93 protein-coding genes and 2 pseudogenes are annotated in these 115,343 nt (G+C 70.7%); 73 read left to right on the top strand and 22 right to left on the bottom strand.

Features of this window, described 5'->3' with window-relative positions:
- Nucleotides 1–74: 74 nt before the first annotated feature.
- The 15 genes and pseudogenes from rpsP (at nt 75) to ACTWP9_RS05960 (ending at nt 13,076) form a co-directional block, all read left to right on the top strand.
- Nucleotides 75–524, top strand: coding sequence for a 30S ribosomal protein S16 (rpsP, locus tag ACTWP9_RS06030; protein WP_433099061.1), 450 nt, complete (start codon nt 75–77; stop codon nt 522–524).
- Nucleotides 525–526: 2 nt separating this feature from the next.
- Nucleotides 527–766 carry an RNA-binding protein gene (locus ACTWP9_RS06025; RefSeq protein WP_209237778.1) on the top strand — a complete coding sequence of 80 codons (240 nt, stop codon included), beginning with the start codon at nt 527–529 and terminating at the stop codon, nt 764–766.
- Between the two features lie 184 nt (nt 767–950).
- Nucleotides 951–1,577: a ribosome maturation factor RimM gene (rimM, locus tag ACTWP9_RS06020; protein ID WP_443244933.1), complete on the top strand. Its 627-nt coding sequence runs from the start codon at nt 951–953 to the stop codon at nt 1,575–1,577.
- Nucleotides 1,574–2,389: a tRNA (guanosine(37)-N1)-methyltransferase TrmD gene (gene trmD / locus ACTWP9_RS06015; protein WP_443244932.1), complete on the top strand. Its 816-nt coding sequence runs from the start codon at nt 1,574–1,576 to the stop codon at nt 2,387–2,389. Before rimM ends, trmD begins: the two co-directional genes overlap by 4 nt.
- A 372-nt stretch (nt 2,390–2,761) precedes the next feature.
- Nucleotides 2,762–3,112 carry a 50S ribosomal protein L19 gene (gene rplS, locus ACTWP9_RS06010; protein WP_443244931.1) on the top strand — a complete coding sequence of 117 codons (351 nt, stop codon included), beginning with the start codon at nt 2,762–2,764 and terminating at the stop codon, nt 3,110–3,112.
- 44 nt (nt 3,113–3,156) lie between these two features.
- Nucleotides 3,157–3,873 (top strand): signal peptidase I, encoded by a 717-nt coding sequence (lepB, locus tag ACTWP9_RS06005; RefSeq protein ID WP_443244930.1) that lies wholly within the window; start codon nt 3,157–3,159, stop codon nt 3,871–3,873.
- A gap of 418 nt (nt 3,874–4,291) precedes the next feature.
- Nucleotides 4,292–5,325: pseudogene (gene lepB, locus ACTWP9_RS06000) on the top strand (signal peptidase I).
- Nucleotides 5,219–6,295 (top strand): signal peptidase I, encoded by a 1,077-nt coding sequence (gene lepB, locus ACTWP9_RS05995; protein WP_443245246.1) that lies wholly within the window; start codon nt 5,219–5,221, stop codon nt 6,293–6,295. Before lepB (ACTWP9_RS06000) ends, lepB (ACTWP9_RS05995) begins: the two are co-directional and overlap by 107 nt.
- A 93-nt stretch (nt 6,296–6,388) precedes the next feature.
- Nucleotides 6,389–7,120 carry a signal peptidase I gene (gene lepB / locus ACTWP9_RS05990; protein ID WP_443244929.1) on the top strand — a complete coding sequence of 244 codons (732 nt, stop codon included), beginning with the start codon at nt 6,389–6,391 and terminating at the stop codon, nt 7,118–7,120.
- A gap of 39 nt (nt 7,121–7,159) precedes the next feature.
- Nucleotides 7,160–7,483 carry a DUF2469 domain-containing protein gene (locus tag ACTWP9_RS05985; RefSeq protein ID WP_027735391.1) on the top strand — a complete coding sequence of 108 codons (324 nt, stop codon included), beginning with the start codon at nt 7,160–7,162 and terminating at the stop codon, nt 7,481–7,483.
- 351 nt (nt 7,484–7,834) lie between these two features.
- Complete coding sequence (locus ACTWP9_RS05980) at nt 7,835–8,191, top strand: YraN family protein (RefSeq protein ID WP_443245245.1); 357 nt, start codon at nt 7,835–7,837, stop codon at nt 8,189–8,191.
- A complete protein-coding gene (locus tag ACTWP9_RS05975) occupies nt 8,191–9,807 on the top strand; it encodes a YifB family Mg chelatase-like AAA ATPase (protein WP_443244928.1) in 1,617 nt (538 codons plus the stop codon). Before ACTWP9_RS05980 ends, ACTWP9_RS05975 begins: the two co-directional genes overlap by 1 nt.
- A gap of 221 nt (nt 9,808–10,028) precedes the next feature.
- Nucleotides 10,029–11,282: a DNA-processing protein DprA gene (gene dprA, locus ACTWP9_RS05970; protein ID WP_443244927.1), complete on the top strand. Its 1,254-nt coding sequence runs from the start codon at nt 10,029–10,031 to the stop codon at nt 11,280–11,282.
- Between the two features lie 299 nt (nt 11,283–11,581).
- Nucleotides 11,582–12,436, top strand: coding sequence for an RNA polymerase sigma factor WhiG (gene whiG / locus ACTWP9_RS05965; protein WP_443244926.1), 855 nt, complete (start codon nt 11,582–11,584; stop codon nt 12,434–12,436).
- A gap of 100 nt (nt 12,437–12,536) precedes the next feature.
- The gene (locus ACTWP9_RS05960; RefSeq protein ID WP_443245244.1) at nt 12,537–13,076 is read left to right on the top strand and encodes a TetR/AcrR family transcriptional regulator; all 540 of its coding nucleotides are present in this window, start codon (nt 12,537–12,539) and stop codon (nt 13,074–13,076) included.
- A 295-nt stretch (nt 13,077–13,371) separates the two neighbouring features.
- Here the strand turns inward: ACTWP9_RS05960 and ACTWP9_RS05955 are convergent.
- Nucleotides 13,372–13,806: pseudogene (locus tag ACTWP9_RS05955) on the bottom strand (peptidoglycan DD-metalloendopeptidase family protein); the annotation flags it as partial.
- A gap of 885 nt (nt 13,807–14,691) precedes the next feature.
- On the opposite strand from ACTWP9_RS05955, the gene rpsB reads away from it, so the two are divergent.
- From rpsB to ACTWP9_RS05910, 9 genes are all read left to right on the top strand, one after another.
- Nucleotides 14,692–15,606: a 30S ribosomal protein S2 gene (gene rpsB, locus ACTWP9_RS05950; protein ID WP_443244925.1), complete on the top strand. Its 915-nt coding sequence runs from the start codon at nt 14,692–14,694 to the stop codon at nt 15,604–15,606.
- Between the two features lie 147 nt (nt 15,607–15,753).
- Nucleotides 15,754–16,590: a translation elongation factor Ts gene (gene tsf / locus ACTWP9_RS05945; protein WP_443244924.1), complete on the top strand. Its 837-nt coding sequence runs from the start codon at nt 15,754–15,756 to the stop codon at nt 16,588–16,590.
- A gap of 197 nt (nt 16,591–16,787) precedes the next feature.
- Complete coding sequence (gene pyrH / locus ACTWP9_RS05940; protein ID WP_443244923.1) at nt 16,788–17,543, top strand: UMP kinase; 756 nt, start codon at nt 16,788–16,790, stop codon at nt 17,541–17,543.
- Between the two features lie 218 nt (nt 17,544–17,761).
- On the top strand, nt 17,762–18,319 hold the full coding sequence (gene frr, locus ACTWP9_RS05935) for a ribosome recycling factor (protein WP_443244922.1): 558 nt from the start codon (nt 17,762–17,764) through the stop codon (nt 18,317–18,319).
- A gap of 39 nt (nt 18,320–18,358) precedes the next feature.
- Entirely contained in the window at nt 18,359–19,546 is a 1,188-nt protein-coding gene (locus ACTWP9_RS05930) for a phosphatidate cytidylyltransferase (RefSeq protein ID WP_443244921.1), read from the top strand.
- A 69-nt stretch (nt 19,547–19,615) separates the two neighbouring features.
- On the top strand, nt 19,616–20,722 hold the full coding sequence (gene rlmN, locus ACTWP9_RS05925) for a 23S rRNA (adenine(2503)-C(2))-methyltransferase RlmN (protein WP_443244920.1): 1,107 nt from the start codon (nt 19,616–19,618) through the stop codon (nt 20,720–20,722).
- A gap of 176 nt (nt 20,723–20,898) precedes the next feature.
- A complete protein-coding gene (locus ACTWP9_RS05920; RefSeq protein ID WP_443244919.1) occupies nt 20,899–21,978 on the top strand; it encodes a thiamine ABC transporter substrate-binding protein in 1,080 nt (359 codons plus the stop codon).
- Nucleotides 21,979–22,046: 68 nt separating this feature from the next.
- Complete coding sequence (locus tag ACTWP9_RS05915; RefSeq protein ID WP_443245243.1) at nt 22,047–23,660, top strand: ABC transporter permease; 1,614 nt, start codon at nt 22,047–22,049, stop codon at nt 23,658–23,660.
- Entirely contained in the window at nt 23,661–24,842 is a 1,182-nt protein-coding gene (locus ACTWP9_RS05910) for an ABC transporter ATP-binding protein (RefSeq protein ID WP_443244918.1), read from the top strand.
- A gap of 20 nt (nt 24,843–24,862) precedes the next feature.
- Here ACTWP9_RS05910 and ACTWP9_RS05905 read toward each other — a convergent pair whose 3' ends face one another.
- The 4 genes from ACTWP9_RS05905 to ACTWP9_RS05890 form a co-directional block, all read right to left on the bottom strand.
- Nucleotides 24,863–26,164, bottom strand: a complete 1,302-nt coding sequence (locus ACTWP9_RS05905) for a hypothetical protein (protein WP_443244917.1) — start codon at nt 26,162–26,164, stop codon at nt 24,863–24,865.
- Nucleotides 26,146–26,925: an ABC transporter ATP-binding protein gene (locus ACTWP9_RS05900; protein WP_443244916.1), complete on the bottom strand. Its 780-nt coding sequence runs from the start codon at nt 26,923–26,925 to the stop codon at nt 26,146–26,148. Before ACTWP9_RS05900 ends, ACTWP9_RS05905 begins: the two co-directional genes overlap by 19 nt.
- 145 nt (nt 26,926–27,070) lie before the next feature.
- Entirely contained in the window at nt 27,071–28,477 is a 1,407-nt protein-coding gene (locus tag ACTWP9_RS05895; protein WP_443244915.1) for an aspartate aminotransferase family protein, read from the bottom strand.
- Nucleotides 28,462–28,950: an Lrp/AsnC family transcriptional regulator gene (locus ACTWP9_RS05890; protein WP_099884642.1), complete on the bottom strand. Its 489-nt coding sequence runs from the start codon at nt 28,948–28,950 to the stop codon at nt 28,462–28,464. The genes ACTWP9_RS05895 and ACTWP9_RS05890 overlap by 16 nt, the downstream gene beginning before the upstream one ends.
- Nucleotides 28,951–29,121: 171 nt before the next feature.
- Here ACTWP9_RS05890 and ACTWP9_RS05885 point away from each other — a divergent pair, with 171 nt between their 5' ends.
- Entirely contained in the window at nt 29,122–30,555 is a 1,434-nt protein-coding gene (locus ACTWP9_RS05885) for a gamma-aminobutyraldehyde dehydrogenase (protein WP_443244914.1), read from the top strand.
- An 88-nt stretch (nt 30,556–30,643) separates the two neighbouring features.
- On the opposite strand, the gene ACTWP9_RS05880 is transcribed toward ACTWP9_RS05885, so the two are convergent.
- From ACTWP9_RS05880 to ACTWP9_RS05870, 3 genes are all read right to left on the bottom strand, one after another.
- Nucleotides 30,644–31,003, bottom strand: coding sequence for a zinc-ribbon domain-containing protein (locus ACTWP9_RS05880; protein ID WP_443244913.1), 360 nt, complete (start codon nt 31,001–31,003; stop codon nt 30,644–30,646).
- Between the two features lie 74 nt (nt 31,004–31,077).
- Nucleotides 31,078–31,830, bottom strand: a complete 753-nt coding sequence (locus ACTWP9_RS05875; RefSeq protein ID WP_443244912.1) for a glycerophosphodiester phosphodiesterase — start codon at nt 31,828–31,830, stop codon at nt 31,078–31,080.
- The gene (locus tag ACTWP9_RS05870; protein ID WP_443244911.1) at nt 31,827–32,864 is read right to left on the bottom strand and encodes an adenosine deaminase; all 1,038 of its coding nucleotides are present in this window, start codon (nt 32,862–32,864) and stop codon (nt 31,827–31,829) included. The genes ACTWP9_RS05875 and ACTWP9_RS05870 overlap by 4 nt, the downstream gene beginning before the upstream one ends.
- Before the next feature lie 127 nt (nt 32,865–32,991).
- Between ACTWP9_RS05870 and ACTWP9_RS05865 the strand changes: the two genes are divergently transcribed.
- The 7 genes from ACTWP9_RS05865 (at nt 32,992) to ACTWP9_RS05835 (ending at nt 41,406) form a co-directional block, all read left to right on the top strand.
- Nucleotides 32,992–33,597, top strand: a complete 606-nt coding sequence (locus ACTWP9_RS05865; RefSeq protein ID WP_443244910.1) for a DUF4190 domain-containing protein — start codon at nt 32,992–32,994, stop codon at nt 33,595–33,597.
- Nucleotides 33,598–33,930: 333 nt separating this feature from the next.
- Nucleotides 33,931–35,454 carry a gamma-aminobutyraldehyde dehydrogenase gene (locus ACTWP9_RS05860; protein ID WP_443244909.1) on the top strand — a complete coding sequence of 508 codons (1,524 nt, stop codon included), beginning with the start codon at nt 33,931–33,933 and terminating at the stop codon, nt 35,452–35,454.
- A 102-nt stretch (nt 35,455–35,556) separates the two neighbouring features.
- Nucleotides 35,557–36,798 carry an ABC transporter substrate-binding protein gene (locus tag ACTWP9_RS05855; protein ID WP_443244908.1) on the top strand — a complete coding sequence of 414 codons (1,242 nt, stop codon included), beginning with the start codon at nt 35,557–35,559 and terminating at the stop codon, nt 36,796–36,798.
- A gap of 73 nt (nt 36,799–36,871) precedes the next feature.
- Nucleotides 36,872–38,020: an ABC transporter ATP-binding protein gene (locus ACTWP9_RS05850; RefSeq protein ID WP_443244907.1), complete on the top strand. Its 1,149-nt coding sequence runs from the start codon at nt 36,872–36,874 to the stop codon at nt 38,018–38,020.
- Entirely contained in the window at nt 38,017–38,988 is a 972-nt protein-coding gene (locus ACTWP9_RS05845) for an ABC transporter permease (RefSeq protein ID WP_443244906.1), read from the top strand. Before ACTWP9_RS05850 ends, ACTWP9_RS05845 begins: the two co-directional genes overlap by 4 nt.
- Nucleotides 38,988–39,827, top strand: a complete 840-nt coding sequence (locus ACTWP9_RS05840) for an ABC transporter permease (RefSeq protein ID WP_443244905.1) — start codon at nt 38,988–38,990, stop codon at nt 39,825–39,827. Before ACTWP9_RS05845 ends, ACTWP9_RS05840 begins: the two co-directional genes overlap by 1 nt.
- A 154-nt stretch (nt 39,828–39,981) precedes the next feature.
- Nucleotides 39,982–41,406, top strand: coding sequence for an NAD(P)/FAD-dependent oxidoreductase (locus tag ACTWP9_RS05835; RefSeq protein ID WP_443244904.1), 1,425 nt, complete (start codon nt 39,982–39,984; stop codon nt 41,404–41,406).
- Nucleotides 41,407–41,462: 56 nt separating this feature from the next.
- Here ACTWP9_RS05835 and ACTWP9_RS05830 read toward each other — a convergent pair whose 3' ends face one another.
- Together ACTWP9_RS05830 and gabT are read right to left on the bottom strand one after the other, a co-directional pair.
- Entirely contained in the window at nt 41,463–42,053 is a 591-nt protein-coding gene (locus ACTWP9_RS05830; protein ID WP_443244903.1) for a phosphatase PAP2 family protein, read from the bottom strand.
- Between the two features lie 504 nt (nt 42,054–42,557).
- A complete protein-coding gene (gene gabT, locus ACTWP9_RS05825; RefSeq protein ID WP_443244902.1) occupies nt 42,558–43,916 on the bottom strand; it encodes a 4-aminobutyrate--2-oxoglutarate transaminase in 1,359 nt (452 codons plus the stop codon).
- 382 nt (nt 43,917–44,298) lie between these two features.
- Between gabT and ACTWP9_RS05820 the strand changes: the two genes are divergently transcribed.
- From ACTWP9_RS05820 to ACTWP9_RS05770, 11 genes are all read left to right on the top strand, one after another.
- Nucleotides 44,299–46,560: an ATP-binding protein gene (locus tag ACTWP9_RS05820; RefSeq protein WP_443244901.1), complete on the top strand. Its 2,262-nt coding sequence runs from the start codon at nt 44,299–44,301 to the stop codon at nt 46,558–46,560.
- Between the two features lie 165 nt (nt 46,561–46,725).
- Nucleotides 46,726–48,789 carry a PucR family transcriptional regulator ligand-binding domain-containing protein gene (locus ACTWP9_RS05815; protein ID WP_443244900.1) on the top strand — a complete coding sequence of 688 codons (2,064 nt, stop codon included), beginning with the start codon at nt 46,726–46,728 and terminating at the stop codon, nt 48,787–48,789.
- Between the two features lie 237 nt (nt 48,790–49,026).
- Nucleotides 49,027–50,481 (top strand): aldehyde dehydrogenase family protein, encoded by a 1,455-nt coding sequence (locus ACTWP9_RS05810; RefSeq protein WP_443244899.1) that lies wholly within the window; start codon nt 49,027–49,029, stop codon nt 50,479–50,481.
- A 140-nt stretch (nt 50,482–50,621) separates the two neighbouring features.
- Nucleotides 50,622–51,212 (top strand): TetR/AcrR family transcriptional regulator, encoded by a 591-nt coding sequence (locus tag ACTWP9_RS05805; protein WP_443244898.1) that lies wholly within the window; start codon nt 50,622–50,624, stop codon nt 51,210–51,212.
- Nucleotides 51,209–52,135: a phosphotriesterase family protein gene (locus ACTWP9_RS05800; RefSeq protein ID WP_443244897.1), complete on the top strand. Its 927-nt coding sequence runs from the start codon at nt 51,209–51,211 to the stop codon at nt 52,133–52,135. Before ACTWP9_RS05805 ends, ACTWP9_RS05800 begins: the two co-directional genes overlap by 4 nt.
- 113 nt (nt 52,136–52,248) lie before the next feature.
- Nucleotides 52,249–53,016, top strand: a complete 768-nt coding sequence (locus ACTWP9_RS05795) for a metallophosphoesterase (protein ID WP_443244896.1) — start codon at nt 52,249–52,251, stop codon at nt 53,014–53,016.
- A 129-nt stretch (nt 53,017–53,145) separates the two neighbouring features.
- Nucleotides 53,146–53,292: a hypothetical protein gene (locus ACTWP9_RS05790; protein ID WP_443244895.1), complete on the top strand. Its 147-nt coding sequence runs from the start codon at nt 53,146–53,148 to the stop codon at nt 53,290–53,292.
- Between the two features lie 249 nt (nt 53,293–53,541).
- Nucleotides 53,542–54,807, top strand: coding sequence for a sensor histidine kinase (locus tag ACTWP9_RS05785; RefSeq protein ID WP_443244894.1), 1,266 nt, complete (start codon nt 53,542–53,544; stop codon nt 54,805–54,807).
- 21 nt (nt 54,808–54,828) lie between these two features.
- Nucleotides 54,829–55,497: a response regulator gene (locus ACTWP9_RS05780; protein WP_443244893.1), complete on the top strand. Its 669-nt coding sequence runs from the start codon at nt 54,829–54,831 to the stop codon at nt 55,495–55,497.
- A 279-nt stretch (nt 55,498–55,776) separates the two neighbouring features.
- Nucleotides 55,777–57,705: an acyl-CoA dehydrogenase family protein gene (locus tag ACTWP9_RS05775; protein WP_443245242.1), complete on the top strand. Its 1,929-nt coding sequence runs from the start codon at nt 55,777–55,779 to the stop codon at nt 57,703–57,705.
- Between the two features lie 76 nt (nt 57,706–57,781).
- Entirely contained in the window at nt 57,782–59,959 is a 2,178-nt protein-coding gene (locus ACTWP9_RS05770; protein WP_443244892.1) for a hypothetical protein, read from the top strand.
- Here ACTWP9_RS05770 and ACTWP9_RS05765 read toward each other — a convergent pair.
- Nucleotides 59,956–61,665, bottom strand: a complete 1,710-nt coding sequence (locus ACTWP9_RS05765) for a translation initiation factor 2 (RefSeq protein WP_443244891.1) — start codon at nt 61,663–61,665, stop codon at nt 59,956–59,958. The genes ACTWP9_RS05770 and ACTWP9_RS05765 overlap by 4 nt on opposite strands.
- Nucleotides 61,666–61,918: 253 nt before the next feature.
- Between ACTWP9_RS05765 and dxr the strand changes: the two genes are divergently transcribed.
- From dxr to ACTWP9_RS05735, 6 genes are all read left to right on the top strand, one after another.
- Complete coding sequence (gene dxr, locus ACTWP9_RS05760; RefSeq protein ID WP_443244890.1) at nt 61,919–63,214, top strand: 1-deoxy-D-xylulose-5-phosphate reductoisomerase; 1,296 nt, start codon at nt 61,919–61,921, stop codon at nt 63,212–63,214.
- Nucleotides 63,211–64,515 carry a M50 family metallopeptidase gene (locus ACTWP9_RS05755; RefSeq protein ID WP_443244889.1) on the top strand — a complete coding sequence of 435 codons (1,305 nt, stop codon included), beginning with the start codon at nt 63,211–63,213 and terminating at the stop codon, nt 64,513–64,515. Before dxr ends, ACTWP9_RS05755 begins: the two co-directional genes overlap by 4 nt.
- A gap of 168 nt (nt 64,516–64,683) precedes the next feature.
- Nucleotides 64,684–65,841: a flavodoxin-dependent (E)-4-hydroxy-3-methylbut-2-enyl-diphosphate synthase gene (gene ispG, locus ACTWP9_RS05750; RefSeq protein WP_443244888.1), complete on the top strand. Its 1,158-nt coding sequence runs from the start codon at nt 64,684–64,686 to the stop codon at nt 65,839–65,841.
- 143 nt (nt 65,842–65,984) lie between these two features.
- Nucleotides 65,985–66,830 (top strand): GNAT family N-acetyltransferase, encoded by an 846-nt coding sequence (locus ACTWP9_RS05745; RefSeq protein ID WP_443244887.1) that lies wholly within the window; start codon nt 65,985–65,987, stop codon nt 66,828–66,830.
- A 74-nt stretch (nt 66,831–66,904) separates the two neighbouring features.
- Nucleotides 66,905–67,474 carry a GNAT family N-acetyltransferase gene (locus ACTWP9_RS05740; RefSeq protein WP_443244886.1) on the top strand — a complete coding sequence of 190 codons (570 nt, stop codon included), beginning with the start codon at nt 66,905–66,907 and terminating at the stop codon, nt 67,472–67,474.
- A gap of 93 nt (nt 67,475–67,567) precedes the next feature.
- Nucleotides 67,568–69,277, top strand: a complete 1,710-nt coding sequence (locus tag ACTWP9_RS05735; protein WP_443244885.1) for a proline--tRNA ligase — start codon at nt 67,568–67,570, stop codon at nt 69,275–69,277.
- Nucleotides 69,278–69,329: 52 nt separating this feature from the next.
- On the opposite strand, the gene ACTWP9_RS05730 is transcribed toward ACTWP9_RS05735, so the two are convergent.
- The 3 genes from ACTWP9_RS05730 to ACTWP9_RS05720 all read right to left on the bottom strand — a co-directional run bounded on the left by ACTWP9_RS05730 (nt 69,330) and on the right by ACTWP9_RS05720 (nt 71,534).
- Nucleotides 69,330–70,283, bottom strand: coding sequence for an aminoglycoside phosphotransferase family protein (locus ACTWP9_RS05730; protein WP_443244884.1), 954 nt, complete (start codon nt 70,281–70,283; stop codon nt 69,330–69,332).
- A gap of 88 nt (nt 70,284–70,371) precedes the next feature.
- A complete protein-coding gene (locus ACTWP9_RS05725) occupies nt 70,372–70,851 on the bottom strand; it encodes a ferritin-like domain-containing protein (RefSeq protein WP_443244883.1) in 480 nt (159 codons plus the stop codon).
- Nucleotides 70,848–71,534, bottom strand: coding sequence for a hypothetical protein (locus ACTWP9_RS05720; protein ID WP_443244882.1), 687 nt, complete (start codon nt 71,532–71,534; stop codon nt 70,848–70,850). Before ACTWP9_RS05720 ends, ACTWP9_RS05725 begins: the two co-directional genes overlap by 4 nt.
- Nucleotides 71,535–71,884: 350 nt before the next feature.
- Here ACTWP9_RS05720 and rimP point away from each other — a divergent pair, with 350 nt between their 5' ends.
- The 9 genes from rimP to ACTWP9_RS05675 all read left to right on the top strand — a co-directional run bounded on the left by rimP (nt 71,885) and on the right by ACTWP9_RS05675 (nt 84,105).
- Entirely contained in the window at nt 71,885–72,442 is a 558-nt protein-coding gene (rimP, locus tag ACTWP9_RS05715; protein WP_443244881.1) for a ribosome maturation factor RimP, read from the top strand.
- A 2-nt stretch (nt 72,443–72,444) separates the two neighbouring features.
- Entirely contained in the window at nt 72,445–73,467 is a 1,023-nt protein-coding gene (nusA, locus tag ACTWP9_RS05710) for a transcription termination factor NusA (RefSeq protein WP_443244880.1), read from the top strand.
- Between the two features lie 106 nt (nt 73,468–73,573).
- A complete protein-coding gene (locus ACTWP9_RS05705) occupies nt 73,574–73,870 on the top strand; it encodes a YlxR family protein (protein WP_443244879.1) in 297 nt (98 codons plus the stop codon).
- Nucleotides 73,871–74,025: 155 nt separating this feature from the next.
- The gene (infB, locus tag ACTWP9_RS05700) at nt 74,026–77,088 is read left to right on the top strand and encodes a translation initiation factor IF-2 (protein WP_443244878.1); all 3,063 of its coding nucleotides are present in this window, start codon (nt 74,026–74,028) and stop codon (nt 77,086–77,088) included.
- 146 nt (nt 77,089–77,234) lie between these two features.
- The gene (locus ACTWP9_RS05695; RefSeq protein WP_443244877.1) at nt 77,235–77,531 is read left to right on the top strand and encodes a DUF503 domain-containing protein; all 297 of its coding nucleotides are present in this window, start codon (nt 77,235–77,237) and stop codon (nt 77,529–77,531) included.
- A gap of 149 nt (nt 77,532–77,680) precedes the next feature.
- The gene (gene rbfA / locus ACTWP9_RS05690; RefSeq protein WP_443244876.1) at nt 77,681–78,172 is read left to right on the top strand and encodes a 30S ribosome-binding factor RbfA; all 492 of its coding nucleotides are present in this window, start codon (nt 77,681–77,683) and stop codon (nt 78,170–78,172) included.
- Between the two features lie 3 nt (nt 78,173–78,175).
- On the top strand, nt 78,176–79,102 hold the full coding sequence (truB, locus tag ACTWP9_RS05685) for a tRNA pseudouridine(55) synthase TruB (RefSeq protein ID WP_443244875.1): 927 nt from the start codon (nt 78,176–78,178) through the stop codon (nt 79,100–79,102).
- A gap of 302 nt (nt 79,103–79,404) precedes the next feature.
- The gene (locus tag ACTWP9_RS05680; RefSeq protein WP_443244874.1) at nt 79,405–82,998 is read left to right on the top strand and encodes a trypsin-like peptidase domain-containing protein; all 3,594 of its coding nucleotides are present in this window, start codon (nt 79,405–79,407) and stop codon (nt 82,996–82,998) included.
- Between the two features lie 162 nt (nt 82,999–83,160).
- A complete protein-coding gene (locus ACTWP9_RS05675; protein ID WP_443244873.1) occupies nt 83,161–84,105 on the top strand; it encodes a bifunctional riboflavin kinase/FAD synthetase in 945 nt (314 codons plus the stop codon).
- A gap of 207 nt (nt 84,106–84,312) precedes the next feature.
- Here the strand turns inward: ACTWP9_RS05675 and ACTWP9_RS05670 are convergent, their stop codons facing one another.
- The 3 genes from ACTWP9_RS05670 to eccE all read right to left on the bottom strand — a co-directional run bounded on the left by ACTWP9_RS05670 (nt 84,313) and on the right by eccE (nt 90,160).
- Nucleotides 84,313–87,927, bottom strand: a complete 3,615-nt coding sequence (locus ACTWP9_RS05670; protein WP_443244872.1) for an SCO5717 family growth-regulating ATPase — start codon at nt 87,925–87,927, stop codon at nt 84,313–84,315.
- A 149-nt stretch (nt 87,928–88,076) separates the two neighbouring features.
- On the bottom strand, nt 88,077–88,781 hold the full coding sequence (locus ACTWP9_RS05665) for a hypothetical protein (protein ID WP_443244871.1): 705 nt from the start codon (nt 88,779–88,781) through the stop codon (nt 88,077–88,079).
- A complete protein-coding gene (gene eccE, locus ACTWP9_RS05660; protein ID WP_443244870.1) occupies nt 88,781–90,160 on the bottom strand; it encodes a type VII secretion protein EccE in 1,380 nt (459 codons plus the stop codon). The genes ACTWP9_RS05665 and eccE overlap by 1 nt, the downstream gene beginning before the upstream one ends.
- A 250-nt stretch (nt 90,161–90,410) precedes the next feature.
- Between eccE and eccB the strand changes: the two genes are divergently transcribed.
- The 3 genes from eccB (at nt 90,411) to ACTWP9_RS05645 (ending at nt 93,995) form a co-directional block, all read left to right on the top strand.
- Nucleotides 90,411–91,928, top strand: a complete 1,518-nt coding sequence (gene eccB / locus ACTWP9_RS05655) for a type VII secretion protein EccB (protein WP_443244869.1) — start codon at nt 90,411–90,413, stop codon at nt 91,926–91,928.
- A 14-nt stretch (nt 91,929–91,942) separates the two neighbouring features.
- A complete protein-coding gene (gene mycP, locus ACTWP9_RS05650) occupies nt 91,943–93,250 on the top strand; it encodes a type VII secretion-associated serine protease mycosin (RefSeq protein WP_443244868.1) in 1,308 nt (435 codons plus the stop codon).
- Nucleotides 93,251–93,479: 229 nt separating this feature from the next.
- Entirely contained in the window at nt 93,480–93,995 is a 516-nt protein-coding gene (locus ACTWP9_RS05645; protein WP_443244867.1) for a hypothetical protein, read from the top strand.
- A gap of 200 nt (nt 93,996–94,195) precedes the next feature.
- Here ACTWP9_RS05645 and ACTWP9_RS05640 read toward each other — a convergent pair whose 3' ends face one another.
- Nucleotides 94,196–94,687, bottom strand: coding sequence for a hypothetical protein (locus ACTWP9_RS05640; RefSeq protein WP_443244866.1), 492 nt, complete (start codon nt 94,685–94,687; stop codon nt 94,196–94,198).
- A 1,240-nt stretch (nt 94,688–95,927) separates the two neighbouring features.
- On the opposite strand from ACTWP9_RS05640, the gene ACTWP9_RS05635 reads away from it, so the two are divergent.
- From ACTWP9_RS05635 to ACTWP9_RS05625, 3 genes are all read left to right on the top strand, one after another.
- Nucleotides 95,928–97,163: a S8 family serine peptidase gene (locus ACTWP9_RS05635; RefSeq protein ID WP_443244865.1), complete on the top strand. Its 1,236-nt coding sequence runs from the start codon at nt 95,928–95,930 to the stop codon at nt 97,161–97,163.
- A gap of 80 nt (nt 97,164–97,243) precedes the next feature.
- Nucleotides 97,244–97,627: a WXG100 family type VII secretion target gene (locus ACTWP9_RS05630; protein ID WP_443244864.1), complete on the top strand. Its 384-nt coding sequence runs from the start codon at nt 97,244–97,246 to the stop codon at nt 97,625–97,627.
- Between the two features lie 94 nt (nt 97,628–97,721).
- Nucleotides 97,722–98,045, top strand: a complete 324-nt coding sequence (locus tag ACTWP9_RS05625; protein WP_443244863.1) for a WXG100 family type VII secretion target — start codon at nt 97,722–97,724, stop codon at nt 98,043–98,045.
- 111 nt (nt 98,046–98,156) lie between these two features.
- Here ACTWP9_RS05625 and ACTWP9_RS05620 read toward each other — a convergent pair whose 3' ends face one another.
- Nucleotides 98,157–98,420 (bottom strand): DUF397 domain-containing protein, encoded by a 264-nt coding sequence (locus tag ACTWP9_RS05620; protein WP_443244862.1) that lies wholly within the window; start codon nt 98,418–98,420, stop codon nt 98,157–98,159.
- 93 nt (nt 98,421–98,513) lie between these two features.
- Nucleotides 98,514–102,485, bottom strand: coding sequence for a type VII secretion protein EccCa (gene eccCa / locus ACTWP9_RS05615; RefSeq protein WP_443244861.1), 3,972 nt, complete (start codon nt 102,483–102,485; stop codon nt 98,514–98,516).
- Between the two features lie 240 nt (nt 102,486–102,725).
- Here eccCa and eccD point away from each other — a divergent pair, with 240 nt between their 5' ends.
- From eccD to ACTWP9_RS05585, 6 genes are all read left to right on the top strand, one after another.
- On the top strand, nt 102,726–104,252 hold the full coding sequence (eccD, locus tag ACTWP9_RS05610) for a type VII secretion integral membrane protein EccD (protein ID WP_443244860.1): 1,527 nt from the start codon (nt 102,726–102,728) through the stop codon (nt 104,250–104,252).
- 93 nt (nt 104,253–104,345) lie between these two features.
- Nucleotides 104,346–104,636: a 30S ribosomal protein S15 gene (gene rpsO, locus ACTWP9_RS05605; RefSeq protein WP_016470189.1), complete on the top strand. Its 291-nt coding sequence runs from the start codon at nt 104,346–104,348 to the stop codon at nt 104,634–104,636.
- A 344-nt stretch (nt 104,637–104,980) separates the two neighbouring features.
- On the top strand, nt 104,981–107,245 hold the full coding sequence (locus ACTWP9_RS05600; RefSeq protein ID WP_443244859.1) for a polyribonucleotide nucleotidyltransferase: 2,265 nt from the start codon (nt 104,981–104,983) through the stop codon (nt 107,243–107,245).
- Nucleotides 107,242–108,648: a M16 family metallopeptidase gene (locus ACTWP9_RS05595; protein ID WP_443244858.1), complete on the top strand. Its 1,407-nt coding sequence runs from the start codon at nt 107,242–107,244 to the stop codon at nt 108,646–108,648. Before ACTWP9_RS05600 ends, ACTWP9_RS05595 begins: the two co-directional genes overlap by 4 nt.
- 52 nt (nt 108,649–108,700) lie before the next feature.
- A complete protein-coding gene (dapB, locus tag ACTWP9_RS05590) occupies nt 108,701–109,453 on the top strand; it encodes a 4-hydroxy-tetrahydrodipicolinate reductase (RefSeq protein WP_443244857.1) in 753 nt (250 codons plus the stop codon).
- Nucleotides 109,454–109,476: 23 nt separating this feature from the next.
- Nucleotides 109,477–109,929 carry a hypothetical protein gene (locus tag ACTWP9_RS05585; RefSeq protein ID WP_443244856.1) on the top strand — a complete coding sequence of 151 codons (453 nt, stop codon included), beginning with the start codon at nt 109,477–109,479 and terminating at the stop codon, nt 109,927–109,929.
- Between the two features lie 11 nt (nt 109,930–109,940).
- Here the strand turns inward: ACTWP9_RS05585 and ACTWP9_RS05580 are convergent, their stop codons facing one another.
- Nucleotides 109,941–110,522 carry a hypothetical protein gene (locus ACTWP9_RS05580; RefSeq protein WP_443244855.1) on the bottom strand — a complete coding sequence of 194 codons (582 nt, stop codon included), beginning with the start codon at nt 110,520–110,522 and terminating at the stop codon, nt 109,941–109,943.
- A gap of 135 nt (nt 110,523–110,657) precedes the next feature.
- On the bottom strand, nt 110,658–110,894 hold the full coding sequence (locus tag ACTWP9_RS05575; RefSeq protein WP_443244854.1) for a hypothetical protein: 237 nt from the start codon (nt 110,892–110,894) through the stop codon (nt 110,658–110,660).
- A gap of 267 nt (nt 110,895–111,161) precedes the next feature.
- Here ACTWP9_RS05575 and thyX point away from each other — a divergent pair, with 267 nt between their 5' ends.
- The 3 genes from thyX to ACTWP9_RS05560 all read left to right on the top strand — a co-directional run bounded on the left by thyX (nt 111,162) and on the right by ACTWP9_RS05560 (nt 114,980).
- On the top strand, nt 111,162–111,899 hold the full coding sequence (gene thyX, locus ACTWP9_RS05570; RefSeq protein WP_443244853.1) for an FAD-dependent thymidylate synthase: 738 nt from the start codon (nt 111,162–111,164) through the stop codon (nt 111,897–111,899).
- Nucleotides 111,900–112,220: 321 nt separating this feature from the next.
- Nucleotides 112,221–113,120: a 4-hydroxy-tetrahydrodipicolinate synthase gene (dapA, locus tag ACTWP9_RS05565; protein WP_443244852.1), complete on the top strand. Its 900-nt coding sequence runs from the start codon at nt 112,221–112,223 to the stop codon at nt 113,118–113,120.
- A 174-nt stretch (nt 113,121–113,294) separates the two neighbouring features.
- Nucleotides 113,295–114,980, top strand: coding sequence for a ribonuclease J (locus tag ACTWP9_RS05560; protein ID WP_443244851.1), 1,686 nt, complete (start codon nt 113,295–113,297; stop codon nt 114,978–114,980).
- Nucleotides 114,981–115,343: the final 363 nt, after the last annotated feature.

The raw sequence follows: 115,343 nt of genomic DNA, 5'->3' as shown, positions 1-115,343 counted from the left end.
GACACCCGGCGCTACAACCCCACGTGGCAAGTCCGCCGTGTCCACCCACGTCAAGACCAGGAGACACCACACCCGTGGCAGTCAAGATCAAGCTGAAGCGTCTGGGCAAGATCCGTTCGCCTCACTACCGCATCATCGTCGCCGACTCCCGCACCCGCCGTGACGGCCGGGCCATCGAGGAGATCGGCCTGTACCACCCGGTGCAGAACCCCTCGCGCATCGAGGTCGACTCGGAGCGTGTGCAGTACTGGCTCAGCGTCGGCGCCCAGCCGACCGAGCCCGTCGAGGCCATCCTCAAGGTCACCGGCGACTGGCAGAAGTTCAAGGGTCTGCCCGCCCCGGAGCCGATGAAGGTCGCCGAGCCGAAGGCCGACAAGCGCGCCCTCTTCGAGGCCGCCGCCAAGGAGTCCGCCGACGAGCCGAAGGGTGAGGCCATCACCCCCAAGGCCAAGAAGGCTGACAAGGCCGACAAGAAGGCGGACGAGGCCGACGCTTCGGCCGCCACCGAGTCGACCGAGGCCTGAGGATGCTCGAGGAGGCCCTCGAGCACCTGGTGAAGGGCATCGTCGACCACCCCGACGAGGTGCAGATCGCGTCCCGCAACCTCCGTCGCGGGCGCGTGCTCGAGGTCCGGGTGCATCCCGACGACCTCGGCAAGGTGATCGGCCGTAACGGTCGCACCGCGCGCGCTCTGCGCACCGTCGTGGGAGCGCTCGGCGGCCGGGGTGTCCGCGTCGACCTCGTCGACGTGGACCAGGTCCGCTGAAGCGCAGCATGCAGCACCGGCACGGGCCGGGGACGGCAGTCAAGCCGTCCCCGGCCCGTTGTCGCGCCCGCACTCCCACCGGCACCGCCCGCACCACCGCACCGCCGTCCACACCACCGAAGTCACCGCAACCACCGACACCACCGACACCCACCGAGCACGGAACCGAGCACGGAGAAGCACAGTGCAGCTAGTCGTCGCGCGGATCGGCCGCGCCCATGGCATCAAGGGCGAGGTCACGGTCGAGGTCAGGACCGACGAGCCCGAACTGCGGCTCGCCCCCGGCGCCGTGCTGGCCACCGACCCGGCCACCGTCGGTCCGCTGACCATCGCCTCCGGCCGGGTGCACAGCGGACGGCTGCTGCTGCGCTTCGAGGGCTTCGGTGACCGGACCGCCGCCGAGGCCCTGCGCAACACCCTGCTCATTGCCGAGGTCGATCCGGACGAGAGCCCTGAGGATCCGGAGGAGTTCTACGACCACCAGTTGGAGGACCTGGAGGTCGTCACGGGTGACGGGACGGTCGTCGGCCGGATCGAGAGCGTGGCGCACCTGCCGGCCCAGGATCTGCTCGTCGTACGGCGGGAGGACGGCGGCGAGGTCCTGATCCCGTTCGTCCACGAGATCGTCCCGGAGGTCGACCTGGAAGCCCAGCGCGCTGTCGTCGACCCGCCGCCCGGCCTGCTCGGCGAGGAGACGGCGGAGACGGCGCAGACCTTGGAGACAGCCGGGCCTGAGGGGGCGGAGGAGACGGAGGAGACCGCGGGGGGCGAAGGCGGCGGAGAAAACCCCGGTCAGGGGAGCGCGCGGTGAGGCTCGACGTCGTCACGATCTTTCCCGAGTACCTGGAGCCGCTGAACGTCTCGCTGGTCGGCAAGGCCCGTGCGCGCGGCGTACTGGATGTCCGCGTACACGACCTGCGGCACTGGACGTACGACCGGCACCACACCGTCGACGACACGCCCTACGGCGGTGGCCCCGGCATGGTCATGAAGCCCGAGCCCTGGGGCGAGGCGCTGGAGGAGGTCCTGGCCACGGGCGAGCCCGGTCAGGGCCCGCCCGTGCTCGTCGTCCCCACTCCCAGCGGTCGACCCTTCACCCAGGAGCTGGCCGTGGAACTCGCGGACGAGCCGTGGCTGGTGTTCACCCCGGCCCGCTACGAGGGCATCGACCGCCGGGTCATCGAGGAGTACGCGGACCGGCTCGACGTGCGGGAGGTCTCCATCGGTGACTACGTACTCGCCGGCGGGGAGGCGCCCGTCCTCGTCATGGTCGAGGCGATCGCCCGGCTGCTGCCCGGTGTGCTCGGCAATGCCGCCTCGCACCAGGACGACTCGTTCGCGCCCGGCACCATGGCCAACCTGCTGGAGGGCCCCGTCTACACCAAGCCGCCCGAGTGGCGCGGCCGTGGCATCCCGGAAGTGCTGCTGAGCGGCCACCACGGCAGGATCGCCCGCTGGCGCCGCGACCAGGCCTTCGCCCGGACGGTGGCCACCCGGCCCGACCTGATCGAACGCTGCGACCCGGAAGCCTTCGACAAGCACGACCGGGCCACCCTGGAGGAGCTGGGCTGGCGACAGGGCCCGGACGGGCGCTGGCAGCCGGAACACGGGGAGCAGGACTAGGCCCGTGACCGGCGGGTCTTGCCCTCCCTTGGCTGGGAAGGGGGTGTCCCTCCCGAAGCGGGCAGACTGCGCGTCTGTTGTGGCCGAGCGCGTGGTTCCCCGCGCCCTTTCGGGTGCGCACACCCCCTGCGGGGTACGCGAGATCCGTCGGACCAGCCCTGGGCCGCAGGCCGGAGGCGGGGCGGTGGCCTGCGAGGAACAGGCGGCCGATTTGGGCCGGGCGGGGACCCCGTGGAAGAATGGGCTGCTGCCTCACCTCCGGCGCGCGACCCTGCCACAGGGGGACCGACGCCCGCCGAGAGCGGCGGCTCCATGGATCACCACCACGATTCCGTTGATGACCTGTGGCATCAGCGAGGAAAGCAGACGGACATGTCCCACCTTCTCGACAGCGTCGACTCCGCATCCCTGCGCAAGGACGTACCGGCCTTCCGCCCCGGCGACACGATCAACGTGCACGTCCGCGTCATCGAGGGCAACCGCTCCCGCGTCCAGCAGTTCAAGGGCGTCTGCATCCGCCGCCAGGGCTCCGGCGTCCGGGAGACCTTCACGGTCCGCAAGGTCAGCTTCAGCGTCGGCGTCGAGCGCACCTTCCCGGTGCACACCCCGATCGTCGAGAAGATCGAGGTCGTGACCCGCGGTGACGTCCGCCGCGCCAAGCTGTACTACCTGCGCGACCTGCGCGGCAAGGCCGCCAAGATCAAGGAGAAGCGCGAGAGCTGAGCTCGCGTCCTCGGTGCCAGGCGGGCCGGTTAGGCTTCCGCTCGATGGAGACCGAGGAACAGCACGACGAACCGGAGCGCGACCGTTCTTCCGTTCCCGACCAGGGAAAGAAGGGCAGGTCGCGCTCCGTGCGTCTGGGCCTGTCCGTGGGGTCCGTACTGGCGGTGCTCTTGCTGACGAGCGCGTTCATCGTGCAGCCTTTTCTGATCCCGAGTTCCTCGATGGACCCGACCCTGCGCGTCGGGGACCGGGTGCTGGTGAACAAGCTGGCCTACCGCTTCGGCGACGGTCCGCGGCGCGGGGAGGTCGTGGTCTTCGACGGCACCGACTCCTTCTCGGGGGAAGCCGACCCCGACGCGAACCCGGTGACGACCGCACTGCACAAGGCCGGCGCGGCGACCGGACTCGTGCGGCCCTCCGAGACCGACTATGTCAAGCGCGTGATCGGAGTCGGCGGCGACCGGGTGCGCTGCTGCGACAGACGGGGGAGGATCGAGGTGAACGGCCGGCCCGTGGACGAGGACTATCTGCACCTCGGCAACGCTCCTTCCGCCGTGCCCTTCGACATCCGGGTTCCGGAGGGACGCCTGTGGGTGATGGGTGATTACCGTTCCCAGTCCAGCGACTCCCGTGACCACCTCGGCGACCCTGGTGGCGGCACCGTTCCCGTGGAGCGGGTGATCGGGCGCGCCGACTGGATCGGCTGGCCACTTGGCCGCATCGGGGCGGTGCCTGCTGACGCGGGCGGCGGCCATGGCTGACCCCGAGCACTCTCCCGGCAACTACGGATACGGGGCTTCAGGTGACCCCGGCTACGGAGAAGCTCGCTACGGTGACCCCGGATACGGAGATCGCGGATACGGTGACCCCGGATACGGAGATCGCGGATACGGAGCGCCTGGACCGGGTGCGTACGGCCCTGCCGGAGAGGCTGGCCCCCAGGGCGCCTCGTATCCCTATACGGAGCCGTACGACTATTCCGAGCCGTACTGGTACAGCAACCCGCAGCCCTCTCCGCCGCCCGGGACCGTCGGGCCGCCCGGGACCGGCGCTCCGCCCCGGTCCGGTGTGCCCCCCGAGGCCGGAGTTCCGCCCGGGGCCCGTGTTCCCCCCGAGGCCCGTGTGCCCTCTGCGCCTCCCGGCGGTCCGGACCTGGCCGGTCCTCCGGCTGCGGAAGCCATGGACGCCGGGGAGGCCGCAGGAGCCACGGGGGAGGGGCCGCCGCTGCGCCGTCCCGGGCAGGGCAGGGCCGACCGCAGGCGGGCCGCCAAGCGGATCAAGCGTCGCCGCAGACTCTCCGCGACCAAGGAGATTCCGATACTGATCGGTGTCGCCCTCCTGATCGCGTGGCTGCTGAAGACCTTTCTGGTCCAGGCGTTCGTGATTCCGTCCGGCTCGATGGAGCAGACCATCCGGGTCGGCGACCGGGTGCTGGTGGACAAGCTCACCCCTTGGTTCGGCTCCAAGCCGCACCGCGGGGACGTGGTCGTCTTCGAGGACCCGGGCGGCTGGCTGGAGAACGAGAAGAAGGACACCAAGGACGCACCGGCCGGAATCAAGCAGGGCAAGGAGTTCCTGACGTTCATCGGGCTGCTGCCCTCTGACGACGAGCAGGACCTGATCAAGCGGGTCGTCGGCGTCGGCGGTGACACGGTGCGCTGCTGCGACAAGCAGGGCCGCATCACCGTGAACGGCACACCGCTGAACGAGCCGTACCTCCATCCGGGCAACAAACCTTCCCAGATGAAGTTCAAAGTGACCGTCCCTGTGGGACGCGTGTTCGTGATGGGCGATCACCGGGCCGACTCCGCCGACTCCCGCTATCACCTCAAGGAACCGGACCGGGGAACGATCGGGGAGGACCGGATCGTTGGCAGGGCAATCGTCATTGCCTGGCCGTTCGACCATTGGAGGCGGCTCGAGGAGCCGGAGACTTTTTCCTCGGTGCCTGATCCCGCGGGCGTGGCCGCCCCCGCATCTGTGCACCAGGACAATCGAGTGGCGCAACTCCCGTTCTTCGCGGAACTTCCGCTCGTTATGGGAGTGGTGGGCCTGTCCCGACTGCGGAACAGGCGAGTGCGCGTGTGAGGAGTGGATGTGGGGGACTTGGCGGTCGGCACACGGTCCGGTTCCGGGTACCCGGAGGACGAACGTCCTGGAACGGACGGCAGGACGGGCGACGCAGGACCACCGGCCGTGGAAAGAGAGAGTGACAGTGTGACCGCCGATACTGACGGGGCGGCAGCGAGCTCCGGTGCGAATGGGGACGGCCCGTGGAGCTCCGATCCGAAACCGGGCCACGAGGTGCCGAACCCGGACGGAGGAGCCGAGGATCTGCGGGAGAAGAAGCCGGTGAAGAAGCAGCGCGCGTTCTGGAAGGAACTGCCGATGCTCATCGGCATCGCGCTGATCCTCGCCCTGATCATCAAGACCTTCCTGGTGCAGGCGTTCTCCATCCCCTCCGATTCGATGCAGAACACGCTCCAGCGCGGCGACCGGGTGCTGGTCGACAAGCTGACGCCGTGGTTCGGGTCCACCCCGGAGCGCGGTGAGGTCGTCGTCTTCCACGACCCGGGCGGCTGGCTCCCCGAGGCACAGGTGGAGGAGAACTTCATCCAGACCGCGCTGAGCTTCATCGGTCTGATGCCGTCCGCCAACGAGAAGGACCTGATCAAGCGGGTCATCGCGGTCGGTGGGGACACTGTCGAGTGCAAGAAGGGCGGCCAGGTCCGCGTCAACGGCACGGCGCTGGACGAGTCCTCGTACCTCTTCCCGGGCAACACCCCTTGCGACGACAAGCCGTTCGGCCCGGTGAAGGTCCCCAAGGGCAAGCTGTGGGTGATGGGCGACCACCGCCAGGACTCCCTCGACTCCCGCTACCACCAGAACCAGCCCGGTGACGGCTTCGTCCCGGAGAAGCAGGTGGTGGGCAGGGCCATCGTCAAGGCGTGGCCGATCAACCGCTGGGGTTCGCTGCCGGTGCCGGAGAGCTTCGACCAGCAGGGCGTGCAGTCGCGCGCGCTGAGCGCCGCACCGACCGCGCTCGGGCTGGCGGGCGCCCTCCCGCTGGTGCTGTGGCGGCGCAGGCGGCTGCACCTCAAGGCGCGGCCCGCGCAGGCGGCGCAGTCCGCGCCCGGCCAGGGCCCGGCGTCTTACCGGAGCTCAGCGTCTTCCGAGGGCTGACGGCTTCCCGTACCGCCCGGTAGGGTCAGCGGTCGGTGCCGGCGCAGTCCGGCGCGAGGCCGCTGCGAAAGACCCGGGAGTGCGGAAGTGAGCATGGCAGAACGTACCGACGAGGGCCGCAGCCGGCTGGGCAACCGATTGTCCTCAGTGGCTGTGGCCCTCGGGTGTGTGCTCTTCCTCGGCGGCTTCATCTGGGGTGCCGTGCTCTACCAGCCGTACACGGTGCCCACCGACTCCATGGACCCGACCGTGAAGTCCGGTGCCCGGGTGCTGGCCGAGCGCGTGGACGGCGACGAGGTGCGGCGCGGCGATGTCGTCGTCTTCCGGGACTCGGTGTGGGGCGCGGTGCCCATGGTCAAGCGGGTCGTGGGGGTCGGCGGTGACAAGGTGGCGTGCTGCGACCGGGACGGTCGGCTCACGGTCAACGGGAAGCCCGTCGACGAGCCCTACCTGCTCTCCCACGGCCGCGATTCACAGCGCCCCTTCGACGCCACCCGTATACCCAAGGGCAAGCTCTTCCTGCTGGGGGACAACAGGGAGGCGTCCCTCGACTCCCGGGTGCACCTGGAGGACGCCGACCACGGTGCCGTGCCGCGCTCCGCGGTCCAGGCCCGGGTCGACGCCATAGCCTGGCCCACCAGCGCCTTCGGCATGCTGCCGGAGGCGAGCGGGTTCGCTGACATGCCCGGCGGCACCTCGGCTCGCGGACCGCTCCCGCTGGCGATGACCGCCGTGGTCGTGGGCGCCGTCCTGGTGCTGGGCGGCGCCGCGTACGGGCCGCTCGCGCGGCGCCGCGCAACTTCGGCCCGACGCCGCCCGGGGTGACGCACAATGGGGGGACGCACGGCTGAAGGGGAACATGCCATGAGCGCCGAGGACCTCGAAAAGTACGAGACCGAGATGGAGCTCAAGCTCTACAGGGAGTACAGAGATGTCGTCGGGCTGTTCAAATACGTGATCGAGACCGACCGGCGTTTCTATCTCACCAATGACTACGAGATGCAGGTCCACTCGGTTCAGGGCGAGGTTTTCTTCGAGGTGTCGATGGCCGATGCCTGGGTCTGGGACATGTACAGGCCGGCCCGGTTCGTCAAACAGGTACGGGTGCTCACGTTCAAGGACGTGAATATCGAGGAGCTCAACAAGAGCGAGCTGGACCTGCCGGAGGACTCGGGCTTCAAGGGCTGAGCCGAGCCGCTCCGCCGACCTCGCTGTCGGGGTGCCTGTTGCTGGTTCCCGCTGCCGCAGAACCTCACTCGGGCGGGTGACGGAGTTGTCCACAACCGCCGGGTTCTCCACAGAAAACGCGCAAGATCCCTGAGCTGCCTCCGGTGCCGCCACAGTCGGTGTCGGAGGTGGTGCCGTATGAATACGAGCGAAGCGCGGAGTGGCGGACGTCCCGGCACAGACCGGCGGGGCGGCGGAAGTCCCGGCACGGAGCCGCGGAGCCGCGGACAGCGGGGCACCGGGCGACGAGGCGCCCGGACGAGCGGTGCGGAACGACGACGGCCGTCGCCCCCTGGCTGCGCGAAGGGCGCTCTGGGGCGGTACGGAGAGGACCTGGCGGCGCGGCGGCTGCGCGAAGCGGGCATGGCGATCCTCGAACGGAACTGGCGCTGTGCCGAGGGCGAGATCGACATCATCGCGCGGGACGCGGACGCTGTCGTGATCTGCGAGGTAAAAGCCCGCAGGGCCGCCCCGTTCCAGCACCCCATGGAGGGCCTGCCGCCCTCGAAGACGGCCAGGTTGCGGAGGCTGGCGGCGCGCTGGCTCAGCGAGTGCTGGGTCGCCCGCTACGGACGTCCGCCGACCGGCGGGGTGCGCATCGATCTCGTCGGCATCGTCCTGCCGGACCGGGGTGCGCCTGTGGTGCAGCACGTACGGGGGGTCGGCTGATGGGGTTCGCCCGCACGTGTGCGGTCGCGCTCGTCGGGGTCGAGGGCGTCCCGGTCGAGGTCCAGGCCGATCTGGAGCCCGGCGTCGCCGCCTTCACCCTCGTCGGGCTGCCCGACAAGAGCCTGACGGAGAGCCGGGACCGGGTGCGGGCCGCGGTGGTGAACTCCGGCGTGCCCTGGCCGCAGAAGAAACTCACTGTCGGCCTCAGTCCCGCCTCGGTGCCCAAGGGTGGCAGCGGGTTCGACATCGCGGTCGCCTGCGCGGTGCTCGCCGCTGCCGAACGCGTCGATCCGCGGGAGATTGCCGGGGTGGTGATGATCGGCGAACTCGGGCTGGACGGCCGGGTGTTGCCGGTGCGCGGCGTCCTCCCGGCCGTCCTGGCGGCTGCTGACGCGGGATACCGGCAGGTGGTCGTCCCGGAGCAGACGGCGGCGGAAGCGGCGCTGGTCCCGGACGTCTCCGTGCTCGGGGTACGCAGCTTGCGCCAGCTCATCGCGGTGCTGACCGACGAGCCGGTGCCCGAGGAGCCCGACCGCAGCGACGAGGGTCTGCCCGGCACCGTCCACGCCGGGCTCGCCGGGCTGCCCGCCGCGGCGCCCGGCCTGACCGGACTGCTGGGTGAGGAACGCCCGGTCGACCTCGCCGATGTGGCCGGACAACACTATGCGCGTCGCGCCCTGGAGATCGCCGCGGCCGGTCGGCACCACATCTACTTCAAGGGGCCGCCCGGGGCGGGGAAGACAATGCTCGCCGAACGACTGCCGGGGCTGTTGCCCCCGTTGAGCAGGAAGGAGTCGCTGGAGGTGACGGCAGTGCACTCGGTCGCGGGCGCGCTGCCTCCGGGCCAGCCGCTCGTCGTCCGGCCGCCGTACTGCGCGCCCCACCATTCGGCCACGATGGCGGCGCTCGTCGGTGGCGGCTCCGGTGTGCCCCGCCCGGGCGCCGTCTCCCTCGCTCATAACGGCGTGCTCTTTTTGGACGAAGCCGCGGAGTGTGGCGCCCAGGTCCTGGATGCCATGCGGCAGCCGCTGGAGTCGGGGTACGTCGTCGTGGCGCGGGCCGCAGGGATGATGCGGATGCCAGCCCGGTTCCTGCTCGCGCTGGCCGCGAACCCGTGTCCGTGCGGGCGGCACGGTGACGACGGAGGCAGGTGCGAATGCCGACCCGCCTCGGTGCGCCGCTACCGGGCGCGGCTGTCGGGGCCGCTGCTGGACCGCGTCGACCTCCGCGTCGACGTGGAACCGCTCGCCCGATCCGAACTGGCAGCCATGGATGGACGGGCGGAGTCCTCCGCCGTGGTGGCTGCCCGGGTGCTGGAGGCCAGGGAACGCGCCGCGGCGCGGTATGCGGACACACCGTGGAAGACCAACAGCGAGATCCCCGGCCACCACCTGCGCACCCGGCACCCCGCACTCCCCGGAGCGCTCACCGAGGCCGAGGACGACCTGGAATGCGGTCTGCTCACCGCACGCGGTCTGGACCGGGTGCTGCGGGTCGCCTGGACGGTCGCCGACCTCGCGGGGCACTCCAGGCCCACCCGCGACGACGTCAACTTTGCGCTGGAGCTGCGGACCGGCATCCGACGGGGCGCCCTGATGCCGGAGATCCCCGCATGACGGCCGAGCATCTGCGACCGGCGGTTCCGCACCCCGGCCCGGAGGGCGCAGGGACCGCCTCCGGGCGCCGGCGAGCGAACGGTGAGCCGCGGAGCCGCGCCGCCGGACGCCCCGAACCTGCCGTGCAGCGCCGGGGACGGCCACAGGAGAGGCGCACAAGGCGGGCCGTTCCAGCTCCCCGGGAGGCCACGGCGCAGGAACCGGAACCGGAGCTGGGGCCAGTGAGGACGGAGCCGGAGCCCGTCGAACCGGAGCCGGGGCTGGTGGGGACGGAGCGAGGGCCGGTCCGGGCGGAACCGGAGCCAGTCGGGACGGAGCCGGGCTCGGTCGGGACTGAGCGGGGACAGGGCGAGCCCGAGCGCCTCGCGCGGGCGGCTCTTACCCGGATCGCCGAGCCGGGCGACGAGCTCGTCGGGCGGTGGATCGCCGCATACGGGGCGTGCGAGGTGGTGGACGCGGTGTGCGGGACCGGGCCGCCGCTCACCGGGGCCGGTGAGCGGAGGTGGGCGGGGATGCGGCTGCGGGCCGCCCACGCCCGGCCGCAGGCGGACCTGGACGCGATCGCCGCGAGCGATGGCCGCTTCGTCTGCCCAGGCGATGCCGAATGGCCGCGGCAGCTCGACGACTTGGGGGATGCCAGACCGTTCGGTCTGTGGGTGCGGGGCACGCCGGTGCTGCGGGTGTGGGCACTGCGCTCGGTGGCCGTCGTCGGCGCCCGGGCCTGCACCGAATACGGCGCACACTGCGCGACCGTGCTGGGCGCGGAGCTCGCTGAACAGGGCTGGACGGTGGTGTCCGGCGCGGCTTACGGCATCGACGCCGCCGCGCACCGGGGTGCCCTGGCCGCACGGGGCCCCACTGTCGGTGTGCTGGCGTGCGGGGCCGATGTCGCCTACCCACCGGGCAACCAGCAGCTGATCCGCGTACTGGGTGAGCGTGGGCTGCTGGTCGCCGAGCTGCCGCCCGGGGACCATCCGACCCGCAGCAGGTTTGTGCTGCGGAACCGGGTGATCGCCGCCCTCACCCGGGGAACCGTTGTGGTAGAGGCGGCCCTGCGCAGCGGGGCGCTGGTCACAGCCCGCCGCGCCCTCGGGCTGGGACGGCATCTGATGGGGATGCCGGGCCCGGTCACCTCCGGGCTCTCCCAGGGCGTGCACCAACTCCTGCGCGGCGAGGCCACAGTGGTCACCGACGCCGCCGAAGTGATCGAGCAGGTGGGCATGATGGGCGAGCTGGCCCCTGAACGGCGCGGACCCACGGTGCCGCGCGACGCATTGAGCCCCGCTGCGGCGCGGGTACTGGAAGCGCTGCCCGGCCGCGGGGCGAGCGACGCCGCCCGTATCGCGTGCTCGGCGGGCGTCCCACCGGGCGAAGCCCTCGCCCGCCTTCACGAACTGCGGGCTCTCGGCTTCGTCGAACGCGACGGCAACCGCTGGCAGTTGATCTCGCGCAGTAAGGGGCACTCCATCGGGTGATGATGCGGTCCTTGACCTGGGGCTATCGGGTGAAAGGCTGAGCTGTGCGCGCTCGCCGGGGCGGCACGGGCCCCGCAGGGCACCGCACCCTGGCCCGTGCCCGGTCATCCGCACCGCTTCCGCTTCCGGCCCTGCCGAGCCACCGCGGAAAGGAGGCACGCCGGCGCAGAGGGGAAAGCACAATACGTCGCACACTGCGACGTTGCGGTCACGCTACGCTCACTTAATCTCGCAATGAGACGCACGATTACGCACACCCACAGACCACCACTACCCAGCAGAACGGCTCAAGGCGACGTATGCCTCAGCACATCTCCGGGCCCGACCGCACAGCCGCAGCGGCCGCCGCAGCCGCACGCACCGTGGTCGACGACGACACGCCCAGGACTGCGCCCAGCTCGCTGGATGAACTCTGGCGGTCCTACAAGGCCACGGCGGACAGCAGGCTGCGCGAACAGCTCATCCTGCACTACTCGCCGCTGGTCAAGTACGTCGCGGGCAGGGTGAGTGTCGGGCTGCCGTCCAATGTCGAGCAGGCTGACTTCGTCTCCTCCGGAGTCTTCGGACTCATCGACGCCATCGAGAAGTTCGACCCCTCCCGTTCCATCAAGTTCGAGACCTATGCCATCACCCGCATCCGGGGCGCGATGATCGACGAACTGCGGGCCCTGGACTGGATCCCCCGTTCGGTACGGCAGAAGGCCCGCGCTGTGGAGCGCGCGTACGCCACCCTCGAGGCCAGGCTGCGCCGCAGTCCTTCCGAGGCGGAGGTCGCCGAAGAGATGGGCATCGAGACGGAGGAACTGCACGGCGTCTTCAGACAGTTGTCGCTGGCCAACGTTGTGGCGTTGGAAGAGCTGCTGCACGTCGGTGGCGAAGGCGGTGACCGGCTCAGCCTGGTGGACACCCTGGAGGACACCGCGGCCGACAACCCGGTCGAGGTTGCCGAGGACCGCGAACTGCGCCAGCTGCTCGCCCGCGCCATCAACACCCTGCCCGAGCGGGAGAAAACCGTCGTGACGCTCTACTACTACGAAGGTCTCACCCTCGCCGAGATCGGCCAGGTGCTCGGCGTCACCGAGAGCAGGGTCAGCCAGATCCACACCAAATCGGTTCTGCAACTCCGCGCCAAACTCGCCGACGCGGGCCGCTGACCGAGCCGGTCACTCGGGACGCGTGCAACTCTCCACCTCCCCTCCGTAAGCTAGAGCCGTGCCCAGGATTCGAGCGGCCTCCGTGGCCGAGCACCGGACCATGCAGCGCGCGGCCCTGCTGGACGCCGCCAGGTCGCTGTTGTCCGAGGGCGGTACGGAAGCCCTGACCTTCCCCGCTCTCGCCCAGCACACCGGCCTCGCGCGCTCCTCCGTCTACGAGTACTTCCGCTCCCGCGCCGCGGTTGTCGAAGAGCTGTGCGCTGTCGACTTCCCGGTGTGGGCAGCCGAGGTCGAGTCCGCGATGCGGGCGGCTGCCACGCCGGAGGGCAAGGTCGAGGCGTACGTCCGCAGGCAGCTCGCCCTGGTGGGGGACCGCCGGCACCGTGCCGTCGTCGCGATCTCCGCCGGTGAGCTGGACGCGGGGGCCCGCGAGCGGATCCGCGCCGCACACGGCGGGCTGATCTCCATGGTCGTCGAGGCGCTGAGCGAGCTCGGCCACACCCAGCCCCGGCTCGCCGCGATGCTGCTCCAGGGCGTCGTGGACGCGGGTGTGCGCCGTATCGAGATCGGGGCCGCCGAGGATCCGGAGCAGATCGCCGAAGCCGCCGTCTCCATGGCGCTGAACGGCGTCCAGGGCTGACGGCGGCCGAAGCGGGCCGCAGTCGCCGATGTGCCCAGACCGCACCGAGTGCGAGGGCACCGGCCGGGAGCCACCCCTCCGGTGCGCTGCTGTCTCCCCCGCTCGCGGCGACGTGCCAGGCCGTCGGTCGCAACTCCACGGCGACTCCCTTGTGCCGGCTGCCCGGCACCGGAACCCCGCGGACCGGGAGCAGCCGGGAGTGGCCGCCCAGGAGCGCGGCGGGCAGGAGCGAGAGCGGGTCGAGATAGCGCTCTCCGCGCAGCAGCCCCCAGTGCAGACAGGTGTGCGGGCAGTGCCGACCGCGCAGGACCGTGCCCACCCGCTCGCCCACCCGCACCCGGTCTCCCTTACGTACGGAGGGCCGTACCGGCTGATACGTCGTCCGCAGAGGCGGCCGACCCGTGCCTTTGAGCTCGATGGACACCACCGTCTGCCCAGCAACCCGCCCCGCGAACGACACCCGGCCGTCCGCCACAGCGCGCACCGGCCGACCAGGCTGAGCCGCGAGGTCGACCCCGCGATGGCCTGCCGCCCACGGCTCGGGCGGGGGGTCCCAGCCCCGGGACACCCACGGCCGTCGCGCGCCGTCCGCTCCCTCGACCGGCCAGGTCCGTCCGGCCGCGGGGCGCCCACCGTCGGCGCCCTCGGTCGCGCGGCGCCCCGTCGCGCGGTCGTGGCCGGCTCCCGCACCCGCGGGCGTGCGGAGATCATCGGGTGCGGGAGGTTCCATGGCCCAGGCCGCGCCGAGCAGGGCAGTCCCTCCCGTCGGCAGCAATCCGCCCAGCACCGCCAACAGCGTCGCGACCAGCACCGCCGCGCATCGGGCGGTCCGACGTACCGCTCCGCGACCCGGGGGCTGACGCACCGCTTCGCGTCCGGCGGTACGAGGCACTGCGCCGTGCTCGGCGGTCCGACGTACCGCGCGGCCTGCCGGAGGTCGACGCGCCGCTCCGTGCCCGGTGGCCTGACGTTCCGCGCGGCCTCCCGTGGGCCGTACCGCTCCGTGCCCGGCGGTCCGACGTACCGCGCCTCCTCCCGGAGGTCGACGCGCCGCTCCGCGTCCGGCGGCCTGACGTACCGCGCCTCCTCCCGCAGTCCGACACATCGCTCCATGTCCGGGGGTGCGCCGCAGCGCCTCGTGCCGTTGTGGGGGCTGCTGCCGGGAGGAGCGGGGGCCGAAGCTCGCCCCGTGGTCCGGACCTCTGCTGTTGTGCCAGGGCCTGTGCTGTTCCATGCGGAGAACGGTGGCGCGGCTTGCCGTCTCGTGGGGATCTTGGCCAGGAGCTGTGGGTAACTGCCCAGTTGTGGACAACGGCGTCACCCGCGCGAGGGACCCGGGGCCGTTCGCGGAACCCGGCTGCATGCTCCCGGTTCCCGGCGATGTCTCCCGGCCCCCGCCGGGCGCGGCGCCCCTCCCCGGTCCCGTACACTGCTGGTGCGGCCCGGGTGACCGGGCTGACTTCGCACGTCCCGCCACCCTCACCCGGTGGCCGCGCATCTCGGTCCCAGGAACAGTCCCCGCCGGACTTTCCGGGCGGCGCGCCAGGGGCGTCAGGCAAGCGGGGGCCGTCCGGGCCTCCGCTGACGACAACCGAGTAACCCAAGGAGAACGGCCATGGCCGTCGTCACGATGCGGGAGCTGCTGGAGAGCGGCGTCCACTTCGGGCACCAGACCCGCCGCTGGAACCCGAAGATGAAGCGCTTCATCTTCACCGAGCGCAACGGCATTTACATCATCGACCTGCTCCAGTCGCTGTCGTACATCGACCGCGCCTACGAGTTCGTCAAGGAGACCGTCGCGCACGGCGGCTCCATCATGTTCGTCGGCACCAAGAAGCAGGCCCAGGAGGCCATCGCCGAGCAGGCCACCCGCGTGGGCATGCCCTACGTGAACCAGCGCTGGCTCGGCGGCATGCTGACCAACTTCTCGACGGTCTACAAGCGGCTGCAGCGCCTCAAGGAGCTGGAGCAGATCGACTTCGAGGACGTGGCCGCCTCCGGCCTCACCAAGAAGGAACTGCTGGTCCTCTCCCGTGAGAAGGCCAAGCTGGAGAAGACCCTCGGCGGTATCCGCGAGATGCAGAAGGTGCCCAGCGCCGTCTGGATCGTGGACACCAAGAAGGAGCACATCGCCGTCGGCGAGGCGCGCAAGCTCAACATCCCGGTGGTGGCGATCCTCGACACCAACTGCGACCCCGACGAGGTCGACTACAAGATCCCGGGCAACGACGACGCGATCCGCTCCGTCACCCTGCTGACCCGCGTGATCGCCGACGCCGTGGCCGAGGGTCTCATCGCCCGCTCGTCGGGCGGCGCCGGTGAGGGCAAGGGCGAGAAGGCCGCCGGTGAGCCGCTGGCCGAGTGGGAGCGCGACCTCCTGGAGGGCGAGAAGGCCGCCGAGAAGCCGGCTGCCGAGGCTGAGAAGTCTGCCGAGGCCGAGAAGTCCGCCGAGGCCGAGGCCCAGCCCGCCGCTGAAGCGCAGCCGGCCGGCGAGGGCGAGCAGGCGGCGGCCCCCGCCGAGCAGGGCTGACCCACGGGCCACGTGGATCACGTGGGCCCCACAGGTTCACGGTGAGACGGCGGGGGCCGGGTGCCCCCGCCGTCCAGCCGTGAGCTGAGCCGGTCCGCGTGACTCCGATCCAACCTCATCGACTTTCCGAGAAGAGATTCACAGACCATGGCGAACTACACCGCCGCCGACGTCAAGAAGCTCCGGGAGCTGACCGGCGCCGGCATGATGGACTGCAAGAAGGCGCTGGACGAGGCCGAGGGCAACGTCGACAAGGCCGTGGAGATCCTGCGCGTCAAGGGCCAGAAGGGCGTCGCCAAGCGCGAGAGCCGTACGGCCGAGAACGGCGCGGTCATCGCCCGCATCGCCGACGACAGCACCGCCGGTGTGCTGGTCGAGCTGAAGTGCGAGACGGACTTCGTCGCCAAGGGCGAGAAGTTTCTCGCCGCCGCCGAGGCCATCGCCCAGCACGTCGAGGCCACCTCCCCGGCCGACATCGACGCGCTGCTCGCCTCCGAGATCGAGTCCGGCAAGACCGTCCAGGCATACGTCGACGAGGCCAACGCCAGCCTCGGCGAGAAGATCGTGCTGGACCGCTTCGCGCAGTTCTCCGGCGCATACGTCGGCACCTACCTGCACCGCACCAGCCCGGACCTGCCCCCGCAGGTCGGTGTGCTGGTCGAGCTGGACGCGGCGAACGAAGAGATCGCCAAGGACGTCGCGCAGCACATCGCCGCCTTCGCCCCGGCCTACCTGACCCGCGAGGACATCCCGGAGGAGACGGTCGCCAACGAGCGCCGCATCGCCGAGGAGACCGCCCGCGAGGAGGGCAAGCCGGAGCAGGCCCTGCCCAAGATCATCGAGGGTCGGGTCAACGGTTTCTTCAAGGAGAACACCCTCCTCGACCAGCCCTTCGCCAAGGACAACAAGAAGTCCGTGCGGAAGGTCCTGGAGGAGGCCGGCGTCTCGCTGAAGCGCTTCGCCCGCTTCCGCGTCGGCGCCTGAGGGTCCCGTTCCTGACGCATCCCGCAGGCCGGTTCTTTTCGCTCAGAGGTGGAGCACACCGAGCACCGCGCACAGAACCGGCGCGGGCCCGATAAGGTCGGGCACAGGGCAGTTGTGACGAGGAGGCCATTGCCGCAGAGGGAACCGCGAGGATCCGACGGCAATGGCCTCTTTCGTATGTGCACGAGGAGATCTCCATGACCTGCAATGACACCGGCAAAGACAGTGACGGGCGCCGGCGCTTCCTGCTGAAGCTCTCCGGCGAGGCGTTCGCCGGCGGCGGCGGACTCGGTGTCGATCCCGACGTCGTGCACAAGATGGCCCGGGAGATCGCCTCGGTCGTCCGTGACGGTGCCGAGATGGCCGTCGTCATCGGGGGCGGCAACTTCTTCCGCGGCGCCGAGCTCCAGCAGCGCGGTATGGACCGGGCCCGCTCCGACTACATGGGCATGCTCGGCACCGTGATGAACTGCCTGGCGCTCCAGGACTTCCTGGAGAAGGAGGGCATCGACTCGCGCGTCCAGACCGCCATCACCATGGGCCAGGTCGCCGAGCCGTACATTCCGCTGCGTGCCATCCGGCACCTGGAGAAGGGCCGCGTCGTCATCTTCGGCGCCGGTATGGGCATGCCGTACTTCTCCACCGACACCACCGCGGCCCAGCGAGCCCTGGAGATCAACGCCGAGGTGATGCTGATGGGCAAGAACGGCGTGGACGGGGTCTACGACTCCGACCCGGCCCGCAATCCAGCGGCGGTGAAGTTCGACGCCCTGGAGTACGGCGAGGTCATCACCCGTGACCTCAAGGTCGCCGACATGACCGCGATCACGCTCTGCCGCGACAACAAGCTGCCGATCCTCGTTTTCGAGCTGCTTGCCGAAGGCAATATCGCCCGTGCGGTCAAGGGTGAGAAGATCGGCACCCTGGTGAGCAACCAGGGCACCCGGGTCTGACCGGCCCCGCCGACGGCCTCGCGGGCCTGTGTTCGTGCCGTGCCGTCGGCAACACCGTGGCGCAGGAACGGCCCGGTACGGGGATGGACAACAGCCTGCCGGTCGGACACCGTGCAGGAATCAGGGCATCGCGGGGGCCGGGGCGGCCCGCGGGGCGGCCGTCAGCTCACAGCCCCGGATGAAGCAGTCAGGCTCATTCATCGAACCAGGAGCACGTGGTGATCGAAGAGACCCTCCTCGAAGCCGAGGAAAAGATGGAGAAGGCGGTCGTCGTCGCCAAGGAGGACTTCGCCGCTATCCGCACCGGCCGTGCGCACCCGGCGATGTTCAACAAGATCTTGGCGGAGTACTACGGCACGATGACGCCGATCAACCAGCTCGCGTCGTTCTCCGTCCCGGAGCCCCGGATGGCCGTGGTGACTCCGTTCGACAAGAGCTCGCTGCGCAACATCGAACAGGCCATCCGCGACTCGGATCTGGGCGTCAACCCGTCGAACGACGGCCATATCATCCGGGTGACGTTCCCCGAGCTGACCGAGGAGCGCCGTCGGGAGTACATCAAGGTCGCCAAGAACAAGGGCGAGGACGCCAAGATCTCCATTCGCAGCATCCGGCGCAAGGCCAAGGAAACCATCGACAAGGCCATCAAGGACGGCGAGGTCGGTGAGGACGAGGGCCGCAGGGGCGAGAAGGAGCTCGACGACACCACCGCCAAGTACGTCGCACAGGTGGATGAGCTGCTCAAGCACAAGGAGTCCGAGCTGCTCGAAGTCTGAGCCCACCGTCTCAAGGTCCGAGGTCGAAGGCTGCAATCTGTGAACGACTCATCCTGGGGAGCGCCGCAACCGAACGCGGGATACTGGGGCCCTCCCGACCAGGGCTCCACCCCTTCGGCGATGCCCCGCCCGGGCGATGGTCAGGTATCCGCTTACGACGTGAGTGTCCCCGTGCACGGTATGGGCGGCGATGCGTCGCAGACTCGGCCTATGCCCATTGTGTCCGACCCCGGGGGTCCCGGTGACGGAGGAGACGGCCGCGACGGCCGGCACCGTCCTGAAGGTCCCGGTTTCACAGACCCCGCCGGTCCCCCCGGCGCAGCACAGCCGCACGGCCACAACGGGCCGGAGCACACTCCCCGGCAGCCGGCCGGCTCCTCGCCCACCCCAGCACCGTCGGGAGAGGGCAAGAAGCGCGCGGGGCGGGACCTGCGCGCCGCGATAGGTGTCGGGCTGGGACTCGGCGCGGTCATCCTGGCCGCGCTCTTCTTCTACAAGCCCGTTTTCCTCGGCGTCATCGTGGTGGCGGTCGTGGTCGGGCTGTGGGAGCTGGCCTCGCGGCTGCGGGAGCGTAAGGACATCCGCGTCCCGCTGGTGCCGCTGGCACTCGGTGGTGCGGCCATGACCATCGCCGGGTACGTGCGGGGCACCGAGGGCGCGTGGGTGGCCATGGCGCTCACGGCCCTCGCTGTCCTGGCGTGGCGGATGACCCAGCCTGCGGCCGACTATCTGCGCGATGTGACGGCGGGCCTCTTCGCCGCCTTCTACGTGCCGTTCCTGGCCACCTTCGTGGCCCTCATGCTGGCCGCGGACGACGGGCCACGGCGGGTGCTGACGTTCCTGATCCTCACCGTGGTCAGCGACACCGGTGCCTACGCGGTGGGCTGGCGCTTCGGACGGCACAAGCTGGCCCCCCGGATCAGCCCCGGCAAGACCCGCGAGGGGCTGATCGGTGCGGTGACGTTCGCCATGGCGGCCGGAGCGCTGTGCACCCAGTTCCTGATCGAGGACGGGAGCTGGTGGCAGGGGCTGCTGCTGGGGCTGGCGGTGTCGGTCAGCGCCACCCTGGGCGACCTGGGCGAGTCGATGATGAAGCGGGACCTGGGCATCAAGGACATGGGCACCCTGCTGCCCGGACACGGCGGCATCATGGACCGCCTCGACTCCCTGCTGCCGACCGCGCCGGTGGTCTGGCTGCTGCTGGTGATCTTCGTCGGCGCGGGCTGAGCCCGCCCGGGGAGCGGCCCCACCGGCGAGGGTCGGGGGAGTCCGCATGTCTGCGACACTGGTACGGCTATGCCTGCACCCGGAGAACTCACGTTCGTCGCCCCGCGCGGCGCGAAGAAGCCGCCCCGCCACCTTGCCGATCTCAGCCCTCAGGAGCGCCGGGAGGCGGTCGCGGAGCTCGGGGAGAAGCCCTTCCGCGCCAAGCAGCTCTCGCAGCACTACTTCTCGCGGCTGGCGCACGACCCCGAGCAGTGGACCGACATTCCGGCCGCAGCGCGGGAGAAGCTCGCGGCGGGGCTGCTGCCCGACCTGATGCGCGTGGTGCGGCACATCAGCTGTGACGACGACACCACCCGTAAGACGCTGTGGCGGCTGCACGACGGGACGCTGGTGGAGTCCGTGCTGATGCGGTACCCGGACCGGGTCACCATGTGCATCAGCTCGCAGGCGGGCTGCGGGATGAACTGCCCGTTCTGTGCGACCGGCCAGGCCGGGCTGGACCGGAACCTGTCCACCGCGGAGATCGTGCACCAGATCGTGGACGGCATGCGGGCCCTGCGCGACGGCGAGGTTCCCGGGGGACCGGCGCGGCTGTCCAACATCGTCTTCATGGGCATGGGCGAGCCGCTGGCCAACTACAAGCGGGTGGTGGGCGCCATCCGACGGCTCACCGACCCCGAGCCGGACGGCCTGGGGCTGTCCCAGCGGGGCATCACCGTCTCCACGGTCGGTCTGGTGCCGGCGATGCTGCGCTTCGCCGACGAGGGCTTCAAGTGCCGGCTGGCGCTCTCTCTGCACGCGCCGGACGACGAGCTGCGCGACACCCTCGTCCCCGTGAACACCCGCTGGAAGGTGCGCGAGGTACTGGACGCGGCCTGGGAGTACGCGGCCAAGTCCGGGCGCCGGGTCTCCATCGAGTACGCGCTGATCAAGGACATCAACGATCAGGCATGGCGGGCCGATCTGCTCGGGCGGCTGCTGAAGGGCAAGCGGGTGCACGTCAACCTCATCCCGCTCAACCCGACCCCCGGCTCCAAGTGGACGGCCTCCCGTCCCGAGGACGAGGCGGAGTTCGTACGGACGCTGGAGATGCACGGTGTACCCGTGACCGTACGGGACACCCGGGGCCAGGAGATCGACGGTGCGTGCGGCCAGCTGGCGGCGACCGAGCGCTGACGCCTGGCCGAAAGTGCCTGACTGGTAGTGTTCGAACCGGCCGTCCAGGCGGCCCGCAAAAACCGAACAGCCGACAGGGGAGCGCTCACAGCGCTGAGAGTGCGGCCGTACGCCCCGTACGGCCGCAGACCCTCGAACCTCGCCCGGGTCATGCCGGGTAGGAAGTCGATGCACTGATGAACAAGCACGCGCGGCGCGCTGCCGCCGCAACGACCGCTGTCCTGACCCTCGCACTGCTCGCCACGGCTTGCGGCGGCTCGGGCAGTGACAGCGGGGACTCCAAGACCGTCACGCTCGTCACCCACGATTCGTTCGCCGTCTCCAAGTCCGTCCTCAAGGACTTCGAGAAGAAGAGCGGCTACAAGGTCGACGTGCTGCGCGGCGGTGACGCGGGGGCCGCCGTCAACCAGGCGGTGCTCAACAAGGGCAACCCCCAGGGCGACGTCTTCTTCGGGGTCGACAACACCCTCCTCTCCCGCGCTCTCGACAAGGGCGTCTTCTCCTCGTACAAGGCCAAGGGGCTCGACAAGGTGCCGCAGCGGCTCCAGGCCGATCCGGACAAGCACCGGGTCACCCCGATCGACACCGGCGACGTGTGCGTCAACTACGACCGCAAGTGGTTCGCCGACAAGAAGCTCGACCCGCCGCGCACCCTGCAGGACCTCACCGAGCCCCGCTACAAGAACCTCCTGGTGACCGAGGACGCGGCCAACTCCTCGCCCGGTCTTGCGTTCCTGCTGGCGAGCGTCGCCAAGTCCGGTGAGGACGGCTGGCAGGGCTACTGGAAGAAGCTGCGCGTCAACGGGGTGGAAGTCGTCAACAGCTGGGAGCAGGCGTACTACGACCGCTTCACCGGCTCCCGGGAGGGCAAGGGCAAGGGCGACAAGCCGCTCGTCGTCTCCTACGCCTCCAGCCCGCCCGCGGAGGTAATGGGCGTCAAGAACCCGCCCGAGAAGGCGCCGACCGGTGTGGCCGAGGGAACGTGCTTCCGGCAGACGGAGTACGCCGGGCTGCTCAGCGGCGCGAAGAACACCAAGGGCGGCAAGGCGCTGCTGGACTTCCTGCTCAGCAAGCGGTTCCAGGAGGACCTGCCGCTGAAGATGTTCGTCAGCCCGGCCCGCGAGGACGCCCGGCTGCCGGAGCTGTTCACCAAGTACGGCCAGACCGTCGACGCCCCCGCCACCGTTGCTCCGAAGAAGATCGCCGAACACCGTGAGCAGTGGATCAAGACGTGGACCTCGCTCACGGTGAAGTAACCGCTGCCAAGGAGTACGACGCCGCGGCCCCCCGCCGGGGTCGCGGCAGCTGGGTGCGGCTCGGGCTGATGGCCGGGCCGGTGGCCTTCTTCGCGGTCTTTTTCGGCTACCCGGTGGCCGCCATCGTCGGGCGCGGACTGCGCGAGGGCGGACAGTGGCAGCTGGACCGGATCGGACAGGTGCTGAGCGATCCCGACATCCTCCAGGTGCTCTGGTTCACGCTCTGGCAGGCCGCTGCCTCGACGGCGCTGACGCTCGCGCTGGCGCTGCCTGGCGCCTATGTGTTCGCACGGCTCGACTTCCCGGGGAAGCGGCTGCTGCGCGCTGTGGTGACCGTGCCGTTCGTGCTGCCGACGGTCGTGGTCGGCTCCGCCTTCCTCGCGCTGGCGGGGCGGGGCGGGGTGCTGGACGCGTGGTTCGGGGTGCGGCTGGACACCAGCGTGTGGGCGATCCTGCTGGCGCACGTGTTCTTCAACTACGCGGTCGTCGTGCGCACTGTCGGCGGCCTGTGGTCCCAGCTCGACCCGCGGCAGGAGGAGGCCGCGCGGGTGCTTGGAGCGAGCCGGTTCGCCGCCTGGCGGCGGGTCACCCTGCCCGCGCTGGCGCCGTCCGTGACAGCTGCCGCGCTGATCGTGTTCCTGTTCACCTTCACCAGCTTCGGCGTCATCCAGGTGCTGGGCGGCCCGCGCTACGCCACGCTGGAGGTCGAGATCTACCGGCAGACCGCCACCCTGCTGGACCTGCCGACGGCAGCCGTGCTGACGCTCACCCAGTTCGCCGCGGTGGCTGCGCTGTTGGCGGTGCACTCCTGGTCACTGCGTAAGCGTGAGACGGCGCTGAGCCTCGTTCCCGCGGAGCACACCGCGCGGCGCCCGGCAGGTGCCGGTCAGTGGGCGGTGCTGTGTGCTGTGCTGGGCGTCATCGTTTTGCTGACTGTCGTGCCGCTCCTGGTGCTCATCCAGCGGGCTTTCGAGGGGCCGGACGGATACGGGCTCACCTTTTTCCGCGCACTGGGGGCGCAGCAGCCGGACAGTGCGACCTTTGTGGTCGCGCCTGTAGCGGCCATCGGCAACTCGCTGGCGTACGCGGCTGTTGCGACCGTCATGGCCCTGGTGGTGGGCGGGCTGGCAGCTGCTGCGCTGACGAGGCGCGCGGGCCGGCTGGTGCGCGGTTTCGACGCGCTGCTGATGCTGCCGCTGGGCACCTCGGCCGTCACCGTCGGTTTCGGCTTCCTCGTCGCACTGGACGAGCCCCCGCTCGATCTGCGGTCCAGCGCACTCCTGGTGCCGCTCGCGCAGGCGCTGGTGGGCGTGCCGTTCGTCATCCGCACCATGCTGCCCGTACTGCGTGCCGTGGACGTACGGCTGCGCGAGGCCGCGGCCGTGCTGGGTGCCTCACCGCTGCGCGCCTGGCGGGAGGTCGATTTTCCGCTGGTGCGGCGGGCGCTGCTGGTGGCCGCCGGGTTCGCCTTCACCGTCTCGCTGGGCGAGTTCGGCGCCACGGTGTTCATCGCCCGCCCCGACACCCCCACCCTGCCGGTTGCGGTGGCACGCATGCTGGGCCGGGCGGGGGAGGCCAACTACGGCCAGGCGATGGCCCTGAGCACCATCCTGATGCTCGTCTGCGCGGGCGTACTGCTCGCGCTGGAGCGTGTCCGAACCGACCGCCAGGGGGAGTTGTAGATGCTGCGGCTGGACGGTGTGACCGTACGCTTCGGCGAGCGGACCGCGCTGGACGCGGTCGACCTGGAGGTGGCCGCACACGAGACGGTGTGCGTGCTCGGGCCCAGCGGCAGCGGGAAATCCACCCTCCTACGGGTCGTCGCCGGGCTGCAACAGGCCGACGCGGGCAGGGTGCTGCTGTCGGGACGGGACCAGACCGGGGTGCCGCCGCACCGTCGGGGCGTCGGCCTGATGTTCCAGGACCATCAGCTCTTCCCCCAGCGCGACGTCGCGGGGAACGTGGCCTTCGGGCCGCGCATGCACGGGACCAGCCGCGCGGAGGCCGAGCGCCGGGTCGCCGAGCTGCTGGAGCTGGTGGGGCTGCCGGGTGCCGGTCGGCGTGCCGTCACCACGCTGTCCGGCGGCGAACAGCAGCGGGTCGCGCTGGCCCGCGCACTGGCGCCGGAGCCGAAGCTGCTGATGCTGGACGAACCGCTGGGACAGCTGGACCGCGGACTGCGCGAGCGCCTCGTCGTCGAGCTGCGGGGCCTCTTCCAGCGGTTGGGCACCACAGTGCTCGCCGTCACGCACGACCACGGGGAGGCGTTCGCACTCGCCGACCGGGTGGTGGTCATGGAGGGCGGCCGTATCGCACAGGCAGGTACCCCGCTGGAGGTCTGGCAGCGTCCCGCCTCGCCGTTCGTGGCCCGCTTCCTGGGCTTCGACAACATCACCGCAGCCACCGTCCACGGCGACACCGCGGTCACCGGCTGGGGAAAGCTCACCGTCCCGCAGGACACCCCCCAGGGCAGCACCCTGCTGCTCGTACGCCCAGGTGGCGTGCTGCTGCGCACACCGGACGAGGGGCTGCGCTGCACCGTGGAGGCCCGGACCTTCCGCGGCGGTGACGCCTCGACGGTCACCGTGCTGCTGCGCCCGCACGAGGGAGCGCCCCTGGAGGCCGCCTGCACCCTGCGGGAAGCGCCGGAGGTGGGCGCCGAGGTGGGCGCCGTCTTCGACCCGCGGGAGGTGGTAGCGCTGGACGGCAGGGACAGTGCGCTCGGCCGCGGGGACGACGTGCTCGACGGCACCGACGACGTTCCCGACAGCGCTGAGGACGCACTCGGTGACGTACTGGGCGGCACGGACGACGAACCGAGCACCCGAGGCGTCGCCGCGCGGCCCCGGCCGGGCGCCGGCTAGGCCACGGCGGGCCTGGAGGTTCAGTGCGGTGGCAGGGCCGTGAGCAGCCCGGCCGTCATCGCGAGGGCCGTGAACACCACTGCCGTAACAGCCGCGCGCAGCAGCGTCACAGCCCGCCCCAGCCTCCCGGGCGCCCCGATCCGGTCGAGCAGCTCCCTCAGTGGGGCGCGGGCGCTCCGGGCCCGGGCGAGCGCTGCCAGTACGGCACCGGCCATACAGCACCCGGTCAGCACGCCCGCCAGCACCACCAAGGGGCCGGGGGCGAGTGGCCCGTTGCCGGAGAGCCGCGCACGGGCGAGGGCGACCAGGGCAGCCCCCACCGCGCTCAGCCCGCCCAGTGGCCGTCCCAGAAAGGCCGCCTCACGCACCAGTGAGCGCCCCGCCAGCAGCCGTACCGGACCAGGTCGCACCGAGCCCAGCAGGCGCCCGCTGAGAGCTGTCAGACCGGGACCGGCCAGCAGCAGCCCGAACGCGGCGAGCAGCCACCCGGCGGCAAGCGGTGAGGCCGCGATGTCCTCTGCGCGTACCGTCCATCCCCCGGAGGCCGCGGAGTCACCCACAGCCCCCGAGCGCGCGGCCTCACCGCTTGCCGCCGAGCGCGCCGCAACGGCGGCCAGCAGCAGGCCCCCGATCGCCAGTACGGTTCCGCACAGCAGCCCCGCGCGGCCGGGGGCGCCGGTCCCGTCCCGCTGTTCGGCGGTCGGCTCGATGGAGGGGGTCCGGGAGCTCCGCAGCAACGCCCGCGACGCCGTGGAGGCCCAGGATTCATCCGGGCCTGCGGTCGCTCCCGGAACGGCTGCCCTCGCTCCCCAGGCGGCCGCGAGGGCGGCCAGCAGGGGCACGATGCTCAGCAGGGTGAGGGCGGCGGGCGCGGGCAGCGGCTGTCCGGACAGCGGGAGCGCGGCGGAGGTGCCGGGCAGCGCCGGCCCGAGCGCCGAGCCGCCGACGCCGCCGGCAGCACCGATGCCCCGTGCGGTCACGAGCAGTGCCAGTGCGCTGCCCGTCACGCTGGGTGCCGCGGTGGTGCGTGCGACCAGCAACGGCAGCCCGGCGGGGCCCAGTCCGGCCGCGTCCAGTCCGGAGCGGGCCTCGGCGCGGGGCTCGGTGCGCCCGAGGGCCGCGGCGAGCTGTGCGGTGACGGCGAGCGGGACCGTGCACCACAGCAGCCGCAGCAGGGCAGTGGCCCGGTCCTCGGGATGGTCCAGGGCGTAGGAGAGCGTGGCGAGCAGCAGCAGGCCGATGCCCGTCGAGGCGCACAGGAGCAGCAGCCGGAGCAGCAGCGCCAGGGGCGGCGCCGCGAATGTCAGACGGAGAGTGAGCACGCTGCCGCGCCTTCCGGTCCTGCGGGCTGTGCTGCCGGGCCGCCGGGGGTGGGGGTGCGCGCCCGCCGTCCGTCGGTGAGTTCGACGATGCGGTCGGCGAGTGCGGCGCCGGTCGCGTCGGCGGTGCGGGCCGCCTGGTTGAGCGCGAAGTCGTGGGTGGCCAGCAGAACGGTGATGCCGTGCGAGCGGGCGGCCGCGGTGAGCGCCCGCAGCACCTGGGCGCGGTCGCTCTGGTGCAGCGGTGCCGTCGGCTCGTCGGCGAAGACCACGTCGGGGGAGTGGATCAGGGCGCGGGCCACGGCGACGCGCTGGCGCTGCGCCTGGTGCAGCGCGGCGGGCCGGTCGGCCGCGCAGTCGCCGACATCCAGCCGCTCCAGCCAGGCGCGTGCTGCGCGGCGGGCCGCGCGGTAGCCGCTGCCGTGCAGCAGGAGGGGGAGCGCGGCGTTCTCCCAGACGGTCAGTTCGGGGACGAGGCGGGGGCTGCTGTCGATCCAGCCGAAGCGGTGCAGCCGCAGCCGCTCACGAGCTGCCCGATCGAGGGTGTGCACAGGGGAACTGTTGAACCAGACCTCGCCCTTCTCCGGCAGCAGCTGTCCGGACAGACAGCGCAGCAGTGTGCTCTTTCCGCTGCCCCGGGGCCCTGTGACGGCGACGATCTCGCCCTCCCGAACACCCATCGAGACGCCCTGCAGCGCGGGTGAGCCGTCATAGGCGTAGTGCAGTCCTCGCGCCCAGAGCACGTCGTCCGGCGGGGCGGCCATGGGGCACCTCCACTCAACATCGCGAGCCGTCGTTCCCTCTGGAGGGCGAAACGAGGGGCGGGGACATCGGTCACTGAACCGATGACCCCGCCCCTCTGGCGGCCGTGTGCGACCGGAGTGTGCCGGTCTGCGGCTGGGCTGTGGCCTACAGCTTCGTCCATGCCTCCGTCAGCACGGAGCGCAGGATCTGCTCGGCCTCGTCGAAGACCTTCTGGTCGGAGATCAGCGGCGGGGCGAGCTGAACCACCGGGTCGCCCCGGTCGTCGGCGCGGCAGTACAGACCGTTCTCGTACAGCGCCTTGGACAGGAAGCCGTACAGGACCCGCTCCGACTCCTCGTCCGTGAACGTCTCCTTGGTCGCCTTGTCCTTGACGAGTTCGATGCCGTAGAAGAAGCCGTTGCCGCGTACGTCGCCGACGATCGGCAGGTCGTGCAGCTTCTGGAGAGTGCTGAGGAAGTTGCCCTCGTTGTCGAGCACGTGCTGGTTGAGGCCCTCGCGCTCGAAGATGTCGAGGTTGGCCAGGGCGACGGCGGCCGAGACGGGGTGGCCGCCGAAGGTGTAGCCGTGCAGGAAGGTGTTGTCACCCTTGTAGAACGGCTCGGCGATACGGTCGGAGATGACCGCGGCACCGATCGGGGAGTAGCCGGACGTCATGCCCTTGGCGCAGGTGATGATGTCGGGCACATAGCCGAACTTGTCGCAGGCGAAGATTGTGCCCAGCCGGCCGAAGGCGCAGATGACCTCGTCGGAGACGAGCAGCACGTCGTACTGGTCGCAGATCTCGCGGACCCGCTGGAAGTAGCCGGGCGGCGGCGGGAAGCAGCCGCCCGCGTTCTGCACGGGCTCCAGGAAGACCGCGGCGACGGTCTCCGGGCCCTCGAAAAGGATCTGCTGCTCGATCTGGTCGGCGGCCCAGCGGCCGAACGCCTCGGGGTCGTCGCCGTGGATCGGGGCGCGGTAGATGTTGGTGTTGGGCACCTTGTGCGCGCCGGGGACCAGCGGCTCGTAGGGCGCCTTGAGGGCGGGCAGGCCGGTGATGGACAGCGCGCCGTGCGGGGTGCCGTGGTAGGCGACGGCCCGGGAGATGACCTTGTGCTTGAGCGGGTTGCCGGTCAGCTTGTGGTACTGCTTGGCCAGCTTCCACGCCGTCTCGACGGCCTCGCCGCCGCCGGTGGTGAAGAAGACCTTGTTCAGGTCGCCCGGGGCGTGGTGGGCCAGCCGCTCGGCCAGCTCGACGGCCTTGGGGTGCGCGTAGGACCAGATGGGGAAGAAGGCGAGGTCCTGGGCCTGCTTGTTGGCGGCCTCGGCCAGCTCGGCGCGACCGTGCCCCGCCTGCACGACGAACAGGCCCGCCAGGCCGTCGAGGTAGCGCTTGCCGTCGGTGTCGTAGATGTAGACGCCCTCGCCGCGGGCGATGGTCGGAACCGGCGCGTGCTGATACGACGACATGCGGGTGAAGTGCATCCACAGGTGGTCGTTCGCAGTGCTGGAGAGGTCCTTGCTCCCCTGGCCGGCGTGACTGTCCTTGCTCACTTTTATCGCGTTCCCCATGTGTAGGTCTGCTTGCGCAGCTTGAGGTAGACGAAGCTCTCCGTCGACCGCACGCCCGGCAGGGTCCGGATGCGTTTGTTGATCAGTTCGAGGAGGTGGTCGTCGTCGTGGCACACGATCTCGACCAGCAGGTCGAACGAGCCCGCCGCGATCACGACGTAGTCGACCTCGTCGATCTCGGCGAGCGCGTCGGCGACCGGTTCGACGTCACCGTCGACCGTGACGCCGAGCATCGCCTGGCGCATAAAGCCGACGGTCAGCGGATCGGTCACGGCGACGATCTGCATGACGCCCTGCTCCTGGAGTTTCTGGACGCGCTGCCGCACGGCCGCCTCCGACAGACCTACGGCCTTGCCGATGGCGGCGTACGGACGCCGTCCGTCCTCTTGGAGCTGTTCGATGATTGCCAGGGACACGGCGTCCAGGGAGGAGGAGCCGGCTGTCTTCTTCGAGTCGCGAGCCACGGGTGCCACTGTGCATGAGACATCCTCCGTTACGCAACCCTTGAGCGATGTAATCCGCAGCCATTCGGCTCACTTAAAACTGATTCCGTTGTTCGGCGACGTCAGGCGTATCGAAAACGTTGCTCGCCCGGTTAGGGTGGCAGTCTCACCCAATGGACAACGAAGCAGGAGGGGTGCGAAGTGACCACCGAGCTGCGTCGACTGCGCAACTACATCGACGGGGAGTTCAGGGACGCCGCTGACGGCCGGACCACCAAGGTGGTCAACCCGGCGACGGGTGAGGCGTACGCCACGGCACCGCTGTCCGGCGCCGCCGACGTCGACGCCGCGATGGCTGCGGCCGAGGCCGCCTTCCCCGCCTGGCGGGACGCCACGCCCGGCACCCGGCAGCAGGCCATCCTCAAGATCGCCGATGCCCTGGAGGCACGCGCCGACGAGCTGCTGGCCGCCGAGTGCGAGAACTGCGGCAAGCCGCTGGAGCTGACCCGGCAGGAAGAGCTGCCGATGATGCTGGACCAGATCCGCTTCTTCGCGGGTGCGGCCCGGATGCTGGACGGCAAGTCGGCCGGCGAGTACATGGAGGGCCTGACCTCCTTCGTACGGCGCGAGCCGATCGGGGTGTGCGCCCAGGTCGCGCCGTGGAACTACCCGGCCATGATGGCCGTGTGGAAGTTCGCCCCGGCCCTGGCGGCGGGCAACACCGTCGTGCTCAAGCCGTCGGACACCACCCCGGCCTCCACTGTCTTCATGGCCGAGGTGATGGGCGAGATCCTGCCCAAGGGTGTCTTCAACGTGGTGTGCGGCGACCGGGACACCGGCCGGCTGCTCGTCGAGCACAAGACCCCGGCGATGGCCTCGATCACCGGGTCGGTCCGGGCGGGCATGGAGGTCGCGGCCAGCGGCGCCAAGGACCTCAAGCGCGTCCACCTGGAGCTGGGCGGCAAGGCCCCCTGCGTGGTGTTCGACGACGCCGACATCCCGGCAGCCGTCGAGGGCATCAGGGACGGCGGCTTCTTCAACGCCGGGCAGGACTGTACGGCGGCCACCCGGGTGCTCGTCCAGGAAGGCGTCTACGAGGAGTTCGTGCAGGCGCTCGCCAAGGCCGCCGCCGAGGTCAAGACCGGTGACCTCAGCGACGAGGACTGCTTCTACGGCCCGCTGAACAACCCCACCCACCTGGAGAAGGTCGAGGGCTTCATCAACCGCCTTCCGGCACACGCCAAGGTCGAGGCGGGCGGCGAGCGGGTCGGCGACAAGGGCTACTTCTACGCGCCCACCGTCGTCTCCGGGCTCAAGCAGGACGACGAGATCATCCAGAACGAGGTCTTCGGCCCGGTGATCACCGTCCAGAAGTTCACCGACGAGGCGCAGGCGGTCGAGTGGGCCAACGACGTGGAGTACGCGCTGGCGTCATCGGTGTGGACGACCAGCCACGGCACCGCCATGCGGTTGTCCAAGGCGCTGGACTTCGGCTGCGTGTGGATCAACACCCACATCCCGCTCGTCGCCGAGATGCCGCACGGCGGCTTCAAGAAGTCCGGCTACGGCAAGGATCTGTCCACCTACGGCCTGGAGGACTACACGCGCGTCAAGCACGTGATGACGGCGCTGTGAGCCGACTCCCTCGCTGAGAGCAGATACGGATCGGGGCCCGCATCCCACCCGGGATGCGGGCCCCGTCGTACGGGCACGAGCCCTTGCCTCAGGACTGGTACGGGTTCTGCGGCTGTTGGCCCGCGAAGGGGTTCCCGCTCTGCGCGCCCGGCTGCTGCGGGACGCCGCCCATGCCCTGCCCCGGCGCCGGCTGCCCGGCCGGGGGCGCGCCCTGGCCCTGGGCCAGCATCTGTTCCGCGTTTTCCTTGGACACCTCGGACTGCGCCCCGCAGAAGGTGCACTGCAGCGAGTGCTTCGCAGGTGCGATCGGGAAGAGCGGGATGAAGAAGAGCGAGAACTTCGTCACGCGCTTACGCAGTGCGTGCGCGGCCGGGTTGCCACAGAAGCCGCAGAGCAGGTTCAGCATGGCCAGCTGCACCAGCTTGCTGCTGGTACCAAAAATGATCATGGCGGTTTCCATTCACCAGTGCGTAGACGAGCTCAGACGAGCCAATCACTCACTGATGCCCGCCGTAAGCCACTTCATGTAACAGCCCTGCCCCAACTCCGGCGGCCGGGCGGCGATTCCAGGGCGCTCACCAGCCGGGCGATGTGGTTGGTGGTGAGTGCGTCGACGCCCATGGCGGCGAGCCGGCGCATGGTGCGTACCCGGTCGACCGTCCACGCGGAGACCAGCCGTCCGTCGGCGTGTGCACGGGCGACCAGTTCCGGGGTGAGCAGCCCGAAACCGTAGTTGAGCCAGCGGGGTTGCAGCTCGTGGAGCAGGGTCGGCCGCACCGGCGCCGCGCGCTCCCAGGTGAGCGCCACCTCGGCGCCCGGCTCCGCGGCCCGCACCCGCCGCATCGCCTCCGCGCCGCCGCAGTAGTAGACGCGCTCCGCGGCGTCCGCCGCGCGCACCGCCGCGACCGTGGCCCGGGCAGCCGCGGGGTCGGGCAGATCGATCAGCGTACGGACGGAACGCGTGACCGCCAGCGTGTCGGCGAGCGAGGGCACGCCTCCCGCGAGGGTGGTCAGCCGCTCGTGGGTGAGCGCGGAGACGGCGGTGTCATGCCCCCACAGCCGCTCCAGCGTGCGGTCGTGCAGCACGACGGGAACTCCGTCCCGGGTGAGCCGTACGTCCAGCTCCACGGCATCGGCGCCGGCGGCCACGGCGGCGCGGAACGAGGGCAAGGTGTTCTCGCGCGCGGCGAAGGGTGCGCCCCGGTGCGCCACCGCGGCCGGTCTGCCGCGCGGGGGACCGGACGGTGCTGCCGTCCCGGCCGCGCCGGCGGTCACCTGGGGCGCTGCCAGTCGGCCAGGTAGGTGTCGATCTCCTCGCACAGCCGGGTCTTGCCCGCCTCGTCCAGGAAGGAGACCTTCACCGCGTTCCTGGCGAGCGTCGCGACGCCGGGCGCGTCCAGGCCCAGCAGCCGGGCCGCGATGCCGTACTCGGTGTTCAGGTCGGTGCCGAACATCGGCGGGTCGTCGCTGTTGACGGTGACCAGGACGCCCGCCTTGACCATCTCGCTGAGGGGATGGCCCTCCAGCGTCTCCACGGCCCGGGTCGCGATGTTCGAGGTGGGGCAGACCTCCAGCGGGATGCCGCGCTCGGCCAGGTGCTCCAGCAGCCGGGGGTCCTGGACGGCGCTGGTGCCGTGGCCGATGCGTTCGGCACGCAGCGAGGTGAGCGCGTCCCAGATGGTCTCCGGGCCCGTGGTCTCTCCCGCGTGCGGGACGCTGTGCAGCCCGGCGGCCAGCGCACGGTCGAAGTACGGCTTGAACTGCGGCCGGGGTACTCCGATCTCGGGTCCGCCCAGACCGAAGGAGACCAGCCCGTCCGGTGCCATCTCGGTGGCGATCCTGGTGGTCTCCTCCGCCGCCGCGAGACCCGCCTCGCCGGGGATGTCGAACGTCCAGCGCAGCACCACGCCCAGCTCCCGCTCGGCGGCCCGGCGGGCGTCCTCGATGGCCTCCAGGAAGGCGCCGTCCGGAATGCCGCGGCTCACGGAGCTGTAGGGAGTGACGGTCAGTTCCGCGTACCGGATCGACTGCCGCGCCATGTCCCGGGCGATCTCGTACGTCAGCAGACGCACGTCCTCGGCGTCCCTGATGAGGTCCACCACTGACAGATAGACCTGGATGAAGTGCGCGAAGTCGGTGAACGTGAAGTATTCGGAAAGCGCTTCGGGGTCGGTGGGTACCCCTGCCTCCGGATGCCGGGCGGCGAGCTCGGCCACGATCCGGGGCGAGGCGGAGCCGACGTGGTGCACGTGCAGCTCGGCCTTGGGCAGTCCTGCGATGAAGGCGGCCAGGTCGGAAGGGTGGGACAAGAGGGCCTCCGGCTGAGTTGCGGGTCCGGATCATCGTAGGCGTCCGCCGCCGGGAGCGGTGCCGGAGCTGCGCATAGCATGAAGGGCAGGGAACGGGAGGAAACGGGAGCAGAGGAGAGGGGACGCGATGGACAAGGGGGCAGGGCAGCTGCCGCCTGCCGGAGCGCCCGGGCAGGCGAGCTGGGGGAACGGCAACGACCCGGGGGGCGAGATGCCGCCCCCGATACCGCCGGCGCCGGACGGGCCGGGCCGCCCCTACGGCGCACAGCCACCACCCGGATACGGCCCGCAGGGCGGCCAGGCCGGGTACGGCGGTCACAGTGGCTACGGCGGCTACGGTGCCGGGGCGTACGCGCCGTACGGATACAGATGGCAGGGGCCGCCTCCGCCGGTCGGCAAGTCCGTGGCGGCCATGGTGGTGGGCATCGCCAGCGTGGTGCTGGTCGTCACCTGCTGGGGCAGCTTCCTCGCGGTGTTCTCCTCCGTCGTCGCGCTGTGCCTGGGCGTCAGCGCCCGGCGCGGAGTGGGGCGTGGGGAGCTGGGCGGCAGCGGACAGGCGACGGCCGGATTCGTCCTCGGCATCGTCGGGCTGGTGCTTTCGGTGATCGTCAGCACGTTGCTGGTCCTCAGTCTGACGGTCTGGTCGGACGACTCCGGAAGCGGCTCGGGCGGCGACAGCGGTGACTCCTACAACGCCCAGAGCTCGCACGTTCCGGTCCTGCCGGCCGACTGAACGCATCCTCGGTGCACGACAGTTGACATAAGGGCGGCCCTCCCGCGGATGTGGGAGGGCCGCCCCTTCGTGTGTGCCGCACAGGTACGCCCGTCGTGCCGCACAGGGGATCTTCCGTCGTGCCGCGCAGGGCTCTCCCATCGTGAGGCGAAATCCGCGCCGGGGTATCGATTCCGTGGCGTAATCAAAAGATAACTACGGAATCCCTTGTTGGATGGTGGAACCCCTGCCAGGATCGGCTGTCAACAGCGGCCTGGGCTACGGCGCCGAATCGGACGACCGTGCCCTGAGGCTGCCGCAGTACGCCGCATGCCGTAGTGGTCAGGAGTCCCGATGGTCCAGCGCTTCGATGTGTCCGAACGGTTCGCCGCGGGCGCCCAGTACGTCGCGGGCAGGCTCGGGCCCGGCACCTCGGGCCGCTCGCACGCGGTCGTGGACCCCGCGACCGGCGAGGAGATCTACGCCTTCGAGCTGGCGAGCGCCGCCGACGTCGACACCGCCGTCCGCGCGGCCGACGAAGCCCTCCCCGGCTGGGCGGGTGCCACCCCCGCCGAGCGCTCCGAGGCCATGCACAGCTGGGCGGCCCGGCTGACGGAGCTGACGGACGAGTTCGTGTACGCCGAGTCGCTCCAGTGCGGCAAGCCGCTCAAGCTCTCCGCCGAGTTCGATGTGCCCGGCTCCTTCGACAACGTCGCCTTCTTCGCGGGCGCTGCACGCCACCTCACCGGCGCCGCGGCAGCCGAGTACAGCGGCGAGCACACCTCGGCCGTCCGCCGCGAACCGCTCGGCGTCATCGGCTCCATCGCCCCATGGAACTACCCGCTCCAGATGGCGGCCTGGAAGATCCTCCCGGCCGTGGCGGCCGGCAACACCATCGTCCTCAAGCCCTCCGAGCTCACCCCCTTGACCTCACTGATGTTCGCGCAGGCCGCGCACGAGGCAGGCATCCCGGCCGGCGTCATCAACATCGTCACGGGAGCAGGCCGGGACGCGGGCGAGGCGCTGGTCGCCCACCCAAGCGTCGCCATGACCTCGTTCACCGGCTCCACCGCCGTCGGCAGGCGGGTGGCCGAGATCGCCACCACCGCTTCCCGGCCCGCCAAGCGCCTCCACCTCGAACTGGGCGGCAAGGCCCCCTTCCTGGTGTTCGACGACGCCGACCTGGAGGCCGCGGCACACGGCGCGGTCGCGGGCGCGCTGATCAACACCGGCCAGGACTGCACCGCAGCGACCCGCGCCTATGTCCAGCGTCCGCTCTACGACGCGTTCGTGCGGGCCGTCTCCGACCTGATGGACGGGGTGCGCGTCGGTGACCCGTTCGCCGACGGGACGGACCTGGGGCCGCTGATCTCCCATGCGCAGCGCGACCGGGTGGCCGGCTTCGTGGACCGGGCCCGCTCCTACGCCACCGTCGTCACCGGTGGTCAGGTACCCGGCGGAGAGCTCGCCAAGGGCGCGTACTACCGGCCGACGCTCATCACCGACGCGCCGCAGGACAGCGAGGTCGTCCAGCAGGAGATCTTCGGCCCCGTCCTCGTCGTCCTGCCCTTCGACACCGACGACGAGGGCATCGCGCTGGCCAACGACACCCCCTACGGACTCGCCGCCTCCGCCTGGAGCCGCTCCGTCTTCCGGACCGGACGCGCAGCGCGGGAGCTCCAGGCCGGGTGCGTATGGCTCAACGACCACATCCCGATCATCAGCGAGATGCCGCACGGCGGCTACAAGGCGTCCGGCTACGGCAAGGACATGTCCGCCTATTCCTTCGAGGAGTACACGCAGATCAAGCACGTCATGTCGGAGACGACCGGTGTCGTGCGCAAGGACTGGCATCGCACGGTCTTCGGCGACCGCTGAGGGCCCGTACGTACGACCCCGCCGTACCCCCGTCCCCTCCTCCGCACAACCCCCCCACCCCCGCACCCCTTCCCCGTTCTCCTTCCAGGAAGGCGGTCCCCCATGGACCTGTACGAAGGACTGCCGGAGCCCGTCGCCAAGGCGTGGGAACGCGGTCTGACCACTGGCCGCGCCGCGATGTCGCGGCGCAGGCTGCTGCGCGCCGCGTCCCTCACCGCGGCCGGCTCCGCCCTCGCCGCCTGCGGAATCCCGCCCGCGGCCGGCAGCAAGGGCGGCGAGGCCCCCGAGGACACCCCCGACCACTCCCGAGCGGAGAAGGTCCTCAACTTCGCCAACTGGCCGCTCTACATCGACGTCGACGAGAAGAACAAGAAGAAGCGCCCCACGCTCGACCGCTTCGAACGCGAGAGCGGCATCAAGGTCAAGTACGTCGAGGACATCAACGACAACAACGAGTTCTACGGCAAGATCAAGCCGCAGCTCGCAGCAGGCCAGGACACCGGCCGTGACCTGGTGTGTCTGTCCGACTGGATGGCCGGCCGCGTCATCCGGCAGGGCTGGGCGCAACGCCTGGACCCGGCCAACCTGCCGCACGCCGTCACCAATCTCGAAGACCGCTTCCGCGCCGCGGCGCACGATCCCGGGCGGCAGTACAGCTACCCGTGGGCGGGCACGGCCTGCATCGTCGCGTACAACAAGAAGGCCACCAAGGGGAAGAAGGTCACCAGCGTCACGCAGCTGCTGGAGGACGAGTCCCTCAAGGGCCGGATATCCATGCTGACGGAGATGACCGACACCATCGGGCTGACCATGCTCGACATGGGGGTCGACTCCGAGCGCTTCTCGGAGGACGACTTCAACGCGGCCATCGCCCGTATCCAGAAGGCCGTCGACCGCAAACAGCTCCGCCGCTTCAGCGGCAACGACTACATGGACGAGCTCAACTCCGGCGACATCGCCGCCTGTCTGGCCTGGGCAGGTGACGTGGTGCAGCTCCAGCTCGACAACCCCGATGTCGAGTTCGCCGTCCCCGAGCGCGGCTACCTCTTCGGTACGGACGACCTGCTTGTACCCGCCAAGGCCCGGCACCGCAGCAACGCCGAGGCGCTGATCGACTACTACTACCAGCCCAAGGTGGCCGCCGAGCTGGCCGCGTGGGTGAACTACATCTGCCCGGTCTCCGGCGCCAAGGCCGAGATGGAGAAGATCGACAAGGAGCTGGCCGAGGCTCCGCTGATCTTCCCGGACGAGCGGATGATCGCCAAGGGCAAGAACTTCCGGCCGATGAGCGCCAAGGAAGAAGCACGGTACGAGGAGAAGTTCTCCAAGCTCATCGGGGCCTGAGCCGCCCGCGTCCCTGCCCGCCGGGCCCGTTCCCCTCGACTGTGGGACCGGCCCGCCTCCCCGAGGACCGGCCATGACCATCACTCTTTCCGGTATAGCCAAGACCTTCGGCGACTTCACCGCCGTCCATCCGCTCGATCTCACCATCCCCGAGGGCTCGTTCTTCGCCCTGCTGGGCGCCTCCGGCTGCGGCAAAACGACCACGCTGCGCATGATCGCGGGGCTGGAGGAACCGACCTCCGGCAGCATTCTGCTGGGTGACGACGACATCACTCATCTCCCGCCCCACAAGCGCCCCGTCAACACCGTCTTCCAGAACTACGCACTCTTCCCACATCTGGACGTCACCGAGAACATCGCCTTCGGGCTGCGCCGCCGCGGGGTGAAATCGGTGCGCAAGCAGGTCGAGGAAATGCTCGACCTCGTCCAGCTGGGCGACATGGCCCGCCGCAAGCCACGCCAGCTCTCCGGCGGCCAGCAGCAGCGCGTCGCCCTCGCCCGCGCGCTGATCAACCGTCCCCAGGTGCTCCTCCTCGACGAGCCGCTGGGCGCCCTCGACCTCAAGCTGCGTCGCCAGATGCAGCTCGAACTCAAGCGCATCCAGACCGAGGTCGGCATCACCTTCGTGCACGTCACCCACGACCAGGAAGAAGCCATGACGATGGCCGACAGCGTCGCGGTGATGTACGGCGGGCGCGTCGAACAGCTGGGGCCGCCCGCCGAGCTGTACGAGAACCCCCGCTCGACGTTCGTCGCCAACTTCCTGGGCACCTCGAACCTGATCGAGGCGGAGGTGGTCGCGCAGGACGCCGCCGAACCGGCTCAGGTACGGGTCCAGGTGGTGGGCACCGACGCCACCCTGCGGCTGCCGACCGCCCGCTGCGCCGTCGATGAAGTCGACGCGGGCACAAAGGTGCTGGTCGGCGTGCGGCCGGAGAAGATCTCCCTCACCCACACCGACGAAGCGGACACCGTCCCCCAGGGCGTTCCCGAGGACCACAACCGGCTCACCGGCCGCATCACGGACGCCAGCTATCTGGGAGTCTCCTGGCAGTACCTCGTCGAGACCCCGACCGGCACCGGACTCACCGTCTACGAGCAGAACGTGGCACGCGACAGCAGGCTCACGCCGGGCTCCCATGTCGTACTGCACTGGCGGCCGGCGCACACCTTCGCGCTGGACGCGGCCCAGGACGCGGCGGCGGGCGAGGAGGCCGTATGACAGCCGTAGCCCCTCTCTCGCCCTCGGGGCCCGCGTCGTCCGACGCGGCTCCCGGCACGGGGACGTCCCCTGACGGCGCGGCCACCGGCCAGGGCGCCGGACGGGAGCGCCGCAGGCTGACGCCGTACTGGCTGCTGCTGCCCGCCGGGCTCTGGCTCGCCGTCTTCTTCGTCGCCCCGCTCTTCTACCAGGCGTCCACCTCCGTGCAGAGCGGCTCGCTGGAGGAGGGCTTCCGCGTCACCTGGCAGTTCTCGAACTACACCGAAGCGCTGGGGACCTACGGCGAACACTTCGTCCGCTCGTTCGGATACGCGGCCGTCGCGACGGCGTTGTGCCTGCTCATCGGCTACCCGCTCGCCTACATGATCGCCGTACGCGCCGGCCGGTGGCGCAACCTTCTGCTGGTGATGGTGATCGCCCCGTTCTTCACCAGCTTCCTCATCCGCACCCTGGCCTGGAAGACGATCCTCTCCGACGGCGGCCCGGTGGTCGGCGTCCTCAGCTCCCTGCACATCCTCGATGTGACCAGCTGGCTGGGGCTGACCGGAGACGAGCGCGTGCTGGCCACTCCGCTGGCGGTGGTCTGCGGCCTGACCTACAACTTCCTCCCGTTCATGATCCTGCCGCTCTACAGCTCGCTGGAACGGATCGACACCTCGCTGCTCGAGGCCGCCCGCGATCTGTACGCCAAGCCCGCGACGGCGTTCCGGAAGGTGACCTTCCCGCTCTCGCTGCCCGGCGTGGTGGCCGGCACGCTGCTCACCTTCATCCCGGCGTCCGGCGACTACATCAACGCCCAGCTGCTGGGCTCGCCCAACGAGCAGATGGTCGGCAACGCCATCCAGAAGCAGTTCCTCAACGTCCTCGACTACCCGACGGCGGCAGCGATGTCCTTCATCCTGATGGCGCTCATCCTGATCATGGTCAGTGTCTATATGCGCAAGGCGGGAACGGAGGAGCTGGTCTGATGTCCACCACCGCCCAATCCCCCTCCCGCTCCCGCTCGCTGGGCTCGCCGGTGCGCTGGCTGCGCAGGAACGCCGTCGTGCTGATGGGGTGCCTGGCCCTGGCGTATCTGCTGGTGCCCAACCTGGTCGTCCTGCTGTTCTCCTTCAACAAGCCCGCCGGCCGGTTCAACTACGCCTGGCGCGCGTTCTCGACCGACGCCTGGACCGACCCCTGCGGCGTCGCGGACATGTGCGGATCGCTGGGACTCAGCCTCCGGATCGCGGTGCTGTCCACGCTGATCGCCACGGCGTTCGGTACGTTCGCGGCCTTCGCGCTGGCCCGCTACCGCTTCCGGGGCAAGAGCACCACCAACGCGCTGATCTTCCTCCCGATGGCCATGCCCGAGGTCGTGATGGGCGCCTCGCTCGGCACGCTCTTTCTCAACACGCGCATTCAGTTCGGGTTCGTGACGATCCTGATCGCGCACGTCATGTTCTGTCTGAGCTTTGTCGTGGTCGCCGTCAAAGCGCGCGTGATGAGCATGGATCCCCGACTCGAAGAGGCCGCACGTGATCTGTATGCCGGGCCCTTCCAGACGTTCTGGCGGGTGACGCTGCCGCTGGCGGCGCCAGGCATAGCCGCCGGCGCCATGCTCAGCTTCGCCCTGTCGTTCGACGACTTCATCATCACCCAGTTCAACGCGGGCCCCTCGACGCTGACCTTCCCCATGTTCGTCTGGGGCGCGGCGCAGCGCGGGGTGCCGGTGCAGGTCAATGTGATCGGCTCGGCGATGTTCGTGCTGGCGCTCGCCATCGTGCTGGGAGGGCAGATCGCGGCCAACCGCCGCAAGAAGTCCTGAGCGCGGGCGGGATCCCTCTGCCGCCGCTGTCATTCCCCCGTACTTGTACGCCCGCATTCCCCGGGTCATCCGCGTACAACTGCGTTCGTCTGCATACATCCGCGTACATCCGAGTACCCCTCGTACAACCGTGTGCAACAAGGAGCCGATAACCGTGAGCGATGTTGTGGCCTCCGATGCTGCCCTCCGCTCCCTCGCCGACGCCCGGCCGAGCCCCTTCTGGCTGGACGACCCCGACCACCGCCCCGCGGCCTGCCCGGCGCTCGTCGGTGACGAAAGCTGCGACCTGCTCGTCGTAGGAGGCGGCTACAGCGGACTGTGGACCGCGCTCGTAGCCAAGGAGCGCGATCCCGGGCGCGATGTGGTGCTCGTCGAGGGCGAGGAGGTCGGCTGGGCCGCCTCGGGGCGCAACGGCGGCTTCTGCGCCGCCTCGCTCACCCACGGCTTCGGCAACGGCCGCTCCCGCTGGCCGGACGAACTCGCGGAGCTCGAACGGCTGGGCCTGCGGAACCTGGACGCCATCGAGGAAGTCGTCGCCCGCTACGGCATCGACTGCGACTTCGAACGCACCGGTGAGATCGCCGTGGCCACCGAACCCCACCAGGTGGCCGAGCTGGAGGAGTGGGCGCAGCAGGCCCGAGACCTCGGCGTGGGCGAGGGGCTGACGCTGCTGGACCGCGACGCGGTGCGCGCCGAAGCCGACTCCCCGACCTTTCTGGCCGGGCTCTGGGACCGTACGGGCGTGGCCATGGTCAACCCCGCACGGCTCGCCTGGGGCCTCAAGCGCGCCTGCGAACAGGCCGGCGTACGCATCTACGAGCACACCCTGGCCACCCGGCTGGGCACCCGCGGCTCCGAGATCGCCGTCGCCACCCCGTACGGCCGGGTGTACGCCCGGCACATCGCCCTCGGCACCAACGCCTTCCCGTCCCTGCTGCGCCGGGTGCGGCACTACATCGCCCCCGTCTACGACTACGCCCTGATGACGGAGCCGCTCAGCGAGGAGCAGCGGGCCGCGATCGGCTGGCACAACCGCCAAGGGCTCAGCGACAGCGCCAACCACTTCCACTACTTCCGCATCACCGCCGACAACCGCATTCTGTGGGGCGGCTACGACGTCCTCTACCACTACGGCAGCCGCATCTCCCGCGACTACCACCAGCGTCCCGAGACCTTCGCCAAGCTCGCCCGGCACTTCTTCCGCTGCTTCCCGCAGTTGGAGGGGCTCCGCTTCAGTCACAACTGGGGCGGCGTCATCGACACCTGCTCCCGCTTCTCCCCCTTCTTCGGCACCGCCATGGACGGCCGCGTCAGCTACGCGGCCGGCTTCACCGGGCTGGGTGTCGGTGCCAGCCGCTTCGGCGCCGAGGTCATGCTCGACCTGCTCGCGGGCGAACGGACGGAACGCACCGCGCTGGAGATGGTGCGCAAGAAGCCGCTCCCCTTCCCCCCGGAGCCGGTGCGCTGGGCCGGGATCGGCCTCACCCAATGGTCGCTGGCCCGCTCCGACGCCCAGGCCGGACGGCGCAACCTGTGGCTGAAGGCGATGGACAAGGTGGGGATGGGCTTCGACAGCTGACCAGCCGAGCGGCCGAGCGGCCGACGTGCTGACTTGTCTGACGTGTTGACGCGTGGTCATTCGGCGGGTGTACGGCGGCCGGTGGCGGCGGCCCAGGCCGCGGACAGCAGCAGCACGCCGAGGCACCAGCCCGCCACCACGTCCAACGGCCAGTGGTACCCCCGCCACACCAGGCCGAGCCCGTTGCCGGTGACGAGTACGGCGACGATTGCGGTGACGAGCATCCACGCCGGTGACCCGGCAGCGCGGGAGAGCCCACCGCAGAGGAGCAGCAGCGCACCGCCGAGCGCCACCGCCGTGGTGGCCGCATGCCCCGACGGGAAGTAACCCTCCCCGCCCAGCGGGCCGGTGCGGTCCGTCCACACCTTCAAGCCCGTCACCAGCGGCGCCATCAGCCCCATGGCCACCGCATAACAGAGCACCGGCCGCCGACCGCGGCCCCGCCGGCGCAGCAGGGAGAGTGCCATCGCGGCGGCCAGGATCGGCAGAGCCACCTCCATGTTGCCCAGGTCCGACAGCGCCTCGGCGAGCGCCCGGGGCGGTGCCGCACGACGCATGTCCGTACCCAGATCCTCGTCCCAGCCGATCAGCATGCCCCTGGTGAGCACCTGCCAGATGGTCAGCACCAGGACGAGACCGCACAGCAAGCAGGCCCACAGTGTGGGCGCAGAACGGGGCGTGACGCGTACGGAACCGGTCGTGGACGTGGCCGGCCGCCCGGGAACCGGGGGGACAGTTCCGGGGCGGCCGCGTCGACCGGGTTTCCGCGGGTCCCGGGGGGTGTGGGACAAGCGGCTATCCGATCGGTGAGGAACGTGCGCGAGGGCACGACCGGGCCTGTCTTGGGGAGAGACCGGCTCGGGCCGGGACGCTGGAGGTGGCCCTCCGTATTTCCCGGCAACTGAGGAAACCGTACGGCAGCCGGAGGGGGCCCGACAGGCGCATTACGTACCGAACATCGGCCCCGCACACATTCTTCACCGGTACCGCTCCCATGCTGGTCACCGCCCACCTGGGACCGCGCTCGGGCGGTGTGCGCGCCCCCTGTCGCGACCCCACGCTACAGGCCCCGGAACGCGAAAGTGCGGGCGCCGGAACGCCCGCACTCGCGTGGAAAGAGCTCGCCAGAGCCCCGTCGTGCTCTCGGAGGGTCACAGACCGGTGATGGCCTCTTCCAGGACGTCGAGGCCCTCGTTGAGCAGCTCCTCGCCGATGACCAGCGGCGGCAGGAAGCGCACGACGTTGCCGTAGGTGCCGGTCGTCAGGACGAGCAGGCCCTGCTGGTGGCACGCCTTGGCGAGCGCCGCGGTGGCCTCCGGGTTGGGCTCCTTGCCACCCGGCTTCACCAGTTCGATGGCGAGCATGGCGCCCCGGCCGCGCACGTCGCCGATGATGTCGGACTTCTCCGCCAGCTTCTCCAGCCGCGGCTTCATGATCTCCTCGATGCGCCGGGCCTTGGCGGGCAGGTCCAGCTCACGCATCGTCTCGATGGAGCCGAGCGCCGCTGCGCAGGCCACCGGGTTGCCGCCGTAGGTGCCGCCCAGGCCGCCGCTGTGCGCGGAGTCCATGATGTCGGCCCGGCCGGTGACGGCGGCGAGCGGCAGACCGCCCGCGATACCCTTCGCGGTGGTGATCAGGTCCGGGACGAGACCCTCGTCCTCGCAGGCGAACCACTGGCCCGTACGGCAGAAGCCGGACTGGATCTCGTCCGCGACGAAGACGATTCCGTTGTCCCGCGCGAACTGCTGGATCCGCGGCAGAAAGCCCTTGGCCGGGACGATGAACCCGCCCTCGCCCAGCACCGGTTCGATGATGATGGCCGCGACGTTGTCCGGCCCGATCTGCTTGGTGATCTGGTCGATCGCCTGGGCCGCGGCCTCCTCGGCGCAGTTCTCCGGGCCGGTCAGCCAGCGGTAGGGGTAGGCGACCGGGACGCGGTACACCTCGGGGGCGAACGGGCCGAAGCTGTGCTTGTACGGCATGTTCTTCGAGGTGAGCGCCATCGTCAGGTTGGTGCGGCCGTGGTAGCCGTGGTCGAAGACCACGACCGCCTGGCGTCCGGTGTGCGCTCGAGCGATCTTGACGGCGTTCTCCACGGCCTCGGCGCCCGAGTTGAACAGCGCGCTCTTCTTGTCGTGGTCGCCCGGCGTGACCTTGGCCAGCTCCTCACAGACCTGCACGTACGGCTCGTAGGGGACGACCATCGCACAGGTGTGGGTGAAGTCGTTGAGCTGCTCGGTCGCTCGGCGTACCACTGCCTCCGCGCTGTTGCCGACGGAGGTCACGGCGATGCCGGAGCCGAAGTCGATGAACGAGTTGCCGTCCACGTCCTCCAGGACGCCGCCGCCGGCCCGCCGTGCGAAGACCGGCAGCACCGTCCCGATGCCGTGGGCGACCGATGCCTGCTTGCGGGCCATCAGCTCCTGCGACTTGGGCCCGGGGACGGCGGTGACGACCCGCCGCTCCTGGGGGAGGGCAGGCCCTCCGGACAGTTCTGTCTTTCCGGTCATAGCGCACTCCTCGGGAGGAACGGGGGTCTGGCACTTCGCAGGCTAGGGGCACGCGCGCGGACGACACATGCACCGCTCCGGAGAAGTGCCACCCGCGTGTTGGCCACTACGGATATAGGCGCCCGGGTACCCGTCCGGCGGGGCACGTCCACCTTGTGGCGCTGTGGCCTGTGCCCTGTGGCTTGCCTGGGGCCTGCCTGTGGCCATGTGGCTTACCTTCCCGCCATCCTCACGCGCCCCATGGCGCCCCTGTTTCCGGTCGTCCCGGAGGACCGGACCGCGACCACGGGCCAACTGACATGGTCGGCCGCTAGATTGGGTGCAGGAGGGTGTCGGCCCGGCAGGGCCGACACGTCGGGGCGTCAGGGAGCTGAGGCAGCACATGGACATGGGGCTTCCCCACCGGAAGCAGGGCACAGGCAGCACGCACCACACTGCCCCCACCCCGACCAGCCATCCCCCGGCGCCGCCCGCGCCCTCCACGCCGTCCACCCCCTTGCCGCCACCGCCCGGCGGGAGCGGCAGCATTCCCGCCGCGCGCGGAGTGGAGGCAGCACCGCCGCCCATGCCGCCGAGCGCTCCCCAGGCCGGCCCCCCGCTGGCCGACTGGCTGCGGCTGCCCCGCCCGGAGGCCGCGCCGGGCATCTGGCGCTGCGGCTACACACCGCGCCCCCCGGACGACCCCGACCGCATCCCGGCCCGGCAACTGGTCAGCGGAGCTCTTATCTCGTTCCTGATGGGGTGGTTGTTGTGGTCGCTGCTGGATAATGGCTATTTGGGCGACTACTGGCTGTGGCCCTTGCTTGCGTTGACTCCCAAATCATGGAGGGAGTCGGGCAGCATGCTTTTCGCTGTGGCCGACTGGATCTATTCCACAGGAGTGTTCATCGGCCTCGCCATCTTCTTCGGCCGCGTCGGCCGCTGGGACGAGCTCGCCCGTCGGGTCTGGGCGCGGATGAAGGGCGAGGGTGGCCGGCGGTCGGGCGGGTTCGTACCGGACGGGGTGGCGGCAGCCCCCGCGCAGGCGCCGACCCCCGCGCCTCCGCCGCACCTCGACCCCGTCCAGTGGCCGGAGCTGCGGGCCGGGGGAGCGGGTGAGGCGGCGGAGAAGCTGGCGGAGGAGTTGCAGGCCGGGAGGATGACGGATGTCGACCATGCCCGGATCGACCGGGCGTGGCAGACGGTGCGGGCGAGGCCGCAGCGGCTGGAGGCATTCGTTGCAGGCGTCCTCACGGAAGGCGCGGCCGCGTGCGGGCATCCGTCGGGCGCCCGGGACCTGACGGTGCGGGCTGCTCGGCACGATCTGTCGCTGCGCCAGGTCCGTATCGGCAGGGCGGCCGACACCGAGCGCAATCCGCACGAGTACCGGGGCGCGGGCGTCGCGCTGGAGCCCTCCCTTCTGGGTACGTCGGCGCTGGCTGTGGGGCCGCCGGGGACGGGTAAGACGAGCAAGCTGGCCCGCCCGGTGGTGGAGTCGCTCTGTCTCCAGGCGCTGGCCGGACAGGCAGCCGTGATCGCGGTGAGCCCGGCGGGCTCGCACTTCGTGCCCGACGAGTCGTTCGACCTCGTCATCCGGCTCGGGCACCCCGGCTCCACCCACGATCTGGACCCCTACGGCGGTACGAGTGACCCGGACGAGGCCGCCGGAATGCTCGCCGAGGCGCTGGTGGGGGACCTGGCGGCGACGCTGCCAGGGGGCGACAGCCGGCGTGCTGCGACGTCGCTGGCCCAGCTGATCGGCCCGTTCGCCGTGGTGCACGGCCGTTTCCCCACCGTTCCCGAGCTGCGCGAGCTGCTGGACGGTGCTCCCGGAGCCCTCGATGCGCTGCGGGAAGCGCTGCGCGCCGACGGGCAGCAGAGCCAGCTCCGCGAGCTCGACGCCTTCGAGCGCCAGTCCGGGCGGGCGGGGGATGTCGCAGCGCTGTTGGCGGACCGGATCGCGCTGCTGGACAGGCCCGCGTTCGCCGATTTCTTCCTGCCGGAGGGCAGCCCCAAGGCGGAGGGGCGGCGTCCGTTCTCGCTGCGGGCGCTCGAACATCCGCTGCGGGTCCGGATCGATCTCCCGGAGCGGGGCCACGCGGAGGCGTCGCGCATTCTGGCCCGGCTGATTCTGGCGCAGTTCACCGAGTGTGCGGTCGCGCGCGCGGACCAGTCGCTGTTCGCCTGCCTGGTGCTGGACGACGCCGCCCAGACCGTCACTCCGCAGGCACTGCGCGGCCTCCAGCGGCTGCGCTCGGTGCACGCCGGCGTACTGCTGACGCTGCGGGCGCTGGACGACGTACCCGAGCCGCTCCGCGGTCCGCTGCTGGGCGCCGTGGGCTGCCGGATGGTGTGCGCCGGGGTCACACCGTGGGACGCCGAGCGGTTCGCCGAGGTGTGGGGCACCGAATGGGTACAGACCCGCACGGTCACCAACCGGCAGCTGGTCTCGGACGAGCCCGTCACCCGTGTCCTGCACGCGGTGCGGCGACTGGCGACCGGCAAGCATGTGACAGCCGAGTCGGTGACCGTACGCAGCGAGCAGCGGGAGCGCTGGTCGGCCTCCGATCTGGCCAACGAACTGCAGCCGGAGCACGCGGTGCTCTCCGTGACCACGGTGCGCGGGGAGCGTACGCCGCCGATCCTGACAAAGCTGGGGGAGTGACCCCGGCCCGGAGCCGGCGTGCCGAGAGCCGTTGCCTCGGGAGCCGTCGCCTCGGGAGCCGGCCGGGGCTGGTCCACCAGGGCCGGCGGGCACATGCGCCGTCGGAACGGTCCCCCATATCTGAGGGACCGAATACGCGCCGACGGCTGTACCGTGAAGTGCGTTATGCCACCGACTCTTGCCGCGCTTGTCCAGAACTCCGCGCTCCGCCTCTCCGTGCTCGCCGGGCACGACCGGCTGGACGCCGTCGTGCGCTGGGCGCACGCCAGCGAGCTTGCCGACCCGACGCCGTACATGGACGGTGGGGAGCTCATCCTCTTCACGGGCCTCAAGCTGGACGCGGACGACCCCGAGGCGATGCGCGCCTATGTGGAGAAGCTGGTCAGCAAGGGCGTGACTGGGCTCGGTTTCGCGTCGGCCGTCAACTACGAGGGCGTGCCGCAGGCCCTCGTCGACGCCTGCCGGGAAGCGGATCTCCCGCTGCTCGAGGTCCCCAGACGTACCCCCTTCATCGCGATCAGCAAAGCGGTCTCCGCGGACATCGCCGCCGAGCAGTACCGCGCGGTGACCGCCGGGTTCGACGCGCAGCGTGAGATGACCCGAGCCGCGCTCTCCCGTGAGGGCCCCTCCGCGTTGCTCGCCCGGCTGGCCTCGCAGGTCGACGGGTGGGCCGCGCTCTACGACGCCTCCGGCTCGGTCGTCGCCACGGCTCCGGCCTGGGCGGTGCGCAGGGCAGCCCGTTTCGTCGCCGACGCCGAGCGGCTGCGGGACCGGCCCGCGCCCGCCAGCGCGGTGGTCAGCGAGGCGGATGCCGGGGACGACCGGGTGGAACTCCAGTCGATCGGCAGCGGCAGACGCGCCAAGGCGGTGCTGGCGGTCGGTACGGCAGCACCGCTCGGTACGGCCGAGCGGTACGCCGTGAACTCGGCCATCGCCCTGCTGACTCTCACCATGGAGCGCTCACGGGCGCTGCAGGAGGCCGAGCAGCGGCTGGGCGCTGCGGTGCTCAAGATGCTGCTCGTCGGCGAGGGCGACCACGCGCGTGCCGTGGCCGGACAGCTCTACGGCGGACTGCTGGACGCCCCGATGCGGGTGATCGTCGCCGAACCGGCCTCGGCCGCGGCGGCGCGCTTCGCGCAGGAGGGCATCACCGCGGTGCATACGGCCCAGGCAGCGCAGGCGTCCGGGGCGCCCTCGGTGCCTGCCGCGGCCGGTGCGCGCCCCTCGCCGCAGCCGCGCAGCGGCTATCTGGCCCGTGCGGGCGAGCCGTGCGGGCTGGCCGACCTCGCCGCGACGACCGGCGGGCCGGCAACCGTCACCGCTTCCCTGGAGGCCGGGACGCCAGCCGGGCCGAGGCTGTCCGGCAAACCGTCTGCCGGGAAGCCGTCCGCCAAGTCGTCCGCGGTGAAGCAGCCCGCTGCGAAGTCCTCCGGGCCGCAGTCGCCGGCCGCGAAGTCGTCGGCCACGCAGACCTCCGCACCGCAGTCGTCCGCCACCGTCCCCTCCGTCTCAGCTGTCACCTCCGGGGCGTCGGCGACCTCCGGTGTGGTGGTCGGCGCGGGCAGCGGTCCGCAGGCCGAGGGCACCGACACGGGACGGCTGGGCCGGATCGTCTGGCCGTTGGAAGAACTGGCCGACGCGATAGAGACCGCAGCCGCGCGCAACGGTGAGGCGGTGCTCGTGGTGCCCGACGGGGCGCGGCTGGTGGTGCTCGCCTCGGACGGTGGCGCAGCGGCGGCCGCGTGCGCCGAGTTCGGCTCGACGGCGTCCGCCGCGCAGCCCGGCCGACGCCCCGGTGGGGGCGGCGAGGAGGGGCTGGCGATAGGCGTCTCCGCGCCCGTGGGGCTGTCCGCGGCTGCCGTCGCCTTCAAGCAGGCCGACCAGGCGCTGTCCGTCGCCAGACGGCGCGGAGTGGCCCTCGTGGAGCACGAGGATGTCGCGGCCGGGTCGGTACTGCCGCTGCTGGCCGACGACGCTGTCCGCGCCTTCGCCGACGGACTGCTGCGTGCCCTGCGGGAGCACGACGCGAACGGCAGGGGCGACCTGGTGGCCTCGCTGCGGGCCTGGCTGTCCCGGCACGGCCAGTGGGACGCTGCCGCCGCCGAGCTCGGTGTGCACCGTCACACGCTGCGGTACCGCATGCGCCGGGTGGAGGAGATCCTGGGCCGCTCCCTCGACGACCCGGACGTGCGCATGGAGCTGTGGCTGGCTCTCAAGGCCACCAGCTGAGACCCCGTAGGGGACAAGCGCGCACGACAGGGCAGGTCCCGGCACGCACGGCGCGGCAACGGACAGCACCCCGCGGAGGAATCGCGTCCCGGGCGTACGGGGACAAGCCGTACAGCGACAATTCGTAGCACGGCGCCGTGCAAGTGCTACACCCCGGCAAAGAAGCGGAAGGGCTTCGACGCCCTAACGTTGGCGCTGGAACCGAGCCACTCTCCCGTATCCGGAAGGCGATCCGCAGTGACGACAGCGACTTCTCCTCACGCATTCTGGCTCGCCGGCCGTAAGGCCACCGGCGACAGCACGCTCGACGTCACCTCGCCCTGGGACGGCAGGAACGTCGGCACCGTCAGCATCCCCACGTCCGAGCAGGTGGAGGAGGCCGTGGCTGCTGCCGCCGCGGTCGCCGACGAGTTCTCCGCCACCCCCGCGCACGTCCGCGCCGCGGCGCTCGACCATGTCACGCGCCGCCTCGTGGAGCGTACGGAGGAGATCGCCCAGCTGATCTCGGCGGAGAACGGCAAGCCCATGAAGTGGGCGCGCGGTGAGGTCGGCCGCTGCGTCTCCGTCTTCCGCTGGGCGAGCGAGGAGGCCCGCCGGTTCAACGGGGGCGAGGCCCAGCGCCTCGACTCGGACGCAGGAGGCACCGGCAGGCTCGCCTTCACCCGCCGCTTCCCCTACGGCCCGGTTCTGGGTATCGCGCCGTTCAACTTCCCCCTCAACCTGTGCGCCCACAAGGTCGCCCCGGCGCTCGCGGTCGGCACCCCGATCATCCTCAAGCCCGCGCCCGCCACCCCGCTGTCCGGGCTGATCCTGGGCGAACTGCTGGCCGAGACGGACCTGCCGGCGGGCTCGTGGTCGGTGCTGCCGGTGCCGAACGACCAGATGCCGGGGCTGGTGCAGGACGAGCGGCTGCCGATCATCTCCTTCACCGGCTCGGCTCCGGTCGGCTGGTCCATCCTGGACTCCGCGCCCCGCAAGCGCGTCACCCTGGAGCTGGGCGGCAACGGCGCGGCTGTGGTGCTGGCCGACTACTCCTCCGAGGCCGACCTGGACTGGGCGGCCCAGCGGATCGCCACCTTCTCCAACTACCAGGCGGGCCAGTCCTGCATCTCCGTGCAGCGGGTCGTCGCGGATGCCTCGGTCTACGACCGGCTGGTCCCCAAGGTCGTGGCGGCTGTCGAAGCGCTCAACACCGGTGACCCCTCCGACGAGTCCACCGATGTGGGCCCGCTGGTGAGCGAGGACGCGGCGCGCCGCGTCGAGTCCTGGATCGGCGAGGCCGTCGCGGCCGGCGCCAAGGTGCTCACGGGTGGCAAGCGCGACGGTGCGACGGTGGAGCCGACGGTGCTGGAGAACGTCCCTGCCCACACCCAGATCGGCTGCGAGGAGGTCTTCGGGCCCGTCATGTCGTTCGTGAAGGTGAACGGCGAGCAGGAGGCGTTCGCGGCCGTCAACGACTCCCGGTACGGCCTGCAGGCCGGTCTGTTCACCCACGACGTGCAGGCCGCCTTCCGTGCACACCGCGGGCTGGAGGTCGGCGGTGTCGTCGTCGGCGACGTTCCGTCCTACCGTGCCGACCAGATGCCCTACGGCGGTGTCAAGGACTCCGGTGTGGGCCGGGAGGGTGTGCGGTTCGCGATGGAGGACTACACCTACGAGCGCGTCATGGTGCTCACCGGTCTCGACCTCTGAGCCGCACCGTCTGCCCTCCCCGAGCGCACACTGCTGCCGGGCTCCCGCACAGCGCACGCTGTCGGGGGCCCGGCAGCGGCGTTACCGAGGGGCGGCGGAGCTGCTGGATTCATGTACCTACTGGTATGTACAGTGGGATTATGAGCGGTACTGACACGGCCAACAAGCTGATCGAGGCCACCCAGGAGCTCCTTTGGGAGCGCGGTTACGTGGGCACGAGCCCCCGGGCCATCCAACAGCGGGCCGGAGCAGGCCAGGGCAGCATGTACCACCACTTCGGCGGCAAGCCCGACCTGGCGCAGGCCGCGGTGCGCAAGAGCGCGGAGGAGATGCGTGCCACAGCCGACGCGGACCTCTCGCGCCAGGGGAGCGCCCGGGAGCGTGTCCGTGCCTATCTGGGGCGGGAACGCTCGGTGCTGCGCGGCTGCCGGATCGGCGGGCTCGCCCAGGACCCGGACGTGATCGCGGACCCCGCACTCCGCACCCACCTGCGGGAGACCTTCGACTGGCTGCGCGCTCGCCTGACCGAAGTGCTCGAGGAGGGGCGGGCGAACGGCGAGTTCGGGCCGGCCTTCGACCCCGCCGGTACGGCTGCCACGATCGTCGCCGTCGTCCAGGGCGGCTATGTGCTCGCCCGCTCCGCCGGGGACCCCGGACCGTTCCACGAAGCGACCGACGGCCTGCTGCGGCTGCTGGACGCCCACGCGGCCGAACCCGGGTCCCTCTCGTGACGCGGGAGGACGGGGGAGCGGCCCCTGCCGTTCGCACCGTCGAGGGCGATCTCCCCGGCCCGGAGCTGGGAGTGTGTGACGCCCACGACCATCTGTTCCTGCGCAGCCCCCGGCTGCCCGGCGAAGAACTGGCCGACACCGAAGCGGCCGAGCAGCAGTTGCGAGGGTTCGCCGAGCACGGCGGACGAAGCCTCGTGCAGTGGACGCCCTACGGACTGGGCCGCCAATCCGGAGCACTGGTGGAACTCGCCCGGCGCACAGGAACACGGCTGGTGGCTGCGACGGGGCTGCACCAGGCCCAGCACTACACCGAGGAGCCGCCGTCCGATCCGGCAAAGCTGTTCGTCCAGGAGCTGACCCGCGGGATACGCGGTGGCGTCTGCGGCGAGCAGCCCCGGGCGGGGCTGATCAAGGTTGCGGGCGACTTCCACGGGCTCGGCCCTTATGCGCAGCGGACGATGGCAGCCGCAGCCGAGGCGCACCATGCCACCGGTGCACCCATCGCCGTGCACCTGGAACAGGGCACCGGCGCGGCGGACGTACTGGCCTTCCTGTGCGAGCAGCAGGAAGTGCCGCCCTCCAGCGTGCTGTTGGGGCATCTGGGACGCTGCCCGGATGTGCGGATGCAGCGCGAGGCGGCACGTTCCGGGGCGTGGCTCGTTTTCGATGGACCGTCGCGCACTCATCACGCCACTGACTGGCGCCTTTTCGACAGTCTGGCCGACCTGTTGGAGCAGGGCTATGGCGACCAGTTGCTGCTGGGCGGGGACACGGTCACCGCGACGGCCCGTGCCGAGACCGGGGTGCCGTTTGTGACCCGCGTACTGCGGTCACGCGTCACCCGCGAGCTGGGCCCGGAGACGGCCCGGCGGCTCTTCGTGGACAACCCGGCACGCGCCTTCGCCGTCCACTGGAAGAGCTGAGTACCACCCCGGATCCGGAGGAGTGACCCGGCGCCGGAGCCACACGACAAGCGAGCCACACGACAAGCGGCTCAGACGGTAAGCGAGCCACACGACAAGCGAGGAACCAACGCATGTTCGCCTTCGCGCAGTTCAGCGATATTCACCTCGGCCAGGACCGGGGCGACGGCGGGGCACGCGCCCGCGAGCGCACCGAGCGGGTGCTCGCCTACCTTGCCGGCCTGCCCGGCGAACTCGATGCCGTACTGCTCACCGGGGACATCGCCGACCACGGCGAGGAATCCGAATACACCCTGGCGGCGAAGCTCTTCGCCGACCACGGGGTGCTTCCACTGATCTGCCCCGGCAACCACGACGCACGCGGCCCCTACCGCTCCGTGCTGCTGAACGGCGAGGCATCCGATGTCTCACCGGTCAACCAGGCGCACCAGTTGCTGGGTGCCACATTCCTGATGTGCGACTCCAGCGTGCCCGGCAAGGGGCACGGCTATCTCGACGACGCCACCCTCACCTGGCTCGACCAGGCGCTGGCCGGAGCGCCGGGCGACAAGCCCGCCTTCGTCTGCTTCCACCACCCGCCGGTCCCGCTGCACGGTCAGTACGTCGACCCCATCCGGCAGTTCGGCGAGGAGCGGCTTGCCGAGGTCGTCCGCAGGCACGGCAATGTGGCGGGGCTGCTGTGCGGGCACAGCCACACCCCGGCGGTCACCACCTTCGCGGGGCTGCCACTGGTGGCGGCGCCCGGCGTGGTCTCCACCCTGAAGATGCCCTGGGAGGGTGAGGAGGGCGGGCCCATCGACTACGAACTGCCGCCGGTGCTCGCCTTCCACGTCCACGACGACGAGGGCAGGCTGACGACCCACTTCCGCGTCGTCCCCTGAACCCTGGCACGACCCCGCCCCCTGCGCGCCGCTCGGCGGCACTACAGTGCCTTGAGGAACGTGATTCCGAGGTACTTGTGTGCGATCCGAGGCCGGAGGTCCGGCCCGGAGTCCAGGGGAGGTGGGTCCATGCGCCTTCGCGAGGAGTGGCAGCGGCGACGGATCGGCCGCGCCCTGACCGTCGTCGTGGCGGCTCTCGCACTGCTGCTGTTGCTCATCACTGTGGTGCTGATGCTCAGTGGGCACTCCGCAGCGTCGAACAGCGCCACGCCCTGAGGCTGTTGTCTGCGGTCACGGTTTCCCCCGGCCCGTGGCCCGCCCCCCGTCCCCCGGGGCGTGGCGCTCTTCCCGAGAACTGAAGTTACGCCGTCCCCGCCCGCCGGTCATCACCGTACGGCGGTAAGTGGAAGCTGTCCTTCTGCGGTAGCCGACCGCCGGAGTGGTACCACAGCGGTAGACGGCGGGCGCGCTACACAGCGCGTCCGGTGGATGAGGGCTCCGTCGGCAGATGGCTACGCTGCGACGATGCGGAGCACGACGGTCTGGACCCGACTGCGCCACAGAGCTGAGCGCGTGCCGGCCTGGGCGTACGACAGCGCCATCGCGCTCGCCATCACTGCCGTCAGCCTGCTGTTGGGCAACGACCGCGTCCCGGCGGGCTGGTCGGGTCTTGACGGCCTGGGCGTGGCGCTGACCTGCGCGGTGAACCTGCCGCTTGTCGCCCGCAGGCGCATCCCGTTCGCGCTGAGCCTGGGCGTCTTCGCGGTATGGACGGTGTATGTCGCGCTCGACTACTGGCCCGTCGTCAACACCCTCGGTCCCCTCCTCGCGCTCTACACCGTCGCGTCCATGCGCCCGCTGCGTGAGGCGGTGCTGTGCGCGCTGCTGCTGGCGGCGGTCTGGAACTTCGCCGGGACGACGGGCGAGGAGAGCTCCTGGGCCACCGTGCTGGGCCAGAGCGTGCTCTACACCAGCGTCATCTGCGGCTTCGGCTATCTGGCGCGCAAGTCGGCGCAGCGCAATGTGGAGCTGGCCCGGCTGACCGGCCAGCTGCGCCGCGAACGGGCGGGGGCCGAGCGGCGTGCCGTCGCCGAGGAGCGGGTCCGGATCGCCCGCGAACTGCACGACGTGGTGGCGCACCACATGTCGGTGATATCCGTGCAGGCGGGACTGGCGGGCTACGTCTTCGACACCGACCCGCAGACCGCGCGCGGCGCGCTCGGCACCATAGCCGACACCTCCGGGGAGGCACTGGCCGAACTCCGCCGCCTGCTGGCCGTGTTGCGGGTGGAGGGCGGCGACCGGCCAGGAGACGGCGGCCCGCAGCTCGTCAAGGGAACCGAGGACCAGGCGGAGTTCGGCCCCGCACCCGGGCTCGACCAGCTGCCGGAACTGGCCGAACGGGTACGCGGCGCAGGCGTGCCCGTACAGTTCACCGTCAGCGGCGAGCCCCGCCCCCTCGCGCCCGGCGCCGGCCAGTGCGCCTACCGCGTCGTCCAGGAAGCGCTCACCAATGTGCTCAAGCACGCCTACCCCGCCCAGGCGGCCGTCACCGTCGCCTACGAGCCCCGGCAGCTGACCGTGACGGTCTCCGACGACGGCCGTACCAGCGCGGGCGGCGCCGACGGCTCTCGTACCCGGAACCCCGTACCGCCGGGTGCCGGCTCGCCCCCTCCGGGCGGGCACGGCTTGATTGGGATGCGGGAGCGCGCCAGGATCTACGGGGGCCGGCTGCACGCCGGGCCACGGGCGAGCGGTGGATTCGAGGTGCAGCTGATCCTCCCCGTCTGACGGCCAGAGGGGAAACACACGGTGACGACCAGGGTGCTCGTCGTCGATGATCAGGTACTCATCAGGGCGGGCGTCGCCGCTCTGTTGCGTGCCGCACCGGACATGGAGGTCGTCGGCGAGGCGTCCGACGGGGACGAGGCGGTCCAACTCGCCGCCGAACAGCGGCCCGACGTCATCCTCATGGACATCCGGATGCCCGGCACCAGCGGTATCACCGCGACCGAGCGGATCCTGTCGGCGAGCCCGGAGCCTCGTCCCCGCATCCTGGTGCTGACCACCTTCGATCTGGACGAGTACGTCTACGCGGCGCTGCGCGCCGGGGCCTGCGGCTTCCTGCTCAAGGACACCGGTCCGCAGCGGCTGCTGGCCGCCATCGCCGCCGTAGCGGAGGGGGACACCCTCTTCTCGCCGAGCGTCACCCGCCGCCTCATCGAGGCGTACGCCCCGCAGTCCGGCCCCGCCACCCCGCCGCCCGAGACGCTCGACGTGCTCACCGGACGGGAGCTGGATGTGCTCCGCCTGGTGGCAGGCGGGCTGTCCAACCCCGAGATCGCCGAGGCCCTGGTGATCAGCGAGTCGACCGTCAAGACGCACCTCAACCGCACGATGGCCAAGCTGGACATCGGCAGCCGCGCCCAGGCCGTCGTCCTCGCCTACGAAACCGGCCTGGTCACTCCGGGCAGCGGCTAGGACGGGGTCCCCGCGCCCGTAAGGGGCGCGGGACTGTGCTTCATGTGCGGCTCCGCCGCGTGGGCGCGCCCAACCACAGCCCCCGCAGCCTGCGTGGGCCGGGCAGGGGCACCCCTTACCAGGACAGCGGCGGCACGCGAAACGCGTCTGTGCGCGGCGTCTGGTACGCCCGGGAGGAATCGGGTACATACGACCGAGTAGCACCCGTCGGTAGCCGTCAGTCGGCTGTCACCGTCCCGCACCGCGTATCCGCCTCCACACCGTTTCGAGGTGAGCGAGATGACCGTCTCCGAGCGTGAAGCACGCGAAGTCGCCGAGGCAGCCCGGGAGAAGGACTGGCGCAAGCCCAGCTTCGCCAAAGAGCTGTTTCTCGGGCGCTTCCGCCTCGACCTCATCCACCCGCATCCGGAACCGGCGGCCGACGACGTCGCGCGCGGTGAGGAATTCCTGGCGAAGTTGCACGAGTTCGCCGAGGCCAAGATCGACGGCGCGCTGATCGAACGCGAGTCCCGCATCCCGGACGAGGTGCTCACCGGCCTCAAGGAGCTCGGCGCGCTCGGCATGAAGGTCGGCACCGAATACGGCGGCCTCGGCCTGACCCAGGTCTACTACAACAAGGCACTCGCGCTGGTCAGCTCCGCCAGCCCGGCCGTCGGCGCCCTGCTCTCCGCGCACCAGTCCATCGGCGTACCGCAGCCGGTGAAGCTGTTCGGCAGCCAGGAGCAGAAGGACGCCTTCCTGCCCCGCTGTGCACGCAGCGACATCTCCGCGTTCCTGCTGACCGAGCCCGACGTCGGCTCCGACCCGGCGCGGCTGGCCACCACAGCCGTACCGGAGAGCGGGGGAGACTACGTACTCGATGGAGTGAAGCTGTGGACCACCAACGGGGTGGTCGCCGATCTCCTGGTCGTCATGGCGCGCGTCCCCGAGCCCGCAGCGGACGATCCACGCCGGGCCGAGGGCCACAAGGGAGGCATCACGGCCTTCGTCGTCGAAGCCGACTCCGAGGGCATCACCGTGGAGAACCGCAACGCCTTCATGGGGCTGCGCGGCCTCGAGAACGGCGTCACCCGCCTCCACCGGGTGCGGGTCCCGGCCGCCAACCGGATCGGGCCCGAGGGCGCCGGCCTCAAGATCGCGCTGACCACCCTCAACACCGGCCGGCTGTCGTTGCCCGCCACCTGCGTCGGCTCCGGCAAGTGGTGTCTGAAGATTGCCCGGGAGTGGTCGCAGGCGCGCGTCCAGTGGGGCAGGCCGGTCGCGAAACACGAGGCCGTCGGCAGCAAGATCTCCTTCATCGCGGCGACGACGTTCGCCCTGGAGGCGGTGGTCGACCTGTCGTCCCAGATGGCCGACGAGGACCGCAACGACATCCGGATCGAGGCCGCGCTCGCCAAGCTCTTCGGCAGCGAGATGGCCTGGAAGATGGCGGACGAACTGGTGCAGATCCGCGGTGGCCGCGGTTTCGAGACCGCCGAGTCCCTCGCGGCGCGCGGCGAACGCGGTGTGCCCGCCGAGCAGTTGCTGCGCGATCTGCGGATCAACCGCATCTTCGAGGGCTCGACCGAGATCATGCACCTGCTGATCGCCCGCGAGGCCGTGGACGCGCATCTGTCGGTCGCCGGCGACCTGATCGACCCGGACAAGACCCTCGCCGACAAGCGCAAGGCAGCGGTCGCCGCCGGTACCTTCTACGCCAAGTGGCTGCCCAAGCTGGTCGCGGGCCCCGGCCAGCTGCCGCGTACGTACACCGAGTTCGACGTCCTCGCCGGGCATCTGCGCTACGTCGAGCGCACGGCACGCAAACTGGCCCGCTCCACCTTCTACGCCATGTCCCGGTGGCAGGGCCGGATGGAGACCAAGCAGGGCTTCCTCAGCCGCATCGTGGACATCGGCGCCGAGCTGTTCGCGATGAGCGCGGCCTGCGTACGGGCGGAGAAGCTGCGGCGTGAGGGGACCGACGGGCAGGCCGCCCATCAGCTGGCCGACGCGTTCTGCCGACAGTCCCGCGTCCGCGTCGAAGAGTTGTTCGGGCGACTGTGGAGCAACACCGACGATGTCGACAACCAGGTTGTCCGAGAGCTCCTGGACGGCTCCTACGCCTGGCTGGAGGAGGGCGTGATCGACCCGTCCACCGAGGGGCCCTGGATCGCCGACGCCACCCCCGGCCCCGCCCAGAAGGAGAACGTGCACCGCCGTATCCCCTGACCCGCGCTCTGCGGTCCGGTCGGCGGCACACCGGTGCCCCCTGCCCAGCTCCACGCCCCCGCCCTAGAGTTGGGGCGTGAGCGAGCAGACACGCAACACCGTCGACGGGCACGTCAGCACCGGTGCGATCGTCCAGGCGGCCAGCATCGGGGCAGTGCACCACCACACGCACGCCGCACCGGAGGAGCCCACCGCTCCTCCGGTGCAACTACCGGTCGAAGCGGCGTACTTCGAGGACCGGGACGCCGAACGCGCCGACGTTGCACGGGCACTCGGGCAGCGCCGCGGGCGCCCGGGGGTGGTGCGACCGCTGGTCGTGGCCGTCAGCGGCATCGGCGGCGTCGGCAAGAGCGCACTGGGACTGCGGCTTGCGCACGAGACGTACCGCGAGCGGGGGTGCGGCGCCCTGTATGTCGACCTGGACGACGTACGCCGGGACGGCGCCGTGGCCCCTGCGGACGTGCTGGCAGTGCTGCTCCGCGCGCTGGGTGTGCACGAGCCGTGGCTGGCAAAGGACTTCGCCGGGCGCCGCCGCCAGTACGAGCAGCGCACCGCACGCCGCGAACTCGTCGTCGTCCTCGACAACGTCGCCTACGCCAGCGAGGTCGAACCCCTGCTGCCCGTCTCCTCCGGCAGTGTCGCCATCGTCATCAGCAGAAAGCGCCTGGTGGACCTGTCCGGCGCGCTTGAGGTGCCGCTGGGCCCGCTGCCCGGCGAGGCGGCGGAAGGACTGCTGCACGCCGTTCTGGACGGTACCCGCCCGGCCGGCGGTCCGGGCACGGTCACCGAGATCGCCCGGATGTGCGGCGGACTGCCCGCGGCGCTGCATGTCGCCGGCCGGTATCTGCGCACCCACCGGCGCAGGCCGCCCGAGCGCCTGGTGGCCGCGCTGCGCACCGAACTCGACGAGGAGGGCCTGCCCGTGGTGGAAGCCGTCTGGGACGCCGCCTACCGCGAGCTGAGCGCCCCCGCGGCCCGCCTCTACCGGCTGCTCGCCGCGCACCCCGGACCGTCCTTCACCGCGGCGTCGGCCACCGCGCTGCTCGGTAGCGCCGACCCGGACACCGCCTACGACGCGCTGGGCGAGTTGGAGCACGCCAGCCTGATCGCGGTCTGGGCCCGCGCAGGGGAGGCCGACAGTGCAGCGGCGCACGGCAGCGCCCCGGAGCCGGAGTCCGACGGGGCGACGGAACGTCTCCGTATGCACGATCTGCTGCGCGCTCACGCTCAGCGTCGCGCCCGCCGAGACAGCGACCCGGGCGAGGCGGCAGCAGCCCGGCGCCGGGTGGTGCGCTGGTACCGGCGGCAGGCGGAACGCGCCGACGAACTGATCGCGGGCGGCCGGATGCGCTTCGCCACCCCCGTGCCCCCGCTGCCGTACGCGCCGGACGTGCCCTTCGCCGACAAGGCGGACGCGGCCCGCTGGATGAGAGCGGAGGAACCCGCGCTGTACGCATGCGTGCACCTCGCCCATGACAGCGGGAACCTCGGTGAACCGGAGGGCGACACCGACGCCTGGAGCCTGTGCGAGCCGATGTGGACGCACTTCATGGACCACCGGCACCACGCGGAGGCCATTGACGCCTTCCGCGCCGGGCTCGCCTCCGCGCAGCGCGCCGAGCAGGTGGCGGCGCAGGCCAGGATGTGCTGCCAACTGGCCCGCGCCCTGTGGGAGGTGGGCGGGCTGCCGGAAGCACGCACCATGGTGGACCGCGCCGTGGAGGCCGCGGCGACGCTGGAGGGCGAGCCCAAGCTGCGCGCCTCCACCCTCGAATTCCGCGGACTGCTGCACTGCGCGGAGGGTGACCCGGCGCGCGCGATAGAGCAGTTCATGGCCTCCCGCCGGATCCACGAGGAGATCGGCAACCCCTATGGCGTCCTGCTGCAGAGCTATCTGCTCGGCAAGACCCTCATCGAGCAGGACGAGCCGCAGCGCGCTGTCGACGCGCTCGAAGCGGCACACCGGATGGCCCTGGAGCAGGACCGCGAACGGATGACCGGGCTCACCGCCTACCAACTCGCCCGCGCCCTGCGCCGACTGGAGCCGGCTGCCGACGACGGCCGGGTACAGGCGCTGTACGAGCGTGCGCTCACCAGCGCACGTACCCGCGGCGCCGACCACGACGAGGCCGCGGCCCTGTACGCACTGGCCGACCTCGCCGAATCGGCGGGGGAGCGGGAGACGGCCGAGGCGCACCGCGCTCGGGCCCGCGCCATCGAGACCCGCGCGGGCGGCGTCGTGGAGCACGGCTAGCCGGGCGGCCCCTCCGCCGGCACCCCCGGGTCGTCCGGTACGGGCCGCAGGACCGCCACCGCGCGCTGCCCGCCCACCTCGCACCGCACCCGCTGCCCGGCGGGCACGGCAGTACGCCGCTTAGCGAGCCAAGCGTGCACACCGCACAGCACCGCGACCGGATCGACCCCCGTGGGAGCGGAATCCAGTCGCACATCCAGCAGCCCGCCGTCCCGCACCCGCAGCACATACCGGTCCGGCGCCATCACCGCGGCAGCCGTACGGCACGACCCCGGGTACGCCGCGAGCACCTCCGCGCTCCACTCCCGTACCGAGACCCCGGCAGCGTGCCCGTCCCAGTGCCGGTACAGCAGCCCGGCGCTCTGCACATGGCGCAGCCCCGCCCAGTCCTCCTCGGCCGCCAGATGGTCACCGGCGCGGCCCGAGACCGGGCGCCGCACCACCCGCACCGTGTCCCCGGTCCCGTCCCCGTCGGCGTCCGCATCCACGGCGAAGGCCCACGGAGCGGGTGACCGCTGCACCACCTCCACCGGCAGCGGCAGCGGCTCCGGTTCGGCGGGCACCGGGGGCGGGGTGAGGTCCAGCAGCTCGTACAGGTGTCTGCGCAGCTCCCGCACCGCGCTCCCGTGCCGGGCGAAGGCGTCCGCCGCCACCGCCCGCACGGTCTCCGGCCGGTGCTCCGCCAGCGCCCGTTCGAGCAGGCGCTGGTACGGCGTGTGCTCGTCCAGCCGCGGCACCGCGGCCAGCAGCCGGGCCATGGGCGTGCCGGGCAGCAGTTCGGTGCCGCCGTCGTAGGCGCCCAGCACGGGGAGGCCAAGTGCCGCCGCGTACAGCGCTGTCGAGCCGTGGTCGGTGATGACGCAGTCCGCGGCGACCAGCAGCGCCGCCCACTCCTCGTACGGGCGCGGCAGCAGTACCCCGGCCTTCCGCTCCGGGGTGAGGTCCAGGCTGAGCCCGAACTGCTCCTTGCGCGCATGCTCGTTCGGGTGCAGCACCAGAGCTGTCTGGTAGGTGTCGTACGGCAGTTCCGTCGCCAGCCGCAGCGGCAGCCCGGGGCGGCGCTCCAGCAGCGACTCCCGGCCCCAGGTGGACAGGGTCACCACCAGCCTCCGCCGGCCGGTCCGCAGGGCGCGCCGGTAGCGGTCCCGGCGTGGCTGCGATTCCAGCAGCCGGTCGAGTGTCGGGTCGCCGACGACGGCAGCCGGTGCGGCGGCCGGCGGCGAGTGTGCGGCCAGGCGGTCGAGCTGACCGGGGTGGGCGAGGGCGTGCAGCCGGGCAAGCGGGGCGCCGTCGGGGCGCAGCAACTGGTCGGGGTGGAGCCCGTTGGCCGCGTCGTCCCCCGGCTCGCCCGGTCCGGCGGGCATCCGTTTGCTGAAGCCCGCACCGTGCGGCAGCAGCGTCAGCGGGCCCCGCAGCCGGTGCAGTTCACCGCGCGCGGAGGCCGCCAGTATCAGCCCGAACGAGCGCCGGGTGGCCTCTTCCCAGGGCAGTTGCCGCGCGCGCAGCCCGTCGAGCGCGGCCAAGGCGTCGGCACCGAACTCCGAACCGGGCACCAGCGTGACGTACGGCCGGATCCGCCGGTCACCCGCGAGGGCGGGCGCTGCGTCGAGGAGACGGTGCAGCGTGGTCGCCGTCCTGACGACGAAAAGCACGCTCCGGGCTTCCGGCTTCCGGCTCCCGGCTCCCGGCTCCCGGCTCCCGGCCAAATCATCGATTTTAGTGGGCGCCACACGATCGCGTATGCCACTTCGTTGACTCAGCGGCAGCCTGTTCTGATCGCTCGGCGGCATGAACGTGATCGTACTCGGCGGGAAAGCCGGTACCAGGCGGTCCCCGCAGCGCTGGAAGACCCACGGCGCCGGCGCTGCGCGCCCCACCCGCGCGCCGACTTCCGCGTGCACCCGGCCTCGCACCCGGTGCGCTGTCCGGTCGGGTCGCGGGAGCGGACACAATGGGGGCATGACCGACTCCCTCGCTGATCCGCATCTGCGCTACCCCGGCACCGAGCCCTCCGGCAACGGCAGTGGCACGGCCGCAGCGTCGCAGGCGCGCGCACCGCGCGACATCGTGATCCTCGGCTCGACGGGTTCGATCGGCACACAGGCCGTCGACGTCGTGCTGAAGAACCCGGGCCGTTTCCGGGTCACCGCGCTGGCCGCCTCGGGCGGCCGGGTGGAGCTGCTGGCCGAGCAGGCGCACCAGCTGCGGGTACGCACGGTGGCCGTGGCCCGCGAGGAGACGGTGCCCGCGCTGCGGACGGCGCTGCGGGAGGCGTACGGCACGAATGAGCCGCTGCCCGAGGTGCTGGCGGGCCCGGACGCCGCGACGGAGCTGGCCGCCTCCCGGTGCCACACGGTGCTCAACGGCATCACCGGCTCCATCGGCCTCGCACCGACCCTGGCCGCGCTGGAGGCGGGCCGGGTGCTGGCGCTGGCCAACAAGGAGTCGCTCATCGTCGGCGGGCCCCTCGTCAAGGCACTGGCCCGGCCCGGCCAGATCGTGCCCGTCGACTCGGAGCACTCCGCGCTCTTCCAGGCCCTCATGGGCGGCAGCCGCTCCGAGGTGCGCAAGCTGCTGGTCACCGCCTCGGGCGGCCCGTTCCGGGGCCGGAGCAGGGACGAGCTCGCCGATGTGACCCCGCAGGAGGCGATGGCCCACCCCACGTGGGACATGGGCCCGGTCATCACCGTCAACTCGGCGACCCTGGTCAACAAGGGGCTCGAAGTCATCGAGGCGCATCTGCTCTACGACATCCCGTTCGACCGCATCCAGGTCGTGGTCCATCCGCAGTCCGCCGTGCACTCGATGGTGGAGTTCACGGACGGCTCCACCCTCGCCCAGTGCGGCCCCCCGGACATGCGGCTGCCGATCGCGCTCGGCCTCGGCTGGCCGGACCGGGTGCCGGACTCCGGGCCCGTCTTCTCCTGGACCGAGGCGATGTCCTGGGACTTCTACCCGCTGGACGAGGAGGCGTTCCCGTCCGTTGCGCTGGCCTGCCGGGTGGGCGCGCTGGGCGGTACGGCACCCGCCGTCTTCAACGCCGCCAACGAGGAGTGCGTCGAGGCGTTTCTGGCCGGAAGGCTGCCGTTCACGGGCATCGTGGATACGGTTGCGGCTGTGGTCGAAGAGCACGGCACGCCGGACGGAACCGGGCTTACCCTTCCCGATGTCCTGGCCGCAGAGACCTGGGCGCGCGCCCGCGCCCGTGAACTGGCGGCACGTTCCGCCACAGCAACAGCGGAGGCCCGCGCATGACGACGTTCATGACCATCCTCGGCATAGTCGTCTTCGTCGTCGGCCTGCTGTTCTCCATCGCCTGGCACGAACTGGGCCACTTCTCGACGGCCAAGATGTTCGGCGTACGGGTGCCACAGTTCATGGTGGGCTTCGGCCCCACCCTGTGGTCCAAGCGCAAGGGCGAGACGGAGTACGGCATCAAGGCGGTGCCGCTCGGCGGCTACATCCGCATGATCGGCATGTTCCCGCCGGCCGACGACGGCACCGTACGGCAGCGCTCCTCCTCGCCGTTCCGCGGCATGATCGAGGACGCGCGCGCTGCCGCGTACGAGGAGCTCCAGCCCGGTGACGAGCACCGGATGCTCTATACGCGCAAGCCGTGGAAGCGCGTCATCGTGATGTTCGCCGGGCCGTTCATGAACCTGATCCTGGCCGTGGTGATCTTCCTGACGGTGCTGATGACCTTCGGGGTCAACACCCAGACGACCACCGTCTCCACGGTCTCTGAGTGTGTGATCCCCGCCTCGGCGCAGACCGACAAGTGCCCCAAGGACGCCAAGGACTCCCCGGCCAAGGCGGCGGGCCTCAAGCCGGGCGACAAGATCGTCTCCTTCGACGGGCAGCCCGTCGAGGACTGGGGCGCCCTCCAGCAGCACATCCGCGACACCACGGGCCCCGCCACCCTCACCGTCGAGCGGGACGGCACCCGGCACACGCTGCACGCCAACCTGATCGAGAACAAGGTCGCCAAGTCCGACGGCCGCGGCAGCTATGTCCCCGACGAGTACGTGACCGCCGGATTCCTCGGCTTCACCCCGGCCAGCGGCATCGTGCAGCAGTCCTTCCCGCAGGCCGTGGACCGGATGGGCGGCATGATGGCCAACGGCGTGGAGGCCCTGATCGACCTGCCGGGCAAGGTGCCCGACCTGTGGAACGCGGCCTTCGACGGCGCCGAGCGCAAGCAGGACTCGCCGATGGGCGTGGTGGGCGCCGCCAGGGTGGGCGGCGAGGTCTTCTCGCTCGACATCCCGCCGAGCCAGCGGGTGGCGACCATGCTCTTCCTGGTCGCGGGCTTCAATCTGAGCCTGTTCCTGTTCAACATGCTGCCGCTGCTGCCGCTGGACGGCGGACACATCGCCGGCGCCGTATGGGAGTCGCTGCGGCGCAATCTGGCCAAGGTCTTCCGGCGCCCGGACCCCGGCCCCTTCGACGTCGCCAAGCTGATGCCCGTCGCCTACGTGGTGGCCGGTATCTTCCTGTGCTTCACCCTTCTGGTGCTGGTGGCCGACGTGGTGAATCCGGTCAGACTCACCGGCTGACCGGATAGGTGTCTCATGCGGTGACGCCCGTGCGATTTCGCACGGGCGTCACCTTTTGCCGCATTCTTCCGTGAGCAATGTGCTCCGCGCGAGGCCGGTGCCGTAATCTCGGGGACCGGGAGCCCGCCGAACCCGGGACTTGAACGACACCGTTGGGGTTGCACGCTGATGACAGCGATTTCGCTCGGAATGCCGGACGTTCCGGCCAAGCTCGCCGACCGCAGGGTCAGCCGGAAAATCCAGGTAGGAACGGTCGCGGTCGGTGGAGACGCGCCCGTGTCCGTGCAGTCCATGACCACGACCCGCACCTCGGACATCGGCTCGACGCTGCAGCAGATCGCCGAGCTGACGGCGTCCGGGTGCCAGATCGTCCGGGTGGCGTGTCCCACACAGGACGACGCCGACGCGCTCGCCACGATCGCCCGTAAGTCGCAGATCCCGGTGATCGCCGACATCCACTTCCAGCCGAAGTACGTCTTCCAGGCCATCGACGCAGGCTGCGCCGCCGTCCGCGTCAACCCCGGCAACATCAAGCAGTTCGACGACCAGGTCAAGGAGATCGCCGCCGCGGCCTCCGCCGCCGGCACCCCCATCCGGATCGGCGTCAACGCGGGCTCGCTGGACAAGCGGCTGCTGGAGAAGTACGGCAAGGCCACGCCCGAGGCACTGGTCGAGTCGGCGCTGTGGGAGTGCTCGCTCTTCGAGGAGCACGGCTTCCGCGACATCAAGATCTCGGTCAAGCACAACGACCCCGTCGTGATGGTCAACGCCTACCGGCTGCTGGCCCAGCGCTGCGACTACCCGCTGCACCTCGGCGTCACCGAGGCCGGCCCCGCCTTCCAGGGCACCATCAAGTCGGCCGTCGCCTTCGGCGCCCTGCTCAGCGAGGGCATCGGCGACACGATCCGGGTCTCCCTCTCGGCACCGCCCGCCGAGGAGGTCAAGGTCGGCATCCAGATCCTGGAGTCCCTCGGCCTGCGCCAGCGCGGCCTGGAGATCGTCTCCTGCCCCTCCTGCGGCCGCGCCCAGGTGGACGTCTACAAGCTCGCCGACGAGGTCACCGCAGGGCTCGAAGGCATGGACGTCCCGCTGCGCGTCGCCGTCATGGGCTGCGTCGTCAACGGCCCCGGCGAGGCCCGCGAGGCCGACCTCGGCGTCGCCTCCGGCAACGGCAAGGGCCAGATCTTCGTCAAGGGCGAGGTCATCAAGACGGTGCCCGAGTCCAAGATCGTCGAGACCCTCATCGACGAGGCGATGAAGATCGCCGAGCAGATGGAGAAGGACGGCGTCGCCTCCGGCGAGCCGGTGGTGACGGCGGCGAGCTGACCAGCCCGCCTGCGGGACCAGCACAGCAGCAACCGCCGCGCGGGCCGCGAAGGCCGCGCGGCGGCGGCGTTCTGTGCGCACGGGTACAGTGCCAGCAGATCGTTCCTTACGCCCACGGGCCGCACGGTGAGGCACCGAGACCGTTGTTGACCACCACTTCCACCAAGGTCGTCGAACCGGCCGAGCTCCAGGAGGCGCTCGCCGTTCTGCGCCGGGAGCCGGTCAACAACGCGTTCGTCACTGCCCGTGTACAGAACTCCGGGCTCGACCCCTGGCGCCTCGGCGGCGAGATGTGGGGCTGGTACCAGGACGGCCGGCTGGCAGCCCTCTGCTACAGCGGAGCCAACCTCGTCCCGCTGTGCGCGGGCCCCGACGCCGTCCGGGCGTTCGCCGAGCGGGCACGCCGCCAGGGCCGCCGCTGCTCGTCCATCGTCGGGCCCGCGGGCCCCACGGCGGCGCTGTGGTCGTATCTGGAGCCGCACTGGGGCCCGGCCCGGGAGGTGCGGCCCAACCAGCCGCTGCTGGTCACCGACCGGATGCCGTACGACATCGCGCCCGACCCGCTGGTGCGGCGGGTCGCCAAGAACGAGATGGACCTCGTGCTGCCCGCCTGCGTGGCGATGTTCACCGAGGAGGTCGGCATCTCCCCGCTGTCCGGCGACGGCGGGCTGGTCTACCAGGCGCGGATCGCCGAACTCGTCAGCACCGGGCGCTCCCTCGCGCGCATCGAGGACGGCCGCGTCATCTTCAAGGCCGAGATCGGCGCCGTCACCCCCTACGCCTGTCAGATCCAGGGGGTCTGGGTGGCCCCCGAGCGGCGCGGCGAGGGCCTCTCGGAGACCGGTATGGCCGCCGTCATCGGTCATGCGCTGCGCAACGTCGCCCCGCTCGTGAGCCTCTACGTCAACGACTACAACGCCCCCGCACGCGCCGCCTACCGCCGCGTCGGCTTCCGCGAGGTCGGCGCGTTCATGAGCGTCCTGTTCTGAGACCGCCCGGCCGGGATTTGCCGCGCTGCGCTGCCTCTTCGCGTGGACACGGCCAAGGAAGTAGCCTCCCGGCCATGCCGCACACAGCCGGGGGACAGCTCCCGGACCCCCGGAGAGTGGTCACCGGCCCGCTCGACCTCACAGCGCGCGTCGACGAGGCGCTCGCCGTCCAGGCTGTCGCCTTCGGCCTGACCGACGAGGAGATCGGCGTACGCAGGCACATCGTCCTGCGCCATATGACCTCCCCCGGCGCGCGGGCACTGGGCACCACCACCGAGGAGGGCCGCCTCGTCGGCTTCGTCTACGGGATGCCGAACGACCGCACCCAGTGGTGGTCCACGGTGGTCGAGCCCTATCTGCGCCAGCAGGGCCACGAGGACTGGCTGGAGAACACCTTCGTCATCACCGAGCTGCATGTGCACCCCGCCTTCCAGCGCCGCGGGATCGGGCGCGAGTTGATCATCCGCCTCACCGACGCGGCCACCGAGCCCCGCTCCCTTCTCTCCGCCCTCGACACCGACAGCCCGGCCCGCGCCCTCTACCGCCGCCTCGGCTACCGCGACCTGGCCCGCCGTGTGCAGTTCCCGAGCGCGGTGCAGCCGTATGTGGTGATGGGGGCGTGGTTGCCGTTGGCGCGGGGCTGACATCTCGTTTCCGTGCTGCCGGTGCGGGCCGATAGGCTCCACATCGACGTGTTCCGTCACTCATCGCGAGTACAGCCCCGAGCAGGAGTCCCCATGGCAGCCCGTGTCCAGCGTTTGTCCCGGTCGATGCTGAAGACGCTGCGTGACGACCCGGCGGACGCGGAGACGCTCAGCCACAAGCTGCTGGTCCGCGCCGGATACGTACGCCGCACCGCCGCCGGCATCTGGACATGGCTCCCGCTCGGCAAGCAGGTGCTGGAGAACGTCACCCGTGTCGTACGCGAGGAGATGGACGCCATCGGCGGCCAGGAGGTGCTGCTCCCGGCGCTGCTGCCCAAGGAGCCCTACGAGGTCTCCGGCCGCTACGAGGAGTACGGCGACCTGCTCTTCCGCCTCAAGGACCGCAAGGGCGGCGATTACCTCCTCGGCCCCACCCACGAGGAGATCTTCACGCAGGTCGTCAAGGACCAGTGCACCTCGTACAAGGACCTCCCGGTCACCGTCTACCAGATCCAGACCAAGTACCGGGACGAGGCCCGCCCCCGCTCCGGCATCCTGCGTGGCCGCGAGTTCACGATGAAGGACTCCTACTCCTTCGACGTCTCCGACGAGGGCCTGGCCGAGTCCTACGCCGCGCACCGGGTTGCCTACAAGCGCATCTTCGAGCGCCTGGGCCTGGACTACCGCATCGTCTCGGCCGTCTCCGGCGCCATGGGCGGCTCGGCCTCCGAGGAGTTCCTGGCCCCCGCCGCGGCCGGCGAGGACACCTATGTGCAGTGCCCGCAGTGCGGCTACGCGGCGAACACCGAGGCCGTCTCGATCACCGTGCCGCCGTCCTCCGCCGAGGGTCACGGCCCGGTGGAGAAGCTGGACACCCCGGACACCCCCACCATCGAGACGCTCGCCGAGTACCTGGGCGTCCCCGCCTCGGCGACGCTGAAGAACCTGCTGGTCAAGGTGGACGGCGAGATCACCGCGGTCGGCGTCCCCGGTGACCGCGAGGTGGACCTGGGCAAGCTCGGCGAACAGCTGGCGCCCGCCACGGTCGAGCTGGTCACCGCGGAGGACTTCGAGGGCCGTTCGGATCTGGTCCGCGGCTACGTGGGCCCGCAGGGCGGCATGGCGGGCAAGGCGTTCCGCTACCTCGCCGACCCGCGAGTGGCCCCCGGTACCTCCTGGATCACCGGCGCCAACGAGGAGGGCAAGCACGCCCGCAACGTGGTGTGCGGCCGGGACTTCGAGGTGGACCAGTACCTCGATGTCGTCGTTGTCGAGCCGGGCGACCCCTGCCCGAGGTGCGGTGCCGGCATCGAGCTGGACCGCGCCATCGAGATCGGCCACATCTTCCAGCTGGGCCGCAAGTACGCCGACGCCTTCGAACTGGATGTGCTCGGCCAGGACGGCAAGCCGGTCCGCGTCACCATGGGCTCCTACGGCGTCGGCGTCTCGCGCGCCGTGGCTGCGCTCGCCGAGCAGCACGCCGACGAGCAGGGCCTGTGCTGGCCCCGCGAGGTGGCGCCCGCCGATGTGCACGTGGTCGCCGCGGGCAAGGCGCAGCAGACCGAGGCGGCTCTGGAGATCGCCGACCGGCTCGGTGCGGCGGGTGTGCGGGTGCTGGTGGACGACCGTACGAGCGTTTCCCCGGGCGTGAAGTTCACCGACGCCGAGCTGATCGGCGTACCGACCATCCTGATCGCCGGACGGGGCATCAAGGACGGTCGTGTGGAGCTGAAGGACAGGCGTACGGGGGAGCGCGAGGAGCTGCCGATCGACGAGGCGGTCGCCCGGCTCACCCAGGGCTGAACGCTCACCCAGCCGGTGCGGAAAGGGCCCCTGCGACAGCAGGGGCCCGCGGTCACAGCCAGGCGGCGAACTCCAGCAGCATCTCCGCGTCCGCTGTGTTGCCGCCCGCGTACTGCCGGCATGCGGACTCGACCGCGCGGTAGAGGGTCCATCGGCGTACCCGTTCGCGGGGGACGTCGAGTGAGTCGGCGAGCTTGTTGACGCGGCGGCGGGTGACGGCAGGGGCGCCGGAGGACGCCATCAGGTCGTGCAGCCGGTCGCGGACCAGCCGGGCCAGGTCGTAGGCGGGCTCGCCGACCAGGGGGTCGGGTCCCACGGTCAGCCAGTGCGCGCGCTCACCACGTTCGGAGGCGGCCAGCACGGCGCCCTGCCGGAAGTCCCCGTGCAGCAGCACCGGATCGCCCTCTGCAGGCTCGGCGAGCATCGCCTCCCGGGCCTCCAGCGCGGCGGCCACCAGTGGCTCGGCGTCCGGTGGCACCGAGGAGCGCATCAGCGCCGCCTCCACGGCGGTGTGCTCGGCGACCGTCTCCAGGCCGTGGCCCGCAGGCGGCGGCACCCACAGCCGCCGCACCACCGAGACCGCCTCCAGCGTCGCCTTCGCCTCCGGCAGCGACCGCAGCGACACCTCGCAGCGCAGCCGCTCCAGCAGCAGCACGCCCTCTTCCGGCACGGCCCGCAGCACCCGTACGGCACCCAGCCCGTGCCAGGCGGTCAGCGCCTCGTACTCGCGCGCTGCCCGCACCGGTGCGGGCGCTCCGTCGGGGGCGAGCAGCTTCAGCGCGGCCGGCGTACCGTCCGCCTGCCGCACCAGTACCACCACACTGCTGCGCCCGCCCGGTGTCACCACCCGTTCGGCCACCAGCTCCCACTGCTGAAGCCACCGCTCCAGCAGTGCGGAGAGCCCCTCCAGCCAGTTCTGCGCCGCGGTGGCCGCAGCGGCGCCCTGCTGGGACGCCAGCGCGCGCAGCAGCCGCTGCGGGGGTTCGAGGGGCAGCACGGAAGCCATTCCGGACGGGCCTTTCTTCAGTACTTTGCTTCAGTGCTCGTCTTCAGCACTTTCGAAGGGGCGCGTACGGCGCACGCGTCCGGCGGCGTCACAGCGTGCCTGGGGCGCTCGAACCGCTCGGTGCCCCGGAGGGGGAGGCCGGCGAGTCCCCGGCGCCCAGCTCGGTGAGGCCCGGGAAGGCCACGCCGCTGCCCTTCCAGCGCACCGAACGGACCGCGGCCTCCCGCAGCGCGTCGGCTGCCGCGCGCCGCCGAGCTCCCTCGCCTGCCCGCACCAGGTCCGCGTACACCCCGGCGACGCGGTCCTCCAGCTGGGCCGCGAGCCGTACCGCGGCTTCGCTGTCGGGCACAGCGAAGGGCAGCGCGTAGGCAGCCGCGGCGGGCTCCGGTTCGCCGCCCAGCGAGCGAATGGTGCGGCGCAGCGCGTCCCGGCGGGCCCGGTGTGCTTCGTAGCACTCGCGGACCTCGCTCTTGCGGTCCTCGCCGATCCGCCCGCCGACGACCCCGTAGCCGTAGACGGCGGCGTGCTCGGCCCGCAACGCGGCCTGGGCGGCGGTCAGTTCCTTCATCCGTCCGCCTCTCCCTCGCCGTTGCCGCCCGTGCTCTTGTCGCCGTCCGCCTTCTTGCCGTGTTCGTCGAGGAGGTACCCGTGGGCCGAGCCACAGGCGGCCACCGACGCCAGCAGCCTGGCGAACTCGGGCGGGGCACTGCCCAGTGCCTTCGTACGTGCGGCGGCCAGCTGCCGCTCGGCCTTGGCCAGCGCCGCGAGCGCCGCCTTCTCGGTCCTGGGCACGGACGCCGTGTCCGGGCTGGGTGGCCGCTCGGAGGGTCCGTCCGGTCCGCCGTCCGGCTGCCCGGACCGGGTGGGGCCCGGCGAGCCGGAGGGCGGCCGGGAGCCGCGCGAGTCGGAGGGTTGCGGGGAGGGCGTTTCGGTGCCGGACTCGCTGCCGCGCAGCACTCGCACATGGCGGGCCACCTCGTCGCGCAGCGGGCGCAGTCGCGCGGCGAGCGCCGGGTGGACCTCGACCGTGCCGTGGTAGCGGGCCAACAGGCGGTTGCTGTCGTGTGCGGCGCTCCTGCGCAGCTGTCGCGTCGCATCCGCGCGTTCCCCGTCGGCGCTTCCCGGCGCCGCCTCGTCCGTACAGGCCGTGACGAGCGGCAGGCCGAACGCCGCCCCCGTGGCGCCCAGCGCGCCGGTAAGCAGCGATCTGCGGCGTGGTCGTGCCGCTGCCGGTGACGGCGTGAGCGACATGTGCACTCCCTGGATGTGGGCGAACGAACGGCCAGACGGACTGCGGCCTCGCCCGGACTTGTGACCGCAGTGGGGCGCTGGTCACGCCCCGCGAGGGTACCCGGGCTTCTTCCCGCGGCTGTCCGGGGCCACCCCTGCCGGGCCGGTCCGCACCCGGACGCCGGACAGCGGCGTCGGACAGGATGTCTGCCGACGGCACCCGGGACCGCTGCCGCGGCGGCACAGCCGTGGACTGCCGCGCGTTCCCCGACCGGGTCGGCGCAGCGCGCCACAGACGATAGGCTTGGTCGGCGACACGCCCCTGTCACGAGGCCCCCTACAACAGCACACGCGGCCGAGGAGTCACCCGGATGAGCACCACCCAGAGCGAGAGGCTGCGCGGACTGCTGGAACCTCTCGTCAGCAAGAGGGGGTTGGATCTCGAAGAGATCGATGTCACCCCGGCCGGAAAGCGGCGCGTGCTGCGTGTCGTCGTGGACGCTGATGACGGGGTCCAGCTGGACACCTGCGCGGAGCTGAGCCGCGCCTTCTCCGAAGTGCTCGACGAGAGCGACGCGATGGGCGGCGCCCCGTACGTGCTGGAGGTCACCTCCCCGGGGGCCGACCGCCCGCTGAGCGAGCAGCGGCACTACCACCGCGCCGTCGGGCGGCTCGTCAAGGCACAGCTCACCGAGGCGGCCGGCGGTGGCGAGCTGACCGCTCGTATCACCGCTGTCGACGAAGAGGGCGTCGATCTGGAGGTGCCCGGGGTCAAGGGGCGCAAGCCCACGGCCCGCAGGCTCGCGTTCGACGAGATCGCCAAGGCGCGGGTCGAGATCGAGTTCAACCGCAAGGCCGCGGAGAAGCCGCGGCGCACCTCCGCGGTCGGCGACGCCGAAGCCGCCGGGAACGAGAACGAGGAGGCGTAGCCGTGGACATCGACATGAGTGCCCTGCGGGGGCTGGTCAGGGAGAAGGAGATCTCTCTGGACCTGCTGGTCGAGGCGATCGAGTCGGCCCTCCTCATCGCGTACCACCGCACCGAGGGCAGCAGGCGGGACGCGCGCGTCGAGCTGAACCGCAAGACGGGCCACGTCACGGTGTGGGCCAAGGAGAGCCCCGAGGAGCTCGAAGAGGGCGCCGAGCCACGGGAGTTCGACGACACCCCGAGCGGCTTCGGGCGGATTGCCGCGACGACGGCCAAGCAGGTCATCCTGCAACGGCTGCGGGACGCCGAGGAGGAGGTCACCTTCGGCGAGTACGCGGGCCGTGAGGGCGATGTCGTGGCGGGCGTCGTCCAGCAGGGCAAGGACCCCAAGAGCGTGCTGGTGGACATCGGCAAGCTGGAGGCCATCCTGCCGCCGCAGGAGCAGGTCCCGGGCGAGGAGTACGCGCACGGCACCCGGCTGCGTACGTACGTCGTCCGCGTCGCCAAGGGCGTGCGGGGTCCGTCGGTGACCCTCTCCCGCACCCACCCGAACCTGGTCAAGAAACTCTTCGAGCTGGAGGTCCCGGAGATCGCGGACGGCTCGGTGGAGATCTCGGCCATCGCCCGTGAGGCGGGTCACCGCACCAAGATCGCCGTACGGTCCACCCGCTCCGGACTCAACGCCAAGGGCGCCTGCATCGGCCCGATGGGCGGCCGGGTGCGCAATGTCATGGCGGAGCTGCACGGCGAGAAGATCGACATCGTGGACTGGTCCGACGACCCGGCCGATCTGGTCGCCAACGCTCTGTCCCCGGCGCGGGTGAGCAAGGTGGAGATCCTGGACCTGGCAGCGCGCTCCGCGCGGGTCACCGTGCCCGATTACCAGCTGTCACTGGCCATCGGCAAGGAAGGGCAGAACGCCCGGCTCGCCGCCCGCCTGACCGGCTGGCGTATCGACATCCGCCCGGACACCGCCGAAGCAGCCGGGGACGGCCAGTCCCAGGACCGCTCGGCCGGGCAGGGCTGAGCGCGGTCACACTACGTGGCCGGAGGCTTGCGGACCGGCTGCGAATGAGTAACGGGGCCCTTACCCCCCACGGGGTTTCGGGGCTTCGGGGAGGTAGACTTAGGCAGTGTCTGGCCGGACGCGTGGTCGGGCGTGCCCTCAGCGGACCTGCGTGGGCTGCCGGGAGCGCGCCGATAAGGATGTTCTGCTGCGAGTGGTGCTGATCGGGGGAAGCCTGATCCCCGATCTTCGCGGTAGGCTGCCCGGTCGGGGTGCTTATGTGCACTCCGTTTCGTCCTGTCTTGAGCAGGCCGTCCGGCGCCGGGCATTCAACCGGGCCTTCCGGGGCCCGGGTCCGTTCGACCTCGCGGAGCTGCGGGAGCACGTGGAGCGGAACGCACAGACAAGCACCGCAAGACCGTAAGCACAGCCCGTACGGAACCTCCGTGCGGGGAGAGGTACCTCGCGAGTGGGAAGTAGGTCGAGATTGCGATGAGCACTCGATGAGTACGCGATGAGTACGCCCATGCATCAGTAGCGAAGGTCCGGCGGACGATCCCCCGGGCCGTAAGGAGCGAAGTGGCTAAGGTCCGGGTATACGAACTCGCCAAGGAACTTGGAGTGGAGAGCAAGGTCGTCATGGCCAAGCTCCAGGAACTCGGTGAATTCGTCCGTTCGGCGTCCTCGACAATCGAGGCGCCGGTAGTCCGCAAATTGACAGACGCGTTCGACGCGGGCTCCGGCGGTGGCGCCAAGAAGTCCGCAGCGAAGCCGGCGGCGCCCCAGAAGGCAGCCGCCAGGCCCGCCGCACCCAAGCCGGGTGCGAGCGCGCCGAAGCCGGGCGCACCGAAGCCCGGTGCCCCCAAGCCGGGCCCCGAGGCCCCGGTGACCCCTGCCCCGAGCCCCGCACAGGGCGAGACGGGCGCTGTCGAGGCCCCCAGGCCCGGCACCCCGAAGCCCGGTGCGCCCAAGCCGGGGCCGGCACAGCCCGCACAGCCCGCAGCGCCCGCGAAGCCGGACTTCCAGGCGCCGCCCGCCGCGCCGGGCGGCCCCAAGCCGGGCCAGACGCCGCGTCCGGGCGGCCAGGCCCCCAAGCCGGGCCAGGCCCCGAAGCCCGGCGGCCAGGGCCGTCCGCAGGGCGGCGCCCCGAAGCCGGGTCAGCCCGCCAAGCCGGGTGGGCGTCCCTCCGGGCCGCGTCCGGGCAACAACCCCTTCACCTCGGGTGGCTCCACCGGTATGGCGCGTCCGCAGACGCCCCGTTCCGGCGGTGCCCCCAAGCCGGGCGCTCCGAAGCCCGGTGCGCCCAAGCCGGGCCAGGGCCCGGGTGGCGCCGGTCAGGCGGGTCCGCGTCCGCAGGCTCCGGGTGGCGGCCGTGCCACGCCGGGTAACATGCCGCGTCCGCAGGCCCCGCAGGGCGGCGGTCCGCGGCCGGGTGGTGGTGGCGGCGGTGGCCGTCCGAACCCGGGCATGATGCCGCAGCGTCCTGCCGCGGGCCCGCGTCCGGGTCCCGGCCGTGGCGGTCCCGGCGGCGGTGCCCGTCCTGGTGGTGGCGGCGGTGGCCGTCCCGGCGGTGGCGGCGGCGGTTTCGCCGGTCGTCCCGGTGGCGGCGGCGGTGCCCGTCCTGGTGGTGGCGGTGGCGGTTTCGCCGGCCGTCCGGGCGGCGGTGGCCGTCCCGGTTTCGCCGGTCGTCCGGGTGGTCCCGGCGGCCGTGGCGGCACACAGGGCGCGTTCGGCCGTCCCGGCGGTCCGGCCCGTCGTGGCCGCAAGTCGAAGCGGCAGCGGCGCCAAGAGTACGAGCAGATGCAGGCACCGTCCGTCGGCGGTGTGATGCTGCCGCGCGGCAAGGGCGAGACCGTCCGGTTGTCGCGTGGTGCCTCGCTCACGGACTTCGCGGAGAAGATCAACGCCAACCCGGCGTCGCTGGTCCAGGTGATGTTCAACCTGGGCGAGATGGTCACCGCGACCCAGTCCGTTTCCGACGAGACGCTGCACCTGCTCGGCGACGAGATGAACTACGTCGTCCAGATCGTCAGCCCGGAGGAGGAGGACCGCGAGCTTCTCGAGTCCTTCGACATCGAGTTCGGCGAGGACGAGGGCGGCGAGACGGCGCTCATGCCGCGTCCGCCGGTGGTGACCGTCATGGGTCACGTCGACCACGGTAAGACGAGGCTGCTGGACGCGATCCGGAAGACCAACGTCATCGAGGGCGAGGCCGGCGGCATCACCCAGCACATCGGTGCCTACCAGGCGTCGACCGATGTGAACGGTGAAGAGCGCAAGATCACCTTCATCGACACCCCTGGTCACGAGGCGTTCACCGCCATGCGTGCCCGCGGTGCCAAGTCGACCGACATCGCGATCCTGGTGGTCGCGGCCAACGACGGCGTGATGCCGCAGACCGTCGAGGCGCTCAACCACGCCAAGGCGGCCGACGTGCCGATCGTCGTCGCGGTCAACAAGATCGACGTCGAGGGTGCCGACCCGACCAAGGTCCGCGGCCAGCTGACCGAGTACGGGCTGGTGGCCGAGGAGTACGGCGGCGACACGATGTTCGTCGACATCTCCGCGCGCCAGGGCCTGAACATCGAGGAGCTGCTGGAGGCCGTGGTCCTGACCGCGGACGCCTCGCTCGACCTGCGGGCCAACCCCGACCAGGACGCGCAGGGCATCGCGATCGAGGCCCACCTCGACCGCGGCCGCGGCGCCGTGGCGACCGTGCTGGTCCAGCGCGGCACGCTGCGGGTCGGCGACACCATGGTCGTGGGCGACGCCTACGGCCGGGTGCGCGCGATGCTCGACGACAAGGGCGAGAACATCAAGGAAGCGGTTCCCTCGACGCCGGTCCTGGTGCTGGGCCTGACCAATGTCCCGGGCGCCGGCGACAACTTCCTGGTGGTGGACGAGGACCGTACGGCCCGGCAGATCGCCGAGAAGCGCGCGGCGCGCGAGCGCAACGCGGCCTTCGCCAAGCGGACCCGCCGCGTCTCCCTGGAGGACCTGGACAAGGTGCTCAAGGCGGGCGAGGTGCAGCAGCTCAACCTCATCATCAAGGGCGACGCGTCCGGTTCGGTCGAGGCCCTGGAGTCCTCGCTGCTCCAGCTCGACGTCGGCGAAGAGGTGGACCTGCGCATCCTGCACCGCGGTGTGGGTGCGGTCACCGAGACCGACATCGATCTGGCGACCGGCTCCGACGCCATCGTGATCGGCTTCAACGTCCGCGCCGAGGGGCGCGCGACGCAGCTGGCCGAGCGCGAGGGTGTGGACGTCCGCTACTACTCGGTGATCTACCAGGTCATCGAGGAGATCGAGGCGGCCCTCAAGGGCATGCTCAAGCCCGAGTACGAAGAGGTCGAGCTGGGTACGGCGGAGATCCGCGAGGTCTTCCGCTCGTCCAAGCTGGGCAACATCGCCGGTGTCATCATCCGGTCCGGCGAGGTGCGCAGGAACACCAAGGCGCGCGTCATCCGGGACGGCAAGGTCGTGGCGGAGAACCTCAACATCGAGGGCCTGCGCCGCTTCAAGGACGATGTCACCGAGATCCGCGAAGGCTTCGAGGGCGGTATCAACCTCGGAAACTTCAACGACATCAAGGTCGACGACGTCATCGCGACGTACGAGATGCGGGAGAAGCCGCGCGGCTGACCCCCACTCTCGTTTCCGGGGCCGACCGGCGGAATATTTCCGTCGATCGGCCCCGGCCGTTGCGTGTACGGTGCCAGTGACTCCTACGCCCCCAGCCACCGCTGGGCGGCGACCCAAGGCCCCACGGGTGGCATGACCCGCACTGTATGTACGTAGGGACGCTGTCCTTCGATCTGCTTCTCGGCGACGTGCGGTCGCTCAAGGAGAAGCGCTCCGTCGTCCGCCCCATCGTCGCCGAGCTGCAACGCAAGTACGCGGTCAGCGTGGCGGAGACGGGCGAACAGGACCTCTACCGCAGAGCCCATCTCGGGCTGGCGGCGGTGTCCGGGGACGCGGGGCATCTCAGCGACGTGCTGGACCGCTGCGAGCGGTTGGTCGCCGCGCGTCCTGAGGTGGAACTGCTGTCCGTGCGGCGGCGGTTCCACGGCGACGACGATGAATAGACGCACAGCCGAAGTGGGCGCAGCAGTCGCAGCAGTCGCAGCAAACGCGGCAGCGGGAGCAGCGGTGGCAGCGCAACAGTGGCAGAAAAGCAGCAACGCAGGAACGCAGCAGCGCGTGAGCGCATGGCGCAGAGCAAGGAGACGGACCAGTGGCCGACAATGCGCGGGCGAAGAGGCTGGCGGACCTCATCCGTGAGGTGGTCGCCGAGAAGCTGCACCGAGGGATCAAGGACCCGCGGCTCGGCACACATGTGACCGTCACGGACACCAGGGTCACCGGCGACCTCAGGGAAGCAACGGTCTTCTACACCGTCTACGGCGACGAGGAGGACCGCAAGGCTGCCGCCGCGGGTCTGGAGAGCGCCAAGGGCGTGCTCCGCTCCGCCGTCGGCTCGGCGGCCGGCATCAAGCACACGCCCAGCCTGACGTTCGTGGCGGACGCGCTGCCGGAGACCGCCAAGACGATCGACGAGGCGCTGGCCCGGGCCCGGGCCGCCGACGAGGAGGTCCGCAAGGCGTCCTCCGGTGCCGCATACGCCGGTGAGCCCGACCCGTACCGCAAGCCGGGCGAGTCCGCTGCCGACGACGCGGATCTTCCGGAGGGCTCGGATGCTTCCGACGGCGAGGACGAGAGCGCCTGATCCGTGGCACGTAAGAGAGACAACGGCCCCGGCGGGCTGATCATCGTCGACAAGCCCGCCGGGTTCACCTCGCACGACGTCGTGGCCAAGCTGCGCGGTATGGCCCGCACCCGACGCGTCGGCCATGCGGGGACCCTCGATCCGATGGCCACCGGTGTGCTGGTCGTCGGCACCGAGCGGGCAACCCGGCTGCTCGGCCATCTCGCCCTGACGGAGAAGGAGTACGTCGCCACCGTCCGGCTCGGCCAGGAGACCGTGACGGAGGACGCCGAGGGCGAGCTCACCGCCTCGCGGGGCGCCAAGGATCTGGACCGGCAGCGCGTGGATGCCGCGGTGGCCGCGCTGACCGGGGAGATCTCGCAGGTCCCGTCGGCGGTCAGCGCCGTCAAGGTGGACGGCAGGCGTGCCTATGCACGGGTGCGCGAGGGCGAGCAGGTGGAGCTGGCCGCACGGCCGGTCACCGTCTCCTCGTTCGCCGTGCACGAGGTGCGCGAAGAGACCGCCGAGGACGGCACACCAGTCACCGACCTGCTGGTTTCGGTGGTGTGCTCGTCCGGCACCTATGTACGGGCGCTCGCCCGAGATGTGGGCGCGGCACTGGGCACGGGCGGGCATCTGACGGCGCTGCGGCGCACCCGGGTCGGCCCGTACGGCTTGGACGGCGCGCACACCCTGGAGCAGCTGCAGCAGTTCGTGGACGCCGAAGAGCCGTTGCCCCTCCTGCCGTTGGGCGAGGCCGCAGCCGCCGCGTTCTCCCGCTGGGACGTCGACGAGGAACAGGCACGCCGCATCGGTAACGGCGTCCAGCTGCGAATGCCGGCGGACGGCGTCGGACCCGGTCCCGTCGCGGTCTTCGGACCTGACGGGCAGCTCATCGCGCTGGTGGAGGAGCAGGGCGGCAGGGCGAAGAGCCTCGCTGTCTTCGTGTGAGGGACGGCTGCTGCTTTACGGGGTCTGATGGGCCCGTCTCCGTGTGGGGGACGGGCCCGTCTTCGTGTGGGGGAGTTTTCGTCGCCGGTAGGCGCGGTGAGGCCGTCTTCGTGTGGGTGACCTTCCCGTTGTGGTGCGGCCCGCTTCCCGGTCCCCTGGCGAGTGAGGAACCGGGGATATCCCTGGGCGCCGGTGCATTCACCCGGATGGCCGGGCGCTCGGGGTGAAGCGTGGGCGCGGGTGGGGGCGCGTTCGGCGCCGGGCCTGTTGCCGCTGATCAACTGCGCTCTACGGTCGACGCGGTGGTGAGGGCGGCCAGCGCGGAGGTTCGAGCGATGTCGGCGGTGTGCGGGAGACCCACGCTGGTGCGCCTCAGCGATCTGGCGGGACGGCCGCGCGGCCTCGGCTTCGTCGCCGACGACCTCGGCACCGTGGTGACCAGCCACGAGGCGGTGGACGGCCTCAGCCGTGCCGTACTGCACGCGGGAGAGAGCTCGGTCACCGCGGCGAGCTGTGACATCACGCCGCTGCCCGAGTGGAACCTGGCGCTGATCCGTACGGCGGGGCTGTGCCTCGACCCGCTGGTCATCGGGGCAGAGGGGCCGCACCCGGGCACCCGGGCCGTGCTCCTTACCGAGGACGAGGCCCTCCCCAGCACGGTGACCGGCACCGTGCCGGTCACCTACACCTCCACGGCCCGCTACCACGCCATGGAGCGGGCACTGCTGCTCGAACTGCCCGAGTCCGTCAGCGTCCCGCTGCGGCTGTCCCGGAAGGCGTCGGGTGCCCCCGTCGTGGACGCGGCGACCGGGGCCGTCCTCGGCGTTCTGGGCACCGCACTGCACGCAACGTCCGGACGCCCCGGGCGCTTTGCCGTACCGCTGCAAGCGGCGGGCGTGCCGGCGCCCGACGGTCCACTGGGCGTACTGCTGCGGCGCAACGGTGCCTCCGCGCCCGGGTTCGGCCCCGATCTGAACCTGGCCGGGGTGCTGCGGCTGGCCGCGGCCTCGGTGGGGCCCGCGGTGGAGCGGTGCGCACATGCGGTGCCCCGGCCCGAAGTCGCCGAGCACCTCAACTTGTTCGCACACAGCGGGGCCTCCGTCATCGCGTTGGCGGGCGCCCCCGGTACGGGCCGTACCACCGAGCTCGCCTCCGTCGCAGCCAGCCGGGCGCGAGCCGCGGAGCCCGCGCCGAGCGTCTGGCTGCGCGGTGCCGAACTGCATCCCAAGGACGCCGGGCTCCGGGAGGCGGTCGGCCGCGCACTGGCGGCGGCCGACCGGACCGTTGCGGCATCCGGTGTGTGGGACGCATCCGGGGCCGTGCCGGCGGGTGACCTTTGCGGGGCCGACCCCGATGTGGTCGCGCGTCTCGCCTGCACTGCCGGCCGGCCGCTGCTGGTGCTGCTGGACGCACCGGAGGAGATGCCGCCCCACCTCGTGCAGACGCTGCCGCAGTGGACCGTCCGTACGGCGAGCTGGCTGCGGGCCACCGGTGCGCGGCTGGCGGTCGCGTGCCGCCCCGAGCACTGGGAGCAGGCGGCCGCGCTCTTCCCCGAGGACATGCTCTACGCACTCGCCGGGACCAACGGCAGTGTGCGGGTGGGCGATCTGCCGCCCCGGCAGGCCGCACGGGCTCTGGCTGCCTACGGCTTGCCGGACGGTGCCCTCGCGACCGGCGATGCCGGGCACCCGCTGGCGATGCGGATGCTCGCCCAGGTGTGCGCGGCGCAGGGTGCCGTGTGCGGGCGGGGCGTACCGCGGGCGCCGGGTGCACAGTACGCGGACCGAGGCGAGGCGGCGGAACCGCCCCCAGCCCGTCATGAGATCTTCGCCGCCTTCCTGGATCTGCTGTGTCTGCGCATCGCACAGCGGCTGATGTCGCGGGGTGAGGGCGAACGGAACACCGGAGTGCCGCAGCGGGCGGCAGGAGCAGCGGTGGGCGCCGATATTGCGGACCTGGGCTCCGTCCGGCGGCTCGCTGCCCGCGTCGCCGGTCGGCTGCACGAGGCCGCGCGCCGCTGTCTCGGGTCCGGGCAGGGCGAGTTGAGCGCCGCAGCGTTCGACGAGCTCTTTCCCTGGCGCGGCGGCTGGGCCTCCGCCGTGCTGACGGAGGGCGCGCTGGCCCCGGCGGGCGCGGGCTACCGGTTCGTGGACGAGGAGTTCTCCGACTGGTTGCAGGGCTGCCATCTTGACCTGGACGTGGCTTTGGACACACTCGTGCCGTGGCGAAGCGGGGCCCGGGACGGTGCGGTTCGGGTGCCCCGCCATCGCGCCGGTCCCGTCGTCCAGGCGCTGCTGCTGTGCGACCGGCGGGACGGCGCGGAGGTGCTCGCCCCGCGGCTGCGCCGGTTGGCCGACGCCTTGGGCGAGGCCCTGGGTGCGGCCCCGAGTGCAGCCCTGGACGACGGTGTGCCGGACGGCGAGGCCGCGTGGTGGGCTGTGCACCTGCTGCGCGAGACGCTGCCGCGGATGCCGGACGCGTGCCCGTATACGCCCGTCCTGGGCAGCCTGGCGGAGCGGGTGGCCGAGCGGCAGGAGAGCGCCATGGTGCGGGACAGTTTCGGGCCCTGCTTCTGGCGCGGACTCCCCCTGGACGCCGCCGGGAAGGCGGAGCTGCTGCGGCACCTGTTGCCGGCCGACGTACCTGCGGACCGGCCGTGCGAACAGGGCCGCTATCTGGACGTACTCAAGGAACTGCTGACTGCCGAACCTCGCACTGTGCAGCCGCTGTTGTGCGACTGGTTCAGCGATCTGCGGCCCCTGCGGCGGCGCACGGATGCGGACGGGCGCACTGTGCCCACTGTTGCCACCGCCGCCCAGGCACTGCTGTACACCAGCCGGCACATTGCCATGGACGAGCTGGCCGATGCCCTCGTCGACGCCGCACACCCGCGCGCCGACGAGCTCCTGGCCGAGCTGGTGCAAGACGAGCTCCCCGCAATGTGCCGAGCCGTCGAACGGTGGGCACACGACACCCGCACCGACGGACGGGCGACGGCCGCGGCCGGCTACGGGGTGCGGGCGGCGCGTCTGGCAAGCACCCACTCCGACCGCAAACTGCTGCGCTCCGCCGCCCTCGCGCTGCTGCGCCGCCCCCAAGACCGCGCACTGCGCACCGCGGCTCTCGCCATCCTCGTACGCGACCCGCACAGCCGCTCCCGGCATATGAGGGCTGCACTGCGCTGTGTCACCGAGACCCGCGAAGCCGAGTTGGCGGCTGCTCTGGGTACCGCACTGGGCACCCACCCGGAGCCGGTGTTCGCCGCTTATCAGGCGCTGCTCACCGGGCCTGCCGACCCGGCAGCACAGTCGCAGGCCGTGCAGGCGCTCGCACAAGTGCGCACCCCGGCACTGGCCCGGCGCGCCGCTCTGCTGGTACGCGAACACGCCGTGCTCCGCCCATGGCGGGCCCGCGACGACGTGGCCGCCTTCGTGGAACACCGACTGCGAAACGGCCCGGGCGCCCGCGCCGTGCTGCGCCCACTCGTGGCGGAGCTGCTGGAGGAACAGGAGCCGACATTCCGGGCACGTCTCGCCCATGTGCTCGGCGCGGGGGAGGGGCCGCTGCGCGACGAGCTGCTGGATCTCCTGCTCGCCCAAGAGCGCGACGAATCCGTCCTGGAGGCCGCGCTGGACGCCGTGGCCCGGCGTACGACCGTCCCACGGCAGCGGGGCGGAACGCCCGAGGAGAAGCTGGTGCGGCGTATCGGGACGCGGATGGCAGCCACCGCGCAGGGCGCGGCCTCCTTCGACCGGGCGCTCGCCCGCTTCGCCCGTGAGCTGCCTGGCTTCGCGGGGGCTGTCAGCGCCTGGGTGGCACGGGAGCCGGAGCTGTGGACGGCTGTTGTGGGGCCCCGTGCCCGCCGAGTGTGCGACATGCTGGACGGACACGTCTGACGTCCGGGGCGGGGCCGGATCCGTGCTCTCGTCGTGCCGGTGGCCTGGAGGTGGGTCCGTGCGGGCCGGGACGGCGGGGCATGGCACCCTTGGACCGGCAAGACCCGTCATCATCACCATCGGCACAGGCACTGGCGAACCAGGTAGCGACGAGGAGCAGACGTGCAGCGCTGGCGTGGCTTGGAGGACATCCCCGAGGGCTGGGGGCGCAGCGTCGTCACCATCGGCTCGTACGACGGGGTGCACCGCGGGCACCAGCTCATCATCGGCAGGACGGTGGAGCGCGCCAGGGAGCTGGGCGTCCCCGCTGTCGTCGTCACATTCGACCCGCACCCCAGCGAGGTCGTCCGGCCGGGCAGTCACCCCCCGTTGCTCGCACCGCACCACCGGCGTGCCGAACTCATGGGGGAACTGGGCGTGGACGCCGTCCTCGTGCTGCCCTTCACCGCCGAGTTCTCCAAGCTGTCGCCCGCCGACTTCGTGGTGAAGGTCCTCGTGGACAAACTGCACGCGCGCAGCGTCGTGGAAGGCCCCAACTTCCGCTTCGGACACAAGGCGGTCGGCACCGTCGAGTCCCTGGCCGAGCTGGGGGAGACGTACGACTACGACGTGATCGTCGTCGACCTCTTCGAGCGCACGGAGAGCGGCGACGCGTTCTCCTCCACGATGGCGCGGCGGCTGGTTGCCGAGGGCGACGTGCGGGGCGCGAGCGAGGTGCTGGGCCGTCCGCACCGTGTCGAGGGCATCGTGGTGCGCGGAGCACAGCGTGGCCGCGACCTCGGCTTCCCCACGGCGAACGTCGACACACTGCCGCACACCGCCGTCCCGGCCGACGGCGTGTACGCGGGCCTGTTGACGGTGGCGGGCGAGGCGATGCCCGCCGCGCTTTCCGTCGGCACGAACCCCCAGTTCGACGGCACCGAGCGCACCGTCGAAGCGCACGTCATCGACCGCGTCGACCTGGATCTGTACGGGCTGCACGTGGCCGTGGACTTCGTGGAGTACATCCGCGGCCAGGAGAAGTTCGACACCCTTGACGCGCTGAAGGCCCGGATGGCACAGGACGTCGAGGAAACCCGGCGACTGGTGTCACCGACGCAGGACTGACTCTGGTCGGCCCACCCGGTCCGGCCTAGCGTCGGCCGCGCCGATCGGGTACAGCACAGCCGGAGGGGCGGCGGACAGTGTCCGCCGCCCCTCCGGCTGTGAGCGGTCGTATGCCCCGGCTTTGCAGGCTTGTACGCCGCCCGGCCGACCGGCTGTACCAGCCTGCACGGCTCGGGGCTCCCGGCTACCGGCCGTCTGCGGCCATTGCTACTGCTGCCAGCCGCTGCCGGGCTGTGGCTGACCGGGGTGCCCGGGCTGACCGGGGTGCTGCTGGCCGGGTTGCGCAGGACCCGGGTACCCGTAACCCCCGCCCGCCCCGTACGGCGGCTGCTGCTGTGCGGGTGGCGGACTGGCGGCGGCACCGGGGTGCCCGGGCTGAGCGGGCTGTGCCGGTATGCCGCCCTGGCCGGGCATCGGCGGGGCGAGCTGCGGTGGCGGATTGCCGTCGGCCGTCCACAGGCCCTGCTCCTGCTGGGCCCGCGCGAAGTCCTCGGCCACCATCGCGGACAGGTTGAAGTACGCCTCCCGCGTCCTCGGGCGCATCATGTTCAGGTCCAGCTCGGCGCCCGCCGACAGGTGCTCGTCGAACGGCACGGTGATCACGCCGCGGCACCGGGTCTCGAAGTGCGCCACGATGTCCTCGACCCGGATCATCTTTCCGACCTCGCGCACCCCGGAGATCACCGTGATGCTCCGCTGCACCAGCTCCGAGTAGCCGTGCGCGGCGAGCCAGTCGAGCGTCGTACTGGCGCTGCTCGCACCGTCGACGGAGGGCGTGGAGATGATGATGAGCTGGTCGGCGAGGTCCAGCACGCCACGCATCGCGGAGTAGAGCAGGCCCGTTCCCGAGTCCGTCAGGATGATCGGATACTGCCTGCCCAGTACGTCGATCACGCGGCGGTAGTCGTCGTCGTTGAACGTCGTCGAGATCGCCGGGTCGACATCGTTGGCCAGGATCTCCAGCCCGGACGCCGCCTGGGAGGTGAACCGGCGGATGTCCATATAGCTGTTGAGGTACGGGATCGCCGAGACCAGGTCCCGGATGGTGGCGCCGGTCTCGCGCCGCACCCGGCGGCCGAGCGTGCCCGCGTCCGGGTTGGCGTCGATGGCGATCACCTTGTCCTGCCGCTCGCTGGCGAGCGTCGAGCCCAGGGCCGTGGTGGTCGTCGTCTTCCCGACCCCGCCCTTGAGGCTGATGACGGCGATCCGGTAGCAGGACAGCACCGGCGTACGGATCACTTCCAGCTTGCGCTGCCGCTCGGCCTCCTCCTTCTTGGCGCCGAACTTGAAACGGGAGCTCTTGCCCGACTGCGGACGCGGCTTCTTCTTGTTGTTGATCAGCCGGTCCGAGGACAGCTCAACTGCCGCCGTGTAGCCCAGCGGTGAGCCGGACTGGTCCACCCGACGCGGGTCCACAGCGCCCGGATTCGGCTGCAGCGGCGACTGTGCCTGGGGCGGTTGCTGTGCTTGCGCGGGCGGCTGTGCTTGCCCAGGGGGCTGTGCTTGGGCGGGTGGCTGGTTATGGGCCGGCGGCTGGTTCTGGGCGGGTTGCTGTGCGTGGGCCGGTGGCTGCTGTGCCTGTACCGGTGGCTGGGCTTGTGTCTGTGCGGGGGGCTGCGCCTGTGCCTGTGCGGGTGGCTGGCCCTGCGTCGGTGCCGGTGCTTGGGGCTGCGCCTGCGCCTGGGGGAGCTGAGCCTGCGGGTGCTGGGCTTGGGCCGGACGCGGGGCGGGCAGCCGGCCCTGCGGCTGCCCCTGCCCGGGCCCTTGTCCCTGCCCTTGCTGGGGCGTACCGGGCTGAGGCAGGCCGGGGTGCGACTGCGGTGCCGGGGCCTGAGGGGTGGGCAGCCCGCCCGGTGCGGCCTGCTGCCGGCCGTGCGGCGGCACGGGCTGGTTCGGCCCGGGCTGGTACTGCTGTCCGGGCTGGGCCTGGCCGGGCACGGGACGGACCGGCTGCTGCTGTGCGGGTGCCATCCCGGGGCCGCCCTGCGGCTGCTGCTGCCCCGCCTGCGGGTAGCCGTAGCGGCTTTCCGGGGCCTGCTGGGCGGGCTGTTGTCCCTGCGCCTGCTGTGAGGGCTGCGGTGGCTGGGGGCTCTGGGGGGCGTGCGGGGCCTGCGGGCTCTGGTTCGGACTCTGCGAAGTGTGGGACTGCTTGCCCCCGTCCTGCGGTGTTGCGCTCGGCCACGCGCTGCCCTGCGGTTGTGCGGAGGCAGCAGGCTGGAAGTCCGGCGGCAACGGGGGCAGCTCCTGCGCGCCCCCCGCGGTGCTGCCGCTGCCCTCGCCGGGCGGGCCCGACCAGTGGCCCGCCTCCTGCGGCGGAGCGGGGGACAGGGGGTGGGGCGGCAGAGCGTCCTGCGGTTCCGCGTCCTGCGGCTCCGCCGGGGCCTGCGCGGACGGCGCTTCGGCATACCGGCGGTCGCGAGAGGGGGCTTCCAGGTCGAAGTCGTATGCGGCGGGAATCGCATCCCGGGGCTCCGCCGGTTCCGCATCGCTGTCCGCGCGGTCGCTTTCCCCGGCGTCCGGCGCGGTCGGGGCGCTCTCAACCCGTCCGGCTGACACCTCACTTGGCGGGCTGTTCATCGGTTCCGCCGACACGCGGTCGGTGTCCGGCTGAGGGCCGGCCTCCGGCTGCGCGTTCGCGGCAGCGTCGTCGCTCTTGCGCTCCTCCTGAGCGGCGTACGCGGCAATCTCGCGGCGCAGCGCGGCGGCGGAGAACCGCATCGTGGCGCCGTCCTCGGCGTCACCCCGGGCTCGCGGCCCCTCCGCGACGTCGGAGACCTCCGAGACCTCCGGTGCTTCCGTCGCCTCCGGCTCCCGCACCGGCTCCGCGGACTCCGGCTCCGACTCCGACCCCGGCCGGGGCTCGGAATCAGATGCGGGCTCGGTCACGGACGGCGCTCGCCAGCTCGGCGAGGCGGTGCTCCGAGGCGCTTCATCGTCTTCGGGTTCATCGTCGTCGCGTCGGCCGTCTTCGCGTTCGTACTGGTCGTCTTCGCGCAGGCCGTCCGAACGGGCCGCGTCCGGACCGAAGGAGTCAGGTCCGAGGTCGTCAGCCGCGCTGACCACCGGCTCGCCTTCCGGCTCCCTGTGCAGTTCCTCGTCCCGCGCGTCCGAAGCGTCTACGTGCGCCGAAGCGTCTACGTGCCCCGAAGTGTCCACGTGCGCCGAAGCATCTACGTGCAGCGCCGAAGCGCCTGCCTCGGCCGAAGCGTCCACGTCCGCCAACGCATCCACAGGGGGCGATGCGGTGCCGAACGGCTGCTCCCGTTCGTCTCCGTAGCCCCCGGCTTCCGTCGTTTCCCCGGCTACCGTCGTTTCCGCCGCTCCCGCCGCGTTCTCCGTCTCCTCTTCCCGCTGCTCGCTGAACGGCTTCAGCGAGGGGAAGGCGGGCAGATCGGCCGGCGGCGCATCGCTTTCGGGGGAGCTGGAGATGCCGGAAGATCCCGCCGCTTCAGGGGACTCGTAGCCGGACCCGGGCGGAACGTCCTCCGCTGACGGGACCGAGGGAGCCGAGGGGGCCGGTGAACTCGCCCACCAGTCACCGTCGTTGAATCGTGAACCACTGAAGTCCGGCCCGACTCCCGAGTGGTCTTCCTGCCCCGGCCCCTGCCCTGGTCCGGACATCGGCGCGGGCGCGCTCGGGGGCGGCGCCTCCTGGGGCTCGGGCCTGCTGGCCGCGTCCTGCGTATACCAGGCAGGCGGCGTGTAGTCGATGGTGAACTGGCCCGTCGACTCCGGCTCGCTCTCGGCATCCGCTTCCGCGTCGAGCTGGTCAGAGCCGGGCATGGTCCCGCGGACGCGGATCTCGTCCCGGTCGCTGCTCACAATGCCTCCTGCTGTGGTCATTCACCCCGGTTTGCCGCGCGCCCGCCTACGCGCGTCAGTCCAGCCTAATCATCGCAACTGTCACGCGGGCAGTGCGGTCCTGTGACCGGCGTCGGTCCAGATCGTGTGTGACTCGTGCGAGGTCCGTGTCAGTCCAGCCGTCGCGGCGTCCCCAACAGCCCCGTCTCGGCGTCGGTCGGCTGCGTGAGCGCGTACTGCCGTTCGCGCCGCGTGCACCACAGCGTGACACCGTCGCCCAGAGTGGAGAGCGCCTCCACCTCCTGGCGCGGCAGTTGCATGATGCGCCCGATCTGCTGTGCCTCGTCCGGCGAGACCCGCTGGATACCGGACAGCCCCGCGCTGCGCAGCAACCGGGGAGCGACGGGGCTCAGATACGGCAGCAGCGTCAGCACCGACTGCCACGGCATGGCGGCGACCCGGCCACGCGGAGGCCGCATTCCGCAGTCCCGGATGACCAGCACCGGACTGCTCACCGTGGGGCCCATGGGCGGCACCCGTCCCACGTCGTAGAGCGTGATGCATTCCTGTCCGGCGCCCGCCGCCTGCACCAGGTTCGTCCACACCTGGGCCCGGCCCGTCTCCACCGCGACCCGCGCGCCGGTCGCGGCCAGCCGCAGCGCCAGCACCTGTGCCGTCCACAGGCCACCGATGAGCACCACGTCGTACGGGGTCGGATGGTGGAAGCCGACCACCTGGGGGCGTCCCTCCGAGTCGTTCCCGACCACCACGCCGTCGTCACCGATGGGCAGCGACAGTGCGGCCAAATGGTCCGCGGGCACGGCATGTTCGGTACGGCGCGGACCCAGCAGTCCTTGCGTGTAGCGGCTCGCCATCAGCGCACACCCCCCAGCGGCAGCGTTGCGAGAGCGCCCGGCAGCTGCTCCCGGTCCAGCCGCACCAGCCCCACCCGTCCCGAGCGTGCGGCCCGCTCCAGCTGCCGCCGGGCCGCCGCCAACTCGTTGTCCGAGCGGCCCGTCAGGCGGACATGGCCGCTGACCATGACGGCGCTGCGCCGCGCGGAGCGGCCCAGCGTCAGGCTGAACGTCGTCGTGAGCGTCGGTGCGGACGTCAGCAGGGCCACCAGGCGCGGCAGCGGCGTGGCAGCGCGGCCCAACTCGGGCCAGCGGCCGACGCCGTACGTGGTGTGCCACCGGTCGTCGCACCGCCAGGCGCGCGAGGACTCGGCGGTACGCCGTGCGGGAGTCGCGTCCGGCCGGCTGGCCCTGGCCGTGGCGACCGGGCTCACACAGGCCGAGGTCGCCACCGCGGCTATCAGCTCCTGCTCGTTGAGCACCGTCGCGACGAAACCGGCCCCGGTCACCCGGCTGGCCAGGTGGTCCGCGGCGCGCACCAGACAGCGCTGCGCGCCCTCCAGGCCGCCTCCCCGGGCCTCGACCGCCTCCGGGCACAGCTCCGGGTCGAACTTCAGCGCCACCCACGTCAGCCGCAGCGCGGGCGATCCCGTCTGCTCCTGCAACGGCCCGTAACTACGCCGCGCCACCGACTGCTCCGGCAGATGGGGCGCGGGTGCCGGCTGCACGTGCTGCACCACCTGCACGGACTCCAGCGTGATGCCGTCCACGTCCAGTGCGTCATGCATCAGCTCCAGCGGCAGGGCGCGCGCTCCGAAAGCCGGGCGCAGCGCGCTGGGCGCAGCCTCTATCCGCACCAGGGCCGTCAGGAACGTGCCGTCGCCCAGCATCCCTATGGTGCGCCGCTTCTTGTCGATGTAGGCGTACGTACGCAGCGCAGGAGCGCATTCCACCAGGGGGAGGAAGCTGGCGTCGACCCGTTCGCCGTCCTCGTCCAGCACCATGGCTGGCGTCAGCGGCTGGGCCGCGGCACGTCTGCGGGCACGCAGGGCCAGCAGTGTGCTGAACCAGTCGTGGACCGAGCGCTGGTGCCTGCGCATCACCGCCAGCGCCACCAGCGCGGCAGCGACCACGACGGCGGGCACCAGCAGCAGCCGGTCGATGGCGGCGGCGACCAGCAGCACCGCGGCGGCCAGCTCCAGCAGCACCAGCTGTTGCAGCTGGAACGGTCCCAGACGGCTGGTGCGCGACGCGGTGCGCAGCGTCGTCGAGGCAGGGACCCGGGGCCTGGGCTGGGGTGACCGGGCTGCGGACGCGGCGGCTCCCGGGCGCCGGGGCGCACCCGGCCCAGAGCGCCTCGCGGTGCCGGCCGCACCCCGCGCCCGCGTCGCAGATCCCATCCGAGAAGGCCCCCTCATGTCCGAATTAACCCCACTCGTCGGGGGCGTTGGGCGGGCGATCACGATACCGGAGCGGCACAAGGCAATCCCCAACCGGCATAGTAGGGGCCCGGTCCGACAATCGGCAGCGCTCGCGGGCGTCGCACGGACCGGTGAGCGGTACCGTTCCGGACCGGCCGGGGCCGTCAGGGCCCGTCAGGGCCGGACGGTGCGGGGGACAGCAGGGACTCAAGGGGAGCGTCTTTCACTCATGGCATCACGGCGCGACGAGCTCAATGCCTATACCTTCGCGAAGAAGCGGTTGGTGGCGGCGTTTCTCCAGCCGTCACCGACAGGCACCGAGGAGGGTGCCCCCCGCCCGCTGCGCGGCATCCTGCCCGGCATCGTCGTCGGTGTGCTGATCCTCGCGGGATTCGGTGCTTGGGGCATGTTCAAACCGAAGGCCCCCGAAGGCTGGGACACACCGGCGGAGAAGGTCATCATCGGCTCCGAGTCCACCACCCGCTACGTGGTGCTGAAGACCGACGGGAAGGCCCAGCTCCACCCGGTGCTCAACCTCGCCTCCGCCAAGCTGCTCCTCGACGCGGGCAAGGGCGAGGTCGTCAAGGTCGACGAGAAGGTCCTCGACAAGGGCGACATACCGCACGGCGCCTCCCTCGGCATCCCCTACGCGCCCGACCGGCTCCCCGAGGGCAAGGAGGCGGGCGAGAAGAAGCGCTGGGCGGTCTGCGAACGGCCCAGCCAGGGCGACCGCGCCGTCCAGAAGGCGGCCTTCGTACTGGCCGACCGCGACCAGGACAAGGTCGAGGGCGAGAACCGGCTGCGCGGTGGCGAGCTCGCCTTCGTCCAGGGCCCTGACGACCGGCTGTACGTCGTCGACAAGTCCGGCCGGAAGTACCGCATCGCGCAGGACAAGACACTGCTCACCATCCTGGTGGGCAACCGCAAGCCCCAGCGCGTCTCCAGGGAGTGGCTGGCCACGCTGCACACAGGCCAGCACATTTCCTTCCCGCAGGTCCCCGGCCAGGTCGGCGCGGACGCGGGAATCTCCGGCCTCGACCCGAACACCAACCAGGTGGGCACCGTGATCAAGTCGGCGTCCGGCAACCACATGCAGCACTACGTCGTCCTGTCCGGCAAGGTCTTGCGGATCACCGACTTCATGGCGCAGCTCCTGCTCTCTTCCAAGCAGCTGCTGCAGCTGAACCAGAACGGCGAGGCCATCAAGGTCAACGCCAGCGCCTTCTCCTCGTCCGGCACGTTCGGCGACTCCCTGAAGTGGCCCCGGGAGAAGAGCTACGCCGTCAACTCCGCCGGCACCGGTTCGGGCAGCCGCAACGTCGCCTGCAACGTACTGCGCAAGGTGAACGGCAAGAGCGGCGCCACCACGCTCAGCACCTGGGTGGGCAAAGAGTTCCCCGAGCAACTCCCCGCGGGCACCTCCAGCGCCTACGTCACCCCCGGAACCGGCCAGCTCTTCCGCCAGTTCAAGGGCCGCAGCCCGAGCGACGGCGGCCTCTTCCTGGTGACCGACACCGGGCTGCGCTACGCGATGCAGAACAACACCGACAGCTCGCAGGGCGACTCGGGCATCGGCAAGGACGGCAAGAAGTCCAAGAAGGAGCAGCAGCCCGAGGGTCAGAACGCGCAGCGCAGGCTCGGGTACGAGGGCGTCAAGCCCGCACCCGTCCCGGCCGAGTGGGCTGCCTTCCTGCCCACCGGGCCGCGGCTGTCCACCGGTGACGCACTCCAGCCGCAGGGCTCCTGAAAGTGGTGACGACGATGCACAACAGGCTGCCCCGCAGCGCGACGCGGCACGGCACCACCGGACTGCGGGGTATGCGCCGCCTGGCAGCGATGGCCGCCGCCACGGTCGTCACCGCCTCCACCCTGACGGTCACCGTCGCCCCGCCCGCCGCCGCGGACGCCAGTACCCAGTGCAGCTTCCCCGCCAAGCCGTACGAGGGTCGCCCGTGGTCGCTCCAGCGGGTGCTCCTCAACGAGCTGTGGAAGGACACCAATCAGGGCGCGGGCGTCCGGGTCGCCGTCATCGACACCGGCGTCGACATCGCGAACAAGCAGCTCAAGGACGCCGTCGATGCCAAGGCCGGCAAGAACCTGCTCCCCAAGAAGCTGAAGAAGGACGAGACGGGCGCAGCCACCCCCCGCGGGAAGGCCAACGGCACAACGGACGAAGTCGGCCACGGCACCAAGGTCGCGGGCATCATCGCCGCCCGCCCGGCCGAGAACACCGGCTTCGTGGGGCTCGCGCCCAAGGCGACGATCATCCCGATCAAGCAGAACGACGCCAACGGCAGCGGCACGGTCGGCTCCCTCGCCGACTCGATCGACTACGCCGTGAAGGCCGGCGCCGACATCATCAACATCTCCCAGGACACCGCCGAGGCGCTGCGGGCGGACTCCTCGCTGGAACTCGCCGTGCAGCGCGCCGTCGACGAGGACGTCGTCGTCATAGCCTCCGCGGGCAACGACGGCCTGGGCGGCCAGAACAAGAAGACCTACCCCGCCGCCTACCCCGGTGTCCTCGCGGTCTCCTCCTCCGACCGGAACAACGAGCGCGCCCCCTTCTCCCAGGCGGGCGACTTCGTGGACGTGGCAGCCCCCGGCGTCGACATGGTCTCCACCGTTCCCAAGGGCGGCCACTGCGTCGACAACGGCACCAGCTTCTCCGCCCCGTATGTGGCGGGCGTCGCGGCCCTCCTGCGCGCGAAGCACAACAAGGGCCCGGACAAGTGGTCCCAGCAGAACATCGTCGCCCAGATCGAGCAGACCGCGGAGCGCTCGATCCCCGGCCACGACCGCCTCGTCGGCTGGGGCGTCGTCGACCCGGTGGCCGCTCTGACCGAGGACGACAAGCGCATCGACCGCCCTGTGGCTCAAGAAGGCGTCGAAACGGCCAAAAAACCGACACCGGCCAAGCTTCAGCTGGGAGAAACCGAGCAAGAACGGAACGAGAGGCTCGGAACCTACGTCCTTGTAGGAGGTGGCACTCTCGTGGCGGTCGTAGCAGGCACCTCGCTCATCTACCGCGACTGGCGCCGCCGCAAGCATCCGACGCCCAGCCGCTGACCGTCGGCCCGCTGGTCTGCGTCGGCCTGTCGGTGTCGGTGGCCACTGGTAGAAAAGAGGTATGTGCAGCAGGAGTGTCACACGTTACGGTCCTGCTACGAGCAACTGTCAGCAGCTCATTTGCAGTTGGGATCGACCGGGTCCAGCTACTACAGTGACCTGAGCGCTGTCCGACGGACCACGAAGACCGTCGAGCAAGCAGCGAAAACGGGGCAGAAGGGGGAAGCCCATGGGGCAGTTGGGGCCCGACGGCAAGGAGACGCCGCCGCCAGTCCTGCCGTCGAAGTCGCAGGCTGACCTCAAGCGACGTGCCGAAGCGCTGAAGAAGCTCAAGAAGCGCATCGACGGGGTCATCACAGAGCTGGACACCTCGCCTGCCGCGAAACACAAGATTTCGTGCAGGCGCGTCACGCGGCAGTCACTCGGTGGCCGCAATCTCCCCTTCGCCGAAGCGGATGACCTCTTCACCAAGTACAGCGAGGTGCACGAAACCCTCACCCTCCTCTCCGAGTCGCTCCGGGATCAGATCGATGCGATGAGCATCGCGGTCAAGTACGCCGACGGAAATCTGGACGAGGTGGAGGAGGACGAGAAGCGCCGGTTCTGGGAGATCCAGGCCAGAACAGAAGCCCTGGCAGAGAAGTTCAAGCAACACGGCAAGGGCGGACACGAGAAGCAGGACCAGGGCGGGGACACACCTGCCAAGAAAGCGCCCGAGGGTGGCAACGACGACGGCAGCTACTAGTTGGCCACATCAGCCCGGAATCAGGAGGATCCATGGGTGGCAAGGGCGACAAGAACGAGTCGATTGATTCGGACTCCGGGAGGGGGTTCTCGGCGGATGAGATGCCGAAGGACGCCTTCATTCCGATGGAGTACAACCCTCTTTTCCAGTCGGATCAGAACCCCCTGCTCCCCTACACGGCTGGCGCTCCCCTACTGCTTTCACGGAATGCCGCACCGGGCTCGGCGACCGATTTTGAAAAGTACCGCGTCAACCAGTTGAAAGACCTCGTCGATGCCGGCGTTCCCCAAGACCTGGAGGACGTCGGAGAAGCCCTCTGGGACGCTGCCCGCGCCATCAAGGACGCCGAGAGGGAGCTGAAGACCTACTTCGAGGAGACCGATCCCGACTGGGAAGGCGAAACGAAGAAGGCGTTCGACGGCTGGGCCAAGGGGCTTCGGAAGAACACCATCAAGCTCAGCGAGTACGCGGGCATGGTCGGTTCGCATCTCAAGGGGGCCGGCATCGGCCTGGCCATGGTCCAGAACTCGATGCCCGAGCGGGACGCAGATGATGACGGGGCCTCGTCGAAGAAGGGTGACGACTCCGACTCCAAGGGCGGCGACAAACCCCCGAAGGAAGACCCCAAACACAAAGAGGCCGTCCGCCAGGCGGAAAAACTGAGCTCCTACTATCGGGTGGCTCTCCAGCACATACAGACGGCGGAGAAGGAAAAGCCGGTCTTCGAGGCATTGCCGGACGTGGGTATTCCGCCGGCGCCTCCAAGTTCTGGCCCCATCGAACCTGGCGCCTCCGGCGGAGGAGGTGGGCAAGAAGCGGCGGCAGCGGCCCCGTATGCCGCTGGCAGCCCTGCCCGGGGTGCTTCTGATCAGGCGGGTCCGGCCCATGTGCCTGGCAGCGACGGGTCGATCAGCAGGGCTGATCCCATTGCGCCTCATTTTCCCGAGGATCCCGTCCGCCCGGGTACGGCTGTTGCCACGAACATCGACAGCGCTCCGCCTGCTCCCGTCGTACCGCCGATGGACCCTGGCCCTTCGCCGCAGGTACCTCCGGCGACCGGTCCACCCGGTCCGCCGCCCGGTGGCCCACCCCCTGGTCCGGGCCCCTTTGTTCCAACGGGAGGGCCGCCGCCCGGTCGAATTGGTCCCGGCGGCGCCCCACCACCACGGCCCGTCGGACCTCCGGCCACGGCTCGCACTGGCCCCCAGCAACGCCCGTTCATGCCGCCGCCTCCGGTCACGAACACGGGACGCACCGGACCGACGGGACCGAATGGTCCTGTCGGGCGCCAGGGTCCGATGAGGCCAGGACCTATCGGCCCAGTTATGCCAGGTCCGACAGGTCAGCAAGCCGGTAACAACGGACCTCGAGGTCTCGGTCGTCCAGGGATGATGGGTGTTCCTCCGGCCGCGATGGGGCCGAACGCCGGGGGACGCGGGCCGAACTCCGGTTCTGCTCGGTCCGGCCAACGCGGCGGAATCGTGGGCGGCACCCCAAGCCAGCCTGTATCCGGCTCGAACGCGTCGAGCTCCCGGGTGCCGCGGGGGATGGTCATCGACGGACAGGGCTCGACGGCGCCTCGGCGCCCCACGGGCATGGTCCCGCCCGTCAGCGGTGGGGGCGCAGAAGGAGCGGCCAGCCAGAGTGGCGGGCAGCGCGCGGCAAGCGGGAGGGCTGCAACCAACCGGGATGGCGTTGTCGGGGAGCCTCGCAACGGCGATTCGCACCAAGAGGGGGACTCGCGCGGCTTCTTTCCCGGTGGTACGGGCCTGGTCGTCGGGGGCCAGCCCTCGTCGTCGCAGAACAAGCCGCAGAATCAGCGGCGTGAGAGGACTCGACGTTCGGACTACCTGTCAGAAGAGGAGCAGAACAGGTCGACCGGGCGGCGTGGCAGTGTGCCGCCAGTGATCGAGTAATCCAGTGAGAGCGACCATGACAGCAACATCTCGAAAACAGCGAACAAAGCGTCGGCTCCTCACTGGACTTGCGGCAGTCGGAGCCTGGACGGTCTGCATAGCAGGTCTGGCTCCAACGGCCACTGCGGAGGACGTTCGGTCTCAGCAGTGGTATCTGAAGGCGATGCAGGCCGAGAAGATGTGGAAGGTCAGCACCGGTCAGGGAATCAAGGTCGCTGTCATCGACTCCGGGGTTGATCCGACCACTCAGTCACTCCAAGGCCGTGTCCTTCCAGGGAAGGACCTCTCTGGAGCTCCGGGTGACGAAACACGCGATGATCTCGGCCACGGAACGACGATGGCCGAACTCATCGCAGGCTCCGGCAAAGGCGGGACCTTGAAGGGGCTTGCTCCAGGAGCGAGGATTATCCCGATCCGGACCAACCTCACCGGAATGGAAGGCGCCGACCGGAAGAAGGAGCACCTCGGGGAGGCCATCAGAGCGGCGGCTGACAGCGATGCCCAAATCATCAACATGTCTCTTGCTGGCACCGCTCCGCATCCTTCCATCGAGGAAGCGATGAAGTACGCGACCAAGAAAGGAAAACTCCTGCTGGCTGGCACGGGGAATGATGCCAAGAAGGGCAATCAACTCAACTATCCCGCCGCCTACAGGGACGTAGTAGCCGTAGGAGCCACCGACCAGTCCGGGAAGGCGGCCGACTTCTCCAATCGCAACCACACGATCCTCGCGGGCCCGGGCGTGGGGGTTCCGGGGTGGTGTGACGGTAAGAAGCAGAAGTACTGCACCCAGGGCCATGGAGGCACCAGCTCTGCCACCGCAATCACGTCCGCCTCCGCCGCTCTGATCTGGTCCAAGCACCCGGACTGGACGGCGAATCAGGTGAGCCGGGTCCTGATCAAGACTGCCGGCCTGAAGGACAAGGACAAGGGTCCTGGCAAGAGCATCGGCTTCGGGGCCGTTCGTCCACGTCTCAACCTCCTGGAGAACAAGGGCGATCCCGGCGATCCGGACATCAGTCCGCTCACCGGGGAGCGGACCCTGCACACCAAGTCGAAGTCGTCGAGTTCGCACGCCAAGGACGCTGGCAAAGACTCGAACAAAGAGGCTGCCCCCGGTCAGGCAAAGGTGGCAGACTCGAAGTCCAAGGGGAAGGACCGAGGTTGGCTCCTGCCCGCCACCGGCATCGCGGCAGGAGTCGTCGTCCTCGCGGGGTGCGGCTTCGCTGCCGTACGTCTGAGGCGGAACTAGGCAAGTGGCAGTGGGCGTCATAGTCGGAGACGAAAGCGACGAGATGACGAGATTCGGAACTCACGAAGGGGACGAGTGTCATGGCGGACCAGAAACTCGATGATGCGTCACTCCGGAAGAAGGAGGAGTGGCTCGTAGCGAAGATTGGCAACATCAACGGGCAGGTCAAGGGTCTCCAGGGTGTCATCGACTCGATCGAGACTCAGTGGAGGGGCATTGGTGCGGGTGCCTTCAACGCGAAGCAGACCCAGATCAACAACCACATGGCATCGCTGAACCGGTTGCTGGCCTATTTCCTCGAGGGTATTGAGGCCGCACGCAAGGCTTCCGGGCTCAACGAGGACGACATCGCGCAAGCCCTTCGTGGTATCGACGTGGCCGACAACGGCAGCGGATACGGCGTGGGTCCCGGGGGACAGCCCAACTCCAAGCTCGACATGTACTCGGCTCCGCCGTCGAACTGAGGCATAGCTCAAGTTCTTTCAACCGCTCGTGGGATGAGGGGCCGCACCGGCGGCGTTCACGGACGGTACAAAATCATCTCAGGGAGGAAGGGTAATGCCGAACCCGAACACGTATGAGGAAGGGCTGAAGGTAAGTTATGCCAGCCTGGACACTGCGGCTGATGCCATCGATAAGCAGGCGAAGAATCTGAAGGGCGACCTCGACGACATCGAGCGCGAGGTCAGGGAGATCTCCGCGGTGTGGGAGGGCGAGGCGAAGACTGCCTATCAGGCGACGATGAAGAAGTGGGAGACCGAGGTCTCCGCTGTCCACCTCAACCTGATGCAGATCGCCCAGGCCGTGCGGCTGAGCAAGGACGGCTACCAGTCCACGGACATGAAGTCTGCAAAGTGGTTCCAGGACCACGGCAAGATCTGACGATCAGGAACGGGTCAGAATCCTTCACGCCCTGAGGGTGGGTTTCCGCGGAAACCCACCCTCAGTGTTTTCTCAGCCAAAAAATACAGTGGAAGTACAGCCGCACAGGAACTATTGCTGGGGCTGCCCCCCATTGTGCGGCATCGGCTCCAGGTCGAATTCCCCGTCCCGCGCCCCCAGTACAAACGCCTCCCACTCGGCCGCCGTGTACCGCAGCACCACGTCCGGCTCTTTCGAGTTGCGCATGGCGACGGCGCCGCCGGGGAGGTGGGCGATCTCGACGCGTTCGTCCTCCGGGCTGCCGGGGGCGCTCTCCCATACCGCGTCGGAGATGTCCATGGCGTACAGCTCTTCCTTTTCCTGCTGAGTACCCACAGCAGTTCTCCTTCCTCGGGCCTCCGGCTTCGGAGTGTCAGCCTACGTGGACGCGGCGCAACCATGCACCGCGTCCGGTGAGCAGGCCCCGGCTCAGCTCTCGTCCGGCATCCAGCCCAACTGCACCAGCGGGGTTCCCCGCTTGCGGGAGACGAAGAAGCCGCGGCCGGGGGGCATGGGCCGGGGGCGGACGTTGCCGAGCAGATCGCCTTCGTTGGGGTCGCCGGAGAGGATGAGGCCCTGGGCGCCGAGCTCCTTGATGCGGGTCATGAAGGACTCGAACATCGACCGGGAGGCGCCGGCGGAGCTGCGGGCGATGAGGAAGCGGACACCCACATCGCGGGAGAAGGGCAGGTGCTCGGCGAGGACGGCCAGCGGGTTGCCGCTGGAGGTGGCCACCAGCTCGTAGTCGTCGACGACGATGAAGATCTGCGGGCCCGTCCACCAGCTGCGGTCACGGAGTTGCTGCGGCGTGACGTCGGAGGACGGAGCGCGCCGGTCCATCAGATCGCGGAGCGCGTTCATATGCGTCTCCATCGTGTTGGACATCGGCGCGTACTCCAGCAGATGGCTGTCCGGGATGGCGCCGAGCAGCGAGCGCCGGTAGTCGCCGACGACGATCTTCGCCTCGTCGCCCGAGTACCGCTCGGTGATCTGCTTGACGAGCAGCCGCAGCAGCGCGGTCTTGCCGGACTCGCTCTCACCGAAGACGAGGAAGAACGGGTCGGTCTCGAAGTCGACGAAGACCGGCTCCAGATTGTTCTCGTCGATGGCGAAGGCGACGCCGCGTTCGGGGTGCGCGCTGCCTCCGGGAAGTCGGGCGGCCGGGAGCTCGCGGGGCAGCAGCCGCACCTGCGGCGCGCGGTCACCCTGCCAGTGGGCGCTGACGGTGTTGCACATCTCGGCGCCGGCGTCGGCGAGTTCGTCGTCGGAGCCGATGCCGTCGATGCGCGGGACGCCGGCCATGAAGTGCAGCGCGTCCATCGTCTGGCCCCGTCCGGGCACGCCCGGCGGGACGTTCGCGGCGACCTTGCGGTTGAACTCGGAGTCCATCGTGTCGCCGAGCCGCAGCTCCAGCCGGTTCATCAGCAGGTCCTTCAGAGCCGCCCGCACCTCCATGTTGCGGGAGGCGGTGATGGCCAGGTGGACGCCGTAGCCCAGACCGCGGGCCGCGATGTCGTTGACGATGTCGCCCAGGCCCTCGTAGTCGTTGCGGAAGTTGCCCCAGCCGTCGATGACAAGGAAGACGTCGCCCCACGGCTGGTCGGTGATCTCACCGCGGGCGCGCCGCCTGCGGTAGGTCGAGATGGAGTCGATGTTGTTGGCGCGGAAGTACTCCTCGCGGCGGTTGAGGATGCCGTAGACCTCGGCGACCGTACGGCGTACCCGTTCGGGGTCGAGGCGGGAGGCGATACCGCCCACGTGCGGCAGTCCGGCGATGGACGACATGCCGCCACCACCGAAGTCGAGTCCGTAGAACTGCACTTCGGCCGGGGTGTGGGTGAGCGCGAACGAGGAGATCAGGGTCCGCATCAGGGTGGACTTGCCGGACTGCGGGCCGCCGACGACCAGCATATGGCCCGCGGCGCCGGCGAAGTCCAGGTACAGCGGATCGCGCCGCTGTTCGAACGGCTTGTCCACCAGTCCGACCGGGACGACCAGCTGCCCCTGCCGCGGGTAGTCGGCGGCGGTCAGGCCACGGCCCTCCACGGGGCTGAGCGGCGGCAGCAGCTCGTCCAGCGGTGAGGCGCTGTCCAGCGGGGGCAGCCATACCTGGTGCGCCGGTGTGCCCTGGCCTTCCAGGCGCCGTACGACCACGTCCAGCACGGTGTCGGCGAGTGCGTCGTCGTCGGCGCCGGTGACGGGCTGCGCGGGCACGGGGGCCGCGTCCGGGTCGGGCCGCTGCACGGGCACCTCGGCGGCGGTGAACAGGACGGGACGCCGGTTGGGGGCCAGCGGGCCGGTCGGCAGGTCGTCGCTGCCCGCGCGGTAGACGCCGGAGACGTACGCCGCCTTGAAGCGGGTCATTTCGTCGGTGCCGAACTTGAGGTAGCCGGAACCGGGCACCGAGGGCAGATGGTAGGCGTCGGGCACGCCCAGCGCCGCGCGGGACTCGGCGGCGGAGAAGGTCCGCAGACCGACCCGGTAGGAGAGATAGGTCTCCAGCCCCCGCAGCCGGCCTTCCTCCAGCCGCTGCGAGGCCAGCAGCAGATGCACACCCAGCGATCGCCCGATGCGGCCGATCTGGATGAACATGTCGATGAAGTCCGGCTTGGCGGTGAGCAGCTCGCTGAACTCGTCGATGACCAGGACGAGTGACGGGATGGGGGAGAGCGGGGCGCCGGCCGCACGGGCCTTCTCGTAGTCGTGGATGTTGGCGTAGTTGCCCGCGTCGCGCAGCATCTCCTGGCGCCGGTTGAGCTCGCCGCGGATCGAGTCGCCCATCCGGTCGACGAGGGTCAGATCGTCGGCGAGGTTGGTGATCACGGCGGCGACGTGCGGCATGTGCGCCATACCGGCGAAGGTCGCACCACCCTTGAAGTCCGCGAGAACGAAGTTCAGCGTCTCGGAGGAGTGGGTGACGGCCAGGCCGAGCACCAGGGTGCGCAGCAGCTCCGACTTACCGGAACCGGTCGCGCCCACGCACAGCCCGTGCGGGCCCATACCGTCCTGCGCCGCCTCCTTGAGGTCGAGCATCACCGGCTGGCCGTCCTCGCCCACACCGATGGGCACCCGCAGCCGCTCGGCCTGCGAGCGCGGCCGCCAGGTGCGGGAGACGTCCACCGAGGCGGCGTCGCCCAGGGCGAGCAGGTCGGTGAACTCCAGCTTGGCCAGCAGCGGTTCGTCGCCGTCGTCGCCGGAGCCGACCCGCAGCGGTGCGAGCTGCCGGGCCACCGCCTCGGCCGCCTCGTAGGAGAGGGCGTCCGGGGTTCCCTCGTAGACCATGCCCTGACCCGACTCCAGGCGCAGGGCCCGCCGGTCGACGACGACCGAAAGACCGCCGCGAGCCACGTCGATGTCGCCGGGGACGATCTCGACGATGGTGACGCCCTGCAGCCCCTCCGGTGCGGCCAGCAGCGAGTTGGGCAGCACCGAGGTGCCGTCCAGGACGACGACGATGTGCGGCTGTTCCATGACCGGCTCGGCGGCGGAGCTGAACCGCGGCCGTCCCTCCAGCCGGGCGGCCAGCAGCTCCTCCATCTCGATCGTGTCACCGACGACCAGGCGTCGTGTCCCCGCGCCGTCGGCCTGGTCCCTGGCCTGCGCGTGCGGCAGCCACTTGGCCCAGTCCCAGGCGCCGTAGGACTCGCGGCCCGCGGCGACGGCGATCACCAGATCCTCGGGGGAGTGCATCGCGGCGAGCGAGCACAGCAGGGCGCGTGCCGAGGCGTACACCGAGTCGGGGTCGCCGCTGACGGTCATGTGGTAGAAGGCCCGCAGCGACACGGCCATGGGCAGCCCGTCGACGGTGGCGTGGGTGTTGATGAACTGATGCATCGCGCCGACCGTGAGCGGCTCAAGCTCGTCGACCGGCGCCGTGTCCGGGCTGATCAGCGGGGTGGCCAGCTGCTGTACGCCGAGTCCGACGCGCACCTGCCCGAAGTCCACGTCGGAGGGGCGCCGCTCCCACACCCTGCTGCCCTCGGCCACCAGGGACCACAGCTGGTCGGGCGCGGGGTGCAGATAGAACTGGGCGTCCCGCTGCTTGAGCGCCGTCTTGCGGACCGCGCGACGGGTCTGTGCCAGGTACTTGAGGTAGTCGCGCCGCGACTGTGCCATCTCCCCCTGGGTGCCCCGGCGCATCCGAACGATCATGGCGATGACCATGGCGAGCGTCGAGAACAGCATCAGGACACCCATGATCTTCATCATCGGGTGGGAGTTCATGCCGGGCATGAGGAAGTACACGCTGGAGCCGCCCATGCCGAGCATCGGCAGAACCTGCATCCACATGCCCTCCTGCTGCCCCTTGGGCAGCTCGGGCGGCGGTTCCAGCCGGAGTTCCTCGCCGGGCACTTCGGGAGGCAACGCCCGAGGCGGACGCTTGACGACGATCTGGGTCACTCGCGCACCAATTTCCCTTGCGTTCCCTTAGGTTCCCTGCATCTAGGTTCCCTGAGTCCCTGAGCGGAAGGAACGGTTCGGTGCGGGCACCCCCCCGTGGTGACGGCCCTCCTGGACGGTCCCCCTCCGCGGCTGGCGATCCTAGTGGCACAGTGAGTTGACCGGGAGCGGTAGGGTGTCGCGCGCTGCCGCCGTGACCGTGGCAGCCGCCCTGCAGGCTCTTCGAGGGGGAACACACAGGTGAGTACGACGGCTTCCGCCGCGGCCACCGGATCCGGTGGGCAGCCGGGCTCCGGCGGTGCCCGAGGTGCGGCCGGTCCGTCCGGCCGGGCTGCCGGGCCGGCCCTGGACACCGGCTTCAGCCGGGTGACCATCGTCGCGCCCGACAGCCGGATCGACGTCGCGCTCCCCGAGGACATCCCGGTCGCCGACCTCTACCCCGAGATCCTGCGGCTCTCCGGCCAGAGCCCGGCGCCGGGTGCGCCCGTCGGCTACCACCTGGTGCGCCGTGACGGCACAGTCCTGGACAGCTCCCGCTCGTTCGCGGCCCAGCGCATCCTCGACGGCGAGGTGCTCAGCCTGCGCCCGTTCGCCGAGTCGCTGCCGCCCGCCGTCTTCGACGACGTCTCCGACGCGGTCGCCTCCGCCGTCACCCGTGACCGCCGGCTGTGGGGCGACGGCATGATGCGCGCCGCCGGGCTGATCGGCGGCGGAGTGCTGCTCGCGCTGATGGCGGTCGTGCTGTGGTTCTCCGACCCGGCCCGGCACGATATGCACGGACTGGCGGGCGTTCTGGCGGCCGTCACCGGTGTGCTGCTGCTGGCGCTGTCCGCCGTACGGGCCCGCGTCTACGACGACCGGCCCACCGCCGTCACGTTCGGCCTGGCGGCCATGCCACATCTGATGGTGGCGGGCAGCGGCCTGCTGCCTCTGGAAGAGGGGCTGGGCATCGGCAGGCTCCAGTTCCTGCTCGGCTGTGTGGCCGTGCTGCTGGCCTCCGCCATCCTGATCGCGCTCACTCCCAACGGGGACGGCCCGTTCGTCGCCGCCGCCTTCACCTCGACCATCGGCACCCTGATCACCTTCATCGCGATCGTGTCCGACCTGCCCCCGGTGGAGACGGCCGCGATCTGCGCGCCCGTCGCCGTCGGTGTGCTCGCGTTCCTGCCGGGGCTCTCGACCCGCTTCGCGCGGCTGCCGATCGGCTTCGAGGCCACCCGCACCCAGATGAGCGACTACGACGCCGACCCGGACGCGGCCCCGGAGACCCAGGGGCCGATCGACGCCGAGCGGATCGCGGCGCAGGCGCGGCGCGGTCACGAGCTGCTGGTCGGTCTGGTCGGCGGCTGCGCCGCCGTGGTCGTCGTCTCCGCGGCGGTGCTCAGCTTCTCCGCGTCCGGCTGGGGGCAGCTGCTCGCCCTCGCCACCGGCATCGCGATGCTGCTGCGCGCCCGCCTCTTCCGCTACACCTCGCAGGTCAGCAGCTCCCTGATCGCCGGTCTCGCGGCGCTGCTGCTGCTCGGCGCCGGGCTGGCGGTGGACTTTCCCGTCGGCGGTGACGCGCTGCGCACCGTGTGGCTGAGCGCCGCGCTCGCCGGTGCCGCGGTGCTTGCCGTCGCCATCGGGCTGGCCGTTCCGAGCAAGGGCGTGACCCCCTTCTGGGGCCGGTTCGTGGAGATCCTGGAGACGTTCGTCCTGCTCACGCTGGTACCGCTGTGCCTCGCGGTGATGAACGTCTACTCGGCGGCCCGCAGTCTCACCAGCTAGCCACTGATACCCTGTACCGGCCTTCCGAGTATCGAAGACTCCCCTGTGAAGCAGACCAGGGGCGCTCGGCGGCCAGAACCCCGAGGAGTACGAGTGTCGTCTCTCGACGCCGCGACGAAGAAGCAGATCATCTCCGAGTTCGCCACCAAGGAGGGTGACACCGGCTCCCCCGAGGTCCAGGTGGCGCTGCTCTCCCGTCGCATCAGCGACCTGACCGAGCACCTGAAGACCCACAAGCACGACCACCACTCGCGCCGTGGTCTGCTGCTGCTGGTCGGCCAGCGTCGCCGCCTGCTGCAGTACCTGGCGAAGAAGGACATCCAGCGCTTCCGTGCGCTTGTCGAGCGCCTCGGCATCCGCCGCGGCGCGGCGGGCGCCCGCTAGAACGTGACGGAGGGAGCGGTTCCCGGACCCGGGGGCCGCTCCCTTCGCCGTATCGCAGTACGGCCGCTCGCTGTATCGCAGTACGACAGCATCTCGCGGAACGTAGAAGCTTTGTAGTCTTGTCACGCGAGACGAAGTCGCGAGACAAAGCAGTAAGACACCACCGACAGCATGAGAAGGGAGCGCACCCGAGACGCCGGTCCTCGGTAGTGGCCCCCGGACCCGTGGAAAACCCACGGAGGCACCGGGAGCTTCGATCGAAGACCGGCCCGCACCGGGAGCGCTCCTGAGTACACAGTCCGCCGCGACAACGAGCAGCGGACGCAGACGAGGAGATTTTCCTGGTGGAGAACGAGACCCACTACGCCGAGGCCGTCATCGACAACGGCTCCTTCGGTACCCGCACCATCCGTTTCGAGACCGGTCGGCTGGCCAAGCAGGCCGCCGGTTCCGCCGTGGCCTACCTGGACGACGACACCATGGTGCTGTCGGCCACCACCGCCTCGAAGCAGCCCAAGGACCAGCTGGACTTCTTCCCCCTGACGGTCGACGTCGAGGAGCGGATGTACTCCGCGGGCAAGATCCCCGGCTCCTTCTTCCGTCGTGAGGGCCGCCCGTCCGAGGACGCGATCCTCACCTGCCGGCTGATCGACCGGCCGCTGCGCCCCTCGTTCAAGAAGGGCCTGCGCAACGAGATCCAGATCGTCGAGACGATCATGGCGCTCAACCCCGACCACCTCTACGACGTGGTCGCCATCAACGCCGCCTCCTGCTCCACGCAGCTGGCGGGACTGCCCTTCTCCGGCCCGATCGGCGCCACCCGCGTCGCTCTGATCAAGGGCCAGTGGGTCGCCTTCCCGACCCACACCGAACTGGATGAGGCCGTCTTCGACATGGTCGTCGCGGGCCGGGTGCTGCCCGACGGTGACGTGGCCGTGATGATGGTCGAGGCCGAGGCCACCGAGAAGACCATCGAGCTGGTCAAGGGCGGCGCCGAGGCACCGACCGAGGAGGTCGTGGCCGCCGGCCTGGAGGCCGCGAAGCCGTTCATCAAGGTGCTGTGCAGGGCGCAGGCCGACCTCGCAGCGAAGGCCGCCAAGCCCACCGGCGAGTTCCCGATCTTCCTGGACTACCAGGACGACGTCCTGGAGGCCCTCACCGAGGCTGTCCGCGACGAGCTCGCGCAGGCGTTGACCATCGGGGGCAAGCAGGAGCGCGAGACCGAGCTGGACCGCGTCAAGGCGCTGGCAGCGGAGAAGCTGCTCCCGCAGTTCGAGGGCCGCGAGAAGGAGATCTCCGCCGCCTACCGCTCGCTGACCAAGACCCTGGTGCGCGAGCGCGTCATCAAGGAGAAGAAGCGCATCGACGGCCGCGGCGTCACGGACATCCGTACGCTGGCCGCCGAGGTCGAGGCCATCCCGCGGGTGCACGGCTCGGCGCTGTTCGAGCGTGGCGAGACCCAGATCCTGGGCGTGACCACGCTGAACATGCTCCGCATGGAGCAGCAGCTGGACACCCTCTCGCCGGTGACCCGCAAGCGCTACATGCACAACTACAACTTCCCGCCCTACTCCACCGGTGAGACGGGCCGCGTCGGCTCCCCCAAGCGCCGCGAGATCGGCCACGGCGCGCTGGCCGAGCGCGCTCTGGTCCCGGTGCTGCCGACCCGCGAGGAGTTCCCGTACGCGATCCGGCAGGTCTCCGAGGCGCTGGGTTCCAACGGCTCGACGTCCATGGGTTCGGTCTGCGCCTCCACGATGTCGCTGCTGAACGCCGGTGTGCCGCTGAAGGCCCCGGTCGCCGGTATCGCCATGGGCCTGATCTCCCAGGAGATCGAGGGCGAGACGCACTATGTGACGCTGACCGACATCCTCGGCGCCGAGGACGCGTTCGGCGACATGGACTTCAAGGTCGCCGGCACCAAGCAGTTCGTCACCGCGCTCCAGCTCGACACCAAGCTGGACGGCATTCCGGCCTCCGTGCTGGCCGCGGCCCTCAAGCAGGCCCGCGACGCGCGGCTGCACATTCTCGACGTGATGACCGAGGCCATCGAGGTCCCGGACGAGATGTCCCCGAATGCGCCGCGGATCATCACGGTGAAGATCCCGGTGGACAAGATCGGTGAGGTCATCGGCCCGAAGGGCAAGATGATCAACCAGATCCAGGAGGACACCGGCGCCGACATCACCATCGAGGACGACGGCACCATCTACATCGGTGCCGCCGACGGCCCGGCCGCCGAGGCAGCGCGTGCCACCATCAACGGCATCGCCAACCCGACGATGCCCGAGGTCGGCGAGCGCTACCTGGGCACCGTCGTCAAGACGACCACCTTCGGCGCCTTCGTCTCGCTGCTGCCCGGCAAGGACGGTCTGCTGCACATCTCGCAGATCCGCAAGCTGGCCGGCGGCAAGCGGGTGGAGAACGTCGAGGACGTCGTCGGCGTGGGCCAGAAGGTCCAGGTCGAGATCGCCGAGATCGACCAGCGCGGCAAGCTCTCGCTGATCCCCGTCCTGGACGAGGCCGAGTCCGACAGTGGCTCCGCCGCGGCGGGCTCCGAAGCGTCCGAGGCCGGCTCCCCCGACACCGAGGACGAGACCGCGAAGTGACGCGTACGTTCCGTACGACGGCCCGCCCCGCCATCCCGGCAGGGCGGGCCGTCGCCCGTACCAAGACCCGCGAAAAGACCCGTACCCAGACCCTGATCCCGGGGCAGAACGGCGCGGGTACCGTCCGCAGGAGCGTGCTGCCCGGCGGGCTCCGGGTGATCACCGAGACCCTGCCGACGGTCCGCTCCGCAACGTTCGGCATCTGGGCGCACGTCGGCTCCCGCGACGAGACACCTGCGCTGGGCGGCGCCACGCACTATCTGGAGCACCTGCTCTTCAAGGGCACCGAGCGGCGCAGCGCCCTGGAGATCTCCGCGGCGCTGGACGCGGTGGGCGGCGAGATGAACGCCTTCACCACCAAGGAGTTCACCTGCTACTACGCGCGGGTCCTGGACGCCGATCTGCCGCTGGCCATCGATGTCGTCTCCGACATGCTCACCAGCTCCGTGATCGACCCGGCCGAGGTCGAGTCCGAGCGCGGCGTCATCCTCGAAGAGATCGCGATGACGGAGGACGACGCGAGCGACTGCGTCCACGATCTGTTCGCGCACACCATGTTCGGCGACACCCCGCTCGGCCGCCCCGTGCTGGGCACCGTCGACACCGTCAACGCACTGACCCGCGACCAGGTGGCCCGCTTCTACAGGAAGCACTACGACCCCACCCGGCTGGTGGTCGCCGCCGCCGGGAACCTCTCCCACGAGAAGGTCGTACGGCAGGTGCGGGCCGCGTTCGACCGTGCCGGCGCCCTGGAGCGTACGGCCGGTGCCGATCCGGTCGGGCCGCGTTCGGGCAGCCGTACGCTGCGCAGCGGTGGCCACGTCGACTTCCTCGACCGGCCGACCGAGCAGGCCCACCTGGTGCTCGGCCTGCCCGGCGTCTCCCGGCACGACGAGCGCCGCTGGCCACTCGCGGTGCTCAGCACCGCGCTCGGCGGCGGCATGAGTTCCCGGCTCTTCCAGGAGATCCGCGAGCGGCGCGGCCTGGCCTACAGCACCTACGCCTACACCTCCAGCTACGCGGACTGCGGCCTCTTCGGCGTCTATGTGGGCTGCCGTCCCAGCCAGGTGCCCGACGTACTCAAGATCTGCCGCGAGGAGCTCGACAGCGTCGCGCGGCACGGGCTGAGCGACGACGAGGTGCGCCGCGCTGTCGGACAGCTCTCCGGCTCCACGGTGCTCGGCCTGGAGGACACCGGAGCGCTGATGCACCGCGTCGGCAAGAGCGAGCTGTGCTGGGGCGAGCAGATGTCCACGGACGACATGCTTGCCAAGATCGCCGCGGTCACCCCCGACGATGTCCGCGAGGTGGCCCGCGACGTGCTGGACCGGCGCCCCTCGGTGGCCGCCATCGGGCGGCTCACCGACCGCCAGACCGCCCATCTGCACGAGGCCGTGGCCTGAGCCTGACGCTCCCCGGCACCTCCCCCTCTCTCACACGTAAGGAACGCGCACAATGAGCAAGCTGCGGGTAGCCGTCCTCGGCGCGAAGGGCCGGATGGGCTCCGAGGCCGTACGGGCCGTCGAGGGTGCCGACGACATGGAGCTGGTCGCGGCCCTCGGCAGCGGCGACCCGCTCGCCACGCTGACCGAGGCGGGCGCCCAGGTCGCCGTCGACCTCACCCGCCCGGACGCCGTCCTGGGCAACCTGGAGTTCTGCCTGGCCAACGGCATTCACGCCGTCGTCGGCACCACCGGCTGGACGGACGAGCGGCTGGCGACCGTACGCGCCCAGCTCGCCGAGTCGCCCGGCACCGGCGTGCTCATCGCCCCCAACTTCGGTATCGGCGCCGTGCTGACGATGCGCTTCGCGCAGCAGGCGGCCCGCTTCTTCGAGTCCGTCGAGGTCGTCGAGCTGCACCACCCCGGCAAGGTCGACGCCCCCAGCGGCACCGCCGTCCGCACCGCCCAGCTCATCGCCGAGGCTCGCGAGGCGGCCGAACTGCCCGCCCAGCCGGACGCCACCACCACGTCGCTGGAAGGCGCCCGGGGCGCCGACGTGGACGGCGTCCCCGTGCACGCCGTACGGCTGCGCGGCCTGGTCGCGCACCAGGAGGTCCTCTTCGGCGACGAGGCCGAGACGCTCACCATCCGCCACGACTCCCTGCACCGCAGCTCGTTCATGCCGGGCGTCCTGCTGGGCGTACGCAAGGTTCCCGGCACCCCGGGGCTCACCTTCGGCCTCGAACACTTCCTCGATCTGGACTGACGGCACCGACGGAGCACAACAGCATGCGCGCGAAGATCACCTACTTCCTCCTGGCCGCCGTCCTGGTCGTCTACTTCGTCCTGGTCGGCAGCCGGGGCGTGCTGCTGATCGAGCAGGGCACCGCCGTCACCGTCCCGTTCGGCATCGCCGTGCTGGTGCTGCCCTTCATCGGGGCCTGGTTCCTGTGGCACACCACGCGCTTCGCGCGGCGTGCCGGACGGCTGGCGCGGCTGTTGGAGGCGGAGGGCGGGCTGCCCGTCGACGAGCTCGAACGCACGCCCTCCGGGCGCATCGACCGCGCCTCGGCGGACGCGGTTTTCGCGCGACGCCAGGCCGAGACGGAGGAGAACCCGGACGACTGGCGCTCCTGGTTCCGCCTCGCCGTCGCCTACCACGACGCCCGCGACACCCCCCGGGCCCGTAAGGCGATGCAGCACGCGATCACCCTGCACGCGGCAAGCACCCGTAAGACGTAAAGTTTCTCCGTCTACCGCGACTCGGCGGCCCAGCCCTCGATGACATCGGCCGCGCGATCGAAAGCCGGCGGCCGGGAAAGAAAGTCGGCGTTGTGGCTGGTCAGCAGGGCCCGCTCAGCGTCGTCGGGAACCGCAGCACCGCGCTGTCCAGCGGCCTGCCCCGCAGGCATCAGCACCAGCGCCTGCCCCTGCACCGTACGCGGCAGCCCCAGCCACCGCACGGGCCGCTGCACCGTGCGCAAGGTGCCCACCTCGGCCCAGCGCCGTGTGGTCGTACGGAACAGCCCGACCTGCCGCAGCCCGTACGAACTGACCCACACCCCGGCGCGCAGCAGCCGCACCGCGAGGGCTATCAGCAGCACCCCGCAGCTGGCGCATATCGCCGCGCTCGGCAACCCGCCGGCGAGGGCGATGATCAGCGCGGAGAAGAGCACATAGGACGCGAGAAGCAACAGCAGCGCGCCGCCACCGACCCGCCAGGGGCCCGGGCGGTAGGGGCGCCGCCACAGATCACGGTCGGCCTCGGCGAGAGTCACCGACTGGGCCGCATGCACGGCGTCTTCGCGGTCGGCCGTCACAAAGGGCAGGGGCACGGCAAGGTCCTCGCTCGCTCACGACAGGGGCTTGACCCGCGGCTGCTCGCCGCAGCGGTGTGAGCGGTGACACTAGCGAGGCCGGATGGACCCGGCCACCCCCGGGTGTCGTTCCCGGGGGTGGCTGTGAGGGGGTCAGCGGCCCTCGGCCGCTGCCGGAGGCTCGTGCGACGGGCTCTGATTGTCGCTGAGTGCCGGCAGTCCGAGCAGGACCGATCCCACGAGCCCGGCGACGACGGTCAGCCCCACCAGGGCGCTGCCTGCGACCTGGCGGAAGCTGCGACGGGCAGGGGGCGGCGGGGTGACATTGCTGCGGAACCGGTCGGCCTCAGCTATGAAGGCGAACGGTACTGACTCTCCGCGGCGGGACATGAAGGTGCGCTCCTGCGTGATCGTTCTGGGCTGGTTATGGAGTGAACGTCCGGCTCGGCGGCAGAGTGCCCACTGTCGACGGACGCATGTGAAAAATATCAACCGGGACCAAGGGGTATGTCACCGGGGTCGCGTTTCTTCGCCCTGAGACTCGTTTGTCCGGTTAAGCATGATCAAAGCGGACTATCGTCCCCGGTCGAGTCCGGCTGTCGGTCCCTCCCCTTAGGCTGGCCCCGCTTTGGCAGATGTACGTGGAAGGACCAGCCGGTGACCGAAACCCCCGCCTCGCCCGCCCCCAGTTTCCGCAGCGATATGACGGTCGAGCTGGTCAAGCACAGCGCGTCCGACACCGATGTGCTCTGGGCCGCCCGGGTCTCCACCGCGGGCGAGCAGTCCCTGGAGGAGCTGACCAAGGACCCGGAGCGCTCCAAGGGCCTGATCAACTTCCTGATGCGGGACCGCCACGGCAGCCCCTTCGAGCACAACTCCATGACGTTCTTCATCAGCGCCCCGCTCTTCGTCTTCCGGGAGTTCCACCGCCACCGCGCGGGGTGGTCCTACAACGAGGAGTCGGGCCGCTACCGCCGGCTGCAACCCGTCTTCTACATCCCGGACGCATCCCGCAAGCTCGTCCAGCAGGGCCGCCCGGGCAAGTACGAGTTCGTGCCGGGCACCGAGGAACAGCACGAGCTGACGAGCCGCTCCATGGCGGACGTCTACCGGAAGGCGTATGAGACGTATGAGGAGATGCTGGCAGCCGGTGTCGCCCGCGAGGTCGCCCGTGCCGTGCTGCCGGTGGGGCTCTACTCCTCGATGTACGCCACCTGCAACGCCCGCTCCCTGATGCACTTCCTCGGCCTGCGCACCCAGCACGAGCAGGCCAAGGTGCCCAGCTTCCCGCAGCGCGAGATCGAGATGGTGGGGGAGCTGATGGAGGAGCAGTGGGCCAAGCTGATGCCGCTGACCCACGCCGCGTTCAACGCCAACGGCCGCATCGCGCCCTGACGCTCACCCCGGCGAGGCGGCGGGCACCGCGGGCGCCGCTGCCCCGGAGAGATGCGGCCTCACCCGTCCCGCGCCCGCTAGCCACCGGTCAGCAGGGTGCGGGAGGTGTCCATATTGCGGCGTTTGAAGAAGTTCATTTAGGGTGATTGTGCGGTCCCGGCACTGCCTGAACCCCCGAGCAGGCAGTGCCGGGGCCCCTCTTCACAGCCCCACTCGATACCGGCACCCCACCGCTTTCCCGGCGGATTCCGCAGCGGATCGGCGCCGCCTCGGCAGCCCCAGGGGAGCGTCGCGGGGTGCGCTGCGAGTAGCGTGGACCCTATGGCTCCGACCTCCACACCGCAGACGCCCTTCGGGCGGGTCCTGACCGCGATGGTCACGCCGTTCACCGCGGACGGCGCACTCGACCTCGACGGCGCGCAGCAGCTCGCCGCCCACCTGGTGGACGCCGGCAACGACGGCCTTGTCGTCAACGGCACCACCGGCGAGTCCCCGACCACCACCGATGCGGAGAAAGCCCAGCTCGTCAAGGCGGTCGTGGAGGCCGTAGGAGATCGCGCGCATGTCGTCGCCGGGGCCGGCACCAACGACACGGCACACAGCCTCGAGCTGGCCCGCGGTGCGGAGAAGGCCGGCGCGCACGGCCTCCTCGCGGTGACGCCGTACTACAGCAAGCCCCCGCAGGAGGGCCTGTACCGACACTTCACCGCCATCGCCGACGCCACGGATCTTCCGGTGATGCTCTACGACATCCCGGGCCGCAGCGGGGTCCCGATCAACACCGAGACGATCGTCCGTCTCGCCGAGCACCCGCGCATCGTCGCCAACAAGGACGCCAAGGGCGACCTCGGCCGCGCGAGCTGGGCCATCGCGACCAGCGGCCTCGCCTGGTACAGCGGCGACGACATGCTCAACCTCCCGCTGCTGTCCGTCGGTGCCATCGGCTTCGTCTCCGTGGTCGGCCACGTCGTCACACCCGAGCTGCGCGCCCTGCTGGAGGCGCACCTGAGCGGCGACGTCGCCAAGGCGACCGAGATCCACCAGAAGCTGCTCCCGGTCTTCACCGGCATGTTCCGCACCCAGGGCGTCATCACCACCAAGGCCGCGCTCACCCGCCTGAGCCTCCCGGCAGGGCCGCTGCGCCTTCCGCTGGTCGAGCTGTCCCCCGAGGAGCTGGAGCAGCTCAAGCACGATCTCGCCCACGGCGGGGTACATCTGTAAGTCCCAGACTTCACAACTGCATACCGCCGGACAACGGCAACAGTGCACGACAGTGCATGACCCTTCGGAACAAGCACGACACGTACGGACGACACGTGCGTCTGCGTGCGCATCATGAATATCGCGCGCCACGTGCCCAGGCGGGTGCGTGGCGCGCGCGGTAAGGAGTGTCTTTTGAGTCATCCGCATCCCGAGCTTGGCCCACCGCCGAAGCTCCCCGAGGGTGGCCTCCGCGTCACCCCTCTGGGTGGCCTCGGCGAGATCGGTCGCAATATGACCGTCTTCGAATACGGCGGCAGGCTTCTGATCGTCGACTGCGGCGTCCTCTTCCCCGAGGAGGAACAGCCCGGCATCGACCTGATCCTCCCCGACTTCACCTGTCTGAGGGACCGCCTCGACGACATCGACGGCATCGTCCTCACCCACGGGCACGAGGACCACATCGGTGGCGTCCCCTATCTGCTGCGGGAGAAGGCCGACATCCCGCTGATCGGCTCCAAGCTGACCCTCGCCCTGATCGAGGCCAAGCTCCAGGAGCACCGCATCCGGCCCTACACCCTCGAGGTCGAGGAAGGGCACCTCGAGCGCATCGGCCCCTTCGACTGCGAGTTCCTCGCGGTCAACCACTCCATCCCCGACGCTCTCGCCGTCGCGATCCGCACCCCTGCGGGCATGGTCGTCCACACCGGCGACTTCAAGATGGACCAGCTGCCGATGGACGGCCGCCTCACCGACCTGCGGGCCTTCGCCCGCCTCGGTGAAGAGGGCATCGACCTGCTGCTGAGCGACTCGACCAACGCCGAGGTCCCCGGCTTCGTGCCGCCCGAGCGCGAGATCTCCTCGGTGCTGCGCCAGGTCTTCTCCAGCGCCCAGAAGCGGATCATCGTCGCCAGCTTCGCCAGCCATGTGCACCGCATCCAGCAGATCCTGGACGCCGCCCACGAACACGGCCGCCGGGTCGCCTTCGTCGGCCGTTCCATGGTCCGCAACATGGGCATCGCCCGTGACCTCGGCTACCTCCAGGTCCCGGCCGGCCTCGTCGTCGACGTCAAGACGCTCGACGATCTGCCGGACGACGAGGTCGTGCTGGTCTGCACCGGCTCCCAGGGCGAGCCCATGGCCGCCCTCTCCCGGATGGCCAACCGCGACCACCAGATCCGTATCGTCCAGGGCGACACGGTGATCCTGGCCTCGTCCCTCATCCCGGGCAACGAGAACGCCGTCTACCGCGTGATCAACGGCCTGACCCGCTGGGGAGCCAACGTCGTCCACAAGGGCAACGCCAAGGTCCATGTCTCCGGGCACGCCTCCGCGGGCGAGCTGCTGTACTTCTACAACATCTGCCAGCCCAGGAATCTGATGCCGGTCCACGGCGAATGGCGCCACCTGCGCGCCAACGCGGAGCTGGGTGCGGCGACCGGCGTGCCCCACGACCGCATCGTGATCGCCGAAGACGGCGTCGTCGTCGATCTCCTCGACGGTAAAGCCAAGATCACCGGCAAGGTCCAGGCGGGCTACGTCTACGTCGACGGCCTCTCGGTCGGTGACGTCACCGAGTCCTCCCTCAAGGACCGCCGCATCCTCGGCGACGAGGGCATCATCTCCATCTTCGTCGTGGTCGACAGCACCACCGGCAAGATCGTGGGCGGACCCCACCTCCAGTCCCGGGGCTCCGGGATCGACGAGGCCGACTTCGCCGCGGTCCTCCCGAAGATCGACGAGGCACTCGCCAAGTCCGCGCAGGACGGCGTCGCGGAGACCCACCAGCTCCAGCAGCTGGTGCGCCGCACGGTCGGCAAGTGGGTCTCGGACACCTACCGCCGACGCCCGATGATCCTCCCGGTGGTCGTCGAGGTCTGACCCCCCGTCAGGGCCCCTGCGAGGGCCCGCGGGTGAGCGGGGCGCCTCGATTTGCCTCCAGGCGCCCCGCTCCAGTACGTTTACATCTCCACCGCATCGGGAACCCGGGCGCTCTACTGCCTGGGGGCGATCGATTGCCAGGAATCCGAAATCAGCTCGGAAACGAGCTGGAAAAGGATTCTGGTAAGGTTGGAAACACCGAAAGGGCAAACGTCCGGAGAAGCCGGTGAGACGGTTTCGAAGGAAGCGTCCGTTCCTTGAGAACTCAACAGCGTGCCAAAAGTCAACGCCAGATATGTTGATACCCCGGCCTGTCGGACAGTAATTGTGTCGGCGGGTTGAGGTTCCTTTGAAAAAGATTAC

Origin of the sequence: Streptomyces sp. 3N207 (assembly GCF_052246355.1) — a bacterium.
Taxonomy (GTDB): domain Bacteria; phylum Actinomycetota; class Actinomycetes; order Streptomycetales; family Streptomycetaceae; genus Streptomyces.
This window is presented reverse-complemented; position numbering and strand designations above follow the sequence as displayed.

What these genes read in the sequence shown, in the direction of transcription:
- ACTWP9_RS06025 (WP_209237778.1), top strand. Translation starts at nt 527, where the DNA reads ATGCTCGAGGAGGCCCTCGAGCACCTGGTGAAGGGCATCGTCGACCAC.
- rplS (WP_443244931.1), top strand. Translation starts at nt 2,762, where the DNA reads ATGTCCCACCTTCTCGACAGCGTCGACTCCGCATCCCTGCGCAAGGAC.
- lepB (WP_443244930.1), top strand. Translation starts at nt 3,157, where the DNA reads ATGGAGACCGAGGAACAGCACGACGAACCGGAGCGCGACCGTTCTTCC.
- lepB (WP_443244929.1), top strand. Translation starts at nt 6,389, where the DNA reads ATGGCAGAACGTACCGACGAGGGCCGCAGCCGGCTGGGCAACCGATTG.
- ACTWP9_RS05985 (WP_027735391.1), top strand. Translation starts at nt 7,160, where the DNA reads ATGAGCGCCGAGGACCTCGAAAAGTACGAGACCGAGATGGAGCTCAAG.
- ACTWP9_RS05975 (WP_443244928.1), top strand. Translation starts at nt 8,191, where the DNA reads ATGGGGTTCGCCCGCACGTGTGCGGTCGCGCTCGTCGGGGTCGAGGGC.
- whiG (WP_443244926.1), top strand. Translation starts at nt 11,582, where the DNA reads ATGCCTCAGCACATCTCCGGGCCCGACCGCACAGCCGCAGCGGCCGCC.
- ACTWP9_RS05960 (WP_443245244.1), top strand. Translation starts at nt 12,537, where the DNA reads ATGCAGCGCGCGGCCCTGCTGGACGCCGCCAGGTCGCTGTTGTCCGAG.
- rpsB (WP_443244925.1), top strand. Translation starts at nt 14,692, where the DNA reads ATGGCCGTCGTCACGATGCGGGAGCTGCTGGAGAGCGGCGTCCACTTC.
- tsf (WP_443244924.1), top strand. Translation starts at nt 15,754, where the DNA reads ATGGCGAACTACACCGCCGCCGACGTCAAGAAGCTCCGGGAGCTGACC.
- pyrH (WP_443244923.1), top strand. Translation starts at nt 16,788, where the DNA reads ATGACCTGCAATGACACCGGCAAAGACAGTGACGGGCGCCGGCGCTTC.
- rlmN (WP_443244920.1), top strand. Translation starts at nt 19,616, where the DNA reads ATGCCTGCACCCGGAGAACTCACGTTCGTCGCCCCGCGCGGCGCGAAG.
- ACTWP9_RS05920 (WP_443244919.1), top strand. Translation starts at nt 20,899, where the DNA reads ATGAACAAGCACGCGCGGCGCGCTGCCGCCGCAACGACCGCTGTCCTG.
- ACTWP9_RS05915 (WP_443245243.1), top strand. Translation starts at nt 22,047, where the DNA reads ATGGCCGGGCCGGTGGCCTTCTTCGCGGTCTTTTTCGGCTACCCGGTG.
- ACTWP9_RS05910 (WP_443244918.1), top strand. Translation starts at nt 23,661, where the DNA reads ATGCTGCGGCTGGACGGTGTGACCGTACGCTTCGGCGAGCGGACCGCG.
- ACTWP9_RS05900 (WP_443244916.1), bottom strand. Translation starts at nt 26,925, where the DNA reads ATGGCCGCCCCGCCGGACGACGTGCTCTGGGCGCGAGGACTGCACTAC.
- ACTWP9_RS05895 (WP_443244915.1), bottom strand. Translation starts at nt 28,477, where the DNA reads ATGGGGAACGCGATAAAAGTGAGCAAGGACAGTCACGCCGGCCAGGGG.
- ACTWP9_RS05880 (WP_443244913.1), bottom strand. Translation starts at nt 31,003, where the DNA reads ATGATCATTTTTGGTACCAGCAGCAAGCTGGTGCAGCTGGCCATGCTG.
- ACTWP9_RS05865 (WP_443244910.1), top strand. Translation starts at nt 32,992, where the DNA reads ATGGACAAGGGGGCAGGGCAGCTGCCGCCTGCCGGAGCGCCCGGGCAG.
- ACTWP9_RS05860 (WP_443244909.1), top strand. Translation starts at nt 33,931, where the DNA reads ATGGTCCAGCGCTTCGATGTGTCCGAACGGTTCGCCGCGGGCGCCCAG.
- ACTWP9_RS05855 (WP_443244908.1), top strand. Translation starts at nt 35,557, where the DNA reads ATGGACCTGTACGAAGGACTGCCGGAGCCCGTCGCCAAGGCGTGGGAA.
- ACTWP9_RS05850 (WP_443244907.1), top strand. Translation starts at nt 36,872, where the DNA reads ATGACCATCACTCTTTCCGGTATAGCCAAGACCTTCGGCGACTTCACC.
- ACTWP9_RS05845 (WP_443244906.1), top strand. Translation starts at nt 38,017, where the DNA reads ATGACAGCCGTAGCCCCTCTCTCGCCCTCGGGGCCCGCGTCGTCCGAC.
- ACTWP9_RS05840 (WP_443244905.1), top strand. Translation starts at nt 38,988, where the DNA reads ATGTCCACCACCGCCCAATCCCCCTCCCGCTCCCGCTCGCTGGGCTCG.
- gabT (WP_443244902.1), bottom strand. Translation starts at nt 43,916, where the DNA reads ATGACCGGAAAGACAGAACTGTCCGGAGGGCCTGCCCTCCCCCAGGAG.
- ACTWP9_RS05820 (WP_443244901.1), top strand. Translation starts at nt 44,299, where the DNA reads ATGGACATGGGGCTTCCCCACCGGAAGCAGGGCACAGGCAGCACGCAC.
- ACTWP9_RS05815 (WP_443244900.1), top strand. Translation starts at nt 46,726, where the DNA reads ATGCCACCGACTCTTGCCGCGCTTGTCCAGAACTCCGCGCTCCGCCTC.
- ACTWP9_RS05805 (WP_443244898.1), top strand. Translation starts at nt 50,622, where the DNA reads ATGAGCGGTACTGACACGGCCAACAAGCTGATCGAGGCCACCCAGGAG.
- ACTWP9_RS05795 (WP_443244896.1), top strand. Translation starts at nt 52,249, where the DNA reads ATGTTCGCCTTCGCGCAGTTCAGCGATATTCACCTCGGCCAGGACCGG.
- ACTWP9_RS05790 (WP_443244895.1), top strand. Translation starts at nt 53,146, where the DNA reads ATGCGCCTTCGCGAGGAGTGGCAGCGGCGACGGATCGGCCGCGCCCTG.
- ACTWP9_RS05785 (WP_443244894.1), top strand. Translation starts at nt 53,542, where the DNA reads ATGCGGAGCACGACGGTCTGGACCCGACTGCGCCACAGAGCTGAGCGC.
- ACTWP9_RS05775 (WP_443245242.1), top strand. Translation starts at nt 55,777, where the DNA reads ATGACCGTCTCCGAGCGTGAAGCACGCGAAGTCGCCGAGGCAGCCCGG.
- dxr (WP_443244890.1), top strand. Translation starts at nt 61,919, where the DNA reads ATGACCGACTCCCTCGCTGATCCGCATCTGCGCTACCCCGGCACCGAG.
- ACTWP9_RS05755 (WP_443244889.1), top strand. Translation starts at nt 63,211, where the DNA reads ATGACGACGTTCATGACCATCCTCGGCATAGTCGTCTTCGTCGTCGGC.
- ispG (WP_443244888.1), top strand. Translation starts at nt 64,684, where the DNA reads ATGACAGCGATTTCGCTCGGAATGCCGGACGTTCCGGCCAAGCTCGCC.
- ACTWP9_RS05740 (WP_443244886.1), top strand. Translation starts at nt 66,905, where the DNA reads ATGCCGCACACAGCCGGGGGACAGCTCCCGGACCCCCGGAGAGTGGTC.
- ACTWP9_RS05735 (WP_443244885.1), top strand. Translation starts at nt 67,568, where the DNA reads ATGGCAGCCCGTGTCCAGCGTTTGTCCCGGTCGATGCTGAAGACGCTG.
- ACTWP9_RS05730 (WP_443244884.1), bottom strand. Translation starts at nt 70,283, where the DNA reads ATGGCTTCCGTGCTGCCCCTCGAACCCCCGCAGCGGCTGCTGCGCGCG.
- ACTWP9_RS05725 (WP_443244883.1), bottom strand. Translation starts at nt 70,851, where the DNA reads ATGAAGGAACTGACCGCCGCCCAGGCCGCGTTGCGGGCCGAGCACGCC.
- ACTWP9_RS05720 (WP_443244882.1), bottom strand. Translation starts at nt 71,534, where the DNA reads ATGTCGCTCACGCCGTCACCGGCAGCGGCACGACCACGCCGCAGATCG.
- rimP (WP_443244881.1), top strand. Translation starts at nt 71,885, where the DNA reads ATGAGCACCACCCAGAGCGAGAGGCTGCGCGGACTGCTGGAACCTCTC.
- ACTWP9_RS05695 (WP_443244877.1), top strand. Translation starts at nt 77,235, where the DNA reads ATGTACGTAGGGACGCTGTCCTTCGATCTGCTTCTCGGCGACGTGCGG.
- ACTWP9_RS05665 (WP_443244871.1), bottom strand. Translation starts at nt 88,781, where the DNA reads ATGGCGAGCCGCTACACGCAAGGACTGCTGGGTCCGCGCCGTACCGAA.
- eccE (WP_443244870.1), bottom strand. Translation starts at nt 90,160, where the DNA reads ATGGGATCTGCGACGCGGGCGCGGGGTGCGGCCGGCACCGCGAGGCGC.
- eccB (WP_443244869.1), top strand. Translation starts at nt 90,411, where the DNA reads ATGGCATCACGGCGCGACGAGCTCAATGCCTATACCTTCGCGAAGAAG.
- mycP (WP_443244868.1), top strand. Translation starts at nt 91,943, where the DNA reads ATGCACAACAGGCTGCCCCGCAGCGCGACGCGGCACGGCACCACCGGA.
- ACTWP9_RS05645 (WP_443244867.1), top strand. Translation starts at nt 93,480, where the DNA reads ATGGGGCAGTTGGGGCCCGACGGCAAGGAGACGCCGCCGCCAGTCCTG.
- ACTWP9_RS05635 (WP_443244865.1), top strand. Translation starts at nt 95,928, where the DNA reads ATGACAGCAACATCTCGAAAACAGCGAACAAAGCGTCGGCTCCTCACT.
- ACTWP9_RS05630 (WP_443244864.1), top strand. Translation starts at nt 97,244, where the DNA reads ATGGCGGACCAGAAACTCGATGATGCGTCACTCCGGAAGAAGGAGGAG.
- ACTWP9_RS05625 (WP_443244863.1), top strand. Translation starts at nt 97,722, where the DNA reads ATGCCGAACCCGAACACGTATGAGGAAGGGCTGAAGGTAAGTTATGCC.
- dapB (WP_443244857.1), top strand. Translation starts at nt 108,701, where the DNA reads ATGAGCAAGCTGCGGGTAGCCGTCCTCGGCGCGAAGGGCCGGATGGGC.
- ACTWP9_RS05585 (WP_443244856.1), top strand. Translation starts at nt 109,477, where the DNA reads ATGCGCGCGAAGATCACCTACTTCCTCCTGGCCGCCGTCCTGGTCGTC.
- ACTWP9_RS05575 (WP_443244854.1), bottom strand. Translation starts at nt 110,894, where the DNA reads ATGTCCCGCCGCGGAGAGTCAGTACCGTTCGCCTTCATAGCTGAGGCC.
- dapA (WP_443244852.1), top strand. Translation starts at nt 112,221, where the DNA reads ATGGCTCCGACCTCCACACCGCAGACGCCCTTCGGGCGGGTCCTGACC.